General features: G+C 56.4%; 106 protein-coding genes and 1 tRNA gene (2 of these 107 only partly in view). 54 read left to right on the top strand and 53 right to left on the bottom strand.

Going from position 1 to position 115,343, the window contains the following annotated elements:
• Positions 1-733, bottom strand: partial view of a trimethylamine methyltransferase family protein gene (locus KO498_RS02525; RefSeq protein WP_215958297.1) — the 5' portion only. It extends 800 nt beyond the left edge of the window; 733 of the gene's 1,533 nt are visible here — the first part of the coding sequence; the start codon lies at positions 731-733; the stop codon falls past the left edge of the window.
• Entirely contained in the window at positions 730-3,141 is a 2,412-nt protein-coding gene (locus KO498_RS02520) for a GcvT family protein (RefSeq protein WP_215958296.1), read from the bottom strand. Before KO498_RS02520 ends, KO498_RS02525 begins: the two co-directional genes overlap by 4 nt.
• 369 nt (positions 3,142-3,510) lie before the next feature.
• Between KO498_RS02520 and KO498_RS02515 the strand changes: the two genes are divergently transcribed.
• Positions 3,511-4,428: an XdhC family protein gene (locus tag KO498_RS02515; protein ID WP_215958295.1), complete on the top strand. Its 918-nt coding sequence runs from the start codon at positions 3,511-3,513 to the stop codon at positions 4,426-4,428.
• 53 nt (positions 4,429-4,481) lie between these two features.
• On the opposite strand, the gene KO498_RS02510 is transcribed toward KO498_RS02515, so the two are convergent.
• From KO498_RS02510 to KO498_RS02495, 4 genes are all read right to left on the bottom strand, one after another.
• The gene (locus KO498_RS02510; protein ID WP_215958294.1) at positions 4,482-6,248 is read right to left on the bottom strand and encodes a hypothetical protein; all 1,767 of its coding nucleotides are present in this window, start codon (positions 6,246-6,248) and stop codon (positions 4,482-4,484) included.
• A gap of 104 nt (positions 6,249-6,352) precedes the next feature.
• Positions 6,353-9,502, bottom strand: a complete 3,150-nt coding sequence (locus KO498_RS18320) for a hypothetical protein (RefSeq protein WP_215958293.1) — start codon at positions 9,500-9,502, stop codon at positions 6,353-6,355.
• 143 nt (positions 9,503-9,645) lie between these two features.
• Positions 9,646-10,299 carry an ABC transporter ATP-binding protein gene (locus KO498_RS02500; RefSeq protein WP_215958292.1) on the bottom strand — a complete coding sequence of 218 codons (654 nt, stop codon included), beginning with the start codon at positions 10,297-10,299 and terminating at the stop codon, positions 9,646-9,648.
• A gap of 6 nt (positions 10,300-10,305) precedes the next feature.
• On the bottom strand, positions 10,306-11,559 hold the full coding sequence (locus tag KO498_RS02495; protein ID WP_215958291.1) for a sugar transporter: 1,254 nt from the start codon (positions 11,557-11,559) through the stop codon (positions 10,306-10,308).
• 162 nt (positions 11,560-11,721) lie between these two features.
• Here KO498_RS02495 and KO498_RS02490 point away from each other — a divergent pair, with 162 nt between their 5' ends.
• Positions 11,722-12,480, top strand: a complete 759-nt coding sequence (locus KO498_RS02490) for an ABC transporter permease (RefSeq protein WP_354667607.1) — start codon at positions 11,722-11,724, stop codon at positions 12,478-12,480.
• Here the strand turns inward: KO498_RS02490 and KO498_RS02485 are convergent.
• Positions 12,437-13,453 carry a glycosyltransferase gene (locus KO498_RS02485; RefSeq protein WP_215958289.1) on the bottom strand — a complete coding sequence of 339 codons (1,017 nt, stop codon included), beginning with the start codon at positions 13,451-13,453 and terminating at the stop codon, positions 12,437-12,439. The genes KO498_RS02490 and KO498_RS02485 overlap by 44 nt on opposite strands.
• A 149-nt stretch (positions 13,454-13,602) precedes the next feature.
• On the opposite strand from KO498_RS02485, the gene KO498_RS02480 reads away from it, so the two are divergent.
• Positions 13,603-14,748 (top strand): DUF2793 domain-containing protein, encoded by a 1,146-nt coding sequence (locus KO498_RS02480; RefSeq protein WP_215958288.1) that lies wholly within the window; start codon positions 13,603-13,605, stop codon positions 14,746-14,748.
• 9 nt (positions 14,749-14,757) lie between these two features.
• Here KO498_RS02480 and glf read toward each other — a convergent pair whose 3' ends face one another.
• The gene (glf, locus tag KO498_RS02475) at positions 14,758-15,936 is read right to left on the bottom strand and encodes a UDP-galactopyranose mutase (RefSeq protein ID WP_215958287.1); all 1,179 of its coding nucleotides are present in this window, start codon (positions 15,934-15,936) and stop codon (positions 14,758-14,760) included.
• 275 nt (positions 15,937-16,211) lie between these two features.
• On the opposite strand from glf, the gene KO498_RS02470 reads away from it, so the two are divergent.
• A complete protein-coding gene (locus KO498_RS02470; RefSeq protein WP_215958286.1) occupies positions 16,212-17,369 on the top strand; it encodes an NAD-dependent epimerase/dehydratase family protein in 1,158 nt (385 codons plus the stop codon).
• A 70-nt stretch (positions 17,370-17,439) separates the two neighbouring features.
• Here KO498_RS02470 and KO498_RS02465 read toward each other — a convergent pair whose 3' ends face one another.
• The 6 genes from KO498_RS02465 to KO498_RS02440 form a co-directional block, all read right to left on the bottom strand.
• Positions 17,440-18,093 carry a sulfotransferase gene (locus tag KO498_RS02465; RefSeq protein ID WP_215958285.1) on the bottom strand — a complete coding sequence of 218 codons (654 nt, stop codon included), beginning with the start codon at positions 18,091-18,093 and terminating at the stop codon, positions 17,440-17,442.
• The gene (locus KO498_RS02460; protein ID WP_215958284.1) at positions 18,090-19,268 is read right to left on the bottom strand and encodes a hypothetical protein; all 1,179 of its coding nucleotides are present in this window, start codon (positions 19,266-19,268) and stop codon (positions 18,090-18,092) included. Before KO498_RS02460 ends, KO498_RS02465 begins: the two co-directional genes overlap by 4 nt.
• Before the next feature lie 50 nt (positions 19,269-19,318).
• Positions 19,319-21,154, bottom strand: coding sequence for a DUF4422 domain-containing protein (locus KO498_RS18380; protein WP_215958283.1), 1,836 nt, complete (start codon positions 21,152-21,154; stop codon positions 19,319-19,321).
• An 87-nt stretch (positions 21,155-21,241) separates the two neighbouring features.
• Complete coding sequence (locus tag KO498_RS02450; protein WP_215958282.1) at positions 21,242-22,216, bottom strand: NAD-dependent epimerase/dehydratase family protein; 975 nt, start codon at positions 22,214-22,216, stop codon at positions 21,242-21,244.
• 18 nt (positions 22,217-22,234) lie between these two features.
• Positions 22,235-23,332 carry a hypothetical protein gene (locus KO498_RS02445; protein WP_215958281.1) on the bottom strand — a complete coding sequence of 366 codons (1,098 nt, stop codon included), beginning with the start codon at positions 23,330-23,332 and terminating at the stop codon, positions 22,235-22,237.
• Positions 23,329-25,119, bottom strand: coding sequence for a glycosyltransferase (locus KO498_RS02440; RefSeq protein ID WP_215958280.1), 1,791 nt, complete (start codon positions 25,117-25,119; stop codon positions 23,329-23,331). The genes KO498_RS02445 and KO498_RS02440 overlap by 4 nt, the downstream gene beginning before the upstream one ends.
• A gap of 271 nt (positions 25,120-25,390) precedes the next feature.
• Between KO498_RS02440 and gmd the strand changes: the two genes are divergently transcribed.
• From gmd to KO498_RS02405, 7 genes are all read left to right on the top strand, one after another.
• Positions 25,391-26,431, top strand: coding sequence for a GDP-mannose 4,6-dehydratase (gene gmd / locus KO498_RS02435; RefSeq protein ID WP_215958279.1), 1,041 nt, complete (start codon positions 25,391-25,393; stop codon positions 26,429-26,431).
• Positions 26,424-27,365: a GDP-L-fucose synthase gene (gene fcl / locus KO498_RS02430; protein ID WP_215958278.1), complete on the top strand. Its 942-nt coding sequence runs from the start codon at positions 26,424-26,426 to the stop codon at positions 27,363-27,365. Before gmd ends, fcl begins: the two co-directional genes overlap by 8 nt.
• Positions 27,366-27,439: 74 nt before the next feature.
• On the top strand, positions 27,440-27,997 hold the full coding sequence (locus KO498_RS02425) for a methyltransferase domain-containing protein (RefSeq protein ID WP_215958277.1): 558 nt from the start codon (positions 27,440-27,442) through the stop codon (positions 27,995-27,997).
• Entirely contained in the window at positions 27,994-29,325 is a 1,332-nt protein-coding gene (locus tag KO498_RS02420; protein WP_215958276.1) for a hypothetical protein, read from the top strand. Before KO498_RS02425 ends, KO498_RS02420 begins: the two co-directional genes overlap by 4 nt.
• Positions 29,326-29,340: 15 nt before the next feature.
• Positions 29,341-30,393, top strand: coding sequence for an FkbM family methyltransferase (locus tag KO498_RS02415; RefSeq protein WP_215958275.1), 1,053 nt, complete (start codon positions 29,341-29,343; stop codon positions 30,391-30,393).
• Between the two features lie 273 nt (positions 30,394-30,666).
• On the top strand, positions 30,667-31,056 hold the full coding sequence (locus KO498_RS02410; protein WP_215958274.1) for an FkbM family methyltransferase: 390 nt from the start codon (positions 30,667-30,669) through the stop codon (positions 31,054-31,056).
• Positions 31,057-31,145: 89 nt separating this feature from the next.
• Positions 31,146-32,582, top strand: a complete 1,437-nt coding sequence (locus KO498_RS02405) for a mannose-1-phosphate guanylyltransferase/mannose-6-phosphate isomerase (protein ID WP_215958273.1) — start codon at positions 31,146-31,148, stop codon at positions 32,580-32,582.
• 3 nt (positions 32,583-32,585) lie between these two features.
• Here the strand turns inward: KO498_RS02405 and KO498_RS02400 are convergent, their stop codons facing one another.
• The 5 genes from KO498_RS02400 to dapF form a co-directional block, all read right to left on the bottom strand.
• Positions 32,586-33,320, bottom strand: coding sequence for a hypothetical protein (locus tag KO498_RS02400; RefSeq protein ID WP_215958272.1), 735 nt, complete (start codon positions 33,318-33,320; stop codon positions 32,586-32,588).
• Positions 33,320-34,066, bottom strand: coding sequence for a glycosyltransferase family A protein (locus tag KO498_RS02395; protein ID WP_215958271.1), 747 nt, complete (start codon positions 34,064-34,066; stop codon positions 33,320-33,322). The genes KO498_RS02400 and KO498_RS02395 overlap by 1 nt, the downstream gene beginning before the upstream one ends.
• Complete coding sequence (locus KO498_RS02390) at positions 34,063-36,165, bottom strand: glycosyltransferase family 4 protein (RefSeq protein WP_215958270.1); 2,103 nt, start codon at positions 36,163-36,165, stop codon at positions 34,063-34,065. The genes KO498_RS02395 and KO498_RS02390 overlap by 4 nt, the downstream gene beginning before the upstream one ends.
• A 222-nt stretch (positions 36,166-36,387) precedes the next feature.
• On the bottom strand, positions 36,388-37,653 hold the full coding sequence (gene mtaB / locus KO498_RS02385) for a tRNA (N(6)-L-threonylcarbamoyladenosine(37)-C(2))-methylthiotransferase MtaB (RefSeq protein ID WP_215958269.1): 1,266 nt from the start codon (positions 37,651-37,653) through the stop codon (positions 36,388-36,390).
• Positions 37,650-38,471, bottom strand: coding sequence for a diaminopimelate epimerase (gene dapF, locus KO498_RS02380; RefSeq protein ID WP_215958330.1), 822 nt, complete (start codon positions 38,469-38,471; stop codon positions 37,650-37,652). The genes mtaB and dapF overlap by 4 nt, the downstream gene beginning before the upstream one ends.
• 97 nt (positions 38,472-38,568) lie before the next feature.
• Here dapF and KO498_RS02375 point away from each other — a divergent pair.
• Positions 38,569-38,644: transfer RNA gene (locus KO498_RS02375), tRNA-Lys, on the top strand.
• A 399-nt stretch (positions 38,645-39,043) separates the two neighbouring features.
• Here KO498_RS02375 and KO498_RS02370 read toward each other — a convergent pair.
• On the bottom strand, positions 39,044-39,430 hold the full coding sequence (locus KO498_RS02370; protein WP_039001586.1) for an ankyrin repeat domain-containing protein: 387 nt from the start codon (positions 39,428-39,430) through the stop codon (positions 39,044-39,046).
• Positions 39,431-39,711: 281 nt separating this feature from the next.
• Between KO498_RS02370 and KO498_RS02365 the strand changes: the two genes are divergently transcribed.
• Positions 39,712-40,323: an MltR family transcriptional regulator gene (locus KO498_RS02365; protein ID WP_215958268.1), complete on the top strand. Its 612-nt coding sequence runs from the start codon at positions 39,712-39,714 to the stop codon at positions 40,321-40,323.
• 944 nt (positions 40,324-41,267) lie between these two features.
• Positions 41,268-41,756 (top strand): hypothetical protein, encoded by a 489-nt coding sequence (locus KO498_RS02360; RefSeq protein ID WP_215958267.1) that lies wholly within the window; start codon positions 41,268-41,270, stop codon positions 41,754-41,756.
• Between the two features lie 343 nt (positions 41,757-42,099).
• On the opposite strand, the gene KO498_RS02355 is transcribed toward KO498_RS02360, so the two are convergent.
• The 13 genes from KO498_RS02355 to KO498_RS02295 form a co-directional block, all read right to left on the bottom strand.
• Positions 42,100-42,801 (bottom strand): ABC transporter ATP-binding protein, encoded by a 702-nt coding sequence (locus KO498_RS02355; RefSeq protein WP_215958266.1) that lies wholly within the window; start codon positions 42,799-42,801, stop codon positions 42,100-42,102.
• The gene (locus tag KO498_RS02350) at positions 42,801-43,532 is read right to left on the bottom strand and encodes an ABC transporter ATP-binding protein (RefSeq protein WP_215958329.1); all 732 of its coding nucleotides are present in this window, start codon (positions 43,530-43,532) and stop codon (positions 42,801-42,803) included. The genes KO498_RS02355 and KO498_RS02350 overlap by 1 nt, the downstream gene beginning before the upstream one ends.
• On the bottom strand, positions 43,529-44,476 hold the full coding sequence (locus KO498_RS02345; protein WP_215958265.1) for a branched-chain amino acid ABC transporter permease: 948 nt from the start codon (positions 44,474-44,476) through the stop codon (positions 43,529-43,531). Before KO498_RS02345 ends, KO498_RS02350 begins: the two co-directional genes overlap by 4 nt.
• Positions 44,473-45,327: a branched-chain amino acid ABC transporter permease gene (locus tag KO498_RS02340; RefSeq protein ID WP_215958264.1), complete on the bottom strand. Its 855-nt coding sequence runs from the start codon at positions 45,325-45,327 to the stop codon at positions 44,473-44,475. Before KO498_RS02340 ends, KO498_RS02345 begins: the two co-directional genes overlap by 4 nt.
• Before the next feature lie 61 nt (positions 45,328-45,388).
• Entirely contained in the window at positions 45,389-46,663 is a 1,275-nt protein-coding gene (locus tag KO498_RS02335) for an ABC transporter substrate-binding protein (protein ID WP_215958263.1), read from the bottom strand.
• Positions 46,664-46,779: 116 nt separating this feature from the next.
• Entirely contained in the window at positions 46,780-47,187 is a 408-nt protein-coding gene (locus KO498_RS02330; RefSeq protein WP_215958262.1) for a Rid family hydrolase, read from the bottom strand.
• Positions 47,184-48,368, bottom strand: coding sequence for a malate dehydrogenase (locus KO498_RS02325; RefSeq protein ID WP_215958261.1), 1,185 nt, complete (start codon positions 48,366-48,368; stop codon positions 47,184-47,186). The genes KO498_RS02330 and KO498_RS02325 overlap by 4 nt, the downstream gene beginning before the upstream one ends.
• The gene (locus KO498_RS02320) at positions 48,368-48,991 is read right to left on the bottom strand and encodes a BMC domain-containing protein (protein ID WP_215958260.1); all 624 of its coding nucleotides are present in this window, start codon (positions 48,989-48,991) and stop codon (positions 48,368-48,370) included. The genes KO498_RS02325 and KO498_RS02320 overlap by 1 nt, the downstream gene beginning before the upstream one ends.
• Positions 48,992-48,994: 3 nt before the next feature.
• On the bottom strand, positions 48,995-50,374 hold the full coding sequence (locus KO498_RS02315; protein WP_215958259.1) for an aldehyde dehydrogenase family protein: 1,380 nt from the start codon (positions 50,372-50,374) through the stop codon (positions 48,995-48,997).
• Positions 50,374-51,540, bottom strand: coding sequence for a hypothetical protein (locus KO498_RS02310; protein ID WP_215958258.1), 1,167 nt, complete (start codon positions 51,538-51,540; stop codon positions 50,374-50,376). The genes KO498_RS02315 and KO498_RS02310 overlap by 1 nt, the downstream gene beginning before the upstream one ends.
• 24 nt (positions 51,541-51,564) lie before the next feature.
• Positions 51,565-51,873 carry a BMC domain-containing protein gene (locus tag KO498_RS02305; protein WP_252731214.1) on the bottom strand — a complete coding sequence of 103 codons (309 nt, stop codon included), beginning with the start codon at positions 51,871-51,873 and terminating at the stop codon, positions 51,565-51,567.
• Positions 51,874-51,893: 20 nt separating this feature from the next.
• Positions 51,894-52,166 (bottom strand): EutN/CcmL family microcompartment protein, encoded by a 273-nt coding sequence (locus tag KO498_RS02300; protein WP_215958257.1) that lies wholly within the window; start codon positions 52,164-52,166, stop codon positions 51,894-51,896.
• On the bottom strand, positions 52,166-53,461 hold the full coding sequence (locus tag KO498_RS02295) for a glutamine synthetase family protein (protein WP_215958256.1): 1,296 nt from the start codon (positions 53,459-53,461) through the stop codon (positions 52,166-52,168). The genes KO498_RS02300 and KO498_RS02295 overlap by 1 nt, the downstream gene beginning before the upstream one ends.
• Positions 53,462-53,549: 88 nt before the next feature.
• Here KO498_RS02295 and KO498_RS02290 point away from each other — a divergent pair, with 88 nt between their 5' ends.
• The gene (locus KO498_RS02290) at positions 53,550-54,689 is read left to right on the top strand and encodes an FAD-dependent oxidoreductase (protein WP_215958255.1); all 1,140 of its coding nucleotides are present in this window, start codon (positions 53,550-53,552) and stop codon (positions 54,687-54,689) included.
• On the opposite strand, the gene KO498_RS02285 is transcribed toward KO498_RS02290, so the two are convergent.
• The 6 genes from KO498_RS02285 to KO498_RS02260 all read right to left on the bottom strand — a co-directional run bounded on the left by KO498_RS02285 (position 54,690) and on the right by KO498_RS02260 (position 59,652).
• The gene (locus KO498_RS02285) at positions 54,690-55,034 is read right to left on the bottom strand and encodes a hypothetical protein (protein WP_215958254.1); all 345 of its coding nucleotides are present in this window, start codon (positions 55,032-55,034) and stop codon (positions 54,690-54,692) included.
• A gap of 84 nt (positions 55,035-55,118) precedes the next feature.
• On the bottom strand, positions 55,119-55,802 hold the full coding sequence (locus tag KO498_RS02280; protein ID WP_215958253.1) for a type 1 glutamine amidotransferase: 684 nt from the start codon (positions 55,800-55,802) through the stop codon (positions 55,119-55,121).
• Entirely contained in the window at positions 55,799-57,238 is a 1,440-nt protein-coding gene (locus tag KO498_RS02275; RefSeq protein WP_252731213.1) for an FMN-binding glutamate synthase family protein, read from the bottom strand. Before KO498_RS02275 ends, KO498_RS02280 begins: the two co-directional genes overlap by 4 nt.
• Positions 57,223-57,915 (bottom strand): hypothetical protein, encoded by a 693-nt coding sequence (locus KO498_RS02270; protein ID WP_215958252.1) that lies wholly within the window; start codon positions 57,913-57,915, stop codon positions 57,223-57,225. Before KO498_RS02270 ends, KO498_RS02275 begins: the two co-directional genes overlap by 16 nt.
• Complete coding sequence (locus tag KO498_RS02265; protein WP_215958251.1) at positions 57,912-58,856, bottom strand: class II glutamine amidotransferase; 945 nt, start codon at positions 58,854-58,856, stop codon at positions 57,912-57,914. Before KO498_RS02265 ends, KO498_RS02270 begins: the two co-directional genes overlap by 4 nt.
• A 121-nt stretch (positions 58,857-58,977) precedes the next feature.
• Positions 58,978-59,652, bottom strand: coding sequence for a GntR family transcriptional regulator (locus KO498_RS02260; RefSeq protein ID WP_215958250.1), 675 nt, complete (start codon positions 59,650-59,652; stop codon positions 58,978-58,980).
• A 909-nt stretch (positions 59,653-60,561) separates the two neighbouring features.
• Here KO498_RS02260 and KO498_RS02255 point away from each other — a divergent pair.
• From KO498_RS02255 to KO498_RS02225, 7 genes are all read left to right on the top strand, one after another.
• Complete coding sequence (locus KO498_RS02255; RefSeq protein WP_215958249.1) at positions 60,562-61,182, top strand: glutathione S-transferase family protein; 621 nt, start codon at positions 60,562-60,564, stop codon at positions 61,180-61,182.
• 29 nt (positions 61,183-61,211) lie between these two features.
• Positions 61,212-61,880: a cupin domain-containing protein gene (locus KO498_RS02250; protein ID WP_215958248.1), complete on the top strand. Its 669-nt coding sequence runs from the start codon at positions 61,212-61,214 to the stop codon at positions 61,878-61,880.
• A gap of 3 nt (positions 61,881-61,883) precedes the next feature.
• Positions 61,884-62,945 carry a flavin monoamine oxidase family protein gene (locus tag KO498_RS02245; protein WP_215958247.1) on the top strand — a complete coding sequence of 354 codons (1,062 nt, stop codon included), beginning with the start codon at positions 61,884-61,886 and terminating at the stop codon, positions 62,943-62,945.
• Between the two features lie 7 nt (positions 62,946-62,952).
• A complete protein-coding gene (locus tag KO498_RS02240; RefSeq protein WP_215958246.1) occupies positions 62,953-63,513 on the top strand; it encodes a TetR/AcrR family transcriptional regulator in 561 nt (186 codons plus the stop codon).
• 351 nt (positions 63,514-63,864) lie between these two features.
• On the top strand, positions 63,865-65,262 hold the full coding sequence (locus tag KO498_RS02235) for a VWA domain-containing protein (protein WP_215958245.1): 1,398 nt from the start codon (positions 63,865-63,867) through the stop codon (positions 65,260-65,262).
• Positions 65,263-65,305: 43 nt separating this feature from the next.
• Complete coding sequence (locus KO498_RS02230) at positions 65,306-65,737, top strand: hypothetical protein (RefSeq protein WP_215958244.1); 432 nt, start codon at positions 65,306-65,308, stop codon at positions 65,735-65,737.
• Positions 65,738-65,839: 102 nt separating this feature from the next.
• On the top strand, positions 65,840-66,811 hold the full coding sequence (locus tag KO498_RS02225; RefSeq protein ID WP_215958243.1) for a hypothetical protein: 972 nt from the start codon (positions 65,840-65,842) through the stop codon (positions 66,809-66,811).
• Between the two features lie 18 nt (positions 66,812-66,829).
• On the opposite strand, the gene KO498_RS02220 is transcribed toward KO498_RS02225, so the two are convergent.
• Complete coding sequence (locus KO498_RS02220) at positions 66,830-67,327, bottom strand: DUF3592 domain-containing protein (RefSeq protein ID WP_215958242.1); 498 nt, start codon at positions 67,325-67,327, stop codon at positions 66,830-66,832.
• Positions 67,328-67,448: 121 nt separating this feature from the next.
• Between KO498_RS02220 and KO498_RS02215 the strand changes: the two genes are divergently transcribed.
• From KO498_RS02215 to KO498_RS02155, 13 genes are all read left to right on the top strand, one after another.
• Positions 67,449-68,063, top strand: a complete 615-nt coding sequence (locus tag KO498_RS02215; RefSeq protein WP_215958241.1) for a helix-turn-helix transcriptional regulator — start codon at positions 67,449-67,451, stop codon at positions 68,061-68,063.
• 528 nt (positions 68,064-68,591) lie between these two features.
• Positions 68,592-69,896 (top strand): extracellular solute-binding protein, encoded by a 1,305-nt coding sequence (locus tag KO498_RS02210; protein ID WP_215958240.1) that lies wholly within the window; start codon positions 68,592-68,594, stop codon positions 69,894-69,896.
• 68 nt (positions 69,897-69,964) lie between these two features.
• Positions 69,965-70,846 (top strand): ABC transporter permease subunit, encoded by an 882-nt coding sequence (locus tag KO498_RS02205; RefSeq protein WP_215958239.1) that lies wholly within the window; start codon positions 69,965-69,967, stop codon positions 70,844-70,846.
• 9 nt (positions 70,847-70,855) lie between these two features.
• Positions 70,856-71,743, top strand: coding sequence for an ABC transporter permease subunit (locus KO498_RS02200; protein WP_215958238.1), 888 nt, complete (start codon positions 70,856-70,858; stop codon positions 71,741-71,743).
• 11 nt (positions 71,744-71,754) lie between these two features.
• Positions 71,755-72,795 (top strand): ABC transporter ATP-binding protein, encoded by a 1,041-nt coding sequence (locus KO498_RS02195; protein WP_215958237.1) that lies wholly within the window; start codon positions 71,755-71,757, stop codon positions 72,793-72,795.
• Positions 72,792-73,820 (top strand): endonuclease/exonuclease/phosphatase family protein, encoded by a 1,029-nt coding sequence (locus tag KO498_RS02190; protein ID WP_215958236.1) that lies wholly within the window; start codon positions 72,792-72,794, stop codon positions 73,818-73,820. The genes KO498_RS02195 and KO498_RS02190 overlap by 4 nt, the downstream gene beginning before the upstream one ends.
• A 216-nt stretch (positions 73,821-74,036) precedes the next feature.
• Complete coding sequence (locus KO498_RS02185) at positions 74,037-75,008, top strand: ABC transporter substrate-binding protein (protein ID WP_215958235.1); 972 nt, start codon at positions 74,037-74,039, stop codon at positions 75,006-75,008.
• Positions 75,005-76,711 carry an ABC transporter permease gene (locus KO498_RS02180; protein WP_215958234.1) on the top strand — a complete coding sequence of 569 codons (1,707 nt, stop codon included), beginning with the start codon at positions 75,005-75,007 and terminating at the stop codon, positions 76,709-76,711. Before KO498_RS02185 ends, KO498_RS02180 begins: the two co-directional genes overlap by 4 nt.
• Entirely contained in the window at positions 76,699-77,775 is a 1,077-nt protein-coding gene (locus KO498_RS02175) for an ABC transporter ATP-binding protein (protein WP_215958233.1), read from the top strand. The genes KO498_RS02180 and KO498_RS02175 overlap by 13 nt, the downstream gene beginning before the upstream one ends.
• Positions 77,768-78,853, top strand: coding sequence for an MBL fold metallo-hydrolase (locus KO498_RS02170; protein ID WP_215958232.1), 1,086 nt, complete (start codon positions 77,768-77,770; stop codon positions 78,851-78,853). Before KO498_RS02175 ends, KO498_RS02170 begins: the two co-directional genes overlap by 8 nt.
• The gene (locus tag KO498_RS02165) at positions 78,850-79,404 is read left to right on the top strand and encodes a histidine phosphatase family protein (protein WP_215958231.1); all 555 of its coding nucleotides are present in this window, start codon (positions 78,850-78,852) and stop codon (positions 79,402-79,404) included. Before KO498_RS02170 ends, KO498_RS02165 begins: the two co-directional genes overlap by 4 nt.
• A gap of 4 nt (positions 79,405-79,408) precedes the next feature.
• The gene (locus tag KO498_RS02160) at positions 79,409-79,612 is read left to right on the top strand and encodes a hypothetical protein (protein WP_215958230.1); all 204 of its coding nucleotides are present in this window, start codon (positions 79,409-79,411) and stop codon (positions 79,610-79,612) included.
• Positions 79,613-79,713: 101 nt separating this feature from the next.
• The gene (locus KO498_RS02155) at positions 79,714-80,874 is read left to right on the top strand and encodes a trans-sulfuration enzyme family protein (protein WP_215958229.1); all 1,161 of its coding nucleotides are present in this window, start codon (positions 79,714-79,716) and stop codon (positions 80,872-80,874) included.
• A 253-nt stretch (positions 80,875-81,127) separates the two neighbouring features.
• On the opposite strand, the gene KO498_RS02150 is transcribed toward KO498_RS02155, so the two are convergent.
• Positions 81,128-81,733 carry a LuxR C-terminal-related transcriptional regulator gene (locus KO498_RS02150; protein WP_215958228.1) on the bottom strand — a complete coding sequence of 202 codons (606 nt, stop codon included), beginning with the start codon at positions 81,731-81,733 and terminating at the stop codon, positions 81,128-81,130.
• Between the two features lie 99 nt (positions 81,734-81,832).
• Here KO498_RS02150 and KO498_RS02145 point away from each other — a divergent pair, with 99 nt between their 5' ends.
• From KO498_RS02145 to KO498_RS02115, 7 genes are all read left to right on the top strand, one after another.
• Entirely contained in the window at positions 81,833-83,035 is a 1,203-nt protein-coding gene (locus KO498_RS02145; RefSeq protein ID WP_215958227.1) for a substrate-binding domain-containing protein, read from the top strand.
• A 61-nt stretch (positions 83,036-83,096) separates the two neighbouring features.
• Positions 83,097-83,864, top strand: coding sequence for an ABC transporter ATP-binding protein (locus KO498_RS02140; protein ID WP_215958226.1), 768 nt, complete (start codon positions 83,097-83,099; stop codon positions 83,862-83,864).
• The gene (locus tag KO498_RS02135; protein ID WP_215958225.1) at positions 83,861-84,565 is read left to right on the top strand and encodes an ABC transporter ATP-binding protein; all 705 of its coding nucleotides are present in this window, start codon (positions 83,861-83,863) and stop codon (positions 84,563-84,565) included. The genes KO498_RS02140 and KO498_RS02135 overlap by 4 nt, the downstream gene beginning before the upstream one ends.
• 8 nt (positions 84,566-84,573) lie before the next feature.
• On the top strand, positions 84,574-85,566 hold the full coding sequence (locus KO498_RS02130) for a branched-chain amino acid ABC transporter permease (RefSeq protein WP_215958224.1): 993 nt from the start codon (positions 84,574-84,576) through the stop codon (positions 85,564-85,566).
• A gap of 7 nt (positions 85,567-85,573) precedes the next feature.
• A complete protein-coding gene (locus KO498_RS02125; protein WP_215958223.1) occupies positions 85,574-86,641 on the top strand; it encodes a branched-chain amino acid ABC transporter permease in 1,068 nt (355 codons plus the stop codon).
• Entirely contained in the window at positions 86,638-87,483 is an 846-nt protein-coding gene (locus KO498_RS02120; protein ID WP_215958222.1) for an alpha/beta fold hydrolase, read from the top strand. The genes KO498_RS02125 and KO498_RS02120 overlap by 4 nt, the downstream gene beginning before the upstream one ends.
• Positions 87,484-87,685: 202 nt before the next feature.
• The gene (locus KO498_RS02115) at positions 87,686-90,697 is read left to right on the top strand and encodes an aminotransferase class III-fold pyridoxal phosphate-dependent enzyme (protein ID WP_215958221.1); all 3,012 of its coding nucleotides are present in this window, start codon (positions 87,686-87,688) and stop codon (positions 90,695-90,697) included.
• A 5-nt stretch (positions 90,698-90,702) separates the two neighbouring features.
• Here the strand turns inward: KO498_RS02115 and KO498_RS02110 are convergent, their stop codons facing one another.
• The 9 genes from KO498_RS02110 to KO498_RS02070 all read right to left on the bottom strand — a co-directional run bounded on the left by KO498_RS02110 (position 90,703) and on the right by KO498_RS02070 (position 100,986).
• Complete coding sequence (locus KO498_RS02110) at positions 90,703-91,611, bottom strand: FAD:protein FMN transferase (protein WP_215958220.1); 909 nt, start codon at positions 91,609-91,611, stop codon at positions 90,703-90,705.
• Between the two features lie 4 nt (positions 91,612-91,615).
• Positions 91,616-92,182 (bottom strand): nitrous oxide reductase accessory protein NosL, encoded by a 567-nt coding sequence (locus KO498_RS02105; RefSeq protein WP_215958219.1) that lies wholly within the window; start codon positions 92,180-92,182, stop codon positions 91,616-91,618.
• Positions 92,179-93,003: an ABC transporter permease gene (locus tag KO498_RS02100; RefSeq protein ID WP_215958218.1), complete on the bottom strand. Its 825-nt coding sequence runs from the start codon at positions 93,001-93,003 to the stop codon at positions 92,179-92,181. The genes KO498_RS02105 and KO498_RS02100 overlap by 4 nt, the downstream gene beginning before the upstream one ends.
• Positions 93,000-93,896, bottom strand: coding sequence for an ABC transporter ATP-binding protein (locus KO498_RS02095; RefSeq protein WP_215958217.1), 897 nt, complete (start codon positions 93,894-93,896; stop codon positions 93,000-93,002). Before KO498_RS02095 ends, KO498_RS02100 begins: the two co-directional genes overlap by 4 nt.
• Entirely contained in the window at positions 93,862-95,193 is a 1,332-nt protein-coding gene (locus KO498_RS02090; protein ID WP_215958216.1) for a nitrous oxide reductase family maturation protein NosD, read from the bottom strand. The genes KO498_RS02095 and KO498_RS02090 overlap by 35 nt, the downstream gene beginning before the upstream one ends.
• Before the next feature lie 2 nt (positions 95,194-95,195).
• Positions 95,196-97,136 (bottom strand): TAT-dependent nitrous-oxide reductase, encoded by a 1,941-nt coding sequence (gene nosZ / locus KO498_RS02085; RefSeq protein WP_215958215.1) that lies wholly within the window; start codon positions 97,134-97,136, stop codon positions 95,196-95,198.
• Between the two features lie 2 nt (positions 97,137-97,138).
• The gene (locus tag KO498_RS02080; protein ID WP_215958214.1) at positions 97,139-99,349 is read right to left on the bottom strand and encodes a NosR/NirI family protein; all 2,211 of its coding nucleotides are present in this window, start codon (positions 99,347-99,349) and stop codon (positions 97,139-97,141) included.
• Between the two features lie 579 nt (positions 99,350-99,928).
• A complete protein-coding gene (gene comE, locus KO498_RS02075; RefSeq protein WP_215958213.1) occupies positions 99,929-100,483 on the bottom strand; it encodes a sulfopyruvate decarboxylase subunit beta in 555 nt (184 codons plus the stop codon).
• The gene (locus tag KO498_RS02070) at positions 100,480-100,986 is read right to left on the bottom strand and encodes a sulfopyruvate decarboxylase subunit alpha (RefSeq protein WP_215958212.1); all 507 of its coding nucleotides are present in this window, start codon (positions 100,984-100,986) and stop codon (positions 100,480-100,482) included. Before KO498_RS02070 ends, comE begins: the two co-directional genes overlap by 4 nt.
• A gap of 293 nt (positions 100,987-101,279) precedes the next feature.
• Between KO498_RS02070 and KO498_RS02065 the strand changes: the two genes are divergently transcribed.
• Genes KO498_RS02065 through KO498_RS02045 form a run of 5 tightly spaced genes read left to right on the top strand, consistent with a single transcriptional unit; the run spans position 101,280 to position 105,643 of the window.
• On the top strand, positions 101,280-101,954 hold the full coding sequence (locus KO498_RS02065) for a glutathione S-transferase (protein ID WP_215958211.1): 675 nt from the start codon (positions 101,280-101,282) through the stop codon (positions 101,952-101,954).
• Positions 101,920-102,543, top strand: a complete 624-nt coding sequence (locus KO498_RS02060) for an FMN-binding negative transcriptional regulator (RefSeq protein ID WP_215958210.1) — start codon at positions 101,920-101,922, stop codon at positions 102,541-102,543. Before KO498_RS02065 ends, KO498_RS02060 begins: the two co-directional genes overlap by 35 nt.
• A gap of 57 nt (positions 102,544-102,600) precedes the next feature.
• Complete coding sequence (locus KO498_RS02055) at positions 102,601-103,203, top strand: glutathione S-transferase (RefSeq protein WP_215958209.1); 603 nt, start codon at positions 102,601-102,603, stop codon at positions 103,201-103,203.
• Positions 103,203-104,894, top strand: a complete 1,692-nt coding sequence (locus KO498_RS02050) for a tetratricopeptide repeat protein (RefSeq protein WP_215958208.1) — start codon at positions 103,203-103,205, stop codon at positions 104,892-104,894. The genes KO498_RS02055 and KO498_RS02050 overlap by 1 nt, the downstream gene beginning before the upstream one ends.
• Entirely contained in the window at positions 104,891-105,643 is a 753-nt protein-coding gene (locus tag KO498_RS02045) for a phosphate/phosphite/phosphonate ABC transporter substrate-binding protein (protein ID WP_215958207.1), read from the top strand. The genes KO498_RS02050 and KO498_RS02045 overlap by 4 nt, the downstream gene beginning before the upstream one ends.
• A gap of 47 nt (positions 105,644-105,690) precedes the next feature.
• On the opposite strand, the gene KO498_RS02040 is transcribed toward KO498_RS02045, so the two are convergent.
• The gene (locus KO498_RS02040; RefSeq protein WP_215958206.1) at positions 105,691-106,302 is read right to left on the bottom strand and encodes a GyrI-like domain-containing protein; all 612 of its coding nucleotides are present in this window, start codon (positions 106,300-106,302) and stop codon (positions 105,691-105,693) included.
• Positions 106,303-106,645: 343 nt separating this feature from the next.
• Between KO498_RS02040 and petA the strand changes: the two genes are divergently transcribed.
• Genes petA through KO498_RS02025 form a run of 3 tightly spaced genes read left to right on the top strand, consistent with a single transcriptional unit; the run spans position 106,646 to position 109,410 of the window.
• Entirely contained in the window at positions 106,646-107,206 is a 561-nt protein-coding gene (gene petA, locus KO498_RS02035; protein WP_215958205.1) for a ubiquinol-cytochrome c reductase iron-sulfur subunit, read from the top strand.
• 11 nt (positions 107,207-107,217) lie between these two features.
• A complete protein-coding gene (locus KO498_RS02030) occupies positions 107,218-108,543 on the top strand; it encodes a cytochrome b (protein ID WP_215958204.1) in 1,326 nt (441 codons plus the stop codon).
• A gap of 18 nt (positions 108,544-108,561) precedes the next feature.
• Positions 108,562-109,410, top strand: coding sequence for a cytochrome c1 (locus KO498_RS02025; protein WP_215958203.1), 849 nt, complete (start codon positions 108,562-108,564; stop codon positions 109,408-109,410).
• Between the two features lie 399 nt (positions 109,411-109,809).
• On the opposite strand, the gene KO498_RS02020 is transcribed toward KO498_RS02025, so the two are convergent.
• Positions 109,810-110,352 (bottom strand): hypothetical protein, encoded by a 543-nt coding sequence (locus tag KO498_RS02020; protein ID WP_215958202.1) that lies wholly within the window; start codon positions 110,350-110,352, stop codon positions 109,810-109,812.
• Between the two features lie 547 nt (positions 110,353-110,899).
• Between KO498_RS02020 and KO498_RS02015 the strand changes: the two genes are divergently transcribed.
• A complete protein-coding gene (locus tag KO498_RS02015) occupies positions 110,900-112,381 on the top strand; it encodes a caspase family protein (protein WP_215958201.1) in 1,482 nt (493 codons plus the stop codon).
• 1 nt (position 112,382) lies between these two features.
• On the opposite strand, the gene KO498_RS02010 is transcribed toward KO498_RS02015, so the two are convergent.
• On the bottom strand, positions 112,383-113,027 hold the full coding sequence (locus tag KO498_RS02010; protein ID WP_215958200.1) for an OmpA family protein: 645 nt from the start codon (positions 113,025-113,027) through the stop codon (positions 112,383-112,385).
• 187 nt (positions 113,028-113,214) lie between these two features.
• Between KO498_RS02010 and KO498_RS02005 the strand changes: the two genes are divergently transcribed.
• The 3 genes in view from KO498_RS02005 to KO498_RS01995 are tightly spaced (at most 3 nt apart) and all read left to right on the top strand, a layout consistent with a single transcriptional unit that may run on beyond the window.
• Positions 113,215-113,937 (top strand): PP2C family protein-serine/threonine phosphatase, encoded by a 723-nt coding sequence (locus KO498_RS02005; protein WP_215958199.1) that lies wholly within the window; start codon positions 113,215-113,217, stop codon positions 113,935-113,937.
• Between the two features lie 3 nt (positions 113,938-113,940).
• Positions 113,941-114,813: a M15 family metallopeptidase gene (locus KO498_RS02000; protein WP_215958198.1), complete on the top strand. Its 873-nt coding sequence runs from the start codon at positions 113,941-113,943 to the stop codon at positions 114,811-114,813.
• A 3-nt stretch (positions 114,814-114,816) separates the two neighbouring features.
• On the top strand, positions 114,817-115,343 hold the 5' end (the start) of the coding sequence (locus tag KO498_RS01995; RefSeq protein WP_215958197.1) for an ImcF-related family protein. The gene runs 1,915 nt beyond the window's last position; 527 of the gene's 2,442 nt are visible here — the first part of the coding sequence; its start codon is at positions 114,817-114,819; the stop codon falls past the right edge of the window.

The raw sequence follows: 115,343 nt of genomic DNA, 5'->3' as shown, positions 1-115,343 counted from the left end.
AGCCCTGCGCCATTGGCATATCGAGCGTGCGCGGGCTATTGGTGTTGACGATTGTGTAGCAATGCGGGTTGGCCTTGAAGGCGTCGTCACTGGCACCCCTGAATGCGGCCAGCATCTCGAAGCTTTCAAGCACCTGAGGGGTGCCGCGCGAAAAGACGAAAGGCAGTTTGTCACTCAACGTGAGCTGCGTTTGCAGGGTGAAATAGTGCCTGATATTGGTCGCAACGTCTTGCGGCTCTACCAGTGGTGGCATCATTTGCAGCACATCGTAGTTCTGGGTGATTTGCACAAGTTCCTTGAAGTCACGCGCCGTGCCGGGGCGGCGGCCGCGCTCAAGATCTGTCGTGTGAGGGGCGCCGGCGCCGGGCTGAAAGACCAGATTGCCCAGCTTTAGTGTCAGATCCCGCTCACGTGCACCGGCACGGCAGGTGATGCTCTTTGGCGCAGTCTTGAGCGCGGCTTCGACCATCTCGCGGCCGATGAACACCATCTCGTTGCTTTCATCTACCCGCGCTCCGCCTTGCTTGAAAAGCCTGCGCGCCTCGGGCAGCAGCACCTTCATCCCCAGCTCTTCCAGCGTGCGCAAAGATGTCTCGTGCATCGCAGCGATCTGATCATCAGAGAAGACTTTCATCTGCGGGAACGGATTGCTCAGGTTGCGATAGTTGGTGCTTCGCTTTGAGGCTGGTTCTGCCCCTGCCCGCCTGCGCCCTGTGCGTTTCGCGCCGCTCATGAGGTTGACCTCATCGCTTTTCCCTTCGGATCATATGGCGAGCTTTCAATAACCTTGGCGGCACGAGCGACTCCGACGATATGCACAGTGAGTTTAGTGCCGACTTGGGCCATATCAGTGTCTATCATAGCCATAGAAAGCGACTTTTTCACTGTGTGACCATACCCGCCAGAGGTTACATATCCGACGCGCTTGTCGCCGCTCCAGACGGGCTCGTAACCACTGGCATCGGCGTCAACGGCCTCAACTTCCAGCGTTACAACGCGCTGTGTGGGGCCGTTGCCTGCCTTCTCTTTGAGGGCCGCTTCACGACCTGTGAAGGCGGGTTTTTCCCAGTCGATCCAACGGTCCATTCCGGTTTGGGCAGCGGTGTAGCCTTGCGTGAACTCGGCCGACCAGATGCCGAAGCTCTTTTCGAGACGCAAGCTGCCGAGCGCGCCAAAGCCGACTTCTTTGATGCCCTCATCAACGCCAGCTGCCAGCAAGAGTTTGCGCAGGGTTGCGTGGTCCCCCATGCGGCAGTTGATCTCGTATCCGAGCTCACCCGTGACCGAGAGGCGCGCAACGCGACAGCGCAAGAGTCCGATATCAAACAAACCGCAGCCCATGAACGGGAGGTCTCCGACTGCGCCCTCTGTGAGCTTCTCGATCACGGCTTTGGAACGCGGGCCGGACAGCGAGAAACCTACCATTTCTTCGCCCAAGTCGCGAACAATGACTCCCTCGCGCATGTGGCTGTCAAACCAGCGCATGTGCCATTCACGCAGGTAGTAACTGCCCATGATCCAATAGGTGCCGTCGCCCCAGTTGAACACTGTCAGGTCGCCCTTGAGGCGGCCAGTTTCAGCGAGCATCGGCGCAAGTTTGGCGCGGCCAGCGGCGGGGAGTTTACCTGCCATGACGTGATCGAGCCAAGCCTCGGCATTGGGGCCGGACACTTCGAACCGCGAGAAGCCGGAGATGTCGAGAAGGCCAACGTTTTCGCGCACGGCTGCACATTCCGCGGCGACGATGGGAAACGCGTTCGAGCGCTTAAGTGTTGGAGTTTCTTCAAAATTGTCCGGCGCGAAGTAAAGCGGTGTTTCCATATCCCATGTCACTCCCCAGCGGCATCCGGCGGCTGACATATCAGCATAGGCAGGGGCTGTTTTGAGCGGCCTTCCTGCGGGGAGTTGCTCGTTGGGATAGGTCATCACAAAGCGGCGGGTGTAGAACTGACCGGTGGTTTGGCGGATGTATTCACGGTTTTCGGCGTAGGCACCAAAGCGGGCGACGTCCATGCCGTAGACATCTTCTTCGGGCTCGCCGTTGATCATCCATTCGGCAAGTGACTTGCCAACACCACCACCTTGCAAGAAGCCAGCCATCACTGCGCAGGCGCACCAGTAGCCGGGTTTGCCGCGCACGGGGCCGACCAGCGGGTTGCCGTCAGGCGCGAAAGTAAATGCGCCGTTGACCCATGTTTTGACACCGACATTTTGCAACGCCGGATAGCGCTCGAACCCGAGGATAAGCTCCTTTTCGATACGGTCGGTTTGCTCTTGAAAAAGCTCCATGCCGTAGTCCCACGGGGCGCCGTCGAGGGCCCAATGTTCGTGGTCAACTTCGTAGATACCAAGGAGCATGCCGTTTTGGTCTTGGCGGGTGTAGGTGAAGCCCTCAAGATCCACTGTCATCGGAATTTCAAAGTCGAGTTTTTCGATCTCGGGAATGGTGTCAGAGACGAGGTAGTGGTGCTTGAGCGGCGCGACTGGCAGCTCGATTCCGGCCATGCGACCAACCTGTTTTGCCCAGAGGCCGGCGGCGTTGACAACATGCTCGCAAGTGATTGTTCCTTTCTCGGTTACAACCTGCCAACCCTCTGAAACTTCATGTAATTCCAGAACACGGTTGTGCTCGATCACCGTCGCGCCGCGCTTCTTTGCGGCGCCCGCATAGGCGTGCACGGTGCCTGTGGTGTCGAGGTATCCTTCGCGGTCAGCCCACATACCGCCGAGGATGCCTTCGGTTGACATGAGCGGGTTCAGCTCGCCCGCTTCCTGGGGTGTCACGAGGCGGCAATCATCAATGCCGATTGACTGAAATGTGCGGTAGGCAGACTGCAACCATTCCCAACGGTCAGGGGTGCCTGCGAGGGTGAGGCCGCCTGTCATATGCAGACCGATGTTCTGGCCGCTTTCTTTCTCGATTTCGGGAAGCAAATCAATAGTGTAGGCTTGCAGCGCCGCGATGTTCGGGTCAGCGTTGAGAGCGTGAATACCGCCGGCAGCGTGCCAGCTTGAGCCCGCCGTAAGCACCGAGCGTTCAACCAGGCAGACATCTTTCCAGCCCATTTTTGCAAGGTGATAAAGCACCGACGCGCCGACAACGCCGCCTCCGATAACGACAACTCTGTAATGCTGTTTCATGGTGGTCACTCCTCTATCCGATTGCGAGTCCGGTTCCGGACAGAAATCAGGTCAAATTCCGAATCTGATTGACCCTATGATGCAATATTCATTGTGTCTATACACTTGTGTCTAATGCAGCACCAACGGCGGGTGCGTTCGCTTGGTTAACAGGTCAGATTCACGCAGAAACGGCCTGTGACTCGGGTGCATACTGCAGTGCATATACCAGTGCATAATGCGTGCTGACAGATTTGGACGAGGCCAAAGCAGTGCAAAAGGTTAGCGCGCGCGCCGCTGCAGGCTTGATCAAACCTAATTGCTTTCCTACAACCTGTGACGCAAGTGTTGTGGCGTTTTGATATCTCTGGCCATACACAGGAGACAGTGATGAGCGTTCCAGCCCTTGATGCCAGTTCCGTTGTCGAGCCGATCCGGCGCCTCGCTCAGGAGGGCGGTGTTCTGGCGGTGATCACACGGATCGACGGGCCGTCTTACCGCCGGCTTGGTGCAATGATGGCCGTTCTTGCTGACGGTGTGCGTGTCGGCACCTTGAGTTCGGGCTGCGTTGAAGCCGACATCGCACTGCATGCCGAGGCGACGCTGGCGGAGGGCAAGCCAAAGGCCATTACCTATGGCAAGGGCTCGCCATTTGCCGACATCACCCTGCCTTGCGGCGGCGGCTTGGAGGTGTTGCTTTTGCCCTCACCTGACAGCGCCGTGCTCGAGCAGGTGATCGCCGTTCATGAGGCGCGACAGACCTGCACTTTGAGCATCGAGCCAGCCAGCGGTGACATGAGCGTTCAGCAAGGCGGTGAAAGCGGCTTTGACGGCGCTTTGTTTTCTATCGTGATCAAACCCGAGCTGGCCTTCTATGTTTTTGGCAAGGGGCCAGAAGCTGTCACCTTTGCCGGGCTTGTGCACAGTGCGGGATATCCGAGCCTGCTGTTGTCGCCTGACGACGAAACCTTGAACCTTGCCGCAGCGGCGGGTTGTGCTGTGCGACATTTGAACAGCCCCATGCTACCCGACGACATGCAGCCTGACGCGCATTCGGCAGTTGTTTTGTTCTTTCATGATCACGAATGGGAACCACCGATTGTTGCGCAGGCACTCAAGAGCGAGGCCTTTTATATCGGTGCGCAGGGCAGCATGCGCGCCAGCGCTTTGCGGCGGCAGGAGCTTACGTTGCTCGGTGTTAGCGCGGCCGACATTGCACGTGTCAAAGGCCCGATCGGGCTGATCCCCTCGGTGAGAGATGCGCGCAAGCTGGCAGTGAGCGTATTGGCTGAAGTGTTAAGCTTGTAAAATGCAAAAAGGCCGCGCGGTAAACGCGGCCTTTGGTTGATTTTCGATTTGTCTTATAAGCCCATCAGGATGTAGTCGTGCAAATCGTTCGCCGAAGCCACGCCGTTCACTGTCAGCGTGTCGCCACCGCCGAAGTCAAACACGACATTGCCGCCGACAACGCTTGCATAGGTGTCAAGCAGCCCTTGCGCAGTTGTCTGTGAGCCCCAGAGGTCTCCGTCGATGACGAGCCAGTCTAAGGATGTAAAGTCGGCGATCATGTCATTGTCGCTGAAGATATTGAAGACAAAGGTGTCAGCGCCTGATCCGCCGGTCATGGTGTCATCGCCTGTGCCGCTGACAAAGGTGTCGTTACCCGAGCCGCCCAGCATGGAATCCATGCCCGTGTTGCCGAGAAGGTAGTCGTTGCCCGCGTCTCCGAGCAGTGTATCGTTGCCTTTACCGCCTTTGACGCGGTCGTTGCCGATGCCGCCGTTGACGTAGTCAGCCGAGCTGCCGCCTTCAACCGTGTCGTCGCCGGCCTCCCCATAGACTGTGTCGTTCAGGTTCCCGCCGCGGATTGAGTCATTGCCGTCACCGCCATAGAGCGTGTCACGTCCGGCTTCACCGATCATCTCGTCGTTGCCAAGGCCGCCTTCAACAAAGTCTCTGCCTTTGTTGCCGTTGAGCAGATCATTGCCGGCGCCGCCTTCGAGGAAGTCATTGTTGCCGCGGCCTTTAACGGTGTCGTTGCCGGCGCCGCCATCCATTGTGTCGTTGCCGTTGCCGCCGTCGAGTTTGTCTTTGCCGGCGCCGCCTTCAAGCAGGTCATCGCCACCGCCTGAAAACAGCGAGTTGTTATAGTCGTTGCCCATCAGGTGATCGTCGCCGCTACCTGACTGTGCATCTTCGATCACGACACCGTTCGCAACGGTATAGCCGCCCGCGACACCATCGGCTGACGAAAGCCAACCGAGGCCACCGACTTCGTGGTCAATGCTGGCTTCACGCAGGTCGATGGTGACGTCTTTTGAGCCGATGTAGCGGATTTTATCACGCCCGCCAGCGTCCCAGATCGAAGACCAATAGGTGCCGCTCACGTTCGATCCGGGCAGCATGTAAATATCGTTGCCGGTGTTGTGGTTCATGTTGGCGCCATACATTTGCTGAAGCGCGGCGATGTCAAGCGCCATTGGCCCCGCTTCGAAGCCCCATTCGCCACCCGGGCCGCCGACATCACCCTTCACACCGCCGGGGCCGTCGTTGCCGGAGTTGTATGTCATGGTCGTGTAGACGCCCTGATTGAAGTTGTAGTTGCCGTAGTCGCCAAAGCTTGAACTCACGCCGGGCATGATGGTTGAGCCAGCGCTCGTATCGTGCGGGTGACCGAGGCCGAGGCCGTGCAGCAACTCGTGTGTAATTGTCACAAAGCCGTAGCCGCCAAGTTCAAGGTCGCCGCCTGGGCTTATGTCCCAGAGCAGGCCGTTGAACACACCTGTCAACTGACCGGTATAGTTGCTGGATGGCGGGGGGAAGAAATGGCCAAGCGCACCATCATAGCCCAGCTCATTGATGTCGAGAACGAGCACGAGTTCAGCGCTTGCAGAAGAGTAAACGACATTGAAGTTAACGTTGGCGACCGCTTCGATGAGGTCGAACGCTTCGTGAAACTGGTTAATTTCATACGTCAGCCAGCCCTCTGAAACGACTCCGTCGTAGCCCGCAACCCCGTTTGGCGCGAAATAGACGTCAAAATTTGATATTCCCCAAGAGTAGTCGCCTTGCACGGTGTCGATCAGGCTTTGGGTTTTGCTCAGGGGTGCGGTTGATTGCTCGGTCATAATTTTGCTCTCTTTCCCATAATCTTAACGTGGTGATCCCGACTTCGAAAGAACCGGAATTTCTGCCAAAATACGGCCACACTCATCCAAATGTTAACAATTGTTTACCCCATAATGATATCATTCGCAAAGCCGGATAATGACGAAATGTCTTCAAGTGTGATCGTGACCCCGTCGGCAAGTGACAGGACAATGTCGCCGTCAGAAACTGTGCCATAGAGCGACAACAGTTCTTGTGCCGTATCAGCTTCGCCCCAAAGGCTTGAATGAATGAGCAGCTTGTCCCCGTTCTTGGTGTAGTCCTTGATGACATCGCGGCCACTACCAGAGGCGAAGACGAAGGTGTCGCCGCCGCCACCGCCGTAGAGCTCGTCGTTGCCGCTGCCGCCGGTCAGTGTGTCGGCGCGGCGGCCCCCGTGCAATGTGTCGTTGCCGCTGCCACCAAACAGCACATCGTTGCCTCCGGCCCCTTCAATGTTGTCGCGACCTGCGCCACCGCTGATCTCGTCTTTACCCCCACCACCGCGCAGGTAATCATTGCCGCCACCACCGTCCATGATGTCATGTCCGGCTTTGCCATAGAGCGTGTCATGATGGCTGCCGCCATACATCGTGTCATCGCCGCCGCCGCCGATGAGACTGTCTTCACCACCGCTGCCAGAAAGGCTATCATCGCCGCTATTGCCTTTGAGGGTGTCGTCGCCCGCGCCGCCGTAGAGGCTGTCTTTGCCGTTGTCGCCTGACAGGCTGTCGTTGCCGTTATCGCCATACAGGACATCATGTTTGGTGTCGCCTTTGAGGGTGTCATTGCCATCACCGCCGATCAGCACGTCGTCGCTGGCTCCGCCAATGAGGCTGTCGTCGCCGTCGTCGCCCAGAAGTGTGTCGCTGCCGGTGCCGCCGTTGAGGTAGTCGTTGCCGTTCTCGCCTATGAGCATGTCATTCTGGTCGTTGCCAAAGAGGCTATCATCCCCCTCGCCGCCCGTTAGCGTGTCATGGCCTGTGTCGCCATAGAGCACATCGTTATCGTTCTCGCCTTGCAGAGAGTCGTCGCCATCGCCGCCACGGAGTGTGTCGGAGCCGCTGCCGCCACCGAGCGTATCATTGCCGTCGTCGCCGTTGAGTGCGTCATTGCCATCCTCGCCTTGCAGGGCGTCATTGCCCTCTCCGCCGTGCAGGGTATCGTTGCCGCTGCCGCCGAGCAGGGTGTCGCTGCCCGAACTGCCCAGCAGGTTGTCATGCCCGGTTCCGCCGTCGAGCATGTCGTTGCCAGTGCCGCCGTCGAGCGTGTCTGATCCGGCCTCTCCCAGCATGGTGTCGTGTTCACCCATGCCTGAGAGGCGGTCATTTCCTGCGCCGCCATAAACCATGTCACTCTGCGCGGTGCCCATGAACACCTCGCTGGCGGTGCCGCCTTGAAAAACCGTCACCAAACCGTTCAGCAGCTCTTCATGGGTGACGGTCTGGTCGAGAAAGACAAATTCTTCGATATCAGAGAAGATGTCCTGACCATCGCTTGACGTGAGTGTTACGGTGCCATCGGGGCTGGTGGTGTAAGTCACATTTGTCAGCGTGTCATTGATGATGGCGGTGTCGGTGCCTGCGCCACCGGAAACGGTGTCGTCGCCGCGCCCGCTTGTCAGGGTGTCGTTGCCTGCACCGCCGACAAGCGTGTCGGTGCCCCAACTGCCTGTCAGCGCATCTGCGCCGCTCGTTCCGGCGATGTCGAGTTGCGGCATGATCAGGCTGCGGTTCACATCCAGCACAATTGCAGCGGTGATATTTGCCAGCGTCAGCGTGACGCCTGTCTGCGCGATCAACGTGAGAGACTCACCCCGGTAGGTGATCAGAGCGCCGGAACTTGTCAGGGTGATAACGAGCGCAGAGACGTCGTAGAGCATTGGCCAATGGGCGAGGTCGAGTTTGTCGTGCTGCGGGTTGAAGCCGTTGATCTGGTCGTGGGTATCGTCGGCCGACAACACGTAAATGTCGGCACCGTTGCCGCCTGTGAGCGTGTCCTGACCTGCGCCGTCGGTGAGCACGTCATGGCCGTTACCACCGGAGAGCGCGTCATTGCCTGCGCCGCCTGCGAGGATATCACGCCCGCCGCCGCCTGTGAGTGTCTGCCCTGTTGCCGATGCAAGCTGCGAGCTGCCCAGCGCGCCGAGCGGGGCCTCAAGGATGGTAACGCCAGCATCGGCCTGCGTGCTGACATAGACCAGCAAGCTGCCGTTGTCGTGATGCAAGGCGATATCGGTGATGCCAAGCAGCGGTGTTTGCGCCGTGCCCGCCAGCGAAGAGAGGTGCACAAGCTGCCCTAAGGGTGTGAGTTGAAACAGGCTGACGCCACCGTCCCCGCCGCCCGCCGCAACGAAGACTTGTCCGTCGACTTCGATATGCGCGAGCGCTTGCACCGCGCCGAAGCGGGTGTCTTGTGTGTCGAGCAGGTGATCAACCGGCGTGAGCTGCCCCGTTGCCGAGAGCGAGAGAACACTCAGCGCAGCACTGCTGCCCGTGCTCGGCGCGGAGGCAACAAGAACGAAGGCTTGCGAGCCGATGTAGGCGGTTTCGATATCGACCGGCACCATCAGCCCGAGGCCATCGTCGGGGCTGATTTCGGAGCGGTGCGTGGCGCTATCGCCGGAGAGCTGAAACGCGCTGATGCCGTGTTCGTCGCCACTGCCAGTGATTAAAAAATGCCCGCCTCCGACTGTCGCGGTGGCCAGTGCTGACAGACCTGCAACATGCGAAGCACCGCTGTCGTTGACCGTTGCGCCGCCACTGATGTTGCCGGTTGCGGCCCAATTGTGAAGGCTGAAGCTGTCGCTGCCCAAGCACCCTGTGACCAGCGTGTTGCCAACCTGTGCAAACCAGCTGACATCTTCTTGCCCGCTTTCCTGGCCGAGGCCTCCCAGCGCTGAAGCCGCGGCGAAACCGCCGTTGGCTGACAGGCTGAGCACACTGGCGTTGGGCTGCACGGTTTGGCCGGAGAGCAGCAATGTTTCTTGCGCTGTCTGGACAAGGGTTATTGGCCGCCCGACGCCTGTTGCGACATCAAAGTTGAGCAGCACGCTGTCGGCAAGGACGGGTTGCGTGCCTTGTGACAGCGATGCCGAGAACATGCCGCCTTCTTGCCCAGAAGCGCCGAGCAGGTAGGTTGTCGACCCGATGGTCACGAGATCAAGCGCACTCAGGCCCATGTCGAGCTGCGCGTTGCCTGTCTGAAAATGCCCTGCAAACGACAGTTGTGTCATTGCCCGTTACTCCTGCGAAACAGGAGGAGAAATGTCTGCGCAATACGGCGAAGACCGAGTTCAGACTGAGGCAGACCAGCGGTTTAAGCCACCAAGTTTAGATGCGTTTTAGGAAAGTTGACGGCATTGCCGCGCGCCTGTGACTAGCCGTTCAGCTTACGGTGACGGGCTATGGCTTCGTCAAGGTCTTCAAACACTTCGAGTTTGCCGTTGGCCAGCACGATACCACTGTCACAAAACTCACGGAGGGTTTTCATCTGGTGGGAGACCATGATTGCGCTGGCGTTTTTGACACGCTCCAGAAAAATCGCGCGGCTTTTGTGAATGAAGGATGCGTCACCGACGGCAGTTGTTTCGTCGATCAGGTAAGTGTCAAACTTGATACCCATCGACAGGCCAAACCCGAGGCGGGCTTTCATCCCCGAACTGTAGGTGCGCACGGGGCTGTGGTAATGGACACCGAGTTCGGCGAAGTCTTCGACGAAGGTTTCAAGCATGCTGGTGTCGACACCGTAGACGCGCGCCACAAAACGCACGTTTTGCGCGCCTGTCATTTCGCGGTGCAGAGAGCCGCCGAACCCGACGGGCCACGACAATGTGCCTTCTTTGATGACCCTGCCCGATGTTGCCGGGATCGCACCGGAGATGATATTGAGAAGCGTTGACTTACCTGCCCCGTTACGCCCGAGCAAAGCCAGCGAGCGGCCGGTCGGCAGTGTCAGGTTGAGATTGTCGATCACAACCTTGCGCCGGTGTCCGACGCGGTAGCTTTTTGTCAGGTTCTCAAAGCGGATCATCGGCGATTACTGACTGTCACGAACAGAGTAGAAGATGAGCGTCAGGATCGCCCAGCCAAGGCAGAGGAACATGAAGATCAGCCCGAACAGCAACCAGCGTTTCGGGTAGAGCGACGACTCGGGGAATGTCGGCTGAAGGTATGCTGCCAGATAGCTGCTTTGGCGCAGGGCCTCGGCGCGGGCGACATCAAGCGCAACCAGCGCGGCACGATAGCCCTGTTCTCCATACTCCCGGTTCACAACCAGCCCTTCATATTCGGCCAGTAGCGTCGGATAGTCGACGCCGGTCTCAGACACACCACCGGAGACAACATTGGTGCGCTCGGCTTCAATGCGTTTGCGGATCACTGTGATCAGATTTTGGGCCTGCACATAGCGCGGGTCGGTTTTTGAGGTGTTGACGGCCAGCAAGTCAAGTTCGACCAGCGCCTCGGCCAATTGTTGTTGCAAGGTGTTGACCACTCCGAGGCGGCCTTGCAAATCGGCGTCCAGATCAACGATCTTGTTGCGGGTTCGAAACTGGATCAGCTCGCCGCGGGCGGTTTTGAGGCGTTCAACCGCGAGTTCAAGATCGGCCTGCGCATATTTGATCCGGTCAGCGCGCGCTGTGGCGTTGAGCTCGTTGATCAGGTTTTGACAATGCTTGAGGATATCGGCTGCGATACGCTGGGCGGTCTCGGGGTCGAAGGCCAGCACCTCGACTTCCATCAGCTGGCTGGACTGGTCATAGGAAATCTTGGCGATCTGCTCCCAGAAAGACACTTTGTCTTCCAGCGTCGCGTCGGGGGCGAGCGAGAACAGCGGGTTTTTGTCGTGATTCACCGAGTAGAGTGCCGTCAGATCAAAGGTGTTGTCGATCAGCTCAACCATGTTCTGATTTTGCAAGAACTCGTAGAGGATATCTGTGTCGGACTGTGACGAGCCACCCGAAAGCGCTGCGAAGGTTCCGACGATGTCAGCTGCCGAGCCGGCGCCTTCCTGACGGACAGTAAAGCCCACAGAGGAGGCATACATGTCGTCTGCCCGCGCCCATAGATACCATGCAGACACCAGCAAAGGCAAAGCCACGAGCAACACAAAACTGAGGATCAAGCCCCAGTGCCGTCGCTTCATTTCAGCTCGTTTGGCGATCGGGGCGACTTCAACGACCGAAGGGGCTGCTTTCGGCCCTCTGCCGCCGTTTTTGTTGGCATTGTTGTTGCGTCGTTTGCCCGCGGGGTTTCCTTCGGGGGCGCTTTCGGGCGGGTTTGTCTCATCCATGGTTTTACTTTCCGAAAGTCAGCGTAACAGGTTTGATCTTTTGACGCTAAATCTACATAGTTGCACGCAAAAAACCAGATTGTTGGATCAATAGTGCAAGAGCTAACCCAAAGTGAAGCTGTAATGCCACCCGTAAGCCCACCCAAAAGGAGCAGCCTTACCGTGCAGCACGCGCGCACTATTGTGGCGCTGGTGTTACGGGAGATGGCGACTCGCTATGGCAAGAGCCCCGGCGGCTATCTTTGGGCCCTGTTAGAACCACTGGGCGGAATCATCATTTTGTCGCTGGCCTTCTCGCTATTGGTGCGCAACCCGAGTTTGGGGAACAGTTTTCTGTTGTTCTATGCAACAGGATACCTGCCATTCCAGATGTTTCAGAGCGTCACGCAATTGTCGCAGAGCTCGCTGAACTATTCGCGGGCGCTGTTACAATACCCCAACGTCAGCTGGATCGACGCCGTCACCGCTCGGGTTGTTCTGGCGATCCTGACAGGTGCTTTGGTGTCGCTGATTATCCTCACGGCCATCATTGAGTATGCCGATCAGAACTCGACATTACGATACGGCTACATTTTTCAGGCCTTCGCTTCAGCGGCGTTGCTGGGCTTGGGGATTGGCATGGTCAATTCGGTTGTCATTGGTTTGCTGCCAGTCTGGAGAAGCATTTGGGGCATCATGATGCGGCCTTTGCTGTTGGCCTCGGGGGTGTTGTACATCTACGAAGACCTGCCACGCGCTGCGCAAGATTTGATTTGGTATAATCCGTTGTTGCACTCAACGGCGCTGGCGCGGGCCGGCTTTTTCCAGACCTATACACCGCAGCATGTCTCGCTGGTGTATATCTATGGGATTTCCGCCATTTTGATCGCTGCCGGGCTTATGCTTTTGCGGCGCTTTTATCTGACGATTCTCGAGAAGTGATAAGCGCTGTAATATCTTGCAAACTGTTGCCAAGCCGGTTTGCCCGCGCATCGGCGACGGCTTTGTTGAGCAGCATTACATAGGTGGCTTTGTCGGCCCCGTAGAGCCCCGCCTTGCGCCGCCATTGCAGGTATTTCAACGCCAGAACAGGCCAGAACAACAGCGGCCCAGCCACCCTGCGATAGACCAGCGAAATATTGCGGTGATAGAAATACACCTTCCAGAGCGGTGTCAGCCTGCCAGTGTCGCGGGTGAGGCTTTTGCAGTCGTGCTCATAGGCAAGCGAAGCGTCAAACGCCACCTTGCCGCCCTTGCTACGTAGCGCCAACGTGTAGAGCACATCATCGGCGTAGATGAACAACTCACCACGCGGAAACCCCGCCAAAGCCAGCGCCTCACGCGAAACGAACTGGCCGACAAACGAGCCGCCGTCGACCTGTTGAACCTCCTCGGCTGCATAGGCGCTATCGGACAGATGAAAGGCGTCACGCCCCCGCAGAAGCGACTGCACAAACACCCGAATGCTCCCAAACGGGTTCAGCCAGGGGCGGTTCATTTCGCAGACTTCGCCATCAGGGTAGCGCACCGCTGATATCCAGATTTGCGCCGCGCTGCGCGGGCGAGACAGGAAGCGCGCGAGCGTGCCTTCCACTGGCCGGGCGTCATCATCCATCAGCAGATACCAGTCGGCATCATAGGTCTGTGCTGCGTGGCGCAGCCCCGCTTCAAAGCCGCCGGCTCCGCCGATGTTGTGGGGTAAATCAAGCACTTCAAGGCGCGGGTCTGTCTGGCTTTTGAGCCAGTCAGCGGTGCCGTCAGTTGAGGCGTTGTTGCAAACCAAAAGCGTGCCGAGCGTATCAGGCGCCTCGGCCAGCAAGCGCCGCACCGTGACTTTGAGCGCTTCAAACCGGTTGTAAGTCACCACAAGCGCGACAAGGCCGTTGGCGGCTGAAGTGGGTTGGCTGTCGGGCATGTTTACGCTCTTGAGAATTTGCCATTGGCTAGCTTGCGGGGCGGCTGGTGTCAAACGGCCGGGCCTGTGCTGCGCTGCGAACGCTGCTGTTAGGATTTGGTAAACCTCTCAACTTAGGACTTCGGGTTAGGTTTTCACAGGAGAGCAAAATGCCTGAACGTTCGCCGCGACATAAGTTGCCATACATCCAGCCTTCGCAGGCCCAGAAACATGTTACCCACAATGAGGCTGTTGAACGGCTTGATGCTGCGGTTCAGGCAAGCGTGATCGGCATTGACCAAGACAGCCCGCCCGCTGCCCCGCAAGAGGGCGATCAATACGGGATCGGTGCGGCCCCCACGGGTGACTGGGCCTCGCATGCCGGAGAGCTTGCGCAGTTCTCAAACGGAAGCTGGCTGTTCTTGGAGCCGCAAGAAGGCTGGCGCCTTTGGGACAAGAGCGAGAACAAGCTCAAAGCGCAAGTTGCTGGTGTCTGGACTGATGTGGCAGGCACTTACGCCGACCTTGACGGCATCGGCATCGGCAGCGTTTGGGATGCGACCAACCGCCTCTCTGTTGTCTCCCCGGGCAGCTTGTTTTCGCATGAGGGCAATGATCACCGGATGATCATCAACAAGGCCGGTGTGTCTGACACTGCCTCGCTTTTGATGCAGACAAACTGGACAGGGCATGCCGAGCTTGGCCTTTCGGGTGACAATGCGCTGTCGTTCAAAGTCAGCGCTGACGGGAGCACCTGGTATGATGCGCTCAAGGCCGATGCCACGGCGCAGGAAGTGACTGTTGACATGATGCTGACAGGCGATGCCGTGCAGCAAACGCCGACAGACACCACAACAGGGCGACTGATGCGCGCTGATTACGGCTATAGCGCCGGCAATGTTCTTGGAACTGTTTCCGAAACGGCAGGCGTGCCCACAGGGGCGATTGTCGAGCAGGGCTCGAATGTGAACGGTGAATACATTCGCTGGGCGGACGGCACGCAGATTTGCACGCATAATGTTCTCATTGATCAAGTCTCCTGCACCACCGGTTCAGGGGCGCTCTTCCGTTCGGGCTTGCTCGGGGCATTCAACTTTCCGGCTAGCTTTACGGAAGTTCACTTTGCCAGCGCGTCGATGGCGGGCTCGGATGTTGCACAGCTGCGCAACAACGCTTTGCAAGCGCGGCTTGGGTTCTTTCAAGACAGCACACCAAACTACTGGCACGGTTTGGTGCAGTTCACCACGGCTTCGGTTTCGGCAGGGTCAGGTGAATACACTAACTACACTCTGTTCGCGATCGGCCGTTGGTTTTGACATTGCGGCCTAGAGCGGCGGATGAACGAAAGCGGGCATAGGGGCCTGTGTGCTTTGCGCTTCAAGAAACTGCGCTGCCGTTTGCAGGGCTTCGGCAATGCAGACGTCCATATCCAGATACCGGTAGGTTCCGAGCCGGCCAACGAAAGTGACACCTTTTGTTTGGTCGGCTTGTGACACGTAGTGCTGTAGCAGCGATTTATCTTCGACCAGACGCACGGGGTAATAAGGTGTGTCCTCCGGCCCGCATTCGAACGGGTATTCGACGGAGTAAACCGTTTTATCATGGCTCTCCCACGGGGCGAAGTGCTTGTGCTCGGTGACACGCGTATAGGGCTTGTCGGCGTCGCAGAAGTTCATCACCGGACAGCCTTGATAGTCGCCCTCGCCGGTGAAATTTTCAAACCTTAGCGAGCGATAGGCCAAGCGCCCCTGGCTGTAACCGAAGTAGCCATCAAGCGGGCCCGACCAGAACACATGCTCGCCGTCCTGCGCTTGTTGGTTTGTGAAGGGTTGCTTGAGTCTGACAGTGATGTCGGGGTGATCAAGTATGGCTGCGATCCAGTCGGTGTAACCGTTTTCGGGCAGAGCTTGATACTTGTGGTTGAAGTAACTGTCTTCGTAGGTAAAGCGCAGCGGCAAGCGCTTGAGAATGCTTGCCGGAAGTTCTGAAGGCGCGCGACCCCACTGCTTTTGCGTGTAACCCTTGAAGAAAGCTTCGTAGAGCTCGTTGCCGATCATGCTCTGCGCTTGCTCTTCAAAACTGCGTGGCGCGTTGATCGTGCTGTCGGCCTTACCGGCAACAAAAGCGCGGGCTTCATCGGGGCGCAGGGCCAGTTCAAAAAACTGGTTGATCGTCGCCAGCGTGACGGGCAGCGGATAAACCTTGCCGCGCGACGTTGCGCGGACCTTGTGATGAAAGCGTTTGAAGTTGGCGAAGCGGGTCGCGAACTGCCAGACATCTTCAGAGTCAGTGTGAAAAATGTGAGGGCCGTAGCGGTGCAACATCACGCCGGTTTCTGCATCGCGCTCGGTGTGGCAATTGCCGCCGATGTGATCACGGCTTTCGAAGACAGTTACCTTGTGCCCTGCTTCGGCAAGAACCCGCGCAATGACGGCGCCTGACAATCCGGCCCCGACGATGTTCGCGGTGTTGGCTGCGGGCACGGCTGAAATGTCTTGAGGCATAGTGACGTGCTTTCCGGCTCTGCTAAAAAAGGCAAGGCGAGCTTGAGTTTACGTTGATTGGACCGTCTCATAGCAATAGGCTGTTTTATTAGCAAATGCTTTGGAAAACTGCTTCGTCTGATCGCCAATTTGGCTGCATTGAGCGGGGCGAGTTAACCCTTTGTGAATCCCTTGCTGCAATGCAGCGCAAGATTTCTGACTGTTTGTTGCCTTTCATGTTTTTTCAGACCATAAGGCCTTCAAATCCTACCGTGTTTTGTTAGAGGAACTAAGAAATGAAAGTAGTTATTTTAGGTGGTGACGGTTTTTGCGGCTGGCCAAATGCTTTGTATTTGTCCCAGCGTGGCCACGACGTAACCATCGTCGACAACTTGAGCCGTCGTGAGATCGACATTGAGCTTGAAGTCGACAGCCTGACGCCGATTCGCCCGATTGGCGAGCGCATCCGTGTCTGGAAAGAGCTGACTGGTAAAGAGATCAAGTATCATAACTTTACAGTCGGCAAACAGTATCACCGCCTTTTGACGCTGATCAAAGAAGAGAAGCCTGACGCGATCGTGCATTTTGCCGAGCAACGCGCTGCCCCTTATTCGATGAAATCGGCCCAGCACAAACGCTACACTGTTTCGAACAACCTCAACGCAACCAACGACGTGCTTGCAGCCGTTGTCGAGAGCGGCCTTGATGTGCATGTTGTGCACCTCGGCACGATGGGTGTTTACGGCTACGGCACCGCTGGCATGCAGATCCCTGAAGGTTATCTGAAAGTCAAAGTCGACACGCCGGAAGGGGAAAGCGAGCAGGAAATTCTGTATCCGACAAACCCCGGCTCGATTTACCACATGACCAAAAGCCAAGACCAACTTTTGTTCGCCTTCTACAACAAGAACGACAAGGTAAAAGTCACTGACCTGCACCAAGGTATCGTTTGGGGCACGCAGACTGAAGAAACCCGCATGGACGAGCGCCTGATCAACCGTTTTGACTATGACGGCGATTACGGCACAGTTCTCAACCGTTTCATCATGCAGGCTGCCGTTGAATACCCGATGACAGTGCATGGCACCGGCGGCCAGACGCGCGCGTTTATTCATATTCAGGACACCTGCCGCTGCATCGAACTGGCGCTGGAAAACCCGCCTGCCGACGATGACCGCGTGAGCATTCTCAACCAGATGACCGAAACGCACCGTGTGCGTGATCTGGCCGAAATGATCAAAAACATGATGGGGGCCGAGATCGCGTTTCTTGACAACCCGCGCAACGAAGCGGCCGAGAACGAGCTGAACGTTGCCAACGACCGCTTCCTTGGTCTGGGTCTTGACCCGATCAAACTTGAAGGCGGGTTGATGGACGAGGTCAAAGAGATTGCTTCGAAATATGCGGACCGTTGTGACACCACAAAGATCCCTTGTGTTTCAAAGTGGAGCTGATCCAGGCGTCACGCTGAACTCGTAAAAGAAGGCGCAGGCTTGCAAGAGTCTGCGCCTTTTTCTTTGGGTGCTAGCTGTTGACGTTTCTGAGCGGGAAAGGCTTTGCCGGTGCCTGCACACCATAGAACGCGGCAAGACTTGTGTAGTCACCCAGCTCCTCAAACTGAAGTTCGAGACAATCGTCGGGGAAGTGCCCGCGCAGCTCTGCAAAGGCGCGGTAGTTGGTGTTCCAGAGCCGCCGCAGCATAAGCAAACGCCGATCCGGGTCTGTATCCCATATCTTGAGCTTTCCGGCGTATATCTCGGGGTGTGACACCTCCCAGCGGTGCACAGAGTCAACCCAAGCGTCAAAGTCGCGATTTATCCAGATGTGAACAGCCTTGGGTGCGACCAGCTTGCGCACGAAACTATGCGTGTGCGTGTGCCCGAACGGGGCATCGGCGAAGATGTCAAACTTGCGCAGTGGCTTGAGATAAGCGGAGAGTTCTGCAAACACTTCGCTGCTGTGAAGGCTGACGAAGTTGTCGTAGGTTTTGGCAGCGTTTGCGGTTTGACGCCACTTGAGCAACAACTCGCGGTTATCACGCAGTATTGCGCGACTGTAGGGCATCGGCTTTTTGGCGACGCCAATGTCCACCAATGCCTGCTCGACTGAGGAACTCGCGGTTTTGTAGGGTGAACAAATGATATGAATGCGGTGACTGAACATTGGGGAATTACTCATGATAATTTTCGCAACAGCCGTTTGAAGAGGTTTCGTCGTTCGTTTTCTGCGAGCTGCTTTTGGGCTTCTTTCGCCACGGCGGCAAGCTCTTTGATCTTCTCTCGTTGAGCTGCGAGTTGTTGGTTTTTATCAAGCAGCGTTTTGCGATGTCTTACTTGTAGTTGCACCATCAAACGCGCGGCAAGGGTTGCCACATCTTCGGGTGTGCTCATCTGCGGATCGGGCACTTTTCGGGCAGGGAACAGCTCTTTGATATCCGGCAAGAACGCCTGCCTCAGTTGCTCGTTCGAGTCAGCATTAACATCTCTGATCTTTTGCACTTGTTGCGCTGTCAGCTTGATCTTGGGCATTCCCTCGCCGCTGTCTTGCAAGATCGCTTTGTGCAGGGGCTGGCGCAGCGGGTTGCGTTTGCGGTTGGTCTCGTCTGTGGCAGATTCCAGCTTGTTTATCTCGGCAAGCAACAGCGTCGCCGGAGCGCTCAGCGCTTCGTTATTGCGCGCGGGTTGCTCCATGCCCTCGGCGGTGATCCCGAGTTGTTGGGCGAAGTCTTCCAACAGATCGCCCTGCGCTAGAAACTCGCGCTCCAACAGGCGCACAGAGAGCCGCTCGCGGCCGACAACAGCCGCCCACACCGCAACTTTTGCGTGCCAGTCCTGCTCCCCTGCGGCGTCGATTACCTCATCAAGCGTGCTCTGCACTCCGCGCTTCACACGCTGGGAATAGGAGCTTGGCAACCAGTCTTCCTGACGGCGCAGGTAGACCAGATATGTCACCTCTTCAAAATACTCCGACAGCCAGCTATCCAGCGCGGTGATCTGATCGGATGCAACCATTGTCCCGCCCAGAAACTCGCTGGAGAAGACCATGACGTCGCCGCTTACTTGCTTCATCAGCGTGTCAAAGTAGCTGCGGAACTCTGTAACGACTTCGTGTTGCTCTTCCAGTGAATAAAGGCCGAAGTTTAGCTTGATCCACTTGTTGCCAACCAACGCGCCGACCATGTCTTTCATGGTGATAAACAAGCCTTCGTTGGCTATGCCGCGTTGGTGGCTGCCAAAATGCAGGCGGTCATAGACAACGCCTTTCTCGGCGAGCGCTTCCTGGTTTGCGATCAGCCAGCTCTGGATTGCCGTGCTGCCTGTCTTGGGCATGCCAAAATGGACGACTGCTTTCATGGTCTTAAACTCGTTTTTTCGGCCTGTGCGGCTGCTTGGTCTTGGTCAAACTACCGTCCGGTGACGTGCCTGACCAGTGCATAGAACTTAAGCAGTGGTTTTCGCAAGATGGGCACTTGCTCGGACAGGGCACGGCCGGCCTTAACGACAGCGCTTCTCTTGCGCGCCAGTTGTCGCTCGACACGCGGCTGTGTTTGCTCTGCAAGCACCTTGCCATAAAACGGTGTGCGGATGAGTGCTTGCCAGTAATGTTCGGACATCGGAACCGAAACCGGACGCCAAGGCTTGTAAGCACCGTCGGCATAGTGAATGAGCCACGGATCTTTGCGGGCCTGCATCGCGGTTTGGAAGTTGCTGGCAGGCACTTTCCCGTAGGCCTCAACAACCGAATTGAACACGTTCCAGCGCGGATCAAGCATCAGCAGGTCGTCTTTGAAATATGCGTTCAGAATATCTTGATCGCGAAACAGCATACCTCCGGCGTCAACGCGGGCCATCAGATCAGACGAGACTTTCGCGAGATCACCCATCGCCTTGAAGTTAAACAACACCACGCCAGCGTTGAAATAGCGCGCGATGTGATGATCTTGCATGCCGAGCTTCTCGCGCTGGTACTTGTAGAGATCAGGCACATCAGGGTCTGCTGTGGCAAACACGCCTGTGAGTGTGCGGGTCATGATCCAGTCGGTCACCGCGGCAACTTTGGCCTCGCCCATTTCGGTGTCGTAAAGCGCGGTGATGTCACGCCGGACGATTACGTCTACGTCGATGTAGAGCAGCTTTTCGACATCCGGCAGCAGATCAAACAACAGGAAGCGGTTGTATGTCGCGTTTGACGGCGCGCGGCTTGAAGAGCGGTAGCTTTTATCAAAACGGTTGCCGACATTGATCGGCTCAAGGCGGGCATTCGGGTGCTCGGCCAGCATCATTTCCAGCACTTGCATCTCGGCAGGCTTGATACCGCTGTGCAAGAAAAACAGGTTGAGTGGCCTAGACGCGTCAGCGTGATCAAGCAACGAACGCAGCATTGCGGCGGCGTGCGGCAGGTATGCGCTATCGGCAGAGAACGCGATGTTCACCTGCCCGGCTGTGTTCAGGGCATTGCCCGAGCTGTGTGGGGTAACAACCGATTTGGCGAGGTTGAGAATGGTGAGTTCCCGCAGCCTGAGCGCCGGATTGACCGCCTGTTCATGGGCCACAAACACCGTGAACAGACGCTCGGCTAGAAAGCCGATATAGCGCTGTTGGTAGGTATTGTAGCGGCTGCGATCAACCTCACCTGCCTCGACGTGCTCAAGGATCGTGAACAGCCAGTTGCAATAACGGTCAAACAGCTCGCTGCGCATAAGCGCGATATTGCCAAGCCGGACTTCATTTACTTTGACCACCTCGTTGAAGGTGTTGAGATACTCAGGGAAGAACTTTGCGACAGCGGCGCGCGCCAGATCAAAGTCGGCGCGATCGTGGGCTTGCGCATAGTTGCCCTCGATCGAGCGGCCCATCTGGTGCAGTCGTGGCAGGACGATATCGCAGTCTTCAAGGTTGGCTTCAAGCCATGCGTCGGCCGTGTTCTGCCAGTCGGGAATATGCAGAGCCCCGACGGATTGCTCGGCTTTGCCTGTGGGGCGGATATTGCCAAAGTCGAGCACGCGACGGTAGTGCATAAGGCCTTTGAACGCCGAGGTCTTGTCATTTTTCCAGATCCAATAGAGAGCAGTCAGCTCGCAGTAGGTCTGGTTTTTCTGTGAGATATTGTCGCCGCTGTCGTCGCCTGTAAGGCCTAAAAACGGCTCACGTCCGGCGCGGCCAGCGTGGATCGGCACAAAGGTGTCGTTGGCAAAAAGGGGGGCGGGTTTGTGGTATGCGAGGTAGACTTTGCAATTCACGGTATCGGTCTCACATCCACCAAAATTTCAGGCCTGAAATTAGCGCCTGAGCCACTGACTGTCAAACTTGCGGTCAGTCGCGTCACCTTAGTTTTTGTAGTAATCGTAGGTTTGGCGGATGCCCTCTTCGAAGGCAGTGATCTGCTCGCCGAGCAACTCACGCACATCCTTGGCCGAGGCCATGACATCACGCGGCTCGGTTGCCAAAAGCTCTTTTGCGGGGGTTTTTTCGTAGGCCAGCGGCGCTTGCGCGGCGGCCTCGATCGCGGCAACAACATCCATCAGTGAAATGGAAACGCCCGAGCCGAGCATGTTGAGTTTCTGGGTGTCTTCAGCCGCGCGCAAACGGGCGGCGAGCGTGGCGATGCCGCGGCCAACGTCGCCCGCATAGATGAAATCGCGGGACTGCTTACCATCACCATTGATTGTCACAGTGTCGCCCGCAAGTGCTGCGCGGGTGAACGCGTGAATGGCGCTCTTTTTGTTGTCGGAGAACTTGCCATAGACGTTGGTCATCCGCACCACGGAAAAGCTGCCGCCGCGCAGTTCGACAAGCTTCTCAAGGATCATTTCTTCGGCCGCTTTTGTGGCACCGTAGAAGTTCTTCGGGCAATAGGCGCTATCAACGCTCACTTCAAACGTGCCGTCAAACAACGCACCAGCGGTTGAGATCAGCACAAAGTGATCGCCGGATTTCACCGCATCGAGCACAAATTGCGAAGGCGCGGTGATATTGGCTTCAATAAAGTCCATCGGCCTGTCTTTTGACTCGGCCACGCGTGTCTCTCCGGCCAGAAACACGATCACGCGCCCATTGGCACTGGCGTTCCCGGTTTCACCTGCGCCTTGGGCATTGGCAAAGTCGATTGCCGCCTGCTCTTGATAGCTGCCGATATGTGCGGGCAATTGCAGCGCTTCATAGCCAGGCGCGGCATTTGACAGATCGTCGATGATGACGGGGCTTAGGCCCGAGAACGCCTCGTCGTTTTCCATTGCGTCAAGGATGTTACGGCCTACAAAACCAAAGCCGCCAACCAACAATAGAGGAGTAGAGTTTTTCATCAGCCGAACCTAACGCTTCTATTTCTTGAGCAACCGTTTCAGAGATGGCATGACACCGAGATAGTTCCCCAGAATGCCATAAACGCGCAGGGTTGCCTCGGATTTGATTAAGTCAAGCGGGACAAGCACGGTGTTCTTTCCGTCACGGTATATATAGCCAATGCCGTCGTCTTTATCGAGAAGATATGTGGCGTCTGCGCCTTCAGCCTGAATGCTGCCTGGCATAGCAATTTTATACTCGTGGCCAACCATAGTGAAGCGCAGCATTTTGCCTTCGACTTTAGGGTTACAAACCACAAAGCCCGCCTGCTCGTTGCGAAACACGAAGACTGGCGAGCGCCGCCCTTGTTTGCCTTCTGCATCAAGCACAGCGACCGAGGCCAATGTGTTAGGGGGAATACCTGTTGGAACGTTGAAGCTACGTAGGCCCGAGTCTGGCCAAGGGCCCTCGGTTTTTGCGTAGCTTTCGGTGCCGTCTATCACTAGGCGGAAAAGCGCCTCTTCTTCGACACCTTCAGCGATCGCGGCCCAGCCTTCGATGGTGCCGTCGGGGAAGAAGCGGACGATGTTTGCCATGCCCGCCTGCGACATGCCGCTGCCGTCAAAGATGCCGGCTGCAAGCAACTGCCCGTCACGTTCGATCTCGTAGGCGGTGATATCACCGACCTTGACCGACTTCGGCAGGTCGAGTTTGAAGAACTGCCAGTCGTTACCGCCGTCGTAGGTGTGACGAGCGGTCATCGCCAGATTGCCGTTGAAGACAAACTCGAAAGTCAGGTCTTTGCCGGCCTGCGGCGCACGCATGCCATTTGGCAAGTCACCACCCGCGCGGATACCCGCGAGCAGAGAGGTATTGTCGAGCCGCATAATCGAGGCGGAGGGGTTGTTTTTCCCGGTGCCGAACCTGCCCGGTAACTCGGATACAGGCGCCCACTTATGGGCAACAATATGGGTGTCGGCGTCAGGGTCATCAAAGCCGCTGGCGGCCCAAGGCTGAAGCGGCGCGGCGCTTTCGATTGCACCTGCGATTTTTTCGTAAAGATCAGTGATCTCTTGAGGTGCTTTACCCCCTGACGCGGCTTTCCCGGTTTTCTTTTTCCGCCCTATTCCGATCATAGGATCACTCCCGACATATCTAGCCCGTTACGTTGCGGGCCTTTGAGGTTAAGTTGCTGGGTGCCTGCCGTCCAGGTGTGTGATGTCGGATCAGCTCGGCGCACTTGCAAGAAGTTGAAAGGGTCGGAGGCGAGGATGGTTTTGCCATTGGTCGCGGCCTCGGCGAAGAACAGTGTGTCAGCATACCCGCGCACATCTTCGGGGAACGGGTTGGTGCCTGATTTGCACAGGATCGTGCCACCACCGACAAAGTCACAGTAGGCATCGCGGGCGTGGACATTTCGAATGTGAATCTTGTCGTCTTCCTCAAAGTAGCCGAAGAACGATGACTTGCCGGTGATATCAAACTCGGCATATTTACGTTGCAGCAACATGTCTGACAGATAGTTGGGGCCGTAAACGTCGTCGTCGTCAAACTTGGCCCAATAGTCGGAGGCGACCTGATCAATACCGTAGTTCATACAGTAGCCGATGGTTTTGTAGTTCGGCATCTCGTAGAGCGTGGCGATCGGGTGCGCGGCAACGAGAGCACGGGTTTCATCAGAGACATCGGCTCCGTTGACCACGATCGACAGAGCAATGTTCTGATGCGTTTGCGCTTCGGCAATTTTGAGAATGTAAGGCACCAAAGCGGGGCGCACTGTCGGCACTACGATGTTGATCAGCGGTGTTTTTGACTGGTTCAGGCGCGGGCGCACTTCGGCGGCTTCGAAAATTGCTTCAAGCGCTTCAAAGATTGTGCGGTTTTGAACCGTGTCGCGCCACGCGAGGTGTTGCAAGGCCGAGCTGCCGATGGTGTCGCGCAGTATCCAGTCGAGTGCGGCCTTCAGATCTTTGGGCGTTTTGGCTGTCTTGGCGAAAGCCAGGCCGGTTTCTTCCTTGTCGGTGATCACGCAGGTTTTGCAGGCGAAGGCCTCAAGGCAGCGCTCACGCACCTGGTTTTCACGACCCTCGAACATAACTCCTGGCGCGTGGTAGGCCTGCGCAAGCTTGAGGCTGCGGGCCTTGGCTGTTCCGCGCAGGCTGCCCAAAAAGCGACGGCGCATGATCGAGTGAATTTTATGATCGGCGTTGCGCACGTCAAAGGACGTGTCGGTCAGCCACCAGTTATAGTCGAAGTAAGGCTCGAACATCTTGCTGGCGGCGTCTGGTCCGAGCTTCATGCCGATTTCATGAAAGCCGTCGACAAGAAAAGCCGCATGCTGAGCGATATCACGGCGCTCAGCCGGACGGGCTATGACCGGATTGAAGTTTTTGACATCAACCACCGGCCCCATGCTCCGCATCTTGGCGCCGTTTAGCGGGGTGCCCTCCGGCATGAAGATAACATCAACCAAGTCAAACAAATGTGCGAACAGCTTGGAGCCTTCGCCTTCTTCCCGCAGCCAGAGAACGACAGGAACCTGATTTGCGCGGGCTTGCGTGATCAGCCTTTTGAGCTGGTAAAACTCATCGTCCAGACCGAGCAGCGCTTTGCGCCACGGCTCGTCATAAGTCAGGATTTCACCGGAGATCAACAACACCTCCATGTCTTGCCATCCAACCGAATCAGGCGCCGTATTTGGCTGTAGCTTCTGAACGACGCAATAACTTTGCAGCAGTTTGGTCATCGCCTTGCCTGCAACAAGTGCGACACGGTTGCGATAGGCCAGATTTGACACCGGCACGGGTGGGCGGTTGGACATGTGCTGAGAAAAGGCTTTTGCGGGGAGGTAGGCGTTGACGCGGCCTAGAAACTTGTCACGAACTGTTGCCTTTGCAGGCGCTTCTTTTGATTCTGCACTCACGAGCACGTCCTTTTACCAAACATTCGATAACCGAGGATTCTCTTAACAAAACTGACGAAAACCGGCCTTGCGCCGCTCATACCGCGTTTGCAACAGGTTGCCTAGGCGCTGTTTCACCATCAAGGTGTGATATCTGATTGCAGTTAGGCCTTCATCGCAATAATTAGAGGCCCAAATGGCTTGTTCGCTGCTTGCTGCGAGACTCACGTCGCAGCGCGATGTTTTTTTGAACAAGCTTTAAAATGTAATGTGTTTTGAATTGGATAGTATCGTGAAGACAGCACTCATCACTGGCGTAACCGGGCAAGACGGTGCGTATCTTTCGGAGTTTCTGCTGGCCAAGGGCTATGAAGTTCACGGTATCAAACGGCGCACTTCACTGTTTAACACCGCCCGTATCGACCACCTTGTGGAAGGTGAACCCGGCAAAAGCGGCAAATTTCAGCTGCACCACGGCGATATGACCGACAGCTCGTCGCTGACCAACATTTTGCAAAAAACCAGACCTGACGAAGTGTATAACCTCGCTGCGCAAAGCCATGTCGCGGTGTCATTCGAAGAACCGGAATATACGGCGAACTCCGATGCAATGGGTGCCCTGCGTTTGCTGGAGGCGATCCGCTTTCTGGGCCTCGGAGAGAAGACCCGTTTTTATCAGGCGTCTACCTCCGAGCTTTACGGCCTCGTGCAGGAAACACCGCAGCGCGAAACAACGCCGTTTTACCCGCGCTCGCCTTACGCAGTCGCCAAACTTTATGCCTACTGGATCACGGTGAATTACCGCGAAGCCTATGAGATGTATGCTTGCAACGGCATCCTGTTTAACCACGAAAGTCCGATTCGTGGCGAAACATTTGTGACCCGCAAAATCACCCGTGCACTGGCACGCATCAAGCTTGGCACGCAAAAAGACCTGGCACTTGGCAACATGGACGCCCTGCGCGATTGGGGCCATGCGCGCGACTATGTGCAAATGATGTGGCTGATGCTGCAACAGGATACGCCGGAAGACTTTGTGATTGCCACAGGCGAGCAATATTCGGTCCGCGACTTTGTAATGCGCGCCGCCGAAGTGCTCGACATGAAGCTCACTTTTGAAGGTGAAGGCCTTGACGAAGTTGCCCGCGATGAAAACGGAAATGTCGTTGTAAAAGTTGATCCGCACTACTTCCGGCCTGCTGAAGTGGAAACCCTTCTGGGCGACGCCACCAAAGCACGCGAGAAGCTGGGGTGGGTTCCCGAGACATCCTTCCAGACACTTGTTGAAGAGATGGTTACATCCGATTTGGCCGAGGCCAAAAAACATGGCTGATACGGGTTACTCGCTCAAGGGTAAGCGCGTTTTTGTTGCTGGTCATCGCGGGATGGTCGGCAGTGCCGTATGCCGCCGGCTCGCGGGTGAGGGTTGTGAGGTGTTAACCGCCGGCAGGGACGTTATGGACCTGCGCAACCAAGCCTCGGTGACTGACTGGTTCGGGCGGGAAAAGCCTGATGCGGTTTTTCTGGCTGCGGCTAAAGTCGGAGGAATTCTGGCGAATGACACCGCACCTGCCGACTTTCTCTATGACAACCTGATGATCGAAGCCAACGTCATCAAGGCGTCTTTTGATACCGGTGTCGAGAAACTCATGTTTCTAGGCTCGAGCTGTATTTACCCCAAGCTCGCCGAACAACCGATGCGTGAAGACGCGCTCTTGACCGGGCCGCTCGAGCCGACAAACGAGTGGTATGCGATTGCTAAGATTGCAGGGATCAAGCTTTGTCAGGCCTATCGCAAGCAGCACGGCGCTGATTTTATCTCGGCCATGCCAACCAACCTTTATGGCACTGGCGACAACTATGATTTGCGCACCAGCCATGTTTTGCCAGCGCTATTGCGCAAGACGCTTGAAGCGCGCGACAGCGGCCAAAAGCAGCTTGAAGTGTGGGGGTCAGGCACACCTCTGCGTGAGTTTTTGCACGCCGACGATCTTGCCGACGCGCTTGTCTTTTTGATGCAGAATTATTCAGATTACGACCACGTGAATGTTGGCTCTGGCGAAGAGATCAGCATTGGCGACCTTGCTGCTACGATTGTGAAAGAAGCAGGGTTTGAGGGTGCGCTGGTTTTCGATGCGACCAAGCCCGACGGCACGCCACGTAAGCTTATGGACAGTTCAAAATTGCACGCCCTTGGCTGGCGAGCTAAGATCGGCATGGCAGAAGGCCTGCGCCGCACGATAAAAGAATATGAAGAGAGCCGCTAGGCTAAACCGGTTTTGTGGTGCTAAGGCTGCAAGACAATTGTTAAATAGTACTTGAGCCTTAAAAAGGATGAGAAATGAATAATAAGTTTGAGAAGATCCACCTCGGTTGTGGCCAGAAGCATATTGAAGGATGGTTTCACGTCGATGCGCTGGAGTTCCCTCATATCGACCACGTTGGCCGCGTCGAAGACCTTTCGTTCATCCCTGATAACAGCGCCAAGCTGGTTTACGCCTGCCACCTACTCGAGCACTTCGGGCGCCACACCTACAAAGAGGCGCTGGCGGAATGGTTCCGCGTTCTCGCGCCAGGAGGCGTTCTGCGTCTGGCCGTTCCTGATTTCGGCGCTGCGGCAGAGCTTTACATGTCGGGCAATCTGCCCCGTGGCATCGAAGATGTGCGCGGTCTGGTGACTGGCGGACAACGTGATCAGTATGACTTCCACGGCATGATCTTTGACGAGGCCGACCTGAGCAAGGCACTCAAGGAAGTCGGTTTTGCAGAAACGCGCCTCTGGGACTGGACGAAAACCGAACACTCCCACATCGACGATTATTCACAGGCTTATTTGCCGCACATGGACAAAGAAAACGGGCGCCTTGTGTCATTGAACATCGAAGCTGTGAAAGCATGACGGAAACGAAGGCCAAAGTTGGCCCTATATTTGTTGTAGATAAAAAAGACGGCTTTGGTGAACGTTTGAGAGCGCTCTGTAACGCTTTTGTGCTGGCTGAGCGCTATCAAGGAACGGTGCGTTTTACGTGGCACATGCTTGGCAAGGAAGTGGAGAAGTTCCATGCAATTGCGGACGCTAAAAACACGTTCAGCTCGGCTTTTGTAGCGTCACATCTGATTAACAGGCAAGAGTGTGACGCCTACCGCTTTACCTCACTGAAAGACGCTCTGGCGGAACTTGAGAATGGCGAAACTGGTGGTGCTCTTGTTGTGCAGGTCAACCAGAATCCGCTGGAAAGGCAAACTGGTGGTGTATTCGCTAAAGAAGAGCTTCCCGAACTCTATGCTAAAGCATTCAAGCGGATTGAGTTTTCTCAAAACTGCCACAACGCTTGGGAGCATGCAATGGCCCTGCCTGTTCCAGAGAACTTCACAGCGATACACGTCAGGTCGGGCGATATGGTGTATGGCCGATATCGATATGGCGATGATTTCCGCGTAAAAGTTATTCCCTATCCGATTATTGAGCACAGTATTGTGACCGAACTTGAACGCGGACACGATACTGTTCTTTTCGGACAAGATTTGCCCTTGAGAACTTGGCTGACCAAAGATAATGGCGCAATTGTATCAGAATCTTTGGGTGGCTGCCTAGGTGACAGCGCAGAAGCGCAGGCACTTCATGATGTAGCGCTGATGAGCCGCGCACAAAAAATAATCTGTGGAAATAGCGGGTTGGCCCTGCTTGCATCGATGGCGGGGGCAGTCGAGTATGAGCAACCGTTCCACGCAATGAATAAGCATCTTGCCGCTGAGGTGTTGGTAAGTTCGATACGGCGAGACAAGAATACTGACGAACTGCACCCGCTCGTCCGTGCTTTTGCTTGCCGCTATCTCTTTTTCCTTCAAAAAACAGCTATTGCCTTCACGCAAGAACAATTCGAAATGCTTGACATCGCATTGCAAAACGATCCGGGCAACCCTTTCTACAGTCTATCTTTGGCATGTAGCTATTTTGAGCAAGGCAAGGTTTCGCAAGGTGACAAAATACTGCATGAGCTTCTCACTGATGACACTGAAACGCGCGCGAATTTGCAGCGGATTTTGACTAAGGTTCATCCAAATAGGCGTGATTTGTCAGTTTCAGTCTTTTTGGAAACGTTGAGAAAAGGGGCTGATGGCGAGAGCCAAGCGGCTCGCTTTTGCTTGAAGACAGCGCTTTGTGCTTTGGGTCAAGAAGACCCATTTAAAGACACAAAAGGCTTGGATCAAAAATACAAATTCTGAGAGTAGGGTATAGAAATGTCGACAACTTTGATTAACCGATACGGAGTTCCTATTAAGGGGATCGTTCACGTTGGAGCAAATCGTGGACAAGAAATTGACGAGTACTTTCGAGAAACCGACAACGTAATGTTTGTAGAACCTATCCCAGAGCTGGTTGCGGAAGTGCGTAAAAAGATCGAAGAGGTTGGAGCGCCATTTACCTGTCTTCAGGAGTGCTGCAGCGATACCGTTGGCGAGATTGTTGACTTTAATGTCTCTAACGGAACGGGAGACAATTCCAGTCTCTTACCTCTTGGAGACCTTTTGAAATACTACCCTGATATCGCGTTCGATAAAACCATCCGTCTCAAGACAACTACGGTAGATGCCTTGGTGGGCACGGATAGCAACGCGCAGAAGTATAACTGCCTTGCGGTTGATACTCAGGGCGCCGATTTGAAAGTCTTGCATGGAGCGAAAAACTTTCTCGAAAAACATGTAGATTTTGTCTACGTGGAGGCAGCAATCGAGCCCATCTATAAAGGCGGCGCAACGCTTGAACAGATTGACGCTTACATGAAGAGCCTCGGTTTTGGCCTAAAGAACCTCGACATCAACATAATGGACTGGGGCAACGCCCTATACGCGCGGAATACGTTTCTGTTCGAGAGCGAAACAAACCAGTGCATTCAGGCGGGATGCGAAGCCACACAAAGCAGCACATTGCAAAACAAAGAAATCAACTCCGCTAATCAGGCATTGACGAATAGTTTTAGGCAGGGAAATGGCGCTCGAACAGGTGTCGAAGATCAACCCTGGTGGCAAATTGACCTAGGGACTGTCCAAAACGTGTCGCACGCTTTCTGGTTGGATAGAAGGCTGCGGCGCAGACCGCCTCACCCCATCGACGTGAAAATCAGTGATGATGGTGAGACGTGGACCACGATTTGCACACTTGAAACCGAAGAAAAGCGCACTTCGACTTCGCTTATCAAGCGCATTGATATCAATGCGAAGACGCGGTTTATTCGCCTTCAAGCGCAAGGACGGCACTCTATGTCGATCAGCCAGTTTTACGCATTCGCCTAAAGAGACTGTCTGGCATTGGCGGTGAACTAGGCTGCAACGCAAGCATTGGAGACGCCCATGTCAGACGAACCCTCCCCACAATATTGGTTGAAGCTGGAAGCCAAGGCGCAAGAAATGATTGGCAAGCGGGGCGGGGCATTTACGACCGACACCTAGGTAAAGCAGGTGCGTCAATTGCTGGGTCGTGACCCTGTAACCATTATGGATGTTGGGGCCGCACAGGGAGACTACACTGCGGCCTAGCTGGCGCTGTTTCCTGAGGCGCGTATTGTTATGGTCGAACCGAGTAGCTTGAACCAACCGATTTTGTCGGAGCGCTTTGAAAGCTATCCTGACGTGCAGGTGCGCACCTGTGACGAGGTGGCTTTGCAACATTTCGCGGCACTGCCTGTTGATGTTTTGAAACTTGATGTCGAAGGGCATGAACTTGAGGTTTTGCAAGGTGCTAACTCGGTGCTTGAACGCTGTAGCGCGGTGCAGTTCGAGTTTGGCAGATGTAACATCGACACGCGCACTTTTTTTCGCGATTTTTTTCAGTTCTTCGCGGCGCGAGGTTTTCAGCTCTACCGCATCTCGCCGCTCGGCCCGATCAGGCTTGCGGGGTATCGCGAACATCTTGAAAGCTATATGACCTGCAATTTCATCGCGGTAGCCCAGCGTTAAGTGGGGCTACGCGAAAGCAGCAGTTGCAGAAAACACCACTGACCCATAGAACAGGATCACGGGCTGCGAGCGTTTGTTGGAGAGTAACTATGACCAAAATTACACCTGTTATCCTTGCCGGCGGGTCGGGCACACGGCTTTGGCCATTGTCGCGTAAAAGCTACCCGAAGCAGTTTACCAAGTTGTTGGGCGAAGAGACGCTGTTTCAGGCCGCCGTCAAACGGTTGTCAGGTGAGCAGTATAATGCGCCTGTGATCATCACCGGTTCCGACTTTCGCTTTATTGTGACCGAACAGCTGCACGAAATCGGCATTGATCCGGGCGCAGTTCTGATCGAGCCGGAAGGGCGTAACACCGCGCCTGCGGTATTGGCGGCGACGCTTTATGCGCTTTCGCAAGATGCCGACAGCACCTTGCTTGTCGCGCCCTCTGATCATGTTATTCCTGATGCTGACGCTTTCTCGAAAGCTGCTGCGCAAGGCCTAAGTGCTGTCTCAAAGGGGCAGATGGTGACATTTGGCATAACGCCTGACCGGCCCGAAACCGGCTATGGTTATCTTGAGCTCGCTGGCCCGACACCAAACGGCGAGACTGTCGCCTTGTCGCGTTTTGTTGAAAAGCCCGACACCAAGCGCGCCGAAGAGATGCTGAAAGCTGGCAATTTCCTGTGGAATGCAGGGATCTTTCTGTTTGCCGCGAAAGACATGAAAGCCGCATTTGAGACCCATGCTGCTGCACTTGTCGAGCCTGTTTCAAAGGCCGTAGATGAAGCGGAAGCCGACCTCGGATTCTTGCGCCTTGCACCGACGCCTTGGGCGCAAGCCGAGAACGTTTCTATCGACTTTGCGGTGATGGAAAAGAGCGAGAATCTCTCGGTGGTGCCGTTCGGCGCTGGTTGGTCTGATCTGGGAAGTTGGAGTGCTGTGCTCTCGGAGATGGAACAAGACGCGCGCGGGGTTTCGACTTCGGGCAACACCACCGCGATCGACTGTGACAACACCCTGCTGCGTGCCGAGGCCGACGACCAAGAGCTTGTTGCTATCGGTGTAAAAGACATCATCGTTGTGGCGATGAAGGACGCTGTGCTTGTTGCAGATCAAACTCGCGCGCAGGACGTGAAGCTTGCCGTAACAGCGTTGAAGAAGCGTGACGCAAAACAGGCGGAGTTGTTCCTGCGTGATCATCGCCCGTGGGGCAACTTTGAAACGCTCGCCTTGTCTGACCGCTTTCAAGTGAAGCGCATTGTTGTCAAACCCGGTGCGGCGCTGAGTCTACAAAGTCACCATCACCGCTCGGAACACTGGATCGTTGTGCATGGCACGGCCAAGGTGACGGTTGATGACGAGGTCAAGCTTCTGTCTGAAAACGAGAGCGTCTACATCCCCCTTGGTGCAGTTCACCGGATGGAAAACCCCGGCAAAGTGCCGATGGTTTTGATTGAAGTTCAGACAGGCTCTTATCTTGGAGAAGATGACATCATTCGCTATGAGGATGTCTATTCGCGCGGGCAAGGTAGCAAGGGTTAAGAGCTATTCGTAGGCCCAACCGGCACGCCCTGTTTCTTTGAGGTAGGCGGCTAGCTCCTCAGTGTTCTCAAACCGTTCAGTGATCGAACGCCCGAGCATTTTGCGCTTGTCAGACGATAGCGTTACCTCGGCTGGCACCCCGAGAAACTCGAGCACAGGACGGGCACGCTGTTGCATAATGTCGGTTGCGTAGGTCAGGTTAAGCCGTGGGCCTTGTAGGCGCCTGTCGATCTTTCTGAAAAAGCGGGCACGGCGCTTAAGGTAGGCCTCGAACTTGGCAGGTTCGAACATGACCGGGCTGCTTATGTCAGCCCCCTTCTCTTTCACGTTCGCGTTCCAGCGTCCGGTTTTGCGGGCTGTCAACAAAGACGACCACGCTGCCAGCGCGTTCTCGCGTTTAAGCACTATCTTGGCGATACTCTGATCTGCAAGTAAGGCAGCTTGTGCCGTTTTGCTGTGTCCGGGAAACACCTTGCAACCCACAGCAGCGTGACCGTCATTGTGGCTGTATAGCGCCTGAAGGAATGCCACGGGATCGCGCTCACACATCTCTGCTGACAAGACCGCCTTGGCACTGCCGAAAATGTGCCTGTCAAAATGACGAGGCAGCAGAGCCTCGCCGTGACACAGGATATCTGGATGGCTGCGCAGAGCTGTTGTCAGCCAGGACGTTCCAGAGCGGGCCATCGAAAAGATGATGAACCTTATTTTTGGCTGGAGGCTTTCAGACGCATTCATTAGCGCTCTTGCCTGCCAAATCCGGCGATAGTGTCGATCGCCAGCGGTGCAACGCTGCGGATGCTGACCCGCCGCGCGCGCGCAGCCTGAGACTGTGACACATCTCGCCGGCGCTTGAAAATCAGAGTGTCGGGCACGCTGACGTGCTCCCATCCGGCTTCGATGGTTTCAAGCGCCCATTGCCAGTCTTCGTAGGCGTAGCCGGCTTGCACATCGCGCGGGGCGTAGCGCACCTCTTGCCAAGCCTGACGCGGAGCGAGGCATAGGGCATCGTAGTAGTTTTGCATGGCAAAGTGATGCGGTGTGAACAGTGGCGAGCTCTGTGAGGGCTGCGTGTAAACCGTGTTTGACCCGTCGAACTGCCAGATAAGTTCGGGGTGTGCGATCATCCGGTCATTGCTCTGGGCTTCAAGCAATGTCATGGCCGCAAGCAGCCAGTTTGACGACAGCAAATCGTCAGCATCAAGGAAGGCAAGATAGCGCCCTGATGCAATGTCCGCGAGGGCGCTGCGCGTTTCGCCCTGATCAGCAAAAGCGAAGCTGTGGCGCTCCCAGGCGTCAAACCGCGGTTGGCCAAAGTAGCGCGTTGTTTGTGGTGTCGGCGTGTCAAAGCCCAGCAGACGCTGCACAGCAAAGCCAGCCTCTTCGACAGCTGCTATCGCCAGTTCGGCGCTTCGCATTGCAGGGCCGGCCTCGAGGGTTTCGGCATGTGCTGTGATGGCGAGGGTCAAGTCAAACTGGCTCATGCTTCACGCTCGCTTTCGGCATCGTCAGAGCCGTTAGGCGCACTAACGATAACCTTGACCGCCTGCAAGTATGCCGCCTCGGTGCGCTCGGCAATAAGGGCGTCCCGCAGCTTTGCCGCCTGATTGCGCGCCGCTTGAGGCTCCGCAAGCGTCTGGCGTATCGCGGCGACAAATGCCGCTACATCATCGAAGGGCGCTATGGGCTGCGACAGGCCCGCCTTCAGCACCTCACCAGTGCCTCCAACATGAGCGCCGACGATCGGCAGCCCCGTCATCGCCACTTCCAGCAGAATAGAGGGCACACCGTCCCATTCGGAGGTGTAAAGCCAAAGGTCTGCTGTTTCGATCGGGAGCGCATCAAAGCTGGCGTATTTGCCTTCAAAGGTCACATTGTCCGGCGCTGGTGCTAGGCCCTGATGCCCCGCCTTGAGAAACTTCTCTCCCCACATGTGAAAGTCGACATCGGGCATCGCCTCGGCGATTTTGTAGGCGATATCAACACGTTTCTGCGGATCAAACCGGCCCGACCAAAACACTTTTTTGCGCGGGTTGGCAGCGGCGGGCGCCTCAGCAATGGGGATGCTGGCGTCAACCGGAGCCGAGAGCACATGCAGCTTGGCCGCACTTTCCGGCGGCAGCTGATATCGCTCGGAGAGCTCGCTGACCAGCGCATGACTGTCAGTGCAAACAGCGTGCAGCTTACCAAGGTGACGGTAAAAGCGGTGCACGGGGTAGCCTGTCCAAAAGCCTGTCACTGATTGTTCAGCACAAAACAAGCCGCCAACAACACGGGTTTCGCGGCAAAGGGCTTTTCCATAAGGTTTCAGCATATCCCAGCACGTGCGACTGTTGATATTGAACACAACCTCGGGCCGCAGGCTGCGCAGGAACTCAAACAAAAGCCGTTGCTTTTCTGGTGCGGCGCTGCGGATGTCAGACATATCAACAAGTCTGATACCCTCGGGCATCCGGCCTTTTGGCGTATCGCCGCCCACTTCCGTTGTCATCACAACCACCTCGTGGGCGCCGTAGATCTCGGCCAGAGCATGCGCGATGTAACCTTCCATGCGACGGCCACTGCCCCAGCGAGGACGGTTGACCAAGACAACCGCTTTCGCGCGCTTGCGGTGGGCCCGCTCTTGCAGGCGCATCATGTCGATGGTGCGGCTGACCGTCAGCGCCGAGTTGAACGGGGCAACACGCAAATCCAGCGCCTCGGGCCAGCTTTGAGCGATCAGCGGGTCTAGCTCGGCGGCGGCTTTCACTTGCTTGCCAAGCTCCCCGAAAGCGAGCCGCTGGCCGACGTCAGCTTGCGTTTCACGGTGCAGCTTTTGCGCTGTGATAGGCACGAGCTTCATTGCTGCGGCGAGTTCGGCAATGTCATCATAGGCGCTCGTGATCAGGTCTTCGCCCTGCCCTGCGCGAATCCATGCCGCGAAAGCGCTTTGCCCTTGTTGGACAAGATCAGGGTAGCGCCTTGCAAAGCCCCGCTCAGAAAACCCCGCCTGCGGATCACGGGCTTCATCAGCGCCAGCGCGCAGGAAATGCGCCACGGGGTCAAGGTTCTTTTCGATCAGATCCGGGCTGCGTGACAGGTAGTAGGCAATGTCAAAATGTGGTTTGATGAGGTAGTATTCCTCTTCAAATCCCGGAGGGCTTTCGTTCATCCAAGCGGCCAGAACATGCTTGTGCAGCCTTGCGCCGTAGTGCGGCACGTCTGTGGCATCAAACAAGCGTTCTGCGCGCGCCCAGGCTGTGCCCTCAATGGGCGTGAGGGGGCATTGCTCTTGCGTAGCCACCAGAGGCAGATCAGGGCACCCTTGCTGAACCCATTTCCCGAACGCAGTTACCCGCGCGTCTTGCGGCTGCGCTTGGTCGGCCTGCGCGGTAAACGACGGATGCGGGCAGCGGCCTTCGGCGGCACCGGCGCGAATGTAATGTGCGATCGGGTCTATCCAAGCCAACGCGATATCCGGGTAACGCGTTAGATAATACTCTACATCAAAATACGGTTTGATCCGGCCATACTCGCGGGGGTAGAGCGCCGGTTTCGCGCAGCGCTTTGCAGCCTCGATACGGCGCCAAAGCTCTCTTGGCATGACAGTATGGGGCGGCGTCAGAGCGCGCGCCGTTTCCCGCGCTTTTTTTGAAACCGGAGCTGCTGAAAGTTTAAAGAAGGGGGGTTTCAAAAGGGCGGCCTTAAAAGCGACATGGGAACACTCGGAGTAAGCCTGAGCCTAGGGTAGAACCGCGCCTGACACAAGCGCGGCAGGGCACCCGCTTTGCCTTCTCGCTCTGCCTCAACAATATGCCGAAGCGCTTTAGAGCAACGCAGTCGCCTGCAAGCGGTTGCCTTCAATTTGCTCGATACGCGCCTGCACGATCGCCCCTTCAGGTTGCGGCTGATCAAACGATACCTCGGTGAATTGCTCGGTGCGGCCCATGTTCGGGTTTTCCATCAGAACACTATGGCAACGGCCTACTTGCGCCTGCAAGTGCTGCTCGACGCGCTGCTCCCCGGCATGGCGAAGTGCCGCTGCACGGGCCTTGATATCAGCACCATGCACTTGCGGCATCCGAGCAGCCGGTGTGCCGTGGCGTGGCGAGTAGGGAAACACATGCAGCCATGTGAGTTGGCAGTCGCTCACCAGCTTTAGCGAGTTATCAAAATGCGCTTCTGTCTCGGTCGGGAAGCCCGCAATGATGTCGGCGCCGAAGGTCATTTCGGGTCTTAGCTTTAGGGCTTCCTCGGTGAAGGCTATCGCATCATCGCGCAGATGCCGCCGCTTCATGCGCTTCAAAATCAGGTCATCACCGTGCTGCAAACTCAAGTGCAAATGCGGCATCAAGCGCGGTTCGGTTGCGATGGCCTGCATCAGATTTTCGTCGGCTTCGATGCTGTCAATCGAGCTGATACGCAAGCGCGGCAAGTCTGGCACCAGCTTGAGGATGCGCATCACCAAGTCGCCAAAGCGCGGTGCGGCGGGTAAATCAGCGCCCCAACTGGTGAGGTCAACACCCGTCAACACGACTTCGTTAAAACCACGGTCAACCAGCCGCTTGATCTGCTCGACAACAACACCAGCAGGCACCGAGCGCGAGTTGCCGCGACCATAGGGGATGATGCAAAATGTGCAGCGATGATCGCAGCCGTTTTGCACCTGCACATAGGCGCGGCTGCGCGTGCCGAACCCGTCGATCATATGTCCGGCTGTTTCGGTGACAGACATGATATCGTTGACGATCACCTTCTCGGTGTCGCCGATCAGGTCAGGCGCGAGGTTCTGCCATGTGTCCGGCTGCATTTTCTCGTGGTTGCCGACTACGCGGGTGACTTCAACCATTTCAGCAAAAGTCTCAGGCTCGGTTTGCGCGGCACATCCAGTCACGATGATCGGCGCATCGGGGTGTTCACGACGTAGCTTTCGGATCTCTTTTTTGGCTTTGCGCACGGCCTCGGCTGTTACGGCGCAGGTGTTCACGACCTGCACATCTTGCAAGCCGGCATTCTCGGCCAATTCGCGCATCGCCTCGCTCTCATAGGCGTTCAGGCGGCAGCCAAGCGTGGTGAATGTTGGCGCGTTCATAACCGCCACATGCCGTCAAACACATGCGCCGTTGCGCCAGTCATCCAGACGCCATCTTCGCGCCAGTCAACAAGCAGTGTGCCCCCGTCCAGATCAATCTGCACAGTGCGCCCTGTTAGCCCGCGCCGCGCCGCTGCAACTGCCGTAGCACATGACGACGACCCTGAAGCAAGTGTGATACCGACGCCGCGCTCCCACACGCGCATGCGAAGGTGGTCAGGCCCGAGCAGGCTCGCCACTTGCACATTGGTGCGCTCGGGAAACAGCGGGTGGTGTTCGTGCTCGGCGCCAAATTCTGCTAGGTTGATGACCTCCGCATCATCCACAAAAAACGTGCAATGCGGGTTGCCCATACCCGTCGCGACCGGCGCACCTTCAATCGGCAGGCTCAGGGTGTCCATCTCACTGGCGAGCGGCACATCGCTCCAGTCTGTCAGCGGATGCCCCATGTTGACGGCTGTGTTGCCTTCGCCAGCATCGAGTGCGTAGAGATCTCCGCGCGCCGTTATCATATGCAACTTGGTCTTGCCGCTCTCAACCATCACATGCCGCGCGATACAGCGTGTCGCATTGCCACAAGCTCCGGCTTGGCTGCCGTCCGAGTTCCAGAACGTCAGGTGAAAATCGGCCTTGTCCGCATCGGTAATCTCGGCCAACTGATCATAACCAACACCTCGGTGCCTGTCGCCCATCGCCCGAGCCAACTCGGCAGTCATCACAGATTCGCGCCCGCGACTGTCAATAACCACAAAATCATTGCCCAAACCGTGCATTTTCATGAAGCTGATATGATGTATCTGTGTATCCATAATGCGCATATACGCCTGCGCCTTAAAGGAATCCAGCATCAGGGCTAATTTCCTCCATTTTCGGGGTTGACCGCCACGCTCGCTCTTCCTAGATACACCGCTTAGTGGGCCGTTAGCTCAGTTGGTAGAGCAACTGACTTTTAATCAGTAGGTCGATGGTTCGAACCCATCACGGCTCACCATTAAAAACAAAGGCTTGGCCACTTCTGGCTGAGCCTTTTTTCGTTTCTAGGGCACACATCGGGCAGAGATGCACGGCAGCTGTCGGCCGGAGTTGGTACATGATGGATTGCAATGGCAACTGGTATTCAGCTTGTAATTAGGCGCACTTATGAAACGCGTTGATGCTAACGCCCTAAACTAAACTTTCTTAGATACACGGAGAAAGCTAACGCTAGCATATGACGTCGTCGCGAAATAGATATTGGCGTTTTCGGCCCTTACCAGACATTCAACTGGTAGCCACTTCGAAAGGCCCCCCGTCCCGAAAGCGGTCATTGGTGCAGCCTGCAGCATTTTGAGTTGGCCAGATGACTGCATCGCGGACATTAGTTGCCATTCGCAACACTACGACGATAAAGTCACTGACTGCCAAAACACCGTTGCATCTCGCCACCCAGTTCGACGGCAATTTCTTTGGGTGATTTCCCAAACTCAGATTTAGCTGCCGGATTCGCACCAGATTTCAAAAGCGCTTCCACAACTTTAATGTTTCCTTGGCTTACGGCGACATGAAGCGGCGTTTCTGACATGTCTCCAACGGCGTTTAAGTCGGCACCTGCCTCGATAAGTAACAGTGCTCCATACGTATTTTTTCGCCAAAGCATTACATGCAATGGGGTATCACCATCACTGTCTCTGCTATCGATGCTAACGGGAGCTTCACCCATTTCGGCAGGAAACATGGTGTCGGAACATGAAGAAAGGAGTTGATCCAGCGTCTCTCTGGATTTGAACTTTTTAGACATTTTTCTTCCCGCAAGAATCGTCTTCAGTGCTCCAATAGTACATTAGAGTTCCGCATTTCTAACGAGAAACATCAAATCGAAGTGGGTTCAAACCGGACTTGCGGCGGTGCGGCACGCAAATCTTGACCTTGCAGGCTTCGGCGCGACCAACCGGATGACTGGTCCCAGCCCGAAGCGGACCTAGTGTGGGACGACGAGGTAGGCAAAAGCGGACGCACGCGCTACACTGGTGGAAAGGCCGAAATGCGAGATGTTGCAGCCGTAAGATCGAAAGGTGACGTATGAATTCTGAGAGTTCGGTTAAAGTGATCGAGATTGATCTCGCAGAACTCGTGGACCGATGGCCCAAGACGCAATCATATGTGGAACTGTTTTCTGATCTCGAACATGAATCAGAACGAGGTGCAGTTCTTTTGACTGCCGCAGCGTTGGATGACGCGCTCAAAGATCTTCTGCGGATTCGTCTTGTCCAAGCGAAAAGCACAGATGAACTTTTCGATGGAACCGCCCCACTGGCTACGTTCAGTGCGCGGATAAACCTCAGCTTTTCGGTGGGAGTGATTTCCCAACAAGAGCGCAGCTTGCTTCACAAGCTTCGGAAAATTCGTAATGACTGCGCCCACGTCCGAGCAATTCGCTTTCATGAGGCTCCGTTAAGGGATAGGTGTCTCGCGTTAAATTTGCCATACGGGGAAATAGGCGGTAGCGAACATCCTGCGAGACATTATGTGATTATCGCGCAGATGCTGGTGCTAATCTTGTTATGGCGGAGCAGCCAAGAAAACCTCACGCTGTCTGACACCCCTACTCATCCTCCGACGCGGACGAAGGATTCGGTGGTCGAGCAAATGTCCTTCCTCGTAAAAATTCCAGCTTTCCGCTCCCAAGGATAACCCTTAGCGGCTTTCAGCCGTGCATATGCCTTAGAGTATTGCAGCCTGTTTGGCAGTCTGCATAGATCTCGAACCGGTTGTTAGCCGCACTCCACATGAAAGGCCGCCGCCGGAAAACAGCCCACACTTTGCAAAGTCCGCTTCTGTCCACAGCCGACCTTGGCGTGCAGCGCAGCGTGGGCGCTTCAGTCTGCTACGGCTTGAATGGCCGCTTTTGCAATTCTGGCACAGACCCTTCGCAGATGCAGCTAAGGTCCGGTTGCCGCCCCCTGCACCGTTCAGCCAGTTTCTTGCAATCGATTGTAACGTTGAGGGGGCGAAAACTTTCAAGCGCCTCAGTCTTTTCGTTTTTGTTAGGTGGAGAGCATCCAGATAACCCTTGATGGGGGTTGGGTGCCCAGCTGGCCAAGTTGGCGCTGTGAGGTGCAAAATCAGCTATACGCGCCGCAGGTTGCGGCAAGCGTAGTCGCAGCGGTTGGTAGGAACATACACATCCCGAAAGCCAGCGCGAGTTTCGAGGACACCTTGGCGGGCCAATTTGAGAATCGTCGGTCAAGATGCTGCGGCGCGGCCCACCGAAGCAGCCGTTCGCCGCTGGCGCACAAGCAAAGGCGTTTTCGGGCGCTGACATTGCCGATCATTTCGCTCGTTTTTTTACACTTTGTGCGAAAACTGTTAAGTCGCGATGCGAAGACCTTTAAGCATCAGATCGGACGCTATCTGGTCAATTGTAGAAACCAATGGTCGTAATGACCGTGTTGTCCAAACTGCTCAGTCAGATCCTTGAGGGCGAGCCTGTCCCCCCAATCACCCCTGATTGCTAGACTGAAGGCCGATCATACACTACGCTAACACATTGATAACTGATATGGGCCTGCTCGGTGCACAACCTGAAATTCGCCGAGACTCCGGTCCGAACCACATGACTTGAAAAGGAACGCAACGTGAATCGTTTTTTTCTTCGACTGGCCCTGACCGGCCTACTGTCAACCTTGTCCATGCCACTTTATGCGAACACCTGCGAGACGCTGTATGCCAAGGCCAAATCGGTTTGCAGCGACCTTCGCCATACCTGCGACAAGGTTAAGATCTGCGAGAACATCACGGCGGCCTGCCCACTTAAGACTGAGACTTCGAAGGGTTGCGGTGATTACAGCGATTGCGTTTTAAAAAACACGCCGACGATCTACCGTAAAGCATGTGTGGCCTCGTGGGACGCACAGGAAGGATCTTGCGTACGAGGCGGTGGTCCTTTCTCGATAGGTATGCCTGAAGCATGCCCGACCGCGTCAACGGATTTGAAACAAAGATGCGAGCCACATCGCTTCATACTGCAAAACCAGCAGGATGCATGCACTGTTGCCCGCAGAAATCTCGCCGCACGTGCCTGCGACACCCCCCAAGTGCGTCAATACAAATGCAGGCTCGACTGATATCGTGCGGACGTTGAGGGGGCTTTTGCGGGAGAGAGCGTGGACCTATGCTAGGGTGTCTGACGTCAGCGCTTATGGGTCCAAATAGGGCAATTTTCTAAGAGAGTGCTCTAGGCTCATCGTAACCACCTAGGAGTGGACGATGAGAAAGACTACAAAGAGTCCTGGCGAGAAGATCGTCAAAGATATCAAGCGCGCAATCTGAAGGAAGTGGTTGCGGAGCAGACGCTTGAGCTTGTGGCATGATCGAGGCTAAGGGTGACGCAATTAGCGAGAGCGGTGGCCTACACTCTCAATTGCCCGCAAGTTCTGGTAGATACTTCGCTCAGAAACCGCTCGAAAGTCAGTGCCCGAAATATGCCTCAAGCAGCCGCGGATCATCGCGCAACTCGTCCACTGTGCCGGTTGCCCGCACGGCACCTGCTTCCAGAACGTACAGCCGCTCTGCCAGCGTCATGGCGAAGTTTGCGTTCTGCTCTGTGATGAGGATCGTCAGGCCCATGTCATCGCGCAGTCGGCGCAAGGCTGCTGCGATCTCGGTGCAGACTTTCGGGGCCAGACCTATCGTGGGCTCGTCCACGATGAGCAGACGTGGTGAGGTCATCAGCGCGCGGCCCAGCGACACCATCTGCCGCTCGCCGCCTGACTGGGTGCTGGTTTCCTGCGCCTGGCGTTCCTCAAGGCGCGGGAACAGACGGAACACGGCAGCAAGGTTTTTCTCAATATCGTTCCGCGCCGTAAACGCGCCAACCATCAGGTTGTCATAGACCGACATGTAGGGGAACAGATTGAACCGCTCAGGGCCATAGCCAATGCCCCGTTCAACAGCGGCAGCAGGGCCGCCATTCAGGGGGGTTCCGTCAAACGAAATGGTGCCCGTCGTTTTGGTCAGCCCCATGATGCTATCGAGCAGCGTTGATTTGCCCGCGCCATTGGCGCCGATAACAGCGATGATCTCGCCTTTTTCGCAGGACAGGGACACATCATGCAGGGCCTGCGCCTTGCCGTAAAATGCGTTGAGGTTTTCGATTGATAAAAACGCCATCATGCCGCTCCCAGATAAGAAGCGCGGACTGCGTCATCAGCCATAACTTGGGCAAAGGGGCCCTCGGCGATATGCGTGCCCTGCTCAATTGCGATGGCGCGGTCCACAAGTGGTTCGAGCGCCTTAAGGTCGTGGCTGACGATCAGAAAGGTCATGCCGTCCTTGCGCATCTGCTGGATCAGCGCAGCGATTTGTGCGATCTCGCCCACGGTCAGACCCGCAAAGACCTCGTCCAGTAACATCACGCGCGGGCCGGTGGCCATGGTGCGCGCCATTTCCAGCTTGCGCAGATCACCCATCGACAGCTCCGAGGGGGTGCGCTTGAGGTCATCTTCCGAAAACCCGACGCTCAGCGCCAGTTCCAACTCGCGGTCAGCGTTACCGCTGCGCGTGATCATGTGCCAGATGTTATCAGGCATAAGCCCCACACGAATGTTTTCTGCGACAGTCATTTCGCCAAAGGGGCGCGGCACCTGATAGGTCCGGCTTACACCTTCGCGGATGCGCGCAGGTGTCGAGAGCTTCGAGATTTCATTGCCAAACAGGGTGATCGTGCCAGCGGTCTGGCGCAGCTCTCCCATGATCTGACTGAAGATTGTGGTTTTGCCTGCCCCGTTCGGCCCGATCAACGCAAGGGATTCCCCCTGCGCCACACTGAACGACACATCATTTGTAGCCACCAGACCGCCAAAGGTCTTGCGCAGGTTCGATATAACTAGTGGACTGCTCATGTCGAAGACCTCCTGATGATCCGGTCTTTCATCGTCTCAAGCAAGGCGATGATCCCCTTGGGTTGGTACATGTACAAAAGCAGCGCGACCCCGCCATAGATAAAGTACCGCTCTGCACCGGGCAAATAGGGGCGCAGGTATTCCAGCAGGAAGGTCAGGAAGAACGCACCGATGATCGGCCCCGCCGTCGTGGCTGCCCCACCGATCAAGGCCGCAACAATAATGGTAAACAAAAAGTTGATATCAAACAGTGCACGCGGTGCGATGGCACCAACATAATGGGCGTAGAACGCCCCACCCAGACCCGCGATAAGTGCGCTGAACAGGAAGGCGAACAATTTCAGCTTCGTAGTATCAAGGCCTGATCCGCGCACGGATTCTTCGTTCATGCCAATCGCACTCAGCGCGGTTCCCACCCGTGTGCGCATCACCAGCCAAACTGTGACGGCCACCACCAGCAACAGCGTCAGGGACAAATAGTATCCGTTCACCGCGCCCCGTGTGATCCCTTGGATGCCGGAAATGCCGCGCGTGCCACCCGTCAGGTCGGGCCGGATGACTTGTACCAACTGGTACATCAGCTCCATGAACGCGAGCGTGACCAGTGCAAAATAGCTGCCTTTGATGCGCAAGGCGGGCAGAAAGACGATAAAGCCCGCGATCATCGTCACGATAACGGCAATGGGGATGGACGCCTCGATGGCGACGTCAAACCGCTTGGTCAGGATGGCGGTGGTATAGGCGCCAATGCCGATGAGGAACGGATGGCCAAAGCTGATGTAGCCGGTGCGACCTGAAAGAACGTCCCAAGAGATGGCAAAGATCGCGAGGAAGTTGGCAAAGATGACGGTGCGCAGTGTGCCGCGCGAGACGAACTCTGGCAAGGCAAACATAACGGCCATGAACGCGGCCCAAAGGGCAAAGTGATACCACCGAATGTTCATTGAATTTCCTCCCGCCCAAACAGGCCCTGCGGGCGGATGATCAGCACTGCGATGATCAACAGCATTGTAAAGACGCCGCGCAGCTCGGGTGCGATTTCAGCCACGGCGATGACCTCCATAAAACCGATGATATGTGCCACGATCAATGTGCCGATGATGGACCCGATGCCACCTACGATGACGACAGCAACGGCAATGATCAGCGGAGCAACCCACATCGACGGCGACAGCTGTGTATAGCTGGCAAAGAACACACCCGCGACAGCGCCCAGCGTACCGCTGATCCCCCATGTCAACATATTAATGTGATCCGGGTTCACACCCGAAATGGCGGCCCCCTTTTTATCCATCGATACCGCCTGCATGGCGCGGCCCAGATGGGTTTTCTTGATGAATAGATAGAGGCTGATCAGGATGGCCCAACTGACCAGCGTGGCCGTCAGGATGTTAAAGGTCACCGAAGCGCCCGCGATCTGCGTCACACCCGGAACGATGGGCAGCAGAACTTTGGGGCTGTCGCCAAACAGCAGCACGATGCCCGCTTGTATAACAACCGCCAGAATAAGCGTCGAAATCTCGATTGCGACATGGTCGCCCTTGAGCGGGATCACCAAAAGACGGTATTTCAAAAGCCCCGCCAGACAGCCCAACACACCAGCCAGAATAACCCCCAGGAGAATAGGCAGCCCAAGCTGTTGGGAAAAGAAGAAAAACGCGTAGCCGCCGATCATCAGATAGGCACCATAGGCAAGGTTCAGCACACGCCCAACGCTGAAGATAAGGGTGAAGCCGACCGCGATAAGGGCGTAGAGCCCGCTCAGCAGAAGGCCTTGGATAATGATCTGGAGCATGGGGAATTTGCCTTGATTGGGGTGTCGCAGCGCAGGATGTGCGCTGCGACGAAGGAGTGGGTTACTTGACCCAGCTAGGGATAGTGAACTCGGTCGTTGCGTATTCGAACGGATAGACCACACCGACGGACCCGTCTTCTTTCCACTGGACCACAACCATCGACGGCTGCGCATCCTCGTAAGGTGACGTCAGGTCAAACCGGGCATTGTGCGGATATGTTCGCCCTGTAACTTCCTCGACTTCATCATCGCCCCAAAAGCCGTAGCGCAGCCAAAGCTTGCCGTCTTTTTCAAGCACAAGGTCCTGCTTTTTCATTTCGGCAGACCAGGCCTTTACATCGCCAAAGCCACCAGCAGTTTCGGCCGCAGCCATCGCTTGCTTGAGGCCGTGATAGGCGTTGAACCCGTTAAAGTGCGGCATAACCGGACGGCTGGTGTATTTCGCCTGATAGGTGTCGACGAAGGATTGGCTGACGGGGTCAAGCTCGAACCCAACCGACGGCACAGGCGACAGGGTCGAGATACCGCCACCGGCACCGCCCGTGTCTTCCCAATACTCAAGCCCCAACGCGCCAACGTTCACGCCGGTCATGGGCATCGGCACTTGCAGCTTCACATATTGCGACGAGACAACCTGAGAATTTACCGTACTAACCTGATAGATAAAGTCGGCGCCCGTTTCCTGCGCGCGACTGAACAGCGGCGCAAAATCGACCGTGTTTACGTCATATTTTATGATCTCGGTCGTCTTGATCCCCGCAACAGGGCCAAGTGCGTCGGTGATCAGACCGGTGATCGCCTCACCGAAGGCGGTGTCCTCGGCCAGAATGACTGTGCTTTCCCAGCCCATCTGCCCCTTCAGCACATCCGCGCCAAAGTTGATATAGAGCGTCGCCAAAGCCTCGTCCGAGGCGATGTTCATAAAGTAGGGCGCCATCGTTTCAGGGTCTTCGACAACCATGTCGATGATGCCGATATAGCTGGTCCAAGTGTCTAGCGTCGGGATCTGGAATTCCTGCATACGCGGCATCCACGCCAGCGACACATCGTCGATCGAGCCTGAGATGATGAAATCAACTTCCTCGGTCTCCGCCAGATATTCATAGGCTTTGACGCCTTCGGTCGGATCCTCTGACGTATCGGCGGTAACCATTACGATCTGTTCGCCGTTCATGCCGCCCGCCGCGTTCAGCTCTTCGATCGCGATTTCCGCGCCGCGCAATGTGCTCAGCCCTGTGTCCGAGGACAGCGAGCCGATAAAGCCCACCTTCACCTCTGCCGCCGCCATCGTGGCGCATATAATCGCCAAGGCGGATGTTGCCGTTACTTTTATCATTTAGCGTCTCCCTGTGGTTGATCGTCGCATCTTTTGTCGACTGTATACAGTACACCGTACACTGAATGACCCGCGTTTCAACGTTTTTGTTGAGGCAAAGCCGATTTTTGAAGCGGCTAGAACGAAATTTGACCTGTTGGGTCATGCACAATCGCATCCACATCAATCTCTACCATCAAACCGTCTTGGGTCAGCTTGGCCTCTACCGCTGTCATAGCTGGCATGATTCCCGCAAAGAACGCACCATGCGCTTTGACGAGGCCCGCCGCCTGCGACAGGTCTGGCAGGTAGCACCGGCTGCGCATGACATGGCGGCGCTCGGCACCGACTTCCTTTAGGAACTCTTCAATACGGCCAAGAATATAGGTTGACTGCGCATAGACGTCATAGGGCGCGTGGATTTTGCCCGTAGGCTCGATGGCGGTGGTGCCTGCGATATAGACGAACGGGCCTACGCGTTTTGCGCGGGCATAGCTGGCAGCTTCTTCAAACCGCCCACCCGATTGGTAGACACGCACGCTCATAGCCCAAGCCGGGTGCGGATCGCCTCAGCGGCAGTATTCAGGGCCGCCTGCTCCGTCTGGGTCAGGCGGATTTCGTCAATCGCAACCAGACCTTTTGCGCCAAGATGCGCTGGAACGCCCAGAACGACACCGTCGATCCCGAACTCCCCCTCGAGCATGACGGACACAGGCACAGACCCCAATGCCGCCCCGCGAATGTGGTCAATCAATTCGATGGATGAATGTGCAGGAGCAACCGTCGCTGACCCTGTTTTTTTCAATGCAACAACCTGTCCGCCGCCTGTAATCGCGTCTTTGACGCAGGCCGCAATCTGTTCTTCGCTCAGGAACGCCGAAAGTGCGCGGCCCTTGATGCGGGCGTGGCTGGGGATGGGCGCCATCTCGTCGCCGTGGCTGCCCAAAGTGAACGCGGTCACATCCGCGGGGGTCACCCCCGCCGCCATCGCCAAAGCGTTGCGAAAGCGTGAACTGTCCAAGGTACCCGCCATGCCCAAAACCCGTTCGCGCGGAAAGCCTGTGGCGCGCAGCATCTCGACCGTCATTTCATCCAGCGGGTTGGTGACGACGATCACAATAGCGTCGGGCGCTTGGGTCTTGATCACTTCGGCAGTGCTGCGCATCACGCGCGCATTAACGTCGATCAGATCAGCGCGCGTCATACCCGGACCGCGCGCGCGCCCTGCGGTGACGACAATCACTTCCGCACCTGCGACCATCGCCAAATCCGTGCTGCCAACACAGCGCGCCCGCGAGCCGGTGATGCCGCTGGCATGGTTCAGATCAAGCGCCATAGCTTCGGCCACACCCGGTGCGATATCAATCAGCGTGATGTCATCAGCCATATCGCGGTTCGCGGCCAGATGCGCGATATTGGCGCCCACGCCCCCTGCCCCCACAAGCGCCAGTTTGCGCAACCGGCGAGGTCGCGTAGATTTTGACGCCTGCGGCGTGACCCAGCGGGGAGAACGCCGGTATAAGCCACGCCGCAAAGCAGTCGCGCCATCCGTGACAGGGGCGCTTGGTTTTTCAATCGGCCCGTCCACAAGCTGGATGCCAATGCGGGCTGCCGTCTCACGCGCCATGGCGGTGACGATATCACCGGGCAGAACCTCGAACTGGTTGCGGCCCCTTTGGCGCGCATCCTCCAGCGCTTCGGCCCCTATGACGCGCTTGGTGCTCATCAGGCGCTCACACCGTCGATGGATTCAATTGCCTGAACGGCGGCTTCCATACCCTGCGCGACAGAGTTCTCGGAGCCAGATATAAAGAGACGACCAAAGCGGCCTACCGCGCGCACCTCGATAATGTCGATCTCGGCGGCTTTCTCGGCCTCGTTGGCGGCAATCGAGATATAAGCGGCGGGCGCGCATTCAATGATGCCCAGTGTTTGGCCCGGCACCAACAATGATCCCTTTCGCCATTTGTTCAAAAGCTGCGCCTGATAGGGCTCCACGCTTGTGATGGTTTGCGTTGTGGTCACGACCGGTTTTTGACGGTCTGCCATTGTTTGTCCCAGCTCTGACAAGATTGCGTCTCGCGCGGCGGACACCTCTGCGTTGGACGGCGAGCGCAGGATGAAAAAGCCGAACTCGCGCTCCACCAACTGCGTCGTTGCCTCAACCGAAGACGCTTTCAAAGCGCGGTCAATCAGGGTGAACACGCCGTTGCCGGGAGCGAACTCCCCGATCAACACTGTGTCGCCCGACAAGGGGACAGAGCCTTGCACAGTTGCGCCGTTGTAGGCTGCGAATTTGGGTTGCAGGTTGTCGATCTGCATCAACGCGCGAATGGTAATACCGCTCATGGGTTATTCTCCGTATTGTTCGTAGATGTCGCGCCAGGGTCGGCTTTGATAGGCCACGCGCTTGATATTGATCAGGTGCAAGGCCGTGACGTTGTCTGATGTGATCGAACCCGACCACGTACCGGTGCCCAGCATGAAAGACGGCTCAAGATCAGTCGAGTAACCCATGCCGCCAAGAATGCCGGGCGTATTCACCAATACGCGGCCCGTGGGCACAGTGGCAAAACGCGCCACGATAGACGGGTCGTTGGAATGCACCACAGACGAGTGCCCCCAGCCCTCAAATTTGGCGATGGATTGCGCCAGCTCAATGCCGTGATCACTGTCTTTGGCCACATAGAACGCCAGAACAGGGTTCAGCTTTTCGGCAGACAGCGGCGCTTGCCACCCGACTTCGGTTTCCTCAGACACCAGAATGCGCGTCTTCGGCGGGATCGAGAAGCCCGCCGCGTCCGCGAGGTCTTGGGGAGAGCGCCCGACAAATTCGGGGTTCATCGCCTGCTTGCGCACAAATATAACCTTGGCGAGAGCCGCGGCCTCAGCGGGTGTCAAGAAATATGCGCCATTCAGTTTGAGCTGCACGCGCAATTCGGAAGCGATCTGCGGATCTGCCACAACGGCTTGCTCGGACACACAGGCGGTGCCGTAATCAAAGCTCTTGGACATCACGACCATTTCGGCCACTTCGTCCAGTTCCTTCGCCATGGATTTATGCACGTAGCAGGGCACGTTACCCGCCCCGACAGCCAGCGTGGGCTTGCCCGAGGAATAGGCCGCCTTGACCATTGCCGGCCCGCCTGTGGCCATCACAATCGAGGTGCGTTTGTGCTTCATCAACTCGGCGGTGCCCGCAATCGTAACCTCGTCAAGACACTGGATCAGCCCCTTAGGCGCGCCCATTTGCTCGGCTACTTGCGCCATGATGCGGACCGTTTCCTGACCCGAGCGCAAGCCGCGCGGGTGCGGCGCACAGATGATCGCATTGCCCGCTTTGACCGCCGACAACACCTTGTAAATAATCGTCGAGGTGGGGTTAGTCACGGGGATCAGCGCCGCCACGACGCCCATTGGCTCACCAAAGGCCGCGATCTTGGTGCGATCGTCTTTCCAGAGCATGCCCAGCGTGGTGATGTCGCGCAGATAATCCGCGACTGACAAGGCGTTAAAGAGGTTCTTCACCCGCTTGTCAGGCACATTGCCGTAGCCTGTTTCCTCGACGGCCAGTTCGCCAAGGCGTGTCGCCTCAGGTTCAATCGCCAATGCCATCGCATCGACAATCGCGTCCACATGAGCAGGATCGGTGCCAAGGAATGCTTTGTAGGCGTCAAACGCCTTTTCAGCAGTTCGGCGAGCGGCGGCGATAGATTTCAGATCAGCATCCATTAGCGACCTCCCTTTGCGATGGTGTCCATCGCTTTGCGCGCTGTGTCGATATCGGTGGCGGTAATGCCGATCGTCTCAAGACGCCGCCCCGCCGAGGCCACATCCGCTGGCAGTACAGCCGCCGCCAACGTCACGATGGCCTGCGTCACAGGCACAGGCGTTGACGTGAGTGCCGCGGCCGAGATAAGCGGGATGAGCGACCCGATGACGCCGTCGCGCAGCGTTTGTTCAATTTGCGTAGGCAGAGGCCGCGCGGCAGCCCCCTTGAACGCACCCGCATATTGTGTGATCCACGTGTCTGTATCAGGCAGATTGCGCACACCAAAGGCTTTGGCCACGGCGCGCCGCTCTCCAGCAAGCTGATCAATCACGCTCCGCTGCTGCACGCCAAGGCTGGCGGCGAAGGTATCGTTCTCGGGCAGTGCTACAGCACCCATCGGCAGCTTCGATCCCTCGCCCGCCATCAAAAGTGCTGGCAGTTCGACCAAGGCAGACCCATCGGCAAAGCCAGAGGCCAACACGGAATCTGTTGCGCTCAGGCGAGGCATCAACTGGCCCAAAGCGGCGATAACCTCATTGCGACCCGCAGGAAGCGTCGCCGCAGGAATCTGGGAGCGTTCGGTCAGCGTCAGCACAGTGCCTTTGGCGTCGACCCAGAAAGGCAGCCCCTGCGCCTCGACAATCGTAACATCTGCGGTGCAGCCGCCCGTACGCAACAGCCAGGCTGTTTCCAGCGCGCCGAGTGAGCGGCCTTCGGGCAAGACGATAATTTGGCCATCCGCGAGGTGATCGGCCAGAACCATCGCATAGGTTCGATATTTGTGAACGGGCCCCGTGAGGAAGATCACATCGGCCCGGCCAACCGCACGGTCAAGCTCGGCGGTGGTTTGGATGGACGGGCCGCGTTCGCGATCCACCTGATAGGTTCCAACCGGACCCGCCCCACGCAATGAGATGCCGCTCGATGCGCGAATGGCCTCCAATTCCGTCCCGTAGGCCGAGAACAAAGTGACCTCCGCCCCTTCGGACAGCGCAAGTGCCGCCAAAAGACATGCATCAGCCCCACCGCCCAGCACCGCGACTTTGCTCAAGTCGGGGCCGGACGCGGCTCTCTCGTTGACGGACACTGTCGCGACCGCCTCGGTGAATTCTTCAAACCCGCTCATGGGTTATCCTTTCGGTGCTATGGATCAGTCAGCGCTGCCTGCACCAAGGGCGTCAAGAATGGCTTCAAGCTCGTCATGGGGGCGAGCGATCACGTGGACCGAGACAACCTCGCCTACTTTATGCGCCGCTGTGGCACCCGCATCGGTGGCTGCTTTCACCGCGCCGACTTCACCGCGCACGAGAGTGGTGATCAGACCCCCGCCTGCTTTGGTTTGGCCAACAATCTGGACGTTGGCCGCTTTTGCCATCGCATCCGCACCCTCAATCGAGGCCACAAGCCCGCGTGTTTCAATCATACCAAGGGCCGCTTGGCCTGCTGCTGGTTTCGCCATTGTCTTCTCCTTCAGGATTTTCAGGTTTTGGCCGTCTGGACTGTGTCCACAACGGCGATAATTGTTGCATCAATCGGTGATGTTGCCGTGCCTTGCGGGATGCGAGCAGCACTGCCTTGCGTGATTATCACGCGGTCGCCCACCCCCGCGCCGACAGTATCCACCGCCACGACAGACGGCTCGGACACTTTGCCCGCTGCGGTGATCACATCGACGACCAACAAAGGTTTGGCCGCAATTTGCGGGTCCTTCACGGTTGCGGTCACTGTGCCAATGACTTTACCCAACCGCATCAGAACGCATCCAGATAACGTTGTATTTCCACTTCGGTCACCTGGTTCGCAAAGAACTCAAGCTCACGCTCGGATTGCTGGCAAACGATCTCGTGCAGATGGTCGCCCAGCAGGTCCTTGAGCCACGCAGACTCGCGCGCCAAGGCGACAGCAGTGCCCAGATCAGTGGGGATCGGCGGAATGTCGGCCTCTTCATAGGCGTTGCCCATGGTGGGTTCAGAGGGCTGCATTTTGCCCTCGATCCCGTCAAGGCCCGCCGCAATATCAGCGGCCAGCAACAGATAGGGATTACAATCGGCGCCTGCATCGCGTTTCTCAACACGTACGGCACTGTCCGACCCTTCGATCACACGCAAGGCAACCGTGCGGTTGTCATACCCCCACGACGCATTCGTCGGGCAGAACGTATAGGGCTGACGACGGCGATAGCCGTTCACAGTCATGCTACCACAAATCGCGGTCTCCGCGATGCGGCCCTGAAGACCAGCCACAAAATGCTTGCCTGTCTCGTTCAGCTTACCGTCGGTGGCAAAGATGTTCTTACCATCCTTCCAAAGCGAATAGTGACAATGAAAACCGCTACCCGATTCCGCAATGAACGGCTTGGCCATAAAGGTGGCTTTGTAGCCCTGCGTCTGGGCCAGTTGCTTGACCATCGTGCGGAACATCACAAGGCGATCTGCCGAGAGCAGCGCTTCGTCGTAGCGCACGTTTACCTCAACCTGCCCTGCGGCATATTCGGGGTTGGATTGCTCAATCGGGATGCCCGCTTCGTTGATCATAGTGCGGATGGGCCCGATCACATGCTCCATCGCGGCAGCGCGGTCGAGGCCGTAGACATTGATTCCTTTGTCGCGCGGCAGGTTCGTTTCGGGGTCAAGAAGATAGAATTCCAGCTCGGTGCCAACCTGAACGGTGATGCCCATGTCAGCGGCACGCTTTACCTGACGCTCAAGCGCCAGACGCGGGTCAAGCGGTACAGGTTTATGATCACCCCCAACGGCGCGGGCGAAACACATAGCCACCCCCGGCTCCCACGGCAGGGCCACGGGCTTGGTGTAGGGCATCATGTGCATATCGGGGTAGCCGTTGTCGAAATTGACATAAGGCGTGTCCCAGACATCGCAAGTCATATCGAGCGCTAGCAGAGCAATCGAAAGCGCGTTACCCTCTTTGCAAATCGTATCCCAATGGCTTGCTGGAATGCGCTTTCCACGCATGATTCCGTTCAGATCGCCAAGGCCAAGAACGACCGTGTGCGTGCCCTCTGGAAGTGAGAAATCCTGTTTCGACACTGTACCCTCCCCGGTATCGTCTGCCTTGTCAGCTTAATGTATTCTGTATACAGTATGCACAAGAACACATCGCTGGCAAGGAAATTTTATGACAAAAACACGCATCACAATCGTAGGGGCCGGCATAACAGGCACTATGACCGCATTGTCGCTCCAACGGCGGGGCTGTCAGGTCACCTTGATTGATAAATGGGAGCCTGGCCATGCGCGTGCTGCCTCGAGCGACTATAATCGTGTGATCCGCGCGATTTCGGGGCGGGATGCATTCTACACGCGCTGGGCACGCGAATCGCGCCAACGCTGGCTCGAGCTTCAGGCCCAAGCGGGAGAAAACCTGATGTATGAATGTGGCGCGCTTATCCTTGCCACCGCAGGCCATTGCGATTGGGAAGACGCCACATCACAAACCTTCGATGAAGTCGGCGTGCCCTACTATAGGTTCACGCCTGCAGACGTTCAAAGCCGCTTCCAGCAGTTTAAAACCGACGACATCGCCTATGCGCTTTTTGAGCCTGAGGCAGGATTGCTCATGGCGCATCGCTGTGTGTTGGCGGGAATTAAACTGTTCAAACAGGCGGGTGGCGTGGTGACGCGCGGGGCAGTGACCACCGATACGTCCGAGCGTCCGATGCTGGACGGCAAACCGCTTGAGGCGGATGTGATCATCATGGCGACAGGCGCGTGGATGGCCGATCAGTTCCCCCGCACCATCAAACCGATCAGCCAGATTGTCGGCATCAACGTGCTCTACACCTCGACGCCCGAAGGGTCGGACACCTATGACATGGCAAAAATGCCCTGCTGGATCGATCACGGTCAAGGGTCGTTCGGCATCCCCTCCTCCGAAGGGTCAGGCGTCAAGGCCGCCGTGGTGATTCCCGACAAGATTGACTTGGACAACGAGGCGCGGTTGGTCAAAAAGGAAATGATCAACCGGACAGAGGCCTATGTTCGTCGCCGCCTGCCAGGTCTGGCCGGGCAAAAAGTTGTCGATTCCAAATTCAACCAGATCATCTTGACGCCCGACACTCATTTTGTGCTGGACTGGCATCCGGAGCATAATAACGTTCTGTTTGCAGGTGGCTGTTCAGGCCATTTGTTCAAACACGCACCCGTCTTTGGCGATTTTGCCGCTGGTGTTGCGCTGCGTGAATACGGCACGGCCGACCGTTTCAAGATCGGCCCCCGCCGCAAGCTCAGCCCGCGCGAAAGCCCATCGGGGCGTTGATCATGCGCTTTGGGCGATCTCGGTGAATGTCTCTGCGTTAGGGCATTCACTGATTTCGAAATGCCCTTTGCCGTCGAGATACCGTTGGCATGCTCGCGCCTTTTTACAGTCAGCGCAGACCAGTGACACATCGACCTGCGTCCAGCGATTCGCGTTAATATCATCCATTGAAGCGCCAAAACGCCCGCTCATGGCTTCGATTTGATCAACCATGTTTGCGCGGCTGTGTTTCAGTGTATTGAATTCAGCCCGCGTCAGGCCAAGGTCCATCGGGACAAATCCGTCGGGCTGTGCCGCTGCTCCATATCGTGCGAGATAGGTCTTCAAGCTTGATAAAATCGACATCACAATTCCTCCACTGAACTTTCTGTATTCAGTATACCGCGTGAGGGGCTTCGCTGCTTTGACATGAATCAAAGAGCGGGCAACCTATCCGCGCAGGAAGAGCCGTGCTGCCTTCTTGACGAAGACATCCGTGTGCAACGTTCGCTGAAGGGTCTGCCGCGCGGTGGCGGCTGTCTGTGTGTCAAGGGCCGTTCCCTCCAGAACTTCGACCGCATCTATCATAAACTGCGATGTATATTCAGGATGGAATTGCATGGAAAGCGCTGGGAAATCGTATTCTATCACCCCATTTTTGCAGTATTCTGCGCCACCAATCAATCGTGCCTCGGGGGGCACTTTGCTCACCTGATCCTGATGCAGGACCTGCGCGTAAAACGTCGTGCCTTCAACCGTCCAACAACGCGGCCCGACGCACATGCCCAGATCGGCCTTGGCCGCTTCTCCGCCAAACGTATGGGCCATCATTTGATGCCCGAAACAAATGCCAAGCAATGGCACCCTCGCCGATCTGATCCGTAAAAGCATATCTATCAGTTCGGCCATCCAGGGCGGATTGTCGTACACGCCATATTCCGAGCCAGGCAGTATGAAGCCGTCGTAGTCCGCAACTTGCGGAAACTCTGCACCCTGCGCTATGTCTATTCGCTCGAAAGCGGTGTCAGCAGGCAAATGTGGGGCGATCCAGTTTTGTACCAACCGCCCCACAGAACCGTGCCTCTCAAGCCCTGCCGATTTGAGGTCGGCACAGTCGAGGATAGCAATCCTCACCAGTCAAACGCGCGATCAATGCCGGCCATTTTTACGCCGGTGAACGCAGAGGCTTGGAAGGATAGAGCGCGCAGATCCTCGGTCTCAAGATTGTGGACCGACGATTTGCCACAGGCCTTGGCCAATGCTGTGATCTCCATCGTCATCGCGGTCAGATACCGCGCGACACGTTCGGCACCCGCCGCCGGGTTCATCCGCGCCTCAAGCTCAGGATCTTGGGTAGCCACACCGACAGGGCAGCGGCCAGTGTGACAGTGGTGACAGGCCCCAGGCGAGGTGCCCAAAGCGGCGTAATCCTCAAGGTAGCGAGGCGAATTACAACCCAGCGACATCATCGCCGCATTGCCGATCATCACCGCATCTGCACCAAGGGCGATACATTTCGCAGCATCAACACCAGTGCGGATACCGCCCGCCGCGACAAGAGACACTTTGCCTGTCATGCCGCATTCATCAAGGCTTTCGCGGGCCGCGCGAATGGCGCTCATGGTGGGGATGCCTGTGTGATTCAGCAGGAGCTCTGGCGATGCACCCGTGCCGCCTTCGGCGCCGTCCACCACGATCACATCTGCGCCCGCTTTGGCCGCCACCGCCACATCAAAGCGCGGTCGCGTCGCCCCCATCTTGATAAAGATCGGCACTTGGTAGTTCGTTGCGATCCGCAGTTCCTCGATTTTCACCGACAAATCATCGGCCCCAAGGAAATCAGGGTGGCGGATGGTCGAGCGCTGATCCACGCCTTGTGGCAAGGTCCGCATCTTGGACACACGCTCGGATACTTTCATGCCCAAGAGCAGACCGCCTGTGCCGGGCTTGGCGCCCTGCCCCACAACAATCTCCAGCGCATCGGCGCGGCGCAAATGGTCCAGATCAACGCCGTAGCGCGCAGGCGACATCTGATAGAGCAAGGTCTGCGAGGCCTCACGCTCCTCTTCCAACATGCCACCTTCGCCCGTACAGGTCATCGTGCCGACCTTCGAGGCTCCATGGCCCAACGACGCTTTGGCAGACGCCGACAGCGCACCAAAAGACATGGAAGCGATGTAGATCGGGATTTTCAGCTCAAGCGGCTTTTCCACAAGCCCGCGACCGCCGCCCAGAATAGTCGTCGTGTCACAGCTTTCGCGGTAGCCTTCCAGCGGCAGGCGCGTCATCGTGGCAGGCACGAACGTCAAGTCATCAAACGTCGGCAACTGCTTGTTGAACGAGTTATAGCCGCGCACCTGATAGCGCCCCAGTTGCGACAGAGCGTGAACCTCAGAAATCGCTTCTGGCGTCCAGCGTGTCGATCCACCTTGATCGTAGGAGCCAGGCACACCTGCGGGGCGGCCCTCGATCGCACCATCGCCGTATTTGATCTCGGCCTCGTCAGCCATCTCAAACGGATACTCATACGGTGCGGCGGGCGCGTTTTTGTTTGTCATATCATCAGCCATGCGCTTGCATCCCTGCTTTCAAAATACCAAAGACGCTGGCCAGAGACCAATTTGCGCCAATTACGAGAGCTGTCGACCAGCCCCAATGGATCAAGGATCGCGTCCACTTCGGCGACCTCTTCTGCGGTGGGTTCCACAACTTTGACATCGACGCCGTAACTGTCGACATCGCCTGCGACCCAGACTTCACCTTGCCAAAGCGCATCGGCACAGCTTTCGCCTCCGCCGCCTAGGGCGATGATCTTGCCAGAATGGGCCATAAAGCCGGATTGGTAGCCGATCTTGCCCTCGACCACGATGTTACCGCCCTTCATGGCCACGCCGCAGCGCGGACCGGTATCGCCTTTAACGTGGATGGTGCCATCAATCATGGCGGCCCCCACGGACATGCCAGCGTAGCCATTGACCGTAATATGCCCGCCGTCCATGCCCTCGCCCACAGCCCAGCCTGCGTTGCGCTCAATCTGAACGCGCGCGCCAGTATTCAACCCGCCGCAATAGTAACCAACGCTGCCTTCAAACGTGATGTCAGCACCATCAGGCAGACCGACCCCGAGATTATGCCGCGATAATGTGTTGGTCACTCGAATCGGGCCACCCTTCAGGCAAGCAGCCTGAATGTCCTGGTTGATCGCACGAATGTGACGCTCGCCTGCGTCAATGATGATCTCGCTCATGCTGCCATGCTCCGGTTGCCGATGCCCCAAATGCCAGTCAGCGACGGGCCATCGTGGTTAATCACGTCGCATTCATCCGAGAAGACGCGCCGCACGGCTTGCTCTTCGGTCGCCGCGGCCAGATCGCCGTTCTGGTCAATGACGACCAGCGGCTTCATCGCAAAGCGGTCCTTAGCGAAGCCAATCCCGTCGGGGCGAGCAATCATAAAGGTGAACACGCCATCGATCGACTTGATCGACTTGGTCAGGGCTTGCTGCATACTCAACCCCTGCTTGATTTGGTCAGAGACCCAAACCGCAATCAGCTCGGAATCGTTTTCGGTCAGGAACTGGTAGCCCTGACGCTGAAGCCGCTCGCGCTGGGTGTAGTAGTCGGTGATCTGGCCGTTGTGCACAATCGCCACGTCCGAGAAGGGGCGCGCCCAGAATGGGTGGCTGGCGTTGGGGAAAACCGCACTCTCGGTTGCAAGGCGCGCATGGCCCAGACCGTGTGTACCGATGATATCGCGCACACCGTGTTTGTCGGCCACCTCAGCGGCAGAGCCAGTATCTTTGATGATCTCAAGAGAGCGTCCGCACGACTGAACCTCAATACGTTTGGCCAGCGTATCGGCGTCTTTGGTCCATGCGGTCAGGTCCTTGGGGTCAGACATCTCCATACGGAAGCAATAGTGCCCCTCGGCCCCGCGCACGATCTGGGGATCGCCCAGCAAATCAGCACCATGATCGCGCAAAACATGCGTGAAGTCAGCCAGATCCGCGTCCAGTTTGGTTTGGTCAAACCCCATGCCACGCAGCTTGTAACCAGTATCCAACGGGTCCGTGTAGATGGCAAATCCGGTGCTATCCGCCCCGCGATGCTCTTGTGCCTCCATAAGGCTTACAAGGTCTCTCCCGACCTTTCCGGGGGCCTGCATTATTCGGCCAGCGATTCCGCACATAAGATGTCCTCCTGTTTCGTATACTGTATACAGTAAACAGAGCGACGCAAGAAAAAACACCGCCGCCCGCGCGGATATTTGAAACGAGGATAGAAGATAAGGTGCGGAGCCTTTAAGGAGGCTAAGCTCCTAGACTCTCAATCTGGAGGTCGAAGCCGTCCTGAATATGCTGGGTAAACGCCTCAAGCGTGGCCGTTCTGTCACCTGTCGCGATGACATCTACGAGCGCTATGTGATCGCCCAGCGACTTTTTCAGATCGACGCTTTCAATTGTCGAAAACAACTGAAACGCCATCGCCTTCCCCCAGATCATATCAAACATTTCCAGCAGAAAGCGGTTGTTCGCCAACTCCACAAACCGTCTGTGGATGTTCCGGTTTGCGTGAAAATAGTCCTGCACTGTCGTGCTTTGCATATCTTCTTCTTGCTCAATGAAAAGACGCAAATCGGCAATCAACTCGTCGGTGTGATTGGCGGCCAAAATCCGTGCAGCCTGCCCCTCGATCGCGGCACGCGCCTGATAAAGCTCATGCACTTCTTTCTGCGTCATCCGGTACAATCGGAAACTGCCCCGATGTGAGACCTCCAGAACGCCCTCACGCTCCATTCGCATCAACGCTTCGCGCACGGGTGTTCTGCTGATCTGCAGCTCGGAGGCCAATTTTTCCTGAACCAGCACATCATCAGACGTAATTTCATTCGCTAGGATCGCTTTGATCAGCTGGTCGTACACCTCATCGGCGAGACGGCGACGTTCTGGGCGGATGCTTTGAAGGGCCAATGCGTCAACTTTCATTTACATGTCTGTTCGGCTTTTTTTCATATATTACACCAAAGATAATGAACAGCTTCAATATCGGCTCGAGTTCTTTCGAAGCACCGTGTTTCTCCATAGCTGTGAAACGAACACCCACCCATTAATTCTCGCGGAACCTTGTATCCAAGGACGCTTTTTATTGGTTTGTGTAACGGCCTCGGACAATTCAAGGATGTAGCTCCCATACATAGGTCCATGGGAGCCGGAGAAAGCGAAGCTCGATTTCCGGGCATGAAAGGATAGAGATTGTCTCATCCGGGCCCGTCTAAAAAGGGCGGGACCCATGGCAAAATCTCAAACCAAAGCGAATACTACGAAGCCGCAGTGGCCGCTAAAGCTGCTGACGTCGCCACGTACGCGACGTCAATGAAGCAGAAATTCTCGCAAGTATTCGCGAGAATGACATCAAACAAAACTTAGCCGTCCATGCTATCTCTGGTGAAAAATCCGCAGTCGGTGCTGGTGGCCGTCGCCTAAAGGCGCTCAAGCAGCTCGCAAGTGATGGCGCCATCCCAAACAATCTCACTGTCTCGCGCATGAACGTCCGCTTCTTACCGCGGCATTGTCTTTCCGTGGCATGCAGAGATGAGGACAGCGCTCGCCATATTCGGAATGAAACACTTGCAGTGGTGAGCCAGAAACGCATTTTGGTTCATTTGCATCATGAACGTTGAGCTGGCGTTGGGCTCCATTCTCTGGATCGCGGCTCGACCCCATACCATAGCACTTCCCTGCGCGAAGGACTGTGTTGTGCCCGCCCTGCGCCATCGCCTCCGCAGCTTCAAAACTTCGAAAACACGCAGCTCCTCCATCCGCTCTCATTATCGTGACTTGTCCTCATATCTACCTATTGGTAGGTATAATTGCAGGCCTCGGGAGAACACGCCCATGAAGATTTACGACATCGAAGGATTTCCAAACCCCGCCCGCGTGCGCATCGCCCTTGCCGAGAATGGCGTTTCCGATGAAGCGGAATTCTTCGCTGTGGATGTTATGGGCGGCGAGCACCGCACCGACGCGTTCAAAGCCAAGAACCCAGATGCAACGGTCCCCTGCCTCGAACTGGACGACGGATCCCACATCGCACAGTGCAATGCGATCATCGAGTATATCGACGCCACCTTTGATGGCCCCTCCCTGACCGGCACAACACCAAAGCAACGCGCGCATATCTCAATGATGAACGCCCGCGCCGAAGCTGGCTTGTTGAACGCCGTCGGGGCTTACTTCCACCATGCGACAACGGGGTTGGGTGCCGAGTTGGAGACATACCAATGCGCCGAATGGGGGAATAAGCAAAAAGAGGTCGCAGCCACGACGATGGCCTACCTCGATGGCGTTCTGGCCGAAAACAACTATATTGCGGGCGACAGCTTTTCCTCGGCGGATATCACGGCGTTTGCGGGGCTGGCCTTTGCGGATTTTGCCAAGGTAGAGATTCCGCAATCTTTACAAAACCTGCAGGCTTGGCGCGCAAAAGTTGCCGAGCGGCCTTCCATCGCGGGTTAACGCAGCCCTTTAGGACAAGGAATTGATCAATGAACTTGAATGCAGATTTCGACAGCCCCGTAATCGTTCACTCTGACCAGTTGGAGTGGCAGGCCTCGCCCATGAAGGGGGTAGACCGCCGCATGCTAGACCGCATCGGCGGCGAGGTGGCACGCGCCACAACCATCGTCCGCTACGCCCCCGGCAGCGCCTTTTCGGCGCACACGCACACGGGCGGTGAAGAGTTCATCGTGCTGGAAGGCGTGTTTCAGGACGAGCACGGCGACTTCCCCGCCGGAACCTATGTGCGCAATCCCCCCACCACGTCGCACACGCCAAGCTCGGCCGAGGGCTGTACGATCTTTGTCAAACTGTGGCAGTTCGACATGGAGGACCGCACACAGTTCCGCAAAACAATGGCCGAGGAATTGGCCGCACCCGTTAATGGCGTGTCGACGGCGATCCTGCACAAGGATGACCGCGAGGTCGTCAGCTACAGTCACATTGATGCCGAGGCGACGCTGACATCGCATGCGCAGGGCGGCATTGAGGTGCTGGTAATTGACGGCAGCGTCACATCCGGCGGCAACGTGCTGCACAAGAACGACTGGCTGCGCCTGCCGGATGGGGAAACCCTGTCAGCGGTCGGCGGGCCGGAGGGTGCGAAATTGTGGATCAAAACGGGCCACCTGCCCTTTGCGAAGGCTCCGCAGGCGTAAACGATGCACACCGATACCCTTATCATCGGGGGCGGTCTTGCGGGGCTATCCCTTGCAAGCCGCCTGACGGATCTCGGCCACAGCTATATCTTGGCCGAGGCCCGCGACCGGCTTGGCGGGCGGATCGCGGCAGTCCGGCACGAAGGGGCCACCTATGACATGGGGCCGGCGTGGTTCTGGCCCGGTCAGCCTCGGATCGCAAAACTGATCGGTGACTTGGGGTTAAGGCGCTTTGATCAATACGCCCAAGGCGATCTGATGTTCGAGGACGCTCAGGGGCAGCCCCAACGCGGTCAGGGGTTTTCATCCATGCAGGGGTCCTACCGTCTTGAAGGTGGCTTGATCCGGCTGATTGAACGCTTGTCCGAGGGCGTTCCAGCCAGCAACCTGCATCTATCCTCTGCAATCACCGCCCTGACGGAGCAAGGCGATATCATCACCGCAAAGCTGCAGGATGGCCGCACAATCACCGCAGGCCGCGCCGTGCTGGCGCTTCCGCCACGCCTCGCCGCGCAGATCACCTATGCCCCCACCCTGCCGGGCACGTCGATGCAAGCCATGCATCAAACCGCGACATGGATGGCGGGCCATGCCAAGGCTGTTGCCATCTATGACCGGCCCTTCTGGCGCGAGGCGGGATTGTCCGGTGATGCAATGAGCCTCTTTGGGCCTATGGCGGAGGTTCACGATGCCTCCCCCGCGCAGGGTGGCCCCTATGCGCTCTTTGGCTTCCTCGGCGTACCACCTCAAGCCCGCGCAAATGAACATGCGCTCAGACAGCACATACTTTCGCAACTCACCCGTCTTTTCGGTGCGCAAGCTGCGAGCCCTGTGAGCCTAAGCATAAAGGACTGGGCCTTTGATCCCTTCACAGCCAATGCACAGGACCAGCAGCCCCTTTATGCCCACCCCGACTACGGCCTACCCGCGCCGCTCAGCGGATTGTGGGACGGCAAGCTGATTCTTGGCGGCACCGAAGTCGCGCCGGAATTCGGCGGCTATCTGGAAGGGGCTTTGGAAGCTGCGGAAAATGCGTTAAGGCTACTGACCAGACCCGAAAGATAGAACCGACGTGGCACAAGACACCAAAACAAACCTCTTGGACATCGCTGAAACAGCCGCCCGCAGTCGCGGGTTTGATGGATTCAGCTATGCCGATCTGGCCGAGGCCGCGGGCATTCGCAAAGCATCTATCCATTACCACTTTGCCACCAAGGCGGTGCTTTCTGCCGCGCTGATGGATCGCTATCATGCGTCGGTCGAACAGGTCTGCGCCGATATAGAGGCAACGCACCAAAGCGCCGCCGACAGGTTGGCCGCATTGGCAACATTTTACCGCAATGCTTTGGGCGGTGGCGAAACATTATGCCTTTGCGTGGCTTTTACCATCAGCCGTGACAGCCTCGTAGATGAAGTCAAAGACAAGATCGTAGCCTTCCGATCCATGATGACCAGATGGATCACAGCCCTGTTTGAGTTGGGCAAGCAGGATGGCACCATTTCAACGACAAGCACCCCTGAAGCAGAAGCACACGCAACACTTGCCACGCTCGAAGGCGCACATCTCGCCGCGCACGCCGAGCATGACCTTGCCGCATTTGACAAGGCGACAAAGCTGCTTCTGGCCCGATGACGTAAGTCACGCCAACACCAACCGAACAATTAGCCGATGTTGTCCTGCTGCCATGAATAACGCGCGATACCTAATGAGCTCAGAGGGGCGGGATCTGCGTCGACATGTGCATAACTTCCAGTCGTCTTGTACAATGTGAACGAGGCAGTGCACGATCGTACACGATTGGCGAAGGTGCCTTCATTTGCATACGACTATTAATATACAGAGGGATAAGTAAGTCGTAATCGGGAAGAGAGCACCTTGAAAGAAAACAGTTTCATAGTCCGATCGTGCGGCGTTTTGTTAAGTCTCGCGGTCTTCGGTTTTCCTTCAGAAATTGGGGCACAAACAGATACGACAGACCGAGCTATGCTGGTTTTAGATGCTTCCGGATCGATGTGGGGGCAAATTGATGGTACGCCGAAAATTTCCATCGCGCGCGCGGCGGTTGCGGATATGTTGGCCGAATGGAACGCAAGTAGGGAACTTGGTCTCATAGCTTACGGGCATAATCGCGAAGGTGATTGTAGCGACATCGAGCTTTTGCTTCCTGCGCAACCGCTTGATGCTGGTGCTTTCACTGATTTGGTGGATGGGGTGAACCCACAAGGCAAAACGCCGTTGACGGATGCCGTCGTGATGGCGGCAGAGGCGCTTGCCTATTCGGAAGAAATGGCGACGATCATTCTGTTAACCGATGGCTTGGAAACTTGTGAGCGCGATCCCTGTGCCGTTGCTACGATGTTGGAGGAACGCGGTATAGATTTCACCGCTCATGTTATCGGGTTTGATGTGGCGCAAGAAGATACTGACGCTCTCGCTTGTCTTGCCGAGAATACGGGTGGTTTGTATCTGCCAGCCGATGACATGGACGATCTTACCAAGGCGTTGCAAGAGGTCAGCGAAGCGGTCGTGATCGATGAAGGCAGCACGGAGTCCCAAGTGGCGCTCGATCTTGGCCCTGCGACTGTGTCCGTTCCTGAGTTTGTCATCGTTGGGCACCCAGTTTCTGCAGAGTGGACGGGGCCGCAAAATGCCGGCGACCGCCTTGTGATACGCGATTCAACTGGAACTAGCCTTGGGGAGCGCCCGTTGGCAGCAGATGATTTTACTTCACCTGTGCTGATCCTAGCTCCGGCCACGGTCGGAACCTATGACGTGTTTTACGAAGTGCCCGGACATGATGCGCCTTTAGCATCAACCGTATTGAATGTGGTCTTGGTCGCGCCGAGTGTGTCGTTGCCGCAGCAGGTTCCATTTGGGGCCGCATTTACCGTTGGTTGGACAGGGCCAGGTGTGGCGGGCGATCGGTTGTTTGTGGTTAACCCTGCGAATGGTGAGCGTCTTTCGATGGAGCCCGTTCGCTCAGATGGTGAAGTCGCTGGGACAGCCACGATGACGGCGCCAGAGGCTGTTGGCGTATTCGAGGTGCACTTGATTGCCGCCCGCACCGGCGCCGTTCGTGCATCTGCGTCGTTTGAAACCTCGACGGTTGCCGGTCATGTGCGCCTGCCGGAGGGTCCGTTTCATGTGGGCGATGGAGCGTTGCAGGTTGAATGGTCAGGGCCCATGAATGCGGGCGACCGTTTGCGCGTATTTCCCCGAGATAACGCCCAGTCCATTTCACAACGCCCCGTTTTCGGAACAGCCCAAAGCCCCATCCGAGTTGCACTACCACGTGAAGCTGGCGCTTATACAATCAAGTTAATCAGCGCGGACGGAACCGTTTACGCCGAGCAGGAATTTGATGTGCTGCCGGAACAGTAGAAAAATCACGACTTTCCACCTCAATGTACTCAAGGATTACCTCATGAAAACTATGATGAAACGCGCTTGCGTGACTGCTGTGGCTTGCCTTTTGGGGGCCACAGGGGCCTATGCCCAATGTGACGGCTCCGCCGATATTCCGGCAAACCCGTTAATTGAAGAAAGCTGGAGTAACATCATGACTGGCGGCTTTGACGCCCTGCTGGAAGAGTTGTCATCGGCCGGGGTAACGAACGGCAGTATTGAAAACAGCCTGCGGTCGTTAGAGCGTCAGCGGCCGGACGGGTTTGCCCAATGTACGGTGCTTTTGCGCAATCAGATCAGTGACCGGCTGGTGCGCGAATGGGTTCTGTTCGGAGAAGACGGCGGAATCGGTTTCTTTGCGACTATGACCGTGGTCACGATTGATGGAGCCGATCGGGTTATCGGTTTCAACCTAGATTCCAATATCGATCCCACCCTCTACAACCATTGATTGCAGTTGTTCAATTCAAATGGCTTTTATGGTTTAGGGTAACGATTGACTGAAGGGGGGATGCCCCTCAGTTTTGGACGTAATTTATTCAAGGACTTTTTCATGTGGGATTTTAGTATTGCGACAGCATTGGGATTGATCCGCAAGACAATGCCGTTTCTGGTTTTTCGCATCGCCGTGTATTTCGGTATCGCGGTTGCTTATGTCCTCGTGACGGGAACCGGTGCGGGAATTGGGTACGGGATCGGCGGCTTTGGTGATGCTGAATTTCGCGCCTCATCTACCGCTTGGGGTGGCGGTATCGGGTTTGCCGCCACAGCGGGGGTTCTTTACCTTATGCGGGAGTACATCCTTTACATCGTAAAGGCGGGCCATATCGCCGTCATGGTTGAAGCACTGGACGGGCGGGACCTACCAGATGGCAAAGGCCAGATTGCATATGCCCGCGACATCGTAACCGAACGGTTTGGCGAGGCTTCGGTTTTGTTCGGTATAGATCAGATGATCAAGGGTGTCGTGCGTGCGATTACGGGTTTGGTTCAGGGATTGTTGTCGATTTTGCCAATACCGGGGCTCGACAAGATTATGGGGTTGGTGCGGGCCTACCTGAAACTGGCGGTCGGGCTGGTGGACGAGGTAATCCTTGCGCATGGTTTGCGAACGCGCGCTGAAAACCCCTATGCCTCTGCGAAAGAAGCGTTGGTTCTCTATGGCCAGAATGCGAAACCGATGATGATCAACGCGGCGTGGTTAACCCTGTTCACGTGGGGCCTGTCGATAGTCGTATTTTTGGTGATGTTGGCACCAGCTGCGGCCGTTGTTTACATCATGCCCGGCGCTTGGGCGGCGGGAGGCGTTGTCTTTGCCTTGTTGTTTGCATGGGCCGTGAAGGTCGCCGTGATTGAACCGTTTGCGATTGCTTGCCTGTTGCAGGCCTTCTTTAAGGTGACAGACGGACAGGTGCCAAACCCTGAGTGGGAGGCCAAACTGGAGGCTGCATCAAACAAGTTCTCAAAGCTGGGGGCTGGTGCGCGCGATTGGGTGACGGGCAGAGCCGCGAAGGCCGCGTCCTAACGGCCCCCCTGCGAAAGTTCATTCTCTCGCAGGGTTCTGCTTTTTAAATACCAACCAGAGGGCCAGTGCAAAGCCAAGAAATATGGCCGCCATCAGGAACATGATCTTGGGAACAAATTCTTGGCCCTTGCGGATTTGCTCCGTCGTTATGACACCCGTCTCGGCACGGTAAAATCCCGTCAAACGATCCCCCACATTATAAAGAGGCGAAGAGAGTTTCCAGCTGCGGGCTTCATAGGTAACGATCTCGCCGGTGGGGGCCGTTGTTTGAAAAACGGGGCGATATTGGAGCCTGCGACGACCGTCGACCAAAGGTTTGTCAGATCCACGTTCATAACGGGAATCGTTGCGAATGACCACAACAGGAACTTCGACACTCTCGGCCAATGCACGCGCTTGATAGGATTTCACACCAAACCCGACGCACAGCAACGTTACACCTGTCACTAGAAAAATCAGGGTGACATAGGTCGGAACTTTCTTTGGATCGACCCATCCAAATGTTTTTCTTTTCATCACCTTACTGGTCCAATCCCGTGCTAAATGCGCGCGTTAAAAAAACGATCATAGCGGTTTATTTGGTTTACTCTACGCGCATACTTTCAGAGTGTATGATCGTATATATTGGGAGCCCTCGATGCCTGAAATGCTCGCGGACAAAATTCACCTTGATCGGCTAAAAGAACTTGGACCCGCCGGGTACCGTTTGATTTTACGCGTGAGGCTCACTGACACCAAAAAGAACATGATTGATGGGATGCCTCCCGCGTGGAGCGCGCTTTACAATCAGCGCGGCTACATTATGGGGGACCCTGTCTTCTTATGGGGGCTGGTCAACAACGGCGCTAAACGCTGGGAAGACATCGACATCAAAGATTATCGTGGCGTTCTTGCAAAGGCGAAAGCGTTTGGCCTTAACTATGGAGTTGTCGTCTCACAACAAGTCGACGGTCGCCATACGGCCTTGTCCGTTGCCCGCAGTGACAGCCCCTACACTGATGCAGAGATTTCATCCTGCGTCGAACTGTTGAATGAAATTTTAAACAACCACTACATACGTGAACAGCCCGAACCCAATGAGGCCGAGATACTACGGCTCATGTCGCAGGGGCATTCACTAGAAGAGATTGCAGTATTGCAGCAGATTGCCATTTCAACCGTAAAGAAACGTTTGAGCAGGGCTTGCACCACGTTGGGTGCGAAAACATCGGTGCAAGCCGTGGCTGAAGCGGTTCGCCGGCAGATCATTTGAGCGTGATCTTTCGAACAACCGGTCGCTGTTTTGAGTTTGGAATTTAACGACTGAAAACCTTTTGTAAGCTGTTCAGAAATTACCTTAGCTCGCTATTCGCGTTCGGTTTTCTGGGAGGCGCGAAGCATCCCATGCCGCAAAGCACTAACTTCTTTTGATAGTCAGGTTCAAAACTGGTCTGCCTGAGTATTACTTTGTAGCAGCGCCTATGGGTCCACTTAGCGTTACTTGGGCCCATAGGCGCGGACGTCAGACACCCAGCTCGCTTTTACTCCCCAATCGCAAACGAAACGTAACAGTATTGTTAAGATTTCGCCGGGAGGCCGCTTCTCAACCTGCCCACTGAAAACCTTCACGCAACTGTCACATACTCGGCGTAAGTGCCCAACTGCACAGACAATCTGCGCACGCTTCGCAACAAGATTGCCTTGTTGACGAAGTCAAATTCGCTTGGGGCCAATGGCCTAGAACCCTCGATTGTTCGGTTTGCTGAGTTTCAGAAAGCCAAACAATAACTGGAGTACGACAATGAAGAAACTCACGCTAGGCACCGCTGCCGCGCTGACCCTAATGGCAAACACTGCTTTTGCCGAAACCGAAATCACATGGTGGCACGGCATGGGCGGCGCCCTTGGTGATACTGTCAATGAAATCGCAAAAGGTTTCAACGCAAGCCAGGATGAGTACAAAATCACGCCTTCTTTCAAAGGCACATACGAAGAAACACTGACAGCTGGCATCGCCGCCTTCCGCGCGGGCGAGCAGCCAAATGTTTTGCAAGTATTTGACGCAGGCGCAGCCACAGTGATCGGCGCCAAAGGCGCAACCATGGCCGTGCAAGACCTGCTGGAAAGCAACGGCGTTGAATTCAACATCGAAGACTACATCTCTGGTGTGCGCTACTTCTATGCGGATGCAGACGGCAAAATGATCGGCATGCCGTTCAACTCGTCTTCGCCTGTTATGTATTACAACGTGCAAGCTTTGGAAAAGGCCGGCGTGACGCCTCCCAAAACATGGGAAGAGTTCCAGACCGTAACTGCGCCTGCTCTGAAAGATGCAGGCTATGTTGCAATGACACAGTCGCACCTGCCTTGGGTATTTGTTGAAAACTTCATGTCACGTAATGACATGCCATTCGCAACAAATGACAACGGTTACAATGGCGCAGAAGGCACCAAAATCCTGACCAATACACCAGAGCTGAAAGCCCATTTCACAGCCATGGCTGACTGGAAGGAAAAAGGCTACTTTGAGTGGTTCGGCACAGGCTGGGGCGACAACCAAACGCCGTTCGAAGAAGGTAAAGTTGGCATCTGGTTTGGTTCTTCGGGTTCATTTGGTGGTCTCTCAAAGCAAGACCTGCCGTTTGATTTCTCTGCGACATACCTTCCTTATTGGGAATCTGTCACAACAGAGCCAAAGCAGACATTTATCGGCGGCGCGGCTCTCTTCGCGATGGCAGGCAAGTCTGACGAAGAAAACAAAGCGACAACTGAATTCTTCAAGTACCTGACGTCTCCTGAGGTTCAGTACATGTGGCACCGTGAAACAGGCTATGTGCCGATCACAACAGCCGCATACGACATGGCAAAAGCAGATGGCCACTATGACCGTTTCCCTGCTGCCGAAGTTGGCATTCAGCAGCTGTCACTGGAAGCGAGCGAAAACACACGCGGTTACCGCATGGGTTTCTACGTTCAAATCCGCGACGTGATGAACCGTGAGTTTGGCCGCATCTTTACAGGTGAAACATCTGTTGATGACGCGTTCAACGCGATTGAAAAAGAAGCCAACGAACTGCTGGCTCGCTTCGCAAAAACACAAAACTAAGTACGCCACTTAGCATACCAACGACGGTCGCAGTTTCTGCGGCCGTCTCATCGCTTTCTGGGGGAAACATGAAACGCGCAGGCTTCACCACACGCTGGCTACCGATCCTTTTGCTCCTTCCGCAATTGGCAGTCATCATCGTCTTTTTTTACTGGCCAGCAGCACAGGCTGTGCAGTCATCCTTTTACCTAGAAGACCCGTTTGGCTTCGGCTCTACTTTTGTGGGTTTGGACAATTACACCTACTTGGCTCAAAGCGCCGAATACGCCAAAATCGCGCGCTTCACGCTGGTGTTCACCATCCTTGTGACATTCTTTTCACTTGGGCTGGCTCTCTTGCTTGCTGTGAAAGCTGACAAGGTTATCCGTGGCGCCAAAAGCTATCGCACACTTCTGATGTGGGTCTATGCCGTTGCGCCGCCCGTTGCCGGTTTTATCGGGCTTTTGATGTTCAACCAAAGTTGGGGGCCGCTGACCGAGCTCGCCAAATCATTTGGTTGGGACTTCGCGCTTGGCGTTAACTCTACCGATACCGCCGCTGCGATGGTGCTTGTGTCGGTTTGGAAGCAAGTGCCGGTGAACTTCATCTTTTTCCTGTCGGGGCTACAATCCATTCCGAAATCCGTGCGCGAAGCTGCCTTGATTGACTGCTCCTCCGCCATGCGCCGTTTTTGGGATGTCACTTTCCCGCTGCTGGCTCCTACAGGCTTCTTCCTGTTAATCATCAACATCACCTACGCGCTCTTTGATACATTTGGCATCGTTGATGTTCTGGTCAAAGGCGAGCCGGGCAACAACCCTCTGACCCTTGTTTACAAGGTCTATGTTGATGGTTTTCGCGGCAACGATATGGGCGGTTCTTCTGCTCAATCTGTGGTTTTGATGGTCCTTGTTCTTGCTCTCACCGTTGTCCAGTTCCGGTTGGTCGAACGCCGCATTCATTACACCTAGGGGCCTGTCATGACAGATATCACACCGAACCAACCACCCCTCGCCAAACGCTCGCTAAAATGGAGCACGGTGATGGACCATACGGTCCTGATTCTGGGCTCTCTGTTCTTGCTGGTGCCGTTGCTGATGGTATTGCAAACGACGTCCACGCCGGATCTTGAAACCATAAAGAACGGCCCTGGGCTTGCCATCGGCGATCAGTTGGATGACAACTTCATGGCCGCAATGTTCAAGGCCTCCGGGTTTTCCGGCGAAAACACCGGCATGCGAATGCTGATGAACTCGATGATCCTCGGAATAGGTTTTGCCATTGGTAAGATCGTGCTCGGAATGATGGCAGCATATGCTTTGGTTTACTTCCGCCTGCGCTTCGCAACCTTCGCGTTCTGGCTGATCTTCACCACGCTCCTTCTCCCGCTTGAGGTGCGCATTCTGCCATCATATGAGATCGCGCAAAAGTTGGGCTTGCTGAACACTTATACGGGGCTGATCGTGCCGCTGATCGCCTCGGCCACAGCGACATTCTTTTTCCGCCAGTATTTTCGTTCGATCCCCGAAGAGCTGGTGGAAGCAGCTCGGATTGATGGTGCCGGGCCGGTGAAATTCTTTATCGATATTCTGGTGCCCCTGTCTCAGACCATGATCGCAGCGATGTTTATCATCATGTTTGTCTACGGTTGGAACCAGTACCTCTGGCCGACAATGGTGACCACAGATGAGGATATGTACACCCTCGTGCGCGGGATCAAACAACTGACCCAAGACCTAGAGGGCACAAGCATCCCCGAATATGGCCGCGCCAATATGCTGGCGCTCATCGCGATCCTGCCACCTGTGCTGATCGTAATTTTCTTCCAAAGTTGGTTCGTCAAGGGCCTCACAGAATCCGATAAGTAAGGGCCCAAGACATGGCACAAGTAACACTTAACAATATCCGTAAAGTCTATCCGAACGGGAACGAAGCCGTAGAACCTTTGAGCTTCAGCATCGCAGATGGAGAGTTTGTCGTGCTCGTCGGGCCGTCAGGCTGCGGTAAGTCGACACTCCTGCGTATGGTTGCTGGGCTCGAGGATATTTCCGAAGGGACGCTGTCGATCGGAGATCGCAATGTAAATCACGTCGACCCCGCCGAGCGCGACATCGCTATGGTGTTCCAGAACTACGCGCTTTACCCGCATATGACCGTTCGCAAGAACATCGGATACGGGCTGAAAAACCGCAAAATCCCCGCAAGCGAGATCGAGGAGAAGGTGCAGGAAGCAGCAAAGATGCTGGACCTGAGCCAATATCTAGAGCGCAAGCCAAGCCAGTTGTCAGGCGGTCAGCGCCAGCGCGTGGCCATGGGCCGTGCCGTGGTTCGCGACCCTGCCTTGTTCCTATTTGACGAACCCCTATCAAACCTCGACGCCAAGTTGCGTCACCAAATGCGGATCGAGATAAAAGCCTTGCAGCGTCGCCTTGGCGTCACTTCGATTTATGTGACCCACGACCAAGTAGAAGCGATGACCATGGCCGACCGCATTATCGTTTTGAACTCAGGCCGCATTGAGCAAATCGGCACACCTGCTGAAATCTACCATCGCCCAGCCTCGACTTTCGTGGCCAGCTTCATGGGTGCGCCGCCGATGAACCTGATTGAGGCGCAAATCAAAGATGGGCGCGTTGTGATTGGCGGCGAGACACCTGTCGCCAGCGCATCAGGCCAAGGCCCAGTCACCATGGGCATCCGCCCGGAAGACGTCGAGATCGGCCCAACATGCGACATACCTTTCACCATCGACATCGTTGAGGAATTGGGCGCCCACCGTTTGCTACATGGGAAGTTGGATGGTCAGGACTTCACGATTCACATCAGCAAAGATACCGAAGCCGTGGCTGGCCCGATCCGTATCTCGATCAACCCCGAAGCTGTGGTTTTGTTTGATACAAAAACTGGAATCGCGTTGTGATCACGTACCAAACCTCCGAGCTGCCGCAGGTTACAAAGGCCCAGCGCGCACAGATCAAGCAAGCCCCGCGCACCGCCGAAGCCCACCGTGAGTTGCTCGCAGAGCTGCCTGCAATGAATGCGGTTCAGGTTGGTGGCACTGCACAGGCAGAGGTTTTGCCTGCATCGTTTTGTGTTGCAGCATGGAACGTCGAGCGTTGCTTGTTTCCCAAAGAAACGGCCGCGCACCTTGGCCCTATCGCACCGCAGATCGTTTTGCTGTCGGAGGTCGATCACGGCATGGCCCGCACAGCCCAACGCCACACGACAGAGGTAATGGCAAATGCTCTCGGCATGACCTATGCATATGGTGTCGAGTTTCACGAACTGGATCTTGGCGGTCAAACCGAGCGCGCCTATTGCAGCGACAGTTTCAACGCATTGGGCTGGCACGGCAATGCGATCCTATCGGCAGTTCCTTTTGAGAAGACCGCGATGATCCGCTTGGATGATCACGGTCATTGGTTTGCCAATGAAGACGAAAACGTAGACGCCCAACAGCCTCGGGTTGGTGGACGCATGGCCATCTTGGCTATTGTGCAAACCCAAGCTGGCCCACTTTGCGTTGTTTCAACCCATTTGGAAAGCAACGCAGACGTGGCACACCGCCATGGTCAGCTCGCCATTCTTCTGGATGCGATCGACGCTTTCGCCCTCAATATGCCCGTGCTGATTGGAGGCGACCTCAACACAGGAAACCACCTGCCGCCCAAATTTGACTGGCGCGACGAGACCTTGTTCAAGCTGGCCGAGGAGCGCGGCTATAGCTGGGACTTTACCGCAGATGGCCCGACAACCCGCCCTAGTTTGATCACGCCTCACCCCGACCGCGTAATGAAGCTGGATTGGATTGCCGCCCGTGGTCTGGCGTGTTTGGACAAAGGAATTCTCAGCTCTCTGACCGTAGATGAAAAACCTCTTTCTGATCATGATTGCGCGTGGTGCAATGTTCAGAACGTTCGAGTTGGTGCTGCTGAAAGCAGCTGAACATAATGCAGACATTTGCGCAGGACGGCTTTGCTTAGCGTTCTATCGTGTTCACGTGAAATTTGCCTACCGCGACCCCCTATTTCACGCCGCCAAAAATGCTCGCAACTTCGGGTTTTGCATCTGTCACTAAGCTGTCACGTAAGCTGGCTACTTTGCGCGAGAGAGATGCGAATCTCCCTAAACGTTCTGAAACATCCCTATCTGGAGACATTGATGTCACGTTCCCTTTTGGCTGCCACTATTGCGCTGGCGCTTCCTACCTTTGCAGCAGCAGAGACACTCACCCTGTATACGTCGCAACCAAACGCGGATGCGCAGAAAACGGTTGATGCCTTTGAAGCGGCAAACCCTGACATCGACGTCGAATGGGTGCGTGATGGCACCACCAAGCTGATGGCGCGTGTTGCTGCCGAAATGGAGGCGGGTCAACCACAAGCAGACGTTCTTCTGATCGCAGATACCGTCACTTTGGAAGGCTTGGCGCAAGAAGGCAAACTGGCGGCGCATAAGTCACCAGAAGCCGCAGCCTATGATGCATCTCTTTACAGCTCCGAGGGCTTTTATCACTCAACCAAGCTGATCACGACTGGCATCGTCTACAACACGGGCGCTGAAATGGTGCCAACGTCTTGGGCCGATCTGGCGAAGTCGGAAATGGCGAACCTCGTTGCAATGCCTTCGCCGCTCTATTCTGGTGCTGCTTTGATCCACCTTGCTACCCTGACTGGTACCGAAGGTCTGGGCTGGGAATATTATGAAGCGCTCGCGGCAAATAATACACGCGCCGAAGGCGGCAATGGCGGTACTTTCAAAGCCGTCGCAGCGGGCGAAAAACCCTACGGCGTATTGGTTGATTTCCTTGCAATTCGCGCCAAGGCCGACGGTTCGCCCGTCGATTTTGTGATCCCGAAAGAAGGCGTATCCTATGTGACCGAGCCTGTCGCAATCATGGCCGGCACCGAGCACATGGATGCCGCGACAAAATTCGTTGACTTTTTGTTGAGTGAAGTTGGCCAAAATCTGGTGGTGGACATGGGCTACATTCCTGCCCGTAACGGCGTCGACAGCCCCGAAGGTTTCCCTGCACGTGCAGACATTAACCTGATGGCGTTTGACCCTGCCAAAGCACTGGCTGACGCAAACGCAAACAAAGCCCGATTTGCAAAGGTCTTCGGCGTCGAATGACCCCCCAAACCAAGCCAAGTTTAAGCAGCCGGTCATTAGACCGGCTGTTGCCTGTTATGCTACTGCCCATCGCATTCATCGCGCTTGGGCCAGTGGCACGTTTGTTGCTGGAAGGGATCGGCTTTGGCGACGGCTTCACCACTGAACACCTAACCACAGTGCTGGCACGCCCTTCAACGGGAACAGCCCTAAAACACTCGTTAATCACGGCAGGCGGCGGAACGTTGCTATCTGTCCTGATCGGGTCAACTTTTGCCTATCTCGTTGCGCTCACCGACATTCGCGGCAAGGGCGCATTGGTCTTTTGCCTGATGATCCCGATGATGATCCCCCCACAGATAACGGCGCTCGCATGGATGCAGATGGCGGGCCCTTCATCGACAATCCTCAAAGTGCTCGAGCTGGCGCCACCGCTGGGCAGCCCTCAGCCGCTACACTCCCCCGGTGGAATAATCCTGCTGCTAGGCATCCAGCATGCGTCGTTGGTGTTTTTGACTCTTCGTGCGGGCCTGCGCATGATCCCTGCCGATCTGGTTGAGGCAGCGCGGATGTCTGGTGCGAGTTCCCTCCGCGTCTGGACGCAGACAGTTCTGCCACTGTCCATGCCTTCACTCATCGCAGGCAGCGCAATGGCTTTTGTCACGGCATTGGGAAACTTCGGCATCCCCGCCATGCTCGGCATTCCTGCTGGCTATGCGACATTGCCAACTCTGATCTATCAGCGACTTGTCGGCATGGGGCCTTCCGTGCTGCCCGAGGTTGCAGTCCTTTCACTTGTCATAGGCACGGTGGCTATCATCGGCGTGCTGCTAAGCCGTTATGTGCTCTCGCAACGCGGCTTTGGCCTTGTGGGCCTGTCCGGAACACCGCTGGCACTCAACCTCGGCGCTTCACGGCGACCTGTCGAGATCGGGTTGTGGGCGTTCATCTTTGTGATCCTTGCCCTGCCGCTTCTGGCCCTTTGTGCAACCTCCCTTATCCCCGCATACGGCGTCACGCTCACCTTCTCGAACGCCACGCTTGAAGCGTGGAAAGAAGTGCTGCTTACTCAGCCCGTCACACGGCGCGCTTACGCCAACTCTCTCATGCTCGCCACGGGCGCAGCGGCGGTTCTCTTGGTCGTCAGCATGCCGCTTGCATGGTTGATGGAGCGCCGGTCTAGTCACTTGACGCGCCTTCTGGATGCCCTGATTGATCTGCCCTACGCGCTGCCCGGTGTCGTTTTGTCGATCGCCTGCATTTTGGCGTTCATCAACCTGCCGTTCACCGACCTGACGCTATACGGCACAATCTGGATTATCTTGCTAGCTTATCTGGCACGGTTTTTTGTTGTGATGTTACGCCCGATACAAGCCAGTATCGCCCAGCTTGACCCAGCGATGGAAGAAGCGGCAGCAAGCGTTGGCGCACATCTCGGGCGGCGGTTGCGTGACATCATCTTGCCGCTTGCCGCGCCTTCAGCCGCTGCAGGTGCGATCCTTGTGTTCCTGACAGCCGTAAACGAGCTGACAGTTTCCGCTCTGCTCTGGTCTTCGGGCACCGAGACATTGGGCGTCGTCATCTACAACCTTGAAGACAGTGGCGAAACGGTGATGGCCTCAGCCCTCGCCATGTCCATCGTCCTGCTGATCGTCGGGCTAATGGGGCTCGTGCAGGCAGGCGCAGACAAATTTCCAAAAGGAGTTATCCCGTGGCAGAGCTAGAGTTTTCCAATGTCTCAAAAGAGTTCGACGGCGTGTCGGCTTTACAGGATATCAACGCGCAAATCTCTTCTGGTGAATTTGTAGCGCTGTTGGGGCCATCGGGCTGCGGCAAGACGACGTTGCTGCGCCTGACGGCAGGGTTTGAACATCCAACAGAGGGCGAAATCAAGCTGGGCGGAAATACTGTTGCCAGCCCCAAAACCTTCGTGCCCCCCGAAGATCGAGAAATCGGGATCGTGTTTCAGTCCTACGCACTTTGGCCGCACAAGAGCGTGTTTGGCAATGTCGCATATCCGCTTGAAGTCCGCCGCGTGCCGCGTGCCGAGCGTGAAGCGCGGGTGAAAGAAGCGCTTTCGTTGACAGGCCTCAACGCTTTGGGCGAGCGCATGCCCGCGCAGCTGTCAGGTGGTCAGCGGCAACGCGTTGCCCTTGCCCGTTGTCTGGTGTTTGACCCCAGTGCCGTTCTGCTGGATGAACCGCTGGCTAACCTCGATCTCGCCTTGCGTGCCTCTATGCATGAGGTGTTCTCGATGTTCCATCGCCGCACCAAGGCGACAATGCTCTATGTCACGCACGATCAAGGCGAAGCCTTGGCGCTGGCTGACCGTGTGGCCGTAATGGAAGCCGGTAGAATCCGCCAGTTCGCCGCGCCGGAAGTGCTCTACCGCGAGCCGGTCGATTGCTTTGTCGCTGGTTTTGTTGGTGACGGTGCCGTTGTATCTGCGCGCGTGACAGGACGCTCCGAGAACAACAGCTTGATTCTGAATGTTCTCGGCCAGGAGGTTCTGTCGCGCAGTGCCACGACCGAGCCGAGCCATGTCAGCATTCGCCCCGAAGCCATTACTCTAAGCAACGATGCTCCTTTGCGCGCACGCGTAATCAGCTGCACGTATCTAGGTGGTCGCTTCCGCCTGACACTCGATACTGCTGGCGAGACGCTTGTTGCCTTCTCGATGCACCGAGCAGCTATCGGCGAAACAGTAGGCCTCAAACTGCATGACCTTTGGGCTTTTCGTGATCCTGACGCAGATGTTGTAACGATGCGGAGTTTGACCAATGCGTGATGAGACCATCGTCGATACAGCTTGGGTCGAGGTCTTGTCAGGGATGGGTGAAAAAGGGCCAGCCTGCATCCGCCTTTGGACGGGTAAAGCGCTTTGGGTGCTTGATGTGGGTGTTGGGCCAGAGGCAACATCCCCGTTCAACCCCCAATGGCTTGAGGGCGCGAGCCGCGTGTTTGTCACCCATGATCATATCGACCACATCGGCGGGGCGGCGCATGTCGTTGCTGAAGGTCTGCCTATCCATTGCACCGCCGAGACAGCCTACGCTTTACCTCCCGGTGCCGAGATTCATCTGCTGCCCAACACCGGACAAACAGTGATTGACGGGGTCACCATCACGACGGGGCGCAATGGCCATGCTTTGGGTGGGGTTTGGTTTCACTTTGACCTCGGCGAAGGACTGTTCTTCTCGGGGGATTGGTCAGAAGAAAGCGAGTGGTTTGCCTTTGACAGGCCACCGCCAGCGCATACTGCACTGATTGATGCTTCATATCACCTTGATGACATCCCCCAAGAGCAACGCAAAGATGCCTTGGACAAGATGCTCGCGCAAAGGCCAGACGGCCAAATCCTATTCCCCGTGCCACCATCCGGCCGTGCGGGTGAGTTGGCTTTACACCTGATGCGCAAAGGCGATGTGTCGATCGACGACACTTGCCGACAAGCGATTACCCGCGCCTTGGAGACGGGCACATTAAGCGAGGCTTCTTCCCAACTGGCCACTCTGTTGGGTTGCGCGTTTGACCCGACAGCCCAATTCCTGATCTGCGACACACCTAATGCAGATGCCGGTATGGCTTGGCAGATCGTTCAGGGCTGGCGTGACAATGGACGCTTGGGAGATGATGCGCTGGTTTTGTTTACCGGACACATGACGGCCCATGCGCGGGCGATTGCTGCTCAAGGCGGGTTGTTTGTGCGTTGGAACGTGCACCCGCCACTGACCGACCAGATCAACATGATCGAGGCGCTTGGTGCACGCCGGTATGCTCCGCTGTTTTGCTCTCAACCCGAAGACTATCTGCTTGAGTCACGCATAACTGCGGATCTGATATTGCACGAAAGATCGGCGTTATGAACTTACCTCAGAAGCGCTTTGTAGTCATCCGTCACGGCCAGACAAACGCCAACCGCGATGCTCTCATCGCAGGCCGCATTGAAGCACAGTTAACGCAAGAAGGGCGCCGCAGCGCAGCCGAGTTGAGTGGCTGGCAATGGCCAAAGGACATGATGCTTTTTGCAAGCCCCCAACAGCGAGCGCAAGACACCGCAAGTCTTGCCTTCCCCAAAGCGACCATCATCACGCTGGATGGGTTGCGAGAGAGAGACTGGGGGGTGTATGAAGGCCGCCCCGTTTCCGAGGCTCCAAAGAGAGACGAGACGCCAGAAGACGGCGAAGCATGGGCAGACATGATTGCTCGAGTCGGCACCGAAATAACCCGTGCGCAAAGCCGTGTGAACAAGGGGCTATCAGTATTTGTCGCCCATTCCGGCGTTATCCGTGCGGTTCGTGAGTTGACGGGTGGCAACGCCCACGGCCCGTCGCCCGCCAATACGACACCCTATCTCTACACACCAACGCCTGACGGTTGGGTGGAAACCTGCTTAAAAAAAGGCAACGCGCTTTAGTGGCGTGACCACCTTATCGGGTAGCACTTTCACCAAGACCCACAAGCTCGTTCTGTTTGACAGTTTCGACGGGCTCAACTTCGACGGGCTCAACGCTGAGCCGCGCCCCATGGAAGCCTATTTGCTCTATCTGACAGCAGTCGCCGGTTTTTTCACCACTGGCCTCTTCTTTATCTTCGCGACTTCCACAAAAAAGGCGCAGGATTAACTTCTCTCAATATCGAGTTTGCGATACGGGACGAGGCCACTTAAACGTAAAGACAGACACTGCGCCAAATTTGTAGCGCATCGAACAAAAGGAAATTAGCCATGACCGAACAGAGCAATCGCAAGCAGTCAATCATGACGCGCGTGGCACAAGCGCTGCACTTTGTTGAGCCTGAAACAGGAGCGGTCGTGCCGTCGATCCAGCCAACGGCCACATATGCGCGTGACGAAAACTATGAGATCCGCAAGCCTTATTGGTATCGCCGCGATGGCAGCCAGACGACGGCCCACGCGGAAGCGATTATTGCGGAACTTGAGAATGCAGCGGAATCACTGCTGTTCTCGTCAGGCATGTCGGCCTGCACCGCGGTGATAGAACACCTACCAACGGGCGCACATGTCGTCGTTCCCAAGGTGATGTATCATGGTGTTTTGCAGCAAATCCAAAAATATGAAGAAAATAAGCGTATCGTCGTCAGTTACTATGCGGCCGGCAATTTGGAAGAGATGGCCAAGGCTGTGCGCAAAGGCGAAACACAGCTTGTCTGGGTAGAAACACCGAACAACCCGAATTGGGAAGTCACCGACATTGCAGCCGCTGCAGAAATTGCCCACGCAGCCGGCGCAAAGTTGATGGCCGATTGCACCGGTACACCACCATCAATGACACGTTCACTCGATCTCGGGGCGGATATTTCGTTCCATTCGGCAACGAAGTATCTGAACGGGCATTCCGACGTCACGGCGGGCGTTTTGTCAGTCAAAGAGACTGGTCAGTATTGGGACGACATTTTTTGGGTGCGCAAGCTGCAAGGTACGGTGCTGCATTCGCAGGACGCTTGGTTGCTCATCCGAGGAATGCGAACGCTGTTCTTGCGGGTTGAACGCGCGTGTCAGAATGCTATGTCGCTCGCCAAACACTTTGATGGCCATCCCCATATCGAAAAAGTGTTGTATCCCGGACTTGCCTCTGATCCGGGTCACGAGGTTGCCAAACGGCAAACCGATGGTCAGTTTGGCGGTATGATGTCGATCATCATCAAAGGTACCGAACAGAATGCCATTGACGTTACCCGCTTTTGCCAACTCTTTTACCCCGCCACGTCACTAGGCGGCGTCGAAAGCCTTGTCGAGCATCGCAAGACCGTGTCCGGCGAAGGGTTTCCTGTTCACCCACAGTTGCTGCGCTTGTCCATCGGAATCGAGGATGCAGATGATCTAATCTATGATCTTGAACAGGCCCTAGCGCGGGCGTTTGCCTAACGTTGCCTTCGTTCGGCGTTAGACGCTGAACGGCGGTCCAACCGCAGCGAACCGGCTGTGCTCCGCTTTTCTGCGAAGCCAGCTTAAACTGGTGATACGGAGCCACTCGGCCGCTATAGCAAGAGTTTGAGGCTTTGGCATTCAGTAGATATTTACTGGCAGCATGCTGTCGGAGTGGATGCATTTCCGCGACATGCTCAGCCAAGGTTTCGAGCTGTGACGAACGCGTCTGCACGAGGTCGATATGAATACCTCAGGTTTGGTCTGACGCCGAGACGACATGGTCGCCGTCGATCCCACCCATGGATTGGAAAAGCCCGCTGGTGTTGTTCACTCCGAACTTGCGCAAAAGTTTGGCACGGTAAACTTCGACAGTCCGGTAAGATATATCCAGCTTCAAGGCGATTTCTTTACTGGTCAGCCCATCGCTTAGATAACTCAGGATTTCGCGTTCACGGCGGGTCAGCGGAGAGTAGGGCCGCTCAGCGCTAAGATCAGCAAAGCTCCAGACAGCGCGTGCGAGCGGATCTTCAGGGGTGAAGGAATGACCGCGCACCCGACACCAAAACAGTGTGCCGTCTTTACGCGCCATGATGCGCTCGTCCCAGTAGCGGTTGGTCTCGCGCAGCTGCTTGACGCCCCTGTCGCGGATGTTCACAAACTCCTCATCCGACGGATAGAGGATCGCGAAGACCTGATCGCGAAGATCGTCTGGCTGATAGCCGAACATGTCAGCAAAAGCGGGGTTGCAGTCGCGGATCACGCGGTTTTCCGTCACCACCAATCCAACTGGTGCATAGGTAAAGGCAAGTTCGGCAAACTGGCCGTTTTCAAAGGCGTCGTCGATACGTATTTCCACGCTCTTGCCCCGTTTGATTAAGTTCCCGATGCTAGGGTTACACGTAAACGACCGGCAGGGCTCACGCAACCGTAGGCGCCGCCGACAAGGGAGGAAATCATGAATACAGTAAAGCGGTTCGCCGCTACCTTAGTCGCATCCGTCGTCTTTGCAGGCGCCGCATGGGCACAAGATCCTATCAAAATCGCACTGGTGCACGGTCTCTCTGGCTCAAGCTTTGAAGCTTTTTCAAAGCAGGCCCAGACAGGCTTCGAGTTGGGCTTGGAGTATGCAACCCAAGGCACCAACGAAGTCAAAGGTCGCCCGATTGAAGTGATCATCAAGGACACGCAATTCAAACCCGACGTGGCACGCGCCGTATTGGCCGAGGCTTACGGCGACGACGAAGTGTTGCTGGCTGTGGGTGCTACCTCGTCTGGTGTGACCAAAGGCATGCTGCCGATCGCCGAGGAATACGAAAAAATCCTCATCGTCGAGCCAGCCGTTGCCGACAGCCTGACAGGCCCCGACAGCAACCGTTACATCTTCAAGACATCGCGCAATTCCTCGATGGATATGCAGGCGCAGGCCTTGGCACTCAAGCCTGACGAAAACCTGTTTGTTGCCACACTGGCCGAAGATTACGCCTTTGGCCGCGACGGCATCGCAGCGTTCAAAGCCGCGCTTGAAGGCTCTGGCACGACTGTCGTGACAGAGGAATATGTGCCACAAGGCACCGCTGACTTCACAGCTGCAACCGAGCGTATGTTCAACGCATTGAAAGACAAAGAAGGCCGCAAGGTCATTCTGGTCTATGTTGCTGGTGGCGGTGATGCACCTGGCAAAATTCAGGCGCTTGACCCAGATCGCTACGGCATCGAAATCTCGATGGGTGGTCACATCCTGCCGGTTCTGCCGACATACAAGCGTTTCCCGGGTATGGAAGGGGCTGTGTATTACTACTACGAAGCCTACGACAACCCTGTGAACAAGTGGTTGGTCGAAACCCATCAGGAACGCTTTGATGGCCCACCTGATTTCTTCACCGCCGGTGGTATGGCCGCTGCTCTCGCTGTCGTCAAAGCGCTTGAAACAGCCGAAAGCTACGAAACCGATGACTTGATCGCCGCGATGGAAGGCATGTCATGGGATAGCCCGAAGGGTGAAATGACATTCCGCCCTGAAGACCATCAGGCATTGCAATCTATGGTGCACTTCAAAATCCGTGTTGATGATGACGTTGATTGGGCGATCCCTGATCTCGTGCGCATCATCGAAGCCGACGAGATGAACATTCCCATCGGTCGCGACAACAGCAAGTGACGGACGCTCCGGCCCGCCAAATGCGGTGGGCCGGACACCCCTCTAGCTTCAGGCGAGTTTCATGCCCCAGCCCTCTCTTACGACCGCAGATCTGACGATCCGCTTTGGCGGCCATGTCGCGGTCAACAACGTTTCCTGCAGTTTTCACCCCGGCGAAACCACGGTGATCGTGGGCCCGAATGGCGCAGGCAAAACGACTTATTTCAACCTGATTTCAGGCCAGCTTCCCGCGAGTGCAGGCAGCATTCATAAGGGTAATCTTGATATCACCCGCATGTCGCCTTCGACGCGTGCCAAACACGGTATTGGCCGCGCCTTTCAGCTGACAAACCTGTTTCCGCAACTGACTGTGTTGGAAAACATCCGCCTCGCCGTGCAGGCCCGCTCGGGCGCTGGCTGGCGCCTCTTTCGCCCTGCTGAAAGCCTGACCGCGCTAACGACAGATGCGCAGAAGTATCTGGAAGCTGCACATCTGACTGACAAAGCAGCAATGACAGCAGCCGCGCTGCCGCATGGTGACCAACGCAAGCTCGAAGTTGCCCTGCTCATGGCGATGGAACCTGACATCTATATGTTTGACGAACCAACTGCTGGCATGTCGCTCGATCAGGCCCCCGCCGTTCTTGAGCTGATTGCCCAGATCAAATCCGACCCGACAAAAACCGTGTTGCTTGTCGAGCATAAAATGGACGTGGTGCGCGCCTTGGCCGACCGCATCATCGTGTTGCACAACGGTGAGTTGCTTGCCGACGGCGCGCCTGACGAGGTCATGGCCAGCCAAATCGTGCGCGATGTTTACTTGGGCACCGCGACGGAGGAGACGGCATGACACTTCTTTCCGTTCGGAAAATGAAAACCAATATCGGGCAATATGCCGTGCTGCACGATGTTAGCTTTGATGTGCCCGAGGGCGGTGTGTTTGTTTTGCTGGGCCGCAATGGCGCAGGCAAGACAACAACGCTGCGTTCGATCATGGGGCTGTGGCAGCCCTCACCCGGATCAGTGCAGTTTAAGGGGCAGGATATCGCCGGAATGGCGACTGCTGATATTTCCCGCCTTGGCATCGCTTTTGTGCCAGAAAACATGGGTATCTTCGGCGGGCTGACTGTTGAGGAAAATCTGGTTCTGGCAACCGCCAAAGGCAAGTTCGACCAAGCCCGCCTGCGCCGCATCTATGAGCTGTTTCCCGCGCTTGAGCAATTCTGGAGCAAGCAGGCCTGGAGCCTGTCGGGCGGTCAAAAACAAATGCTTTCGGTTGCCCGTGCCATCATCGAGCCGCGCGCCCTTATCCTGATCGACGAGCCAACCAAAGGGCTGGCGCCTTCTATCGTCGCAGCGATGGGCGAGGCGTTCCGCGAGATAGCACAAAGCGCCACGATCTTGTTGGTCGAGCAAAACTTCAACTTCGCGCGCAACCTTGGCCGCGACATGGCCGTGATCGAAGACGGCCGCGTGGTGCACAGCGGAACGATGGCCGATTTTTCAGCTGACACTGACCTACAAGGCCAACTGTTGGGTCTTTCAGCATGAGGGGTTTCATGGACAAACTTTCCGATACTCTGGGCCGCTTCGGCGGCGTATACCTGTTGCCCGTTGCATTGGGGGCCGTCGCCTTTGTGCTGATCGGCGCGCCGTCTTCATGGGTTACGCTGACTGTTGCGGGCCTAGCGATGGGCATGATGCTGTTTTTGATGGCTTCGGGGCTTTCGCTCGTGTTTGGCCTGATGGATGTGATGAACTTTGGTCATTCGGCCTTTGTCAGCTTCGGCGCATTTGTTGCAGCCTCGGTGCTGGCGGGCTTGAGCAGTTGGCTCGGTAGCGACTCGGTGGTTCTGGCCTCTGCCGCGCTGATGCTGGCTTTGCTCGCGGCCATAGCCTTCGGGCTTGCGGTCGGGCTGTTCTTTGAAACAGTGATCATCCGGCCTGTTTATCAAGATCACCTGCGGCAAATCCTGATCACCATGGGCGCGTTGATCGTGTCAGAGCAGATCATCCTTGCGGTCTGGGGCGGCACTCCGATCACCGTTCTGCGGCCCGGCTTTTTGGAGGGCGCATGGATCATCGGCGATGTAAGCATCGAGGTTTATCGCCTGTTCGCCTTTGCTCTCGGAGCCTACGTGTTTGCCGGCTTGATGATCCTGCTCAACCGCACCCGTATCGGGCTGCTCATCCGCGCGGGTGTCGAAAACCGCGAGATGGTTGAGGCGCTCGGCTTCAAGATCAACCGGCTGTTCATCGGCGTGTTCATGTTGGGCAGCGCCTTGGCTGCGCTCGGCGGGGCGATGTGGGCAGGCTATGAAACGCTCATCACACCGGCGCTTGGCGGCGAGATGATGATCGTGGTGTTCATCGTCGTGATCATCGGCGGCCTGGGCTCGATCGAGGGCACTTTACTTGGCGCAATCATCGTCGGGCTGACAGCAAACTATGTCGGCTATTTGACACCCAAACTCGCTCTGGCATCAAACATGATCCTGATGATGGCAATTCTGATGTGGCGGCCCAGTGGCCTGAAACCCGCGGTTAAGTGAGGCAGAGATGAAGCAATCATTCGGGACCATCGCCGTGAAAACAACTATGCTCATCATTGCAGCATTGCTGTTGTTCGCACCCTTCCTGTTTCAGGACATTCGAGCGCTCGAAGTGGCAGCGCGTATCTGTATCTTTATCGTGTTGGTGGCCAGCTACGACTTGCTGATCGGTTACACAGGCATCGTCAGCTTTGCCCATACGATGTTCTTTGGCTTTGGCGCTTACGGCGCGGCGATCGCACTCAAACAGATGGGCCCGGGCTGGGACGCTGTCGCGCTTGGCGCTCTTGCAGGCGTTCTGGTGTCACTTGTGGTCGCAACTGTGATCGGCCTCATCAGCCTGCGGGTCAAAGCGATCTTCTTTGCGATGATCACGCTTGCGGCGGCATCGGTGGTGTTGGTGCTTGCATCACAGCTTAGCCAGATCACCGGTGGTGAAGACGGTATCACCTACCGCGCGCCTGATATCTTCAAGACGGCGACCAAGCTGATGGTTGATGATGACGGCAAAGTCGTGCGCTGGTTTGGCGTCAAACTGAATGGCAAACTCGCTGGCTACTACTTTGTGTTTGCCTCGTCACTGGCGCTGTTTCTTGTGCTCTTGCGCATCACGGTTTCGCCGCTCGGAACGGTGCTCATGGCGATCAGAGAGAACGAAGCACGGGCCGAGGCGATGGGCTATCGTGTGGTGGCCTACCGGACGTTTGTGTTCTGTTTGGCGGCGGTTGTCGCGTCTCTGGCCGGATCGGTCTACGCTGTCTGGCTGAAATACACCGGGCCGGACACCGCATTGGCTTTCCATATTATGATCGACATTTTGCTGATGGTGGTCATCGGTGGCATGGGCACAATGTGGGGCGCGGTTGTCGGAGCGGTGCTGCTGGTCATGGCGCAATACTACCTGCGCGACCTGATGGGCGCAGCTTCAGAAGCGCTTCACGGCATTCCGCTGCTGCCCGAATTGCTCGCACCTGATCGCTGGCTGTTCTGGCTTGGCATAATCTTCATCCTGCTTGTCTACTTCTTTCCCAAAGGGATCGTTGGCACATTGATGCTGAGAGGCACGCGCACATGAACAGCCCAAGCTTTTCTTTAGTGCCGGTGATGGACCACGAAATCCACGTCACTGAATGGGGCGCAAAGAGCGCTCCGGTGATCGTTATGATGCACGGCTTGGCACGCACCGGTCGCGATTTTGATGAGATCGCTTCAGCACTGTCGGATGATTACTTTGTTCTATGCCCTGACATGATTGGCCGCGGACGCTCGAGCTGGGCATCTGCGCCCGACGGGGAGTACACGTTAGAATACTACGCTGGCATCGCCACTGACTTGCTGGATCATTACGGCATTGAAAGTGCTGCGTGGTTGGGAACCTCGATGGGCGGGCAGATCGGAATGCGATTGGCTTCGAGCAGTCAGGGCGACAGGCTTAGATGCCTGCTGATCAATGATGTCGGGCCCGAAGTGCCGCAATCCGCAGTCGAGCGGATCATGTCCTACGTTGGCAACCCTCCGCATTTTGACAGCTACCGTCAGGCCGAATTCTGGCTGCGCAGCGCTTACGCTCCCTTTGGCCCGGCGTCGGATACGTTTTGGCAACGGATGACCCGCACGTCATTGCGGCGTCGCTCGGACGGGCGGCTGACACTACATTACGATCCGGCCATTGTGCAGCAACTGAATGCCAAGGCCGAAGAACTGGCAACTTGGGATCAATGGGCGCGTATCACTACACCGACACATGTGATCGGCGGTGCAAACTCTGACTTGCTGACGCCGGATATCCTAGGCCAAATGATCGCAACCGGCCCTAAGCCCGATCACACATTGATCGAGGATTGCGGCCATGCCCCTTCATTGTCACGCCCTGAAGATATTTTGCAGGTTCGTCAAATTCTTGGTGATCTGGTCTGAATTTGCCGCGCGTTGGTTGAGTTCAGAGAGCCGAACCAGTGCAGCACGGCTACCCCACGCGCGTATCGTCAACTATCTGCTGGGTCTGCACGGGCAAGCGCTGACAACACGTCACTTTGCTTGACAACAAAACCTGCCGCGACCATCAAAAGCTAGGGCCAAGCAACCGTAGAGGCGTATCAAAATGAAAGCCGATGGCAACATGCAACAAGTTAGACATTGGCAAGCTGCTCTCAAAGAGCACTGGGGCATCGAGGCCGAGCTAACCCGGCTTGACGGCGAGTATGACCTTAATTTTCTCGCTATCGGGGGCGATGGACAAGGGTTTATCCTGAAGGCCATGCGCCCGGATTGCGAGGCTTGGTTGGTCGATATGCAAGTTAAAGCATTTGAGCACATCTCGACGCAGCAGACCGGCCTGCCGTGCCCAAAAGTGATCCGCACGAGCAACAACCAAGCCTGTCTGACAATACCCGATGAAGCAGCAAACGCGCGCTTGGTTTGGGTGCTAGAGCAGTTGCCCGGCCGGTGCTACGCCCTTGCCGCCCCTAAAAGCAATGCGCTGATCCATGATCTCGGCCAAGTGCTTGGCAATGCTGCAAAGGTATTGGCTGACTTCCAACATGACGGGCTTGACCGCGCGTTCAAGTGGAACCTAATGCAGGCCGGTTGGGTCAGCGCGCAACTTGCCTGCATCACAGACGCGGCCCGCCGTGACATTATCGAGAATATCACCGCCGAGTTCAGCAAACTTGAGGCGGCACTTGCAAAGCTTCCCTCGCAGGCGGTTCACAATGATGCCAACGATTACAATATTCTTGTCGCGGGTGCATTGTCGGAACCGCGCTATGTTTCGGGGCTGATTGATCTTGGCGACATGTGCAAAGCGCCAAGGATTTGCGATCTGGCAATCGCCGCCGCTTACATCGTGCTTGACCATCCGGCACCAGAGGCCGCCCTCGCAGCACTGGTTGCGGGGTATCACGCGACCTACCCTCTCAGCACAACCGAGCTCGACATGCTCTGGCCATTGCTGCGCATGCGGCTCGCAGTCAGCGTTGTAAACTCGACCATGATGGCCGCCGAAAACCCTGACGACCCATACGTTACTGTCTCGCAAGCACCGGCTTGGCGCTTTCTCACCGACAACACAATTCATGCCGATTTGCTGAGCGCCCGACTGCGTGCTGCCTGCGGCTTGCCCGTGGTCGACGGCGCTGATCGTGTGCTGGCCTGGCTTGAGCAACAGCGCGGTCATTTTGCACCTCTTATGGGCAGCGATATCAGTGATGCGCCAATGGGGTCACTTTCGGTTGAGAACTCGACATGGCCGCAAAACCCGTTTCACATGCCGCTTGAGGAAGCCGCAAAAGTCGGAGAGGAGTTTGAAGACGGCGGGCGTATTTGGCTGGGTTATTACTATGAGCCAAGGCTGATATATGCAGAACCTGCCTTTCGCAAAGGGCCATGGAAAGCCAGCGACCGGCGCACTGTTCATTTGGCGGTTGATGCCTTTGCACCTGCTGGTCGTACGCTGTTTGCCCCCTTGCGCGGCGAAGTGTTTGTTGCCGAATATCGCGCAGGTCACCTTGACTACGGAGGGGTGATCATTCTGCGGCACCAAACTCCAGAAGGAGACTCGTTCTATACGCTTTACGGACATCTTGACCCCGAGTTTCTCAACCGGTTGAAGCCCGGTGATGTGGTGGAACAAGGCGCCGAGTTCTGCCGTTTGGGTGATCCGAGCATGAACGGCGGGTGGGCCCCGCATGTGCATTTTCAACTGGCATTAACGACCGAAGGCATCGAAGCTGACTGGCCCGGTGTCGGTGACCCTGACGAGATGTATATGTGGGAAGCGATCTGTCCGAACCCCGCCGCATTGCTCAATGTGCCTGACCGCAAGGTCTGCTACCAGCCGACCGAAAAACCTGCCGTTTTGGCCAAACGCCATGCACATTTCGGTGGCAACCTCAGCCTCACTTACGATGACCCGCTGATGCTGGTGCGCGGTTGGAAACATCATATGTTTGATGAGTGGGGGCGTCCTTATCTGGACGCTTACAACAATGTTCCACATGTCGGACACGCGCACCCGCGGATACAAGCCATTGCCGCTGACCAGCTAAAGCGCGTGAACACCAACACCCGTTACTTGCACCCTGCACAGACCGCCTTTGCCGAAAAAATCCTCTCCAAGATGCCAGAACATCTGGAAGTTTGTTTTTTCCTCAACTCAGGCAGCGAAGCCAACGAACTCGCCCTTCGCATGGCCCGTGCGCATACCGGAGCACGCGGGATGGTGACGCCGGATCATGGCTATCACGGCAACACCACCGGCGCGCTTTCTGTTTCGGCTTACAAGTTCAACAAGCCAAACGGGGTTGGGCAAGCTGATTGGGTCGAGCTTGTCGAAGTGGCAGATGACTACCGTGGCAGTTTCCGTAGAGATGATGCGCAGCGCGCTCAGAAGTTCGCTGATCTTGTTGATCCGGCAATCGCTTCACTGCAACAAAAGGGCCACGGGCTTGCTGGCTTTATCGCCGAAACTTTCCCGTCGGTTGGCGGGCAGATCATCCCCCCTGAGGGATACCTTGCCGCTGTTTACGAAAAAGTTCGCGCCGCAGGCGGGGTCTGTATTGCTGACGAGGTGCAAACAGGCCTCGGGCGTCTCGGCGAATTTTACTTCGGGTTCGAGCACCAGAAAGCCAAGCCTGATATCGTCGTGTTGGGCAAGCCGATCGGCAACGGGCACCCTCTTGCTGTGCTTGTAACAACGCGCGAAATCGCCGAGAGCTTTGATAACGGCATCGAATTTTTCTCGACTTTTGGGGGCTCAACGCTGTCTTGCCGTCTTGGCAAAGAAGTGCTCGACATCGTCGACGACGAACACCTCCAAGACAACGCCAAGCAAGTCGGCACGCTGTTGATGAGAGGATTGCAAACACTACAGACGCAACATGCCTGCGTGGGTGATCTGCGTGGCATAGGGCTTTTCCTGGGCGTTGAACTGATAAAACCTGACGGATCAGAGGCAACCGAAATTTGCTCCTACGTGAAAAACCGCATGCGCGAACACCGCATTCTTATCGGCAGTGAAGGGCCCAAAGACAATATCCTCAAGATCCGCCCGCCGCTCACCCTAGAGGAGGAGGATGCCGAAATGATAACCGCGATCCTTGGCCAAATTCTAGCGGAAGTCGAATGCTTCTAGCGCGGCTACATTGTGCGACTTGCCTCAAGACGGCTGCCTTTGAAGCGCGACAGACAACTGACGATCTCGCTTCGCGTTGCAAACAGACATGCACTGGTGGACAGAGCGTCAGCCAGGGCCGCTGACCGGGCAGAAACCGTTATCTCCCGCCAGTTGGCCTTTGACGGTAGCCCCGAGCGCGGGTCAAGGATGTGTCCAAGTTTTGCGGCCTCGTCAAAGGTTGTGCCAAGCGGCGCAGACGTCGCAAGGGCGCGCATAGTAAGAGGCACTTCGCCACCTGCCGCAAGCTTGATTGGCCACGCAGTTCCGTCAGGTTGCGTGCCCAAGGCGCGAAACTCGCCGGTGTCGATCAGAATATTTGTTAGGCCTTCCGCTTCGAGCAATTCAGCCACGCGGTCAGCGATATAGCCCTGCGCGATGCCGTTTAATGTGAGCGCCATTCCCGGGCGCATCGTAACGCTTGATGTGTCGAACGCGACATGCGTCCAGCCCGTTAACGCTCTAGCTTCTTTCAGGGCATTCTTGCTTGGCAGCTTTTCAATAGCTAAAGCCTCGGCATAGGCCGCCCAGAGCGGCTGGATGGTCGGATCAAACCGCCCACCGCTGGCAGAGTAAACCGCGTTGGCCAGCGAAAGACACTCCAGTAGCTCGAAAGGCGGTTCCTGCAACCTTGCAGTTTGGTTGAGCTGCGACAGGGCGCTGTCTTTCCGGAAGAGGCTGAAGATACCCTCAAGACGGGATATCTCGGCGGCAACGCGCGCGCTGATCGCCTCGGCATCAGGGTGTGCCAGCCGTAGCGTTGCCCGCGCACCAAGGGCCGTGCCTTGCCACATGTAGAGAGCTTCGGCATGCAAGGCCTTGGGAAGCGCGATGGCAGCTGCGCTGATGGTTAAAAAACGGCGTCGGGTGGTCATGGGTTTACTCTCCATTCTCGCGCGAAAGCGCGCGCAGACGATCTTCAAATTCGCGGTCTGTTTCTTCGCCGTCCAAAGCCACAGGAGCCAGCACAGCGCTATCCGGTATTTCTGCAAAGCGCATAACGTTGCCGCCGTTTATTTCTGCAAACGCGGCAGCTTTTGCCTCTTGCAAAAATGGCACAACCTCTGGCGCTCCCATGCCGCCAATGACCTGCGCTCCGACAACATAGAACGCCTCATCGGCTGTGATCCAATTGTCAGCGCCGGGCGCTTTCCATGTCGCACCCTCGGCACCCATATCATTGACCCAAACAGTCAGGATGGCATGGCTTTGTTCGGGCATCCGCATGTAGGCAACCGCGTCCCGCACTTGACTGAAGAACAACGGCGCTGCAGGAAGGCCAGCCAGATGCGCCTGCCCCTTGGGGCCGTCATGCTCGAGCAGGTTCATCTGGCAGTAATGCCCGACAGCATCAGCGTTAAGCGACACCGGAGAGGTGTCTTGCATGGCCTCCTGCTTGCAGGCGGCCAGCACTATTAGAGCAAGTGTGAAGCCCAGCGCCTTCATGGTTCGACCCTTCGAAAAGCCATTGCCGCTAGACCGAGCGATATCAGCGGCCAAACGGCGACAGACAGTAGTGATTGCCAAAGCGGAACGGCATAAGCCGCACCCCCGACACCAGCAGCGGCTTGAGCAGCTTGCGAGGCTGTCAGGTTGAACAAACGAAAAGCGTCAGCGGGGTTGGCCAACAGCGCCAGCGGAAACACCTTTGTTGTGAAGCCGCCTCCATTGTCGGCAACGACCGCTGCAAGCAAGCCCAGATCGTAGAGCACAACAAGACCAAGCCAAAGCCCGATCGCCAGCCCTGCTGCGCCCGAAACACGGCGCGCTAGAGACGACAGCGCATAGCCTATTCCCAGAAAGGTTGCGCCAAGCAAAACCGATGTCCAAGTCAACCGCCAGAGCGATGCAAGGCCGGATGTCGCTGCGGAATCCGCAAACATCGTGAGGACTGCGGCAGCGCCATAGCCCGCCGCGATCGCGACAACCAGTATCGCTGTGTGTGCGACAAGCTTGCCTGCCAGCACCTCCCAGCGTGCCACCGGATAGGTGAGCAGCAAGGGCAGTGTCCCGCGTTCGACTTCACCTGCAACCGCGTCAAACGACATCAGCAGCGCGACCAGAGGCACGAGATAGACCGAGAGCGATGTGAGCGAGGCCACGACAACAGACAAGCGGTCAGCGCCAAGTGCACCAGTCGGAGCTGATCCGGCCGCTGACAATACAACTGAAAAGACCACCATAAGCAGCACTGCGATAAGCACCCACCGGTTGCGCCGTGCGATATGAAGCTCACTCGAAGCTGTGGCAAAGATGCGCGCTATCATTGTCCGTCTCTCCGGCTGAAGTGGCTATAAATATCTTCGAGACTAGGCGGGATCACTTCGACATCGGCGAGCTTGCTATGCAGTTTTGAGATACGCGCCAAAGTTGCCAGCTTTTCGTCTTGCGAGCAGGCAAGCTGCAACACGCCGTTGGCCCGGATAGCTGCCGGAAAGGCCTTCATGATATCGGTGTCATAGCCGTTTATTGCATGCAATTGCATCGAGACAGGCAGCGCGGCTTCGCGTCTGAGTTCGGGTAGTGAACCTTCCGCAACCATCTTGCCGCCTGACAGGATCAGCAGTTTGTCGGTGCGCGCTTCAACCTCGGTCAAGGCATGGCTCGACAGCAGGATCGCAGCACCGTCGGCGGCCAGTCCATCCAGCAACGCGTAAAAGTCGCGGCGCGAGACAGGGTCAAGCCCGCTGGTTGGCTCATCAAGCACCAAGAGGCGCGGATGCCCGATGAGAGCCTGCGCGAGACCAACCCGCTGGCGCATACCTTTGGAGTAGGTGCCGATCCGGCGCTTGGCTGCATGCGCAAGGCCGACACGGTCAAGCAAATCCATCGCGCCGGATGCTGCTTCGTTGCGCAAGCGCATATAGTAAGTGATCTGTTCAAGCCCGGTGAGCGCTGGGTGAAAGGCAGCATTTTCGGGCAGGTAAGCCACATGTTCGCGCGCCGCGGCGTTGCCCGGAGCAGCACCGCAGACAGAAACCTCGCCATGATCTGCCGAAATCAAACCCAGAATGACTTTCATCAACGTCGACTTGCCAGCGCCGTTGTGGCCCAGCAGAGCCACCCGCTCGCCGGAAGCGACACTCAGTGAAACATCTGTCAGGGCCTTGACCCCTTCAAAAGTCTTAGTGAGATGAGAGATCATCAATGTCGAAGTCATCAACCTGTCTTTCATTTCGGTTGGCGGCGGCTTTGGCCTCCAAGGCGGCATATTGTTGTGGGACTGATAGAACAGGCGCAGCCATGAGCGGCGCGCTGTCAACCACGCCACCGGGGAGCGTCGCAGGAAAGCTGGATTGCGTCCAGCGGACGAGTTGCACCGCAGGCGCACCGGTAAGCAATGAGGCGGCGGGTTGCGACCACAGGATGTGATCCATCAGATCATTCGGGCGAAACGGGCTGTCAGCAATACCGTCACCGCCAAGGTCAAAACCGGGGTGATCAGACCAGTAATTGCCACGGCCTTCAAAGCTCCATTCGATGTCGCGCGTTCCAACATACTTCACTTGCGTCCGGTTGCCGATGAAGGCATTGCCCGTCAGCACGTTGCGCTCGGAACCGGCGGTAAAATGGATGCCGATGTTGCAGCCTTCAAAGCGGTTGCCGGTGATAATATTCTTATGCGCATTGTAGATAAACGTGCAGCGATTGGCACCGCCACGCACGAGGTTTCCCGAAACATCGGCGTTGTTGGCGAAGTTAAGCATCACCCCGTGGCTGGTATCAGACAGGCTGAGATTGTTCTTCAAGATCACGCGGTTGGAAAACATGATCGCATAACCGAGATGATTACCGATCGAAACATTCCCCGACACTTCGGAGTTGTTGGTATACATATAATGCACGGCAAAACGCAGATCGCGGAACAGGTTGTTGCGGTAAATGCCTTTGCGCGAGGTATTGGAAAATATCCCGTCACGCCCCCACCGCACCGAGTTGCCCTCAACAACCGTGCCCGGCGAATTCCAAACATAAATTCCATTCCCGCGGTCGTTCATGCGCGGGTTACGTGTGCCCTCAATCGTGTTTCCACGCACCACAGCATCATGTCCGCCGTGGACGTCTATACCATGCAAGTTGCCAAGCACACGGTTGCCCTCAACAAGCGCGCGGTCGGCCTTTTTCAGGATCTTGACGCCTGCATCTGTCTCTTGACTGTTCAGCCCAGAGCCAACAATCGTGAGCCCTTTGATGGTCACATCCGTAGCGTCGATGGTCACAACTGTGCCTTGCCCCATGCCATCAATAACGGCGTCATGCGTCCCTGTCAGTGTCAGGGGGCGGTCAATAACAATGGGGCCCGCGTGGCGACCCGCTTCAAGGATAAGCACATCGCCGGAATTGGCTCCGGCGATGGCCTGCGCCAAGCCCCCTGACGTTGACGGCACCCGCAACTCTGCCGCCCAAAGGGGCAGAGCCGTGAGTGCAACCAACAGGAATGTCAGGGCGCGAAACATGCTTAAGCGTCTTTCGGTTCAACAAACATCCGGCCACGCATTTCCATGTGCAGCGCGTGACAGAACCACTGGCAGTAATACCAGAACACACCCGGCGTTGCCGCCACGAAGGTAACTGATGATGTCGCCTGCGGGCCAACTTCCATAGCCACACCGTGATTGCCCATTGTGAAACCGTGGGTCAGATCGTCGATGTCATCAAGGTTGGTCACATACACAGTGACTTCGTCGCCCTCCTTCACAGTGAAGGTTTCCAGCGCAAAGTTTGGTGCTTGGCTCGACATATAAACGCGGACTTTGTTGCCATCGCGAATAACAGTGTCTTGCCAGTCATCCAGATCAACCTCATCAATTTCAGCCTGCGCACGCGCGTCAGCCCACATCGGGTCGTTTCGATCCCAGACAGAGTTCGGGTTCACTTTACTAGGGTCAACGATGATACTGTCGTGTGGCTCGGCAAATGTCGGGCCGTCGTGAACCATCGTCATGTCATCACCGTCAATAACAAACAGCTGTTCGTTTTCCGGCTTAAGCGGGCCAACATTGAGGAACCGGTCTTTCGAGAACTTGTTCATCGTCAGATAGTATTTGTCGGTTGCCTCAAGCGTTTCGCCCATGACTGTCGAGTTGTGACCCGGCTGGTAGTGCACGTCCTTTTTAAGGCGGATCGGGTCGGCGTCTTCACCATTGTAGAGCTTGATCGCGTCTTCGATGTTCCACTTAACAACCTGACTATCAAGAAACAGCGTGGTGTAGGCGTGGCCCGTGCCATCAAACGCGGTGTGAAGCGGGCCAAGGCCCAGCTCTGGCTCGGCAACAACACAGCTGCGCGGCTCGGCCTCGTCGTTGAACACAGCATCAAGCTTGCGCACGTCGATCACTGAAACAGTCGGCGACAGCTTGCCGGCAATACAGAGGTGAATCTTATCCGGCGCCATGTTGCAGCCGTGCGGGTTGTTCGGGATCGGGATGTAGCGGGTGTACTTTTTGTTCTGCCCTTTGCGCCCGTCCAGAACCTTCACGCCGTTGAGCTCGATGAAATCACCCGCTTCGATGCCAGCTTCGATTTCGGCGATGTTGAAGACAACGACATGGTCCATGTCCGCCTCGGTCATATCGGCAAGTGTCATGCCCATTTCCGAGTTGTAGCATGTCGAGAAGGCGTATTTGCCATCATAGTCGCAGTCGGTGTTATCGAGGTTGCCTGACACCATCACCTGCCACGCGACTGTCATTTCGTCAGCGTTTACCGCGGTGTAGAAGTTTACATACTTCTCTGGCTCATCCAGAATCTTACCGTCATTAACCATCGGGATCTCGTCTTCACCGTTACAGAAGACATAATTGGTGCGCGGCCATTTTTGCGGACGCAGACCATGGATCGCTTTGGCATTGGGGATCTCGAGGATCTTGTCGCATTTCATCACGTCGCAACGCACACGCGCCACGCGGGTGTTGGCTTTGTCGTTCATAAACAGGAAACGGCCGTCATATGTGCCTTCGGTGAAGGACATGTGCGGGTGGTGCAAATCGCCGTTCGGTGGGAACTCGTGGCCGTTGGCAGCCAGTTGTTTCTTGGTCTTCTCGGTCAGGCCCTCGGTGAGGATCTTCTTGGACTCGTTGGTGATGCCCCAGCCCGTTGCCGAGCACGTGTTGAACACCGGTATGCGCATAAGCTCGCGCATTGACGGGATGCCGAGAATTCGCATCTCGCCTGCTTGGCCCGATGACCAGAAACCGTAGTATTCATCAAGCTGGCCTGGCCCAACTTCGGCGCCGGCGGCAGCGCGAGCGCTTGTTGTGCTCGCCAATGTGGCCGCTCCAGCCGCGACAGACCCCGTCAGCATTGCGCGCGTGCCAAGAGCGCCAGCAAGCGCTGCGCCTCCGGCAGTTGCTCCAAGCAGGCTTCTGCGTGTGATTGGTAGTTTGTTACCTTCTGACATTTTCATCCCTTTCCTAGGTTTGGTGGTGTTTGTTTTTGGTTCGGATGCCCAACGAAGCGTGCAAGATCAGGGCCAGCAGCGTCTTTGGCGCGGCGTTTGGCTTTCTTGATCACAACAGGGCAGATGGTTTCGGACTGGTAGAGAACCTGACAATGCAGGCAGTTGATGCACTCGTTCGGGTTGATCTCACCAGTCGGGTGGATCGCCTGAACAGGGCATTGATGCGCGCAGCTTTGGCAGGGGTTGCCGCACTCGTGATAGCGCTTCAGCCAGTCAAACATCCGCAAACGTGCCGGAATAGCCAGCGCTGCACCGAGCGGGCAGAGGTAACGACAGAAGAAGCGCTCGACAAACAATCCGGCAATGAGCAGGGCCGCGACATAGGCAACAAACGGCCAAGCCCGAACAAAGTTGAGAACAATGGCCGTCTTGAACGGTTCGATCTCTGCCAGATGCTCGGCTCTCTCGATGCTCATAAGAGAGACACCAAACAGCCCAAGAAAGATCATGTATTTAAGCGGCCACAGGCGCTCGTGAAGCCCCCAGGGAAGCGTCCACTGCGGGATATGCAGCGCGCGCCCGATGCGGTTGGTCAGCTCTTGCAGCGCGCCAAACGGGCAAAGCCAACCACAGTAAGCGCCGCGACCCCAGAACAGCAGCGACGCCGCAACCGCGAACCACAAGATAAACGTCAATGGATCAAGCAAAAACGCCTGCCAGCTAAAGCCGGAAACCAGTGAGCCAAACAGCGCCATAAGGTTAACAACCGAAAGCTGCGCATTGGCATACCAGCCGAGGTAAACCAGAGTTACAGTCAGGAACGACATGCGGAACCAGAAGAACCAACGCGCATTGATGGTTGCGAATGTTTGAAAGAAAAACACCGCTGTCAGCACCGTCAGCATGACACCCAGCACGATGATCTCTGTTGTCTTGCCCTCCCAGATACGTTTCCAAAGCGCTTGTTGCGCGTCGAGTTCTGACTGCGTCGCAACTTGCTCGACGGCAGCAGGCACCTCGGCGGCAACGGGCGGTGCAAGCGCGCGGACATATTGCGGCGGCAACTGGTAGGCGAGATCAAAGGTGGTAAAAACCTTTTCGATCGCCCCGACATCACGGTGCACCAACAGCTGGATGCGGAATGGCTGCGTCGGGTCAAACCCGCTGTCCGCGGGTATTTTGAACAAGTCCGCCTCGTTGAAAACCGGCGCACCCGAGGCCGCAATGGAGTTGATACGCTTGTGCATCCGGTCACGAAAACGGACAGACACGTCATTCTGGATCAGCACAATTCTGTCAAAAATTCCGCCACGCACATAACCGGAGCCTTTGAACGAATAGAGCCCGCGCCCAACAATGGCGACAGCGTGGTCGCCCTCCTCCAGCCAGTCATCAAGATTTTTGGCAACGGCATCGCCAAGCAATGCCCTAGCAATTGCAGGGTGCGAGGCAAGCGCCGCCTGCATCTCGATGAACGTGGTTTCAGGCGCTTCTTTCATTGCCCGCTTGGCGGCGCGTTCGTCGTCCATTGCGGCGAAGGCTTCGTTGACTTGCCCGACATCCAGTGAAAGTCGCCGCAACGTGCCGTCGCCCTCAAGTGTCATCCAGTCACTAGCGGCTTCAGCATCAGGGTTGAACTCGAACCGGGGCCCCGTGCCTTTCTCCTCGACAGCAAGCCCGCCCAACCCCAGCTGCCGCGCTACTTTCAAGCCCGAACGAATGATAGAATCGTCGATCACCATGATCGTAACGGTTGCGCCTGAAATGATATCAAGCTCGTGTGCTGTGCCGCCTGTCTCGGCTTCGGCAACCAGATCAAGCCCCGTGTAACCCGCCACAAGGGCCTTAACCTTCGAGTCGGGAATGCCGATCAGAACAATCGGCTCCGAGTGTTTCACCAGTTGCACACCAATGACTTTCGCGGCGTCATCTACGGCAACCATTGTATGTATAGGTTTGCCCGAATAGCCCGTCGTCGACACGTAGTCAGAGGTGACAAAAGCCCAACCAACGCGCTGCCCGTTTTTGAGCACCTGAACTGCCGGAATGTCTGCGTGAACCTCACCGAAAGCGTCAGCACCTTCAACCAACTCTCCGACGTTAATGTCAGGCAGCAGCTTGGAAAGGACAGTTTGGGCCGTAGCCGGAAGCCCGAAAGCGAGCATCGCAACGGCCAAAGCCATAACTTTTAGGAGAGAACGGAAAATTGTCATGCGCTAGCGTCCTTGGTGAGAGGGCGCCCGTCGCTGCATGTTTGGTGATTGTTTAAAGCCAGATCAAATTTGATCACATCTGGCAGAATCATTATGGTCATGTGCCCACTCGGGGGGCCACGCGGCATCGGGCGAAAATTCTGGGTTTGGATGTATGGGGTGTCGAAGGCGGCGCGCGCTGCGGCTGTCAGCCAAGAGCTAGGCGAAACACCCATATTTGCTGTTAGGTCAGCATGCCCGACCATGGCATGGCCACAAACGAGACACTCATGACAGTTGTGCTTTGGTGCGAATGGGGCTGCGTCGGAACTGACAAGAACGGTTTGCACTCCTCCGTCAGCGCAGATCTCCATTTCGAAAACCGCGGTCGCCCCGCTGGCAGCAGCCATGCCTAAAGGGCCATACAAAGTAAGGCAGACAGCTATAAACCAACTGAGCAATATGGAATGAACGCGCGTCATGGCCGCGAGTCTATCCCGCGCGCGCGCCACGAAACGTTGCGCTAGAGCAAACTTCAGAGAGTTAGGCTTCGGGCTCGAAATGCCTCCGAGAACCGCCTTGCGCTACTCTTCCTTGGTGTCAGCTGGCAACAGCCTTCATAAAGCGATCACGGATCACAACCGGATCCATCGTGATCACCGGCATTTTGGCGTTGCCGCTGTCGCATTTGACAACCATCACAGTGCCCTTGCCGCTGTCGATAGCCGCTTGCAGCGCCTTGCCCGTGTCAACATCCTGCACTTCAACTACGTCGTCACAGCCTGCGGCGCGCGCCATGGCAGCAAGGTCGGTTTTCTTGCCAGTGTAAGTCGGCTGATCACCGGTCGAGCCGTAAGAGCCGTTGTCGATGATCATCAGAATGTAGTTCGGTGGCATGTTGTTACCAATGGTTGGCAGCGTGCCGAGGTTGGTCAAAACCGAGCCGTCACCGTCTATCGAAATAACGGTTTTTGGCTGCGCAAGTGCAAGCCCAAGCCCGATAGAACTGGCCAGACCCATCGTGCCCAGCATATAAAAATTGCTCGGCTGGTCATCAATCGCATGCAGTTCCTGACTCGGGATGCCAATGTTGCAAACAACCAGTTGGTCGCGAAGAATGGGTGCGATTTCTTTCAAGATTTCAGAACGTATCATTGGTCGCCATAGCCTCCCCAGAAGTTGGCGTCAGTCAGGATCGCCACAGGTTTGTTGCACATGAAAGTGTATTTCAGGATCGCATCGAACTCTTCAACATCACTCTGTTGGTGGAAGTGGTAAGTCGGAACGTTCATCTGCGCTAACAGTGCCTTGGTATGCACGGCCATCTCGACCTGACACGCAACAGGCTCGCGCAGCTCTCCGCGGTAACTGATCAGCATCGGCAATGGCATGCGGTAATACTGAATGAGCGTCGCCAGTGTGTTAATTGTCACGCCGATCGCCGTATTCTGCATAATAATGGCAGGCCGCTTGCCGCCCATCCACGCCCCCGCACAAAGGCCCATGCCCTCGTCTTCCTTATTGGAAGGGATATGGAAAATCTCGTCGCGCTTGTCGACTTCTTCGATCACACCCGCCAGCTGCTTGCAGGGCACGGTCGTGACAAATGAAACCTCGTTGGCGACAAGATCATTGGTGATCTTCTTGTCGATGTTCATGCTTAAATGCTCCTCGCTTCAGTGATGTGACGTTAGCGTCTTGTCCGTGCCGCCCGCGATGTCAGCGCTACAGGCGATACATCCAAACCTAGCATGGCTCCCGCCTCAAGGGCTAGCACCCGGCGACCGGTTTGGAAATAGTCGCATGCGCGCTCCGTTCAGCTGATAGCCGCTGTGACAGCCTTCATCATTGGCTTTCAGAGGTTTCGGCGCAGTCGCGTTACAGGGCAGCTTAAAGAACAACCGGGGCGATTTTGGTTGGCAATTCGCGCCGCGACACCTAAGCCTTGGGCATGTCACATCTGCCTGTCCTCTGGTCTTTCCGGCGCTGCCCTTATGCAATGCGCGCGCGCCTTGCTTTGGCCGCATCCGGCGTGCCTTCAGCCTTGCGTGAGGTTGTGTTGCGTGACAAGCCCGAGGCATTCTTGCAAGCCTCGCCCAGCGCGACCGTGCCTTGCCTTCAACTCACCGAAGAAACCATCGACGAGAGTTTCGAAATCATGCAATGGGCGCTTGCCCGGCACGATCCTGAAAGTTGGCTCGACATGCCCGAGGCGGGATACAAACTAATTGCGGAATGTGACGGGCCGTTCAAAACCGCGCTTGACCGCTACAAGTATTCGACCCGCTATGAAGGCGCCGACGCAGTAGCCGAGCGCACCCTTGCCAGCGCTTTTGTCATCAAGCTCGACACTTTGCTCGACACGCAGGCATGGCTCTTTGGTGCTACGCCCACACTGGCTGACATGGCGATCCTGCCATTCATCCGCCAGTTTGCACATGTTGACCAGGAGTGGTTTGAAGCGCAGCCCTGGCCCAAAGCCATCGCATGGCTTGAAGGCTTCAAAGCCTCGCCGCGTTTCAAAGCCATAATGCGCAAATACCCACAATGGGCCGCGGGCGATGCTCAGACAGTTTTTCCGGAGATACAGGATGCACCCCAACAAAGCCTTTCGCCAGTCGAGTGATGACAGAAACCTTGCCTTCGCGCGCGCGCAGGGCTTTGGCATTCTAGCACTCAGCACGGAAGCTGCGCCGTTGCTCAGCCACGTGCCCTTCTTGCTCTCGGATGACGGAACCTATGCCGAATTGCACCTCGTGCGTTCGACAGCGATCACCCGCGCCTTGAAGGCTCCGATGCCAGCCTGCCTAGCTGTGCAAGGCCCCGAAGGGTATATTTCACCTGACTGGTATGATGTTGATGATCAAGTCCCGACATGGAACTACATTGCTGTGCACCTCACCGGCACGCTCGAACGTTTGCCAGACACCGACTTGCCGCCGCTGCTTGAGCGTCTCTCCAGGCATTTCGAGCAACAACTCGTGCCCAAGCCGGTTTGGAAAATGAGCAAGGTTTCTGATGATGCGCTGGCCAAGATGTTGCGCCAGATCGTGCCATTCCGACTAACGATCGAAAGCGTCGATGGCACTTGGAAGCTCGGTCAAAACAAGCCCGACGCCGCCCGCCTTAGCGCTGCAGAAGCCCTGCCCAACTCACCGATCGGCACGGATCAACTGGCGCTGGCTGCATTGATGAAATCACCACCGGAAAGCTAGACAGCTCGCAACAAGCCTCCTAGGCTCACCCACGAAATCCATCATAAGGCTCGTGATATGAAACTGATCTCCTCCCCGGCGTCTCCTTTTGTGCGCAAAGTGCGTGTGGTTTTGCACGAGACAGGCCAAACCGCTGATGTTGAAATCATCAACGTCACGACAACGCCGTTCAAAGTTGCCGATGAAGTCCTCGGCGCCAACCCGACAGGCCGCATCCCCGCGCTCATCCGCCCTGATGGTGTAGCCCTTCACGACAGCCGGGTGATCACCCGCTATCTCGACGCCCGCGCCAAGGCATCGCTCTACCCCGAGGCGCGCATCTGGGAAGTGCTGACACTTGAAAGCATGGCACATTCGATCATGGATTCGGCAGTGCTGACCTTCTACGAAGGCCGTTTTCGCACGCCTGAGCAGCAATCGCCGGAGTGGATAGATGCGCAATGGGGCAAAATCGCAGGCGCGCTTAAAGTGATCAACGAGCGCTGGATGAGCCACCTCGCAGGCCCGATGGACATCGGTCACATCAGCATAGGCTGCGCACTCGCCTACCTAGACTTCCGCCACGACGCCCGCAACTGGCGGCAAGGCGTTGATGGCCTCGCCGAGTGGTATGAAAACTTCAAAGAACGCGACAGCATGAAAACAACAACGCCTGAATAATGGATCGCTTCGACCTCGGCCAACACAGTGTGGCAATATCAACCAGCGCTCCGGAAGCGCAGCGATGGTTCGATGCTGGCCTCAACTGGTGCTACGGCTTCAACCACGAGGAAGGCGTGGCCTGTTTTCTGCGCGCTCTTGAGCACGACCCACACTGCGTCATGGCGCATTGGGGCGTCGCATATGGCTCAGGGCCGTTCTACAACAACAGCTGGCGGCAACACAGTGTAGCCGAGGCAAACGCAGCAACCGCTATTGCGCATAAACACCTCACCAAAGCCCGCAAAGCCGCGAGCACAGCAACCCCGCGCGAAAATGCACTGGTCACCGCCCTCGCCCAGCGCTTCCAACAGCCCCACGCAGTCGCGCCGGAAGGATTTGACGCATGGGACACCGCCTACGCTACGGCCATGCGCGAGGTTTACCAGCAATACCCCGACGATCACGACATCATGGCGTTGTTTGCCGAGGCCTTGATGACCCGCACACCGTGGAAGCTGTGGGATGTGCGCACAGGCACGCCAGCCGAAGGCGCCGACACGCTCGAAGCATTGGCAGTTATCAACCGCTCTATCGCACTGCACGACGCAGCCCAAACCCCGCAGAACCCGGCGATCTTGCACCTGCACATCCACTGCACCGAAATGTCGGCAACACCGGAAGACGCCCTGCGCTCGGCTGACATACTCGGCACGCTCTGCCCTGACGCCGGACACATGAACCATATGCCCGCGCATACTTATGTTCTGGTTGGTGACTACCTCAAAGCCAAGCAAGCCAGCGAGAAAGCCATAGCCGCCGACGAGAAGTTCCTCGCCTACGCAGGGCCGCATAATTTTTACACCACGGCCCGCGCACACAACCTGCACTTGATGATGTATGCCTGCATGCACCTCGGCCAGCTCGCGCCCGCCCTGAAGGCCGCCGAGCAGATGTGCGCAACGCTGTCTTATGACGTGCTCTCTGTTAAGGGTCGCCCGCAGCTTGCCACAACGATGGAGGGCTACTACTCGATGAAGATGCACGTGCTGGTGCGCTTCGGGCTTTGGCAAGACATCGTCGATGCCCCGATGCCAGACGACCCGGTGCTCTACTGCGTGTCGACCGCAATGCACCACTACGCCAAGACAGTTGCCCATGCCGCGCTTGGCAACTTTGCTCTGGCCGAAGCCGAGCGCTCGGCTTTTTACAAATCCCGCCAGCACATCCCGCCGGAACGTGCCTTCTTTAACAACAGAGCGCAGCACATATTGGCAGTTGGCGAAGCCATGCTAGAAGGCGAGCTGGCCTACCACAAAGGCGAATACGACACCGCGTTTGAACACCTGCGCGAAAGCGTGCAGCGTGACGACAACCTCGCTTACACCGAGCCTTGGGCCTGGATGCACCCGCCCCGTCATGCGCTGGCGGCACTGCTGGCCGAGCAGGGGCATTTCGCAGAGGCGGAGGAAGTCTACCGCACAGACCTTGGCCTTAACGGGCAACTGCAACGTTGTGCGCAACACCCTAGGAATGTCTGGGCGCTGCAAGGCTTGGTTGAATGTTTGAAACACCGTAATGCAACAGCAGAACTTGCCGAATTCGAACCCATGCTCATTGCCGCGCAGGCTTTGACAGATGTGAACATCACCGCTTCATGCCTCTGCGCAGGTATGACAGCCAAGCCTTGCTGCAAAGGAGAACCAGAATGATCGCCAATATGATGATGTATCAATGGCCCCAGCTTGTAGACGCTCACAACCGCTATTGGGCGTTGATCCGCGAAGAGCTTTCTCACCGCGGCCTCGACAGCCCCGAAGTGCTCAGCCAGGACGCAGAGGAGTTTGCAGTTTGGAAAAACCCTGAACTGGTGCTGTCCCAGACCTGCGGCATGCCTTACCGCACATGGCTGCATGACAAGGTGCAACTCGTCGGCACGCCGGATTACGGGCTTGAAGGCTGCCCCGCAGGCCACTATCGCAGTGCGATCGTGGTGCGCGCGGGTGATGCGCGTGAGGCCTTGGTTGACTATGCGAACGCAACATTCGCCTACAATCAAACCTTCTCGCAATCCGGCTACGGTGCACCATATTTCCACTGCGCGCCGCTTGGCTTCTGGTTTGAAAACCGCATGCAGTCGCACGGGCATCTGATGTCGGCTCAAGCCGTCGCCGAAGGCCGCGCAGATATAGCCTCGCTTGATGCGGTGTCATGGCGGATGATGCAGCGCTACGAACCTTGGGCAAAGGACTTGCGCGTGCTTGAATGGACGACACCAACGCCCGGACTGCCGCTGATCGCCGCTGCCGGCGCAGATGCCGAGGCCACGTTTGATGCTGTGCAAGCTGCTTTGGTGCGGCTGAACCCCGATGACAAAACCGCGCTCAGCCTTAAAAGTTTGGTGAAGATCGCCAAGGAAGACTATCTTGCCGTGCCAAACCCGCCAGGCACATCGCTTTAGGCCGGGTCAGAGTTGAGTATTTGTGCGAAAAGAAAAGCCCAAGACGGTTAAACATCACACACCGGTTGCCTGAGCACGGTCTTGAGTTTTTCAGGCGCGGTGCGGCGCGGGTCACTGATGTAGATTTCGTGATGCTCTCCACGCGGCTTCAGGCCGTTTTCGGGCATGAACACATTGTGCATACTGTCGATCACCGGAGCTTCTTCGGCGTAGGGGCCAATGTGCATGATCTGCACGCTTTTGCCCTCATGAAACGGTGCAAGCTTCAGGCTCTCTGGCGCATTGCCAAGCTTCTTGGTGGCTTTCGCAACCGCTTCGTCAAACAGCGTTTGGTCTACCCAAGTCGGCGTTGTGATCATCATCCGCCACTTCCAGTTGTCGCGCTTGTCTGTTTTGAAATCGCTCCAGTCGTCGGCCCACCAAAGCCCCTCTAACGGGGGCGCAACAAAATCTTTGCGGTATTTTTGCTTGGCGATGAACTTCATCGGATAGATCACCGAGTAAAGCCATTGCACCGCATGGCTGTAGGCCTCCCCTTCAGGCGCGCCTTGCCCCTCGACGCTCACAAACGGCATCTCGGGCACATCGACGACAGAGTATGCCTTGGAAGACGGCTGATAAAACTCTTTCAGTTGTTTTTTGAGATCGGTTTTGTTCATAGCGCTCCCTCCTATCGACAACTCTAGCGCCTTTCTGCGGTCACTGCGACTTTTCGATAATGCAGTCGAAGTAAGAACCAAACGAGGCTTTGCGCTTCAATTTCTGACGGTTTTGCAGAATCACGGAGCGCTTGAACGGCGCCTTTTCCAGCTTCCGGCATGACAAAAACTGCCTTGCAGACCCGTCACAGGCCGCGACACAACGTATCTGTAATCAATCTAAGCTAGACCTGCGCCAAAAGCGCGTTTAAAGATCGCGACCAAGAGGGTGTGGGATTCTGCTGAATTCCGCATTCCCGAACCGTATAGGCGCGCTTTGCCTAGAAACTAATGGAGAATGCTCGTGTCCCACGCAGATGATCACGAAGGCACACGTAGAGACTTTATCTACTACGCCACCGCCGGAGCAGGCGCTGTGGCTACTGGTGCCGCGGTCTGGCCGCTCGTCAATCAGATGAACCCTTCAGCAGATGTACAAGCCTTGGCGTCTATCCGCGTTGATACTGCTGATATCGACGTTGGCACGCAGCTGACAGTCAAGTGGCGCGGCAAACCGGTGTTTGTTCGCCGTCGCACCGAAGACGAAATCGCCGATGCGCGCGCTGTTAATCTGGCTGATCTTGTGATCGACGACGAAGCCCGCAACGACAACAACCCCGGCGCCGACGCGAGCGACGAAAACCGCAGCATGGACGAAGCCGGCGAATGGCTTGTGATGATGGGCGTTTGCACGCACCTCGGTTGTGTGCCTTTGGGCGACGGTGCTGGCGACTTTGGCGGCTGGTTCTGCCCTTGCCACGGTTCACACTACGACACATCAGGCCGCATCCGCAAAGGTCCGGCTCCCGAAAACCTTCCAGTTCCCATTGCCCGCTTTGAGGGCAGTGAACTGGTCCTCGGATAAGGAGACGCGACATGTCTGGTATTCCTCACGATCATTACGAGCCTAAAACCCGCATCGAAAAGTGGCTGGATAGCCGCCTGCCGGTTGTTGGCCTGCTCTACGGCACGCTGATGATCCCGACGCCGAAAAACCTTAACTGGTGGTGGATCTGGGGCATTGTGCTTGCCTTTTGCCTGGTCTTGCAAATTGTCACCGGCATTGTGCTGGTTATGCACTACACGCCGCACGTTGATCTGGCCTTTGCCAGCATCGAACACATCATGCGTGACGTGAACGGTGGGCACTTCCTGCGTTACCTGCATATGAACGGCGCCTCGCTGTTCTTCTTTGCGGTCTATATTCACATCTTCCGCGGCCTCTACTACGGCTCCTATAAGTCACCTCGCGAGGTGACATGGATCGTTGGCATGCTGATCTACATCCTGATGATGGCAACCGGCTTTATGGGCTACGTTCTGCCTTGGGGCCAGATGTCGTTCTGGGGTGCTACGGTTATCACAGGCCTCTTTGGTGCGATCCCGTTCATCGGCGAAGGCTTGCAAACCTTCCTGCTTGGCGGGCCAGCCGTTGATAACGCGACGCTCAACCGCTTCTTCTCGCTGCACTACCTGCTGCCATTCGTTATTGCCGCTCTTGTGGTTGTCCATATCTGGGCCTTCCACACCACAGGCAACAACAACCCGGCTGGCGTTGAAGTGCGCAAAGGCTCAAAAGCCGAAGCGGAAAAAGATACGCTGCCGTTCTGGCCGTACTTCGTGATCAAAGATCTGTTCGCGCTGGTGGTTATCCTCATCCTGTTCTGGGCGGTTGTCGGCTTCATGCCAAACTACCTTGGTCACCCCGATAACTACATCGAAGCCAACCCGCTGGTAACGCCCGCACACATCGTGCCTGAATGGTACTACTTGCCGTTCTACGCGATCTTGCGCGCCTTCACCTCAGAGGTCTGGGTTGTGATGTTTGCCAGCTGGATCACCGGCGGCATCGTGACAGCGAAGTTCTTTGGCGTCTTGGCCATGTTCGGCGCGATCATCATCATCGCACTGGCACCTTGGCTTGACACGTCACGCATCCGCTCGGGCCGCTTTAGGCCGATGTTCAAGTGGTATTTCTGGCTGCTGGTCATCGACTTTATCGCCCTCATGTGGCTCGGCGCTATGCCAGCCGAAGAGCCTTATGCAACGTGGTCTCTCATCGCGGCGGCTTACTGGTTTGCTTACTTCCTCGTTATCCTCCCGATCTTGGGTGTGATCGAGAAACCGCTGCCAATGCCCGCCACCATCGAAGACGACTTCAATGCAAAGTACGGCAAAAAAGCCGGCACTCCGGCTGAATAAGAAAGGACTAGGGAAACAATGCTTAAGAAACTAGCACTCTCAGCAGTAACCGCCCTCGCCCTTTCGGCAGGTGGTGTTCACGCAGCCGGCGGCGAAGGTGGCCATATCGAGAATATCGACTTCTCGTTTGACGGCATGTTCGGCGCCTATGACCAGTTTCAGCTGCAACGCGGCCTCAAGGTCTACACCGAAGTTTGCTCGGCATGCCACGGCATGACATATGTGCCGTTGCGCACATTGGGCGACGAGGGCGGGCCGCACTTCTCAGCTGCAGAAGTTCGCGCCTATGCTGCCGAAAACTTCACCGTCTATGACCCCGAAACTGACGAAGACGTGCCAGCCAAACCGGTTGATCACTTCCCTGCGTCAAACGACGAAAATGCGCCAGACCTCTCGCTGATGGCCAAAAAGCGCGCGGGCTTTCACGGCCCGAGCGGCTCGGGCATCAACCAGCTCCTCAAAGGTATGGGCGGCCCTGAGTATATCGTCGCGATCCTGACGGGCTACCACGAGGCCCCTGACTGCGCGCCAGAAGACTTCGACGGCTACTACAACGTCGCCTTCGCACCAGGTGGCTACCCGGAAGAATGTGTCGATGATCATGGTCACCGCACGGTTCCTGGCTCATGGATCGGCATGGCGCCGCCGCTTGATGACGGGCTGGTCGAGTTTGACGATGGCCACGACAACTCGCTGCACCATATGTCAGAAGACGCCGCAGCCTTCCTCATGTGGGCCGCCGAGCCCAAGATGATGGCACGCAAGCGCACCGGCCTCATCGGTGTGATCATGCTGTCAATTCTGGCCTGCTTGCTCTACCTGACCAACAAGCGCCTCTGGGCACCGCATAAGCCCAAAAAGCACTGAGTTTGTCACAGCTCTACAATCAGCCTCCGCCCTCACCGGCGGGGGCTTTTTTGTGTCTGCTGTTTGAGGGCGCCGAGGGCAGAGGAAATGCCGCCGAAGCGGCAGTCGTCGTTAAAGAGTAGGCACGCAACGCACGCTGCGTTAAGTTAATTTGCGTTAACAAAGAGGCCTCAAACCTGTCTGCACGCATTATGCATGTGTTTATGCACTGTGATATGCACAGGTTGTGCCGCCGCGGTTTGGCGCTGTGTTTAGGCCGTTAACCCCAGCGTGCGTTGCTCCAAAAAATAGGTCTTTGGCGTCGCGGACGGCGCGGCAATCTTCCCCCGCCGATGAGGGCGAGGGCATTTTGTGTCTGGTTACAAAAGCAACATTCTTGTTTGGTAACGCGTGAAGCTATTACACCGAACGTAGCAGTATCGTGCCGGTGTCCATCGACGCGACGATCTGTTGAAACTGGCGGCGGCGTTCTGTTGAGTTCTCGGTCGACCGGATCAGGACCGTCTGTGTTTCCTCAATGATCTTAACAGCTTCCGCAGTGGCCGCTGGCAGCGCCTCAGTCGCCACAGGGCGCAGAGCGCGTGCGGTGCGGCGTGGCTTCGGGCCGCCTTGCACAACGCGACCTGCAGGCAGAGTTTTACTGCGGTTCTTGCTCACAACAGCAGAAAGCTTGGTTGAAGCGACCTCTAGCTCTTTCTTGATCACCGCATAGTCTCCGGTGTCCGGCAATGCCGCGGCGATGCGGGCGTATTCATATGCCAGACAATCAATCGCATACTCTTGGCCTTTGATCTTGCCGCAAAAACGTGCCGCCTCTTTCAACTCAATAGCAATTGCACCACTCACCGGAGCCGAAACCAGTTTCGCTGTCTTGGTCGGTAGCGCGTCCGGTTGCCCTGGGCGCAGCCGCGGTGGCTGAACCTCAGCCCTGCCCAGCTCCACTTCAAAATACCCTCCTTCATCGTGCGAAGAAGAGATGCCTTGCGCTGACGAAACCGTCGCAAAACAACTTAGAAAAATCGTGGGTAACAAAAGGTTCTTCCGGAAAAAGTAATTCATTTCGGTTCCCTCCAAAATTTGGACCATAGTTTGAACTTCAGCATCGACCCGGCAAGGCTTCAACCGGTTATTTGGCCTGTCTGGCAACTCGCATTGCATGACACATATCCAGATTGTCAGGCCCGCATCCGAATGAGCCAGAGCAAAAATGAAGCTTCATTTCAATCGGATTGCTCATGCCGCTCACTTACAAACACAACCCAGAGTATTACCGAGTCGTTGATGAAAATATGGAAAAAGCACGAAACACCTAACAAAAAAGACCGAGTCGGATACCCAATAACAGCACGAACTGGCAGAAAATTCCACTGTTGTTCCTCCATCGCTCTCCTAAGAGTAGAAACGAGTGGCTATTGTCGCGAAGGATTTGGCGCTATCATATAGGCATTGTAGTTTGATTCCTTTCAACATTCCTGAAAAGAGGAACACCATGCGCGCGTTATTGACTTGTTTGCTATTCCTGCTGCCTTGGCCTGCCTTGGCGGCCGAAAAGGTGGCACTGGTGATCGGTGTGTCCGACTACACGTCCATCTCCCCTCTCAAGAACACCGTGAATGATGCCAAGGCCCTTTCGGCGGTTCTGGATGACATCGGGTTCGAAGTAACCACATTGATCAATGCCAGCGGCAGCGACACGCATGCAGCCCTAAAAACCTTCGCTTTTGAAACAGAAACCGCTGATCTCGCGCTCATTTACTTTGCGGGTCACGGCGTCGAGGTTCAGGGCGAAAACTTTCTGATTCCGGCAGATGCGGCAGTAAAATCAAACGCGGATATCCAAAAAGAGGCCCTGTCTCTCAATGACTTGCTCGCTGCAGTCGATCATGCTCGAAAAATGCGCATCGTTATACTGGATTCTTGCCGCGACAACCCCTTCGGTGACTTCATCGATCTGTCCACTCCGCTTCAATCTACCGAAAGCGACGCGGCCACGCGTGGCGTCGGCGGATTGGCGCCGCCGGTCCCTGATCGTGGCACTTTGGTGGCCTTCGCGGCCAAAGACGGCAATGTCGCGTTAGACGGAAACGGCAACAACAGCCCCTTTGCCTTGGCCCTCATGGACAAGATGCAGCAAGAGGGCCTCGAAATCTCGCTGATGTTCCGGCAGGTGCGAGACGATGTCCTGAGCAGAACATCCAACCGGCAAGAACCGCATACCTACGGTTCGCTGTCCGGTATCCCCTTCTTCCTCGCCGGTGCAGGCGATCTTCCTACCCAGATCAACGCGCTAGACCCTAAAGTAGCTTGGTCAGCATTGCGGCCTGAAGACGAAGCACAGTTCATCGCCCTCGCCGAAACCGGCGATACACGCTCGCTGATGAACCTCGCTTACATGCGGCTCAATCCACAGGATGAACGGTTCAATCTGGCTGAAGCGACAGACTACATCGAACGCGCGGCCAAGGCCGGATCGCCAGAGGCGCAGTATGAACTTGCGGTGCAGTTTGAAACCGGCAAAGGCGTCACTCAAGACAGTGCACGCGCCTTGGAATTGTATCGGGAAGCCGCGGCGCAAAATTACCCCGATGCGCTCAACGATCTAGGGTTCTTTTACTATCAAGGCATGTTGGGGCTGCCGACTGATCCAAAGACCGCACTGGTTTACTTTGAGCGCGCCGCCGATCAGCGACACCCGCAGGCGATGTATAACTTCGCGGCCCTCATTGATGACGGGCTTGTTCCCGGCAAAACCCCTGAAGATGCCGCCAGATATATCTATCAGGCGTTGCGGGCGGGCAGCAGTTCGGTTCTGCGGGTTCTGACAGAAAACCCTGACCAACTGAAGCTCTCAACGCGGCGTGCATTGCAAGCACGGCTGAGCGACTACGCCTTCTATGAAGGCACCATTGACGGCGATTTCGGCCCAGGAACCAAGCGCGGATTGCGCCGTGCATACGGATTGACCGATTGAACTAGCTCAGCGCCTGGAACTCAACCCGCCGGTTTTCATCGGCGCGGCTATCGTTCTTATTGGCAGGAAAACGTTCTCCCAGCCCGATAGTTTGCAGCCGCTCCGGCGCGATCCCGCAAGACTCGATCAGATGACGCGCAACTTCCTTCGCCCGCAGCGATGAGAGCTTCTCGTTGTATTCCGCCGAGCCTGAGGCGTCGGTGTGGCCAACGATGCGCACGAGGTTCAAATCGCTCTGCTTGAGTACCAGACACATCTTGTCGAGCTTGGGCTTTTCCGCTTGCGAAAGCGCTGCCGAATCAAAGCCGAAGGTGATCTGCAAATTCACCTGCAAGTCCGGGTCTAGCTGGCCGAACACCACAGGCGTTGCAACGAGCGGCTTGTTGGCATCTGTCGTGGCAGAGCCTGTGTCGGTCTGCGCCGTCAGCGTCGTGTTGCCAGCTTCCTGAGGCGCTTCCGCGTCCTCTACAGTGATCAGCTTCAGGCCGCGTGTCTGGCCCAATCCGTTTGACGTTGCTTCGCTAAACGCTGCTTTCTGGCGCTGGAACAGCTTTGTCAGCTCGTCGACAGACAAGTCTTCCTGCGCAGCAAGAGGAACCGAAAGCAGGCCGATAATGGCAAAGGTAGTTGGAAAGACGAATCGCATGACATCTCCTAAAGGTAAAAAAGAATTTGCGGTAAACTCGAGCTAGGGTATCATAAACCCGATTTAAATGCAGCCCCTATTTACTGTGCTTCGGTTCTGATGCTTAGCTTGTCACACTCCGACACTACCACTTATAGTTGAAAGGCGGTCAAATCCCGTGTCCGTGCCCATAACCCGCGTCCCTTCAATGTTACCCGTTTCTGCACCCGTCTTCTTTGGTGCGGGGTTAACTCACAAGGGGCTGGTGCGTGAGCGCAACGAGGATTCTATTCTGACAGATCCTTCCGGCGTGCTGTGGGCCGTGGCCGACGGAATGGGCGGCTACGGGCACGGTGACGTTGCCTCTGACATCGTTATCGACAGGCTCAGCCAACTGCCCGACAACACCCTCGCGCCGCAAGCCGTGCGTGTCCAACTGCAAGCCGCTAACGCCGACATTCTGGCGCGCACCCATGCCGGAAAGCAAATGGGGTCAACTGTTGTGGCGATGCTGGTGCAAAATTTTGCTGCAACCATAGCGTGGGTCGGAGATTGTCGCGCCTATATGCTGCGTGGCCGGTCTCTGCGCTTGCTCACCCGCGATCACTCGGTCGTGCAGGACATGATCGAACAAGGGCTTTTGGGCGACAGCGAACGCGAAACCCACCCCGAGCGTCATGTGGTAACCCGTGCTGTCGGTGTCGAGCCCGATGTCGAGATCGACACAATAACAATGCCGCTCATTGCCGGAGATCGCATCGTTTTGTGCAGCGACGGCCTGACAACCTGTATCGGTGACCAGCGCATCGCCGAACTCCTCGCATCAGCCACAACACCCGAAACCGCCTGCGACAAATTGATGATCGCCGCACTGGAGGCTGGCGCTCCAGACAATGTTTCGATCATCACACTCTTTGCAGCAGAGGGCTAAGCCATGCGCGAAGGGGCACTGATCGGGCCAATTATTGTAGCAATAGGCCTTGTCATGGCAGGCATCGCTGTGGCGGTAGTCGGCGCGCTGCTCCAGACAGCCGACGGCAGCACCGAACTTCGCTTGGAACGCGCCGAAGCCGAAACATCGCAACTGCGCGCCCAGATCGACACGCTACGAAGCGAGCTGCGTGATGCACAGGCCGAGCTAAAGCGCTTGGCTGAAGAAGTTGCGCTCGGCACAACGACGGCCCCCATGCCGCAAGGCAACCCCGGCCTCACCCTCACCGCGCCAACACCCGACCTTGAGCAAGACGAGGTCCAAGCCCCGACAGAGGCGATGACTGAAGTCATGAAACTCGCCAAGGCGCGGTTCAACAAGGGCATCAGCCAGCCGCGCAACCGCGTTATGCTCGACGTTCTCGGCGCGCCTCGCAGCACCAAAACGGTGAACTGTAGCGGCGTCACCCAACCTCATTTGAAAGCCCTGCTGGAAACACGGCAAGTCGGGCCGATCCGGGTAACCATGCTCAAACCTGCGCTGGAAAGCCTTGAAAGGATTGTCGCACAGCTCAAGGAAAGCGAGCCGGAAATTTATGAAGCTCTCGGCACTGCCGGAGCGCTCTGCGCACGGCTGATCCGCGGTTCGAGCTCATCCTGGTCAAATCATTCCTGGGGCACCGCGATCGACGTTAAGCTGCAAGGCCGTTTGGATGGCTTTGGTGACGGTGGCACGCAATTCGGCCTCTTGTTGCTGGCCGAGCTTTTCAACGAGGAAGGCTGGTATTGGGGCGCAACCTACAATCGCGAAGACTCAATGCACTTTGAAGTTGGCGTGGAAACGCTGCGCAAATGGCAGGCCGAAGGAAAGTTGTAGCGCATGGCGTCGTCCAAGGCTCCTCCTTCGGTGTTTGATCGTGCCGCCCGCCCCGTGTTGGAGTTGTTTGACAACATGGAGCGGCAAGCGCGCGATGGGCCTGCTGCTACAGCCGACAATGCCGAAGCCGCATTGGCTGGCTTCGAGCGTGACGCGGCCCGCGCAGGAGCGGCCCCAAACGCGATCAAACCCGCGCGCTATGCGCTGGCTATGCTGCTTGATACACGGGCGCGAGGCGTGGCGGGGCTGTCACTCAACACATGGTCGGTTCTGGCGCAGCGGCAACTCTTTGAAGGCCACGACATGCCTGTCGCGCGTATCCGCGAGTTTCGTGATACAGCAGCGCGGCAAGGCGAAGCCTACGCAGATCTGGAGCGGTTTCTGAATGATATCCTGTCGCGCGCCGAGGCACGCCGCCATGCTCACAAGCGTATCGACAGCGGCCATTGGGGCTTGCGCTTGGCCGGATATTTGCTGGTCTTGACGCTCGGCCTCATCGGCTATGCTGGCTGGCTGGAACACCGTTTCCA

It is taken from the genome of Lentibacter algarum, assembly GCF_018860975.1.
Taxonomy (GTDB): domain Bacteria; phylum Pseudomonadota; class Alphaproteobacteria; order Rhodobacterales; family Rhodobacteraceae; genus Lentibacter; species Lentibacter algarum_A.
The sequence above is the reverse complement of the archived record's forward strand: the minus strand, read 5'-3'. Positions and strand labels throughout refer to the sequence as shown.

Coding starts and splice junctions, on each gene's coding strand:
- KO498_RS02025 (WP_215958203.1), top strand. CDS start 108,562: ATGCTTAAGAAACTAGCACTCTCAGCAGTAACCGCCCTCGCCCTTTCG.
- KO498_RS02100 (WP_215958218.1), bottom strand. CDS start 93,003: ATGATAGCGCGCATCTTTGCCACAGCTTCGAGTGAGCTTCATATCGCA.
- KO498_RS02460 (WP_215958284.1), bottom strand. CDS start 19,268: ATGAAAGCAGTCGTCCATTTTGGCATGCCCAAGACAGGCAGCACGGCA.
- KO498_RS02365 (WP_215958268.1), top strand. CDS start 39,712: ATGAATTCTGAGAGTTCGGTTAAAGTGATCGAGATTGATCTCGCAGAA.
- KO498_RS02185 (WP_215958235.1), top strand. CDS start 74,037: ATGTCACGTTCCCTTTTGGCTGCCACTATTGCGCTGGCGCTTCCTACC.
- KO498_RS02495 (WP_215958291.1), bottom strand. CDS start 11,559: ATGGATGAGACAAACCCGCCCGAAAGCGCCCCCGAAGGAAACCCCGCG.
- KO498_RS02520 (WP_215958296.1), bottom strand. CDS start 3,141: ATGAAACAGCATTACAGAGTTGTCGTTATCGGAGGCGGCGTTGTCGGC.
- KO498_RS02045 (WP_215958207.1), top strand. CDS start 104,891: ATGATCGCCAATATGATGATGTATCAATGGCCCCAGCTTGTAGACGCT.
- KO498_RS02215 (WP_215958241.1), top strand. CDS start 67,449: ATGCCTGAAATGCTCGCGGACAAAATTCACCTTGATCGGCTAAAAGAA.
- KO498_RS02005 (WP_215958199.1), top strand. CDS start 113,215: ATGTTACCCGTTTCTGCACCCGTCTTCTTTGGTGCGGGGTTAACTCAC.
- KO498_RS02510 (WP_215958294.1), bottom strand. CDS start 6,248: ATGACCGAGCAATCAACCGCACCCCTGAGCAAAACCCAAAGCCTGATC.
- KO498_RS02285 (WP_215958254.1), bottom strand. CDS start 55,034: ATGTCGATTTTATCAAGCTTGAAGACCTATCTCGCACGATATGGAGCA.
- KO498_RS02445 (WP_215958281.1), bottom strand. CDS start 23,332: ATGATCGGAATAGGGCGGAAAAAGAAAACCGGGAAAGCCGCGTCAGGG.
- KO498_RS02335 (WP_215958263.1), bottom strand. CDS start 46,663: ATGATAAAAGTAACGGCAACATCCGCCTTGGCGATTATATGCGCCACG.
- nosZ (WP_215958215.1), bottom strand. CDS start 97,136: ATGTCAGAAGGTAACAAACTACCAATCACACGCAGAAGCCTGCTTGGA.
- KO498_RS02400 (WP_215958272.1), bottom strand. CDS start 33,320: ATGAATGCGTCTGAAAGCCTCCAGCCAAAAATAAGGTTCATCATCTTT.
- KO498_RS02465 (WP_215958285.1), bottom strand. CDS start 18,093: ATGAGTAATTCCCCAATGTTCAGTCACCGCATTCATATCATTTGTTCA.
- KO498_RS02230 (WP_215958244.1), top strand. CDS start 65,306: ATGAAAACTATGATGAAACGCGCTTGCGTGACTGCTGTGGCTTGCCTT.
- KO498_RS02405 (WP_215958273.1), top strand. CDS start 31,146: ATGACCAAAATTACACCTGTTATCCTTGCCGGCGGGTCGGGCACACGG.
- KO498_RS02210 (WP_215958240.1), top strand. CDS start 68,592: ATGAAGAAACTCACGCTAGGCACCGCTGCCGCGCTGACCCTAATGGCA.
- KO498_RS02180 (WP_215958234.1), top strand. CDS start 75,005: ATGACCCCCCAAACCAAGCCAAGTTTAAGCAGCCGGTCATTAGACCGG.
- KO498_RS02500 (WP_215958292.1), bottom strand. CDS start 10,299: ATGATCCGCTTTGAGAACCTGACAAAAAGCTACCGCGTCGGACACCGG.
- KO498_RS02290 (WP_215958255.1), top strand. CDS start 53,550: ATGACAAAAACACGCATCACAATCGTAGGGGCCGGCATAACAGGCACT.
- KO498_RS02130 (WP_215958224.1), top strand. CDS start 84,574: ATGGACAAACTTTCCGATACTCTGGGCCGCTTCGGCGGCGTATACCTG.
- KO498_RS02070 (WP_215958212.1), bottom strand. CDS start 100,986: ATGAACATCGACAAGAAGATCACCAATGATCTTGTCGCCAACGAGGTT.
- KO498_RS02320 (WP_215958260.1), bottom strand. CDS start 48,991: ATGAGCGGTATTACCATTCGCGCGTTGATGCAGATCGACAACCTGCAA.
- KO498_RS02310 (WP_215958258.1), bottom strand. CDS start 51,540: ATGAGCGGGTTTGAAGAATTCACCGAGGCGGTCGCGACAGTGTCCGTC.
- KO498_RS02030 (WP_215958204.1), top strand. CDS start 107,218: ATGTCTGGTATTCCTCACGATCATTACGAGCCTAAAACCCGCATCGAA.
- KO498_RS02415 (WP_215958275.1), top strand. CDS start 29,341: ATGTCGACAACTTTGATTAACCGATACGGAGTTCCTATTAAGGGGATC.
- KO498_RS02260 (WP_215958250.1), bottom strand. CDS start 59,652: ATGAAAGTTGACGCATTGGCCCTTCAAAGCATCCGCCCAGAACGTCGC.
- KO498_RS02350 (WP_215958329.1), bottom strand. CDS start 43,532: ATGAGCAGTCCACTAGTTATATCGAACCTGCGCAAGACCTTTGGCGGT.
- KO498_RS18320 (WP_215958293.1), bottom strand. CDS start 9,502: ATGACACAACTGTCGTTTGCAGGGCATTTTCAGACAGGCAACGCGCAG.
- KO498_RS02410 (WP_215958274.1), top strand. CDS start 30,667: ATGGTCGAACCGAGTAGCTTGAACCAACCGATTTTGTCGGAGCGCTTT.
- KO498_RS02060 (WP_215958210.1), top strand. CDS start 101,920: ATGCACCCCAACAAAGCCTTTCGCCAGTCGAGTGATGACAGAAACCTT.
- KO498_RS02145 (WP_215958227.1), top strand. CDS start 81,833: ATGAATACAGTAAAGCGGTTCGCCGCTACCTTAGTCGCATCCGTCGTC.
- KO498_RS02040 (WP_215958206.1), bottom strand. CDS start 106,302: ATGAACAAAACCGATCTCAAAAAACAACTGAAAGAGTTTTATCAGCCG.
- KO498_RS02135 (WP_215958225.1), top strand. CDS start 83,861: ATGACACTTCTTTCCGTTCGGAAAATGAAAACCAATATCGGGCAATAT.
- KO498_RS02420 (WP_215958276.1), top strand. CDS start 27,994: ATGACGGAAACGAAGGCCAAAGTTGGCCCTATATTTGTTGTAGATAAA.
- KO498_RS02140 (WP_215958226.1), top strand. CDS start 83,097: ATGCCCCAGCCCTCTCTTACGACCGCAGATCTGACGATCCGCTTTGGC.
- KO498_RS02390 (WP_215958270.1), bottom strand. CDS start 36,165: ATGCCAAGAGAGCTTTGGCGCCGTATCGAGGCTGCAAAGCGCTGCGCG.
- KO498_RS02050 (WP_215958208.1), top strand. CDS start 103,203: ATGGATCGCTTCGACCTCGGCCAACACAGTGTGGCAATATCAACCAGC.
- mtaB (WP_215958269.1), bottom strand. CDS start 37,653: ATGAACGCGCCAACATTCACCACGCTTGGCTGCCGCCTGAACGCCTAT.
- KO498_RS02300 (WP_215958257.1), bottom strand. CDS start 52,166: ATGCGGTTGGGTAAAGTCATTGGCACAGTGACCGCAACCGTGAAGGAC.
- KO498_RS02065 (WP_215958211.1), top strand. CDS start 101,280: ATGTCACATCTGCCTGTCCTCTGGTCTTTCCGGCGCTGCCCTTATGCA.
- KO498_RS02515 (WP_215958295.1), top strand. CDS start 3,511: ATGAGCGTTCCAGCCCTTGATGCCAGTTCCGTTGTCGAGCCGATCCGG.
- KO498_RS02265 (WP_215958251.1), bottom strand. CDS start 58,856: ATGTGCGGAATCGCTGGCCGAATAATGCAGGCCCCCGGAAAGGTCGGG.
- KO498_RS02205 (WP_215958239.1), top strand. CDS start 69,965: ATGAAACGCGCAGGCTTCACCACACGCTGGCTACCGATCCTTTTGCTC.
- KO498_RS02425 (WP_215958277.1), top strand. CDS start 27,440: ATGAATAATAAGTTTGAGAAGATCCACCTCGGTTGTGGCCAGAAGCAT.
- KO498_RS02450 (WP_215958282.1), bottom strand. CDS start 22,216: ATGAAAAACTCTACTCCTCTATTGTTGGTTGGCGGCTTTGGTTTTGTA.
- KO498_RS02480 (WP_215958288.1), top strand. CDS start 13,603: ATGCCTGAACGTTCGCCGCGACATAAGTTGCCATACATCCAGCCTTCG.
- KO498_RS02395 (WP_215958271.1), bottom strand. CDS start 34,066: ATGAGCCAGTTTGACTTGACCCTCGCCATCACAGCACATGCCGAAACC.
- KO498_RS02165 (WP_215958231.1), top strand. CDS start 78,850: ATGAACTTACCTCAGAAGCGCTTTGTAGTCATCCGTCACGGCCAGACA.
- KO498_RS02250 (WP_215958248.1), top strand. CDS start 61,212: ATGAACTTGAATGCAGATTTCGACAGCCCCGTAATCGTTCACTCTGAC.
- KO498_RS02305 (WP_252731214.1), bottom strand. CDS start 51,873: ATGGCGAAACCAGCAGCAGGCCAAGCGGCCCTTGGTATGATTGAAACA.
- KO498_RS02470 (WP_215958286.1), top strand. CDS start 16,212: ATGAAAGTAGTTATTTTAGGTGGTGACGGTTTTTGCGGCTGGCCAAAT.
- KO498_RS02010 (WP_215958200.1), bottom strand. CDS start 113,027: ATGCGATTCGTCTTTCCAACTACCTTTGCCATTATCGGCCTGCTTTCG.
- dapF (WP_215958330.1), bottom strand. CDS start 38,471: ATGCGCATTATGGATACACAGATACATCATATCAGCTTCATGAAAATG.
- KO498_RS02255 (WP_215958249.1), top strand. CDS start 60,562: ATGAAGATTTACGACATCGAAGGATTTCCAAACCCCGCCCGCGTGCGC.
- KO498_RS02155 (WP_215958229.1), top strand. CDS start 79,714: ATGACCGAACAGAGCAATCGCAAGCAGTCAATCATGACGCGCGTGGCA.
- KO498_RS02340 (WP_215958264.1), bottom strand. CDS start 45,327: ATGCTCCAGATCATTATCCAAGGCCTTCTGCTGAGCGGGCTCTACGCC.
- KO498_RS02110 (WP_215958220.1), bottom strand. CDS start 91,611: ATGACCACCCGACGCCGTTTTTTAACCATCAGCGCAGCTGCCATCGCG.
- KO498_RS02345 (WP_215958265.1), bottom strand. CDS start 44,476: ATGAACATTCGGTGGTATCACTTTGCCCTTTGGGCCGCGTTCATGGCC.
- KO498_RS02095 (WP_215958217.1), bottom strand. CDS start 93,896: ATGACTTCGACATTGATGATCTCTCATCTCACTAAGACTTTTGAAGGG.
- KO498_RS02225 (WP_215958243.1), top strand. CDS start 65,840: ATGTGGGATTTTAGTATTGCGACAGCATTGGGATTGATCCGCAAGACA.
- KO498_RS02330 (WP_215958262.1), bottom strand. CDS start 47,187: ATGAGCGTGCGTGTCTACCAATCGGGTGGGCGGTTTGAAGAAGCTGCC.
- KO498_RS02195 (WP_215958237.1), top strand. CDS start 71,755: ATGGCACAAGTAACACTTAACAATATCCGTAAAGTCTATCCGAACGGG.
- comE (WP_215958213.1), bottom strand. CDS start 100,483: ATGATACGTTCTGAAATCTTGAAAGAAATCGCACCCATTCTTCGCGAC.
- KO498_RS02245 (WP_215958247.1), top strand. CDS start 61,884: ATGCACACCGATACCCTTATCATCGGGGGCGGTCTTGCGGGGCTATCC.
- KO498_RS02000 (WP_215958198.1), top strand. CDS start 113,941: ATGCGCGAAGGGGCACTGATCGGGCCAATTATTGTAGCAATAGGCCTT.
- KO498_RS02055 (WP_215958209.1), top strand. CDS start 102,601: ATGAAACTGATCTCCTCCCCGGCGTCTCCTTTTGTGCGCAAAGTGCGT.
- KO498_RS02120 (WP_215958222.1), top strand. CDS start 86,638: ATGAACAGCCCAAGCTTTTCTTTAGTGCCGGTGATGGACCACGAAATC.
- fcl (WP_215958278.1), top strand. CDS start 26,424: ATGGCTGATACGGGTTACTCGCTCAAGGGTAAGCGCGTTTTTGTTGCT.
- KO498_RS02220 (WP_215958242.1), bottom strand. CDS start 67,327: ATGAAAAGAAAAACATTTGGATGGGTCGATCCAAAGAAAGTTCCGACC.
- KO498_RS02270 (WP_215958252.1), bottom strand. CDS start 57,915: ATGAGCGAGATCATCATTGACGCAGGCGAGCGTCACATTCGTGCGATC.
- KO498_RS02485 (WP_215958289.1), bottom strand. CDS start 13,453: ATGCCCGACAGCCAACCCACTTCAGCCGCCAACGGCCTTGTCGCGCTT.
- KO498_RS02315 (WP_215958259.1), bottom strand. CDS start 50,374: ATGGATGCTGATCTGAAATCTATCGCCGCCGCTCGCCGAACTGCTGAA.
- KO498_RS02090 (WP_215958216.1), bottom strand. CDS start 95,193: ATGTTTCGCGCCCTGACATTCCTGTTGGTTGCACTCACGGCTCTGCCC.
- glf (WP_215958287.1), bottom strand. CDS start 15,936: ATGCCTCAAGACATTTCAGCCGTGCCCGCAGCCAACACCGCGAACATC.
- KO498_RS02015 (WP_215958201.1), top strand. CDS start 110,900: ATGCGCGCGTTATTGACTTGTTTGCTATTCCTGCTGCCTTGGCCTGCC.
- KO498_RS02275 (WP_252731213.1), bottom strand. CDS start 57,238: ATGGCTGATGATATGACAAACAAAAACGCGCCCGCCGCACCGTATGAG.
- KO498_RS02325 (WP_215958261.1), bottom strand. CDS start 48,368: ATGAGCACCAAGCGCGTCATAGGGGCCGAAGCGCTGGAGGATGCGCGC.
- KO498_RS02125 (WP_215958223.1), top strand. CDS start 85,574: ATGAAGCAATCATTCGGGACCATCGCCGTGAAAACAACTATGCTCATC.
- KO498_RS02200 (WP_215958238.1), top strand. CDS start 70,856: ATGACAGATATCACACCGAACCAACCACCCCTCGCCAAACGCTCGCTA.
- KO498_RS02105 (WP_215958219.1), bottom strand. CDS start 92,182: ATGAAGGCGCTGGGCTTCACACTTGCTCTAATAGTGCTGGCCGCCTGC.
- KO498_RS02355 (WP_215958266.1), bottom strand. CDS start 42,801: ATGGCGTTTTTATCAATCGAAAACCTCAACGCATTTTACGGCAAGGCG.
- KO498_RS02115 (WP_215958221.1), top strand. CDS start 87,686: ATGCAACAAGTTAGACATTGGCAAGCTGCTCTCAAAGAGCACTGGGGC.
- KO498_RS02235 (WP_215958245.1), top strand. CDS start 63,865: ATGCTGGTTTTAGATGCTTCCGGATCGATGTGGGGGCAAATTGATGGT.
- KO498_RS02370 (WP_039001586.1), bottom strand. CDS start 39,430: ATGTCTAAAAAGTTCAAATCCAGAGAGACGCTGGATCAACTCCTTTCT.
- KO498_RS02080 (WP_215958214.1), bottom strand. CDS start 99,349: ATGACAATTTTCCGTTCTCTCCTAAAAGTTATGGCTTTGGCCGTTGCG.
- KO498_RS02170 (WP_215958232.1), top strand. CDS start 77,768: ATGCGTGATGAGACCATCGTCGATACAGCTTGGGTCGAGGTCTTGTCA.